This window comes from Streptomyces sp. FIT100, from assembly GCF_024584805.1.
Taxonomy (GTDB): Bacteria; Actinomycetota; Actinomycetes; order Streptomycetales; family Streptomycetaceae; genus Streptomyces.
In genome coordinates, this window is sequence record NZ_CP075715.1 from 3782305 (window position 1) to 3893164 (window position 110860).

113 protein-coding genes, 5 tRNA genes and 3 pseudogenes (1 of these 121 cut by a window edge) are annotated in these 110860 nt (G+C 70.6%); 70 read left to right on the forward strand and 51 right to left on the reverse strand.

What is annotated here, in order from left to right; all coding sequences use genetic code 11:
- The first annotated feature begins 76 nt into the window (after window positions 1–76).
- Entirely contained in the window at window positions 77–820 is a 744-nt protein-coding gene (gene cseB / locus KK483_RS16890) for a two-component system response regulator CseB (protein ID WP_262006054.1), read from the forward strand.
- A 170-nt stretch (window positions 821–990) separates the two neighbouring features.
- The gene (locus tag KK483_RS16895) at window positions 991–2178 is read left to right on the forward strand and encodes a sensor histidine kinase (RefSeq protein WP_399016085.1); all 1188 of its coding nucleotides are present in this window, start codon (window positions 991–993) and stop codon (window positions 2176–2178) included.
- A 68-nt stretch (window positions 2179–2246) separates the two neighbouring features.
- Here KK483_RS16895 and KK483_RS16900 read toward each other — a convergent pair whose 3' ends face one another.
- Window positions 2247–3374 carry a hypothetical protein gene (locus tag KK483_RS16900; RefSeq protein ID WP_262006056.1) on the reverse strand — a complete coding sequence of 376 codons (1128 nt, stop codon included), beginning with the start codon at window positions 3372–3374 and terminating at the stop codon, window positions 2247–2249.
- A gap of 845 nt (window positions 3375–4219) precedes the next feature.
- Here KK483_RS16900 and KK483_RS16905 point away from each other — a divergent pair.
- From KK483_RS16905 to KK483_RS16960, 12 genes are all read left to right on the forward strand, one after another.
- Window positions 4220–4972, forward strand: a complete 753-nt coding sequence (locus KK483_RS16905; RefSeq protein WP_262006057.1) for a CAP domain-containing protein — start codon at window positions 4220–4222, stop codon at window positions 4970–4972.
- Between the two features lie 301 nt (window positions 4973–5273).
- Window positions 5274–6173, forward strand: coding sequence for a nitroreductase/quinone reductase family protein (locus KK483_RS16910; RefSeq protein ID WP_262006058.1), 900 nt, complete (start codon window positions 5274–5276; stop codon window positions 6171–6173).
- Window positions 6174–6487: 314 nt separating this feature from the next.
- Window positions 6488–7396, forward strand: coding sequence for a 2-dehydropantoate 2-reductase (locus KK483_RS16915; RefSeq protein WP_262006059.1), 909 nt, complete (start codon window positions 6488–6490; stop codon window positions 7394–7396).
- Window positions 7397–7526: 130 nt separating this feature from the next.
- Window positions 7527–7946 (forward strand): YciI family protein, encoded by a 420-nt coding sequence (locus tag KK483_RS16920; protein WP_262006060.1) that lies wholly within the window; start codon window positions 7527–7529, stop codon window positions 7944–7946.
- On the forward strand, window positions 7943–9172 hold the full coding sequence (locus tag KK483_RS16925; protein ID WP_262006061.1) for an RNA polymerase sigma factor: 1230 nt from the start codon (window positions 7943–7945) through the stop codon (window positions 9170–9172). The genes KK483_RS16920 and KK483_RS16925 overlap by 4 nt, the downstream gene beginning before the upstream one ends.
- 144 nt (window positions 9173–9316) lie before the next feature.
- Window positions 9317–10582: a YncE family protein gene (locus KK483_RS16930; protein WP_262006062.1), complete on the forward strand. Its 1266-nt coding sequence runs from the start codon at window positions 9317–9319 to the stop codon at window positions 10580–10582.
- 127 nt (window positions 10583–10709) lie between these two features.
- Window positions 10710–11471 carry a class I SAM-dependent methyltransferase gene (locus KK483_RS16935; protein ID WP_262006063.1) on the forward strand — a complete coding sequence of 254 codons (762 nt, stop codon included), beginning with the start codon at window positions 10710–10712 and terminating at the stop codon, window positions 11469–11471.
- A 46-nt stretch (window positions 11472–11517) separates the two neighbouring features.
- Window positions 11518–12099: an HhH-GPD-type base excision DNA repair protein gene (locus KK483_RS16940; protein ID WP_262006064.1), complete on the forward strand. Its 582-nt coding sequence runs from the start codon at window positions 11518–11520 to the stop codon at window positions 12097–12099.
- Window positions 12100–12259: 160 nt separating this feature from the next.
- On the forward strand, window positions 12260–13801 hold the full coding sequence (locus tag KK483_RS16945; protein WP_262009551.1) for a M28 family metallopeptidase: 1542 nt from the start codon (window positions 12260–12262) through the stop codon (window positions 13799–13801).
- A gap of 269 nt (window positions 13802–14070) precedes the next feature.
- A complete protein-coding gene (locus KK483_RS16950) occupies window positions 14071–14307 on the forward strand; it encodes a hypothetical protein (protein ID WP_399014216.1) in 237 nt (78 codons plus the stop codon).
- 153 nt (window positions 14308–14460) lie between these two features.
- Window positions 14461–14757, forward strand: a complete 297-nt coding sequence (locus KK483_RS16955; RefSeq protein ID WP_003999914.1) for a type II toxin-antitoxin system VapB family antitoxin — start codon at window positions 14461–14463, stop codon at window positions 14755–14757.
- A gap of 103 nt (window positions 14758–14860) precedes the next feature.
- Window positions 14861–15487, forward strand: coding sequence for a LytR C-terminal domain-containing protein (locus tag KK483_RS16960; protein WP_262006065.1), 627 nt, complete (start codon window positions 14861–14863; stop codon window positions 15485–15487).
- Window positions 15488–15566: 79 nt separating this feature from the next.
- On the opposite strand, the gene upp is transcribed toward KK483_RS16960, so the two are convergent.
- Window positions 15567–16202, reverse strand: coding sequence for a uracil phosphoribosyltransferase (gene upp, locus KK483_RS16965; protein ID WP_262006066.1), 636 nt, complete (start codon window positions 16200–16202; stop codon window positions 15567–15569).
- Between the two features lie 98 nt (window positions 16203–16300).
- Here upp and KK483_RS16970 point away from each other — a divergent pair, with 98 nt between their 5' ends.
- From KK483_RS16970 to KK483_RS16985, 4 genes are all read left to right on the forward strand, one after another.
- Window positions 16301–16636, forward strand: a complete 336-nt coding sequence (locus KK483_RS16970) for a hypothetical protein (protein ID WP_262006067.1) — start codon at window positions 16301–16303, stop codon at window positions 16634–16636.
- A 190-nt stretch (window positions 16637–16826) separates the two neighbouring features.
- On the forward strand, window positions 16827–17366 hold the full coding sequence (locus KK483_RS16975; protein ID WP_262006068.1) for a hypothetical protein: 540 nt from the start codon (window positions 16827–16829) through the stop codon (window positions 17364–17366).
- A gap of 62 nt (window positions 17367–17428) precedes the next feature.
- Entirely contained in the window at window positions 17429–17878 is a 450-nt protein-coding gene (gene tadA, locus KK483_RS16980) for a tRNA adenosine(34) deaminase TadA (RefSeq protein WP_262006069.1), read from the forward strand.
- A 48-nt stretch (window positions 17879–17926) separates the two neighbouring features.
- Window positions 17927–18011, forward strand: a tRNA-Ser gene (locus KK483_RS16985).
- 134 nt (window positions 18012–18145) lie between these two features.
- Here KK483_RS16985 and KK483_RS16990 read toward each other — a convergent pair.
- Complete coding sequence (locus tag KK483_RS16990) at window positions 18146–18619, reverse strand: SRPBCC family protein (protein WP_262006070.1); 474 nt, start codon at window positions 18617–18619, stop codon at window positions 18146–18148.
- Window positions 18620–19147: 528 nt separating this feature from the next.
- Here KK483_RS16990 and KK483_RS16995 point away from each other — a divergent pair.
- The 5 genes from KK483_RS16995 to KK483_RS17015 all read left to right on the forward strand — a co-directional run bounded on the left by KK483_RS16995 (window position 19148) and on the right by KK483_RS17015 (window position 22772).
- Complete coding sequence (locus tag KK483_RS16995) at window positions 19148–19312, forward strand: hypothetical protein (protein ID WP_262006071.1); 165 nt, start codon at window positions 19148–19150, stop codon at window positions 19310–19312.
- A gap of 115 nt (window positions 19313–19427) precedes the next feature.
- Window positions 19428–19721 carry a Dabb family protein gene (locus tag KK483_RS17000; RefSeq protein ID WP_262006072.1) on the forward strand — a complete coding sequence of 98 codons (294 nt, stop codon included), beginning with the start codon at window positions 19428–19430 and terminating at the stop codon, window positions 19719–19721.
- A gap of 200 nt (window positions 19722–19921) precedes the next feature.
- A complete protein-coding gene (locus tag KK483_RS17005) occupies window positions 19922–20785 on the forward strand; it encodes an RNA polymerase sigma factor SigF (protein ID WP_399014219.1) in 864 nt (287 codons plus the stop codon).
- 235 nt (window positions 20786–21020) lie between these two features.
- The gene (locus tag KK483_RS17010) at window positions 21021–21932 is read left to right on the forward strand and encodes an RNA polymerase sigma factor SigF (protein ID WP_262006073.1); all 912 of its coding nucleotides are present in this window, start codon (window positions 21021–21023) and stop codon (window positions 21930–21932) included.
- A gap of 96 nt (window positions 21933–22028) precedes the next feature.
- The gene (locus tag KK483_RS17015; protein WP_262006074.1) at window positions 22029–22772 is read left to right on the forward strand and encodes a hypothetical protein; all 744 of its coding nucleotides are present in this window, start codon (window positions 22029–22031) and stop codon (window positions 22770–22772) included.
- 76 nt (window positions 22773–22848) lie between these two features.
- Here the strand turns inward: KK483_RS17015 and KK483_RS17020 are convergent, their stop codons facing one another.
- Entirely contained in the window at window positions 22849–23076 is a 228-nt protein-coding gene (locus KK483_RS17020) for a hypothetical protein (RefSeq protein WP_262006075.1), read from the reverse strand.
- A 217-nt stretch (window positions 23077–23293) separates the two neighbouring features.
- Between KK483_RS17020 and KK483_RS17025 the strand changes: the two genes are divergently transcribed.
- The 4 genes from KK483_RS17025 (at window position 23294) to KK483_RS17040 (ending at window position 28067) form a co-directional block, all read left to right on the forward strand.
- On the forward strand, window positions 23294–23812 hold the full coding sequence (locus KK483_RS17025) for a MarR family winged helix-turn-helix transcriptional regulator (RefSeq protein ID WP_262006076.1): 519 nt from the start codon (window positions 23294–23296) through the stop codon (window positions 23810–23812).
- Window positions 23760–26201 carry an MFS transporter gene (locus tag KK483_RS17030; protein ID WP_262006077.1) on the forward strand — a complete coding sequence of 814 codons (2442 nt, stop codon included), beginning with the start codon at window positions 23760–23762 and terminating at the stop codon, window positions 26199–26201. The genes KK483_RS17025 and KK483_RS17030 overlap by 53 nt, the downstream gene beginning before the upstream one ends.
- A gap of 334 nt (window positions 26202–26535) precedes the next feature.
- On the forward strand, window positions 26536–27348 hold the full coding sequence (locus KK483_RS17035) for a YceI family protein (RefSeq protein WP_262006078.1): 813 nt from the start codon (window positions 26536–26538) through the stop codon (window positions 27346–27348).
- A 227-nt stretch (window positions 27349–27575) separates the two neighbouring features.
- Window positions 27576–28067: a PPOX class F420-dependent oxidoreductase gene (locus tag KK483_RS17040; protein WP_262006079.1), complete on the forward strand. Its 492-nt coding sequence runs from the start codon at window positions 27576–27578 to the stop codon at window positions 28065–28067.
- A 100-nt stretch (window positions 28068–28167) separates the two neighbouring features.
- Here the strand turns inward: KK483_RS17040 and KK483_RS17045 are convergent, their stop codons facing one another.
- The 9 genes from KK483_RS17045 to KK483_RS17085 form a co-directional block, all read right to left on the reverse strand.
- Window positions 28168–28935 carry a TetR/AcrR family transcriptional regulator gene (locus KK483_RS17045; RefSeq protein WP_262009555.1) on the reverse strand — a complete coding sequence of 256 codons (768 nt, stop codon included), beginning with the start codon at window positions 28933–28935 and terminating at the stop codon, window positions 28168–28170.
- Between the two features lie 47 nt (window positions 28936–28982).
- Window positions 28983–30515, reverse strand: coding sequence for an MFS transporter (locus KK483_RS17050; RefSeq protein WP_262006080.1), 1533 nt, complete (start codon window positions 30513–30515; stop codon window positions 28983–28985).
- 72 nt (window positions 30516–30587) lie between these two features.
- Complete coding sequence (locus tag KK483_RS17055) at window positions 30588–32810, reverse strand: glycosyltransferase family 39 protein (RefSeq protein WP_399014223.1); 2223 nt, start codon at window positions 32808–32810, stop codon at window positions 30588–30590.
- Window positions 32807–34144 carry a bifunctional glycosyltransferase family 2/GtrA family protein gene (locus KK483_RS17060; RefSeq protein WP_262006081.1) on the reverse strand — a complete coding sequence of 446 codons (1338 nt, stop codon included), beginning with the start codon at window positions 34142–34144 and terminating at the stop codon, window positions 32807–32809. The genes KK483_RS17055 and KK483_RS17060 overlap by 4 nt, the downstream gene beginning before the upstream one ends.
- Window positions 34145–34169: 25 nt before the next feature.
- Window positions 34170–35789: an ATP-binding protein gene (locus KK483_RS17065; RefSeq protein ID WP_313879255.1), complete on the reverse strand. Its 1620-nt coding sequence runs from the start codon at window positions 35787–35789 to the stop codon at window positions 34170–34172.
- The gene (locus KK483_RS17070; RefSeq protein WP_313879257.1) at window positions 35786–36535 is read right to left on the reverse strand and encodes a response regulator transcription factor; all 750 of its coding nucleotides are present in this window, start codon (window positions 36533–36535) and stop codon (window positions 35786–35788) included. Before KK483_RS17070 ends, KK483_RS17065 begins: the two co-directional genes overlap by 4 nt.
- A 78-nt stretch (window positions 36536–36613) precedes the next feature.
- On the reverse strand, window positions 36614–37579 hold the full coding sequence (locus tag KK483_RS17075) for an amidohydrolase family protein (RefSeq protein WP_262006082.1): 966 nt from the start codon (window positions 37577–37579) through the stop codon (window positions 36614–36616).
- Window positions 37488–37823 carry an antibiotic biosynthesis monooxygenase gene (locus KK483_RS17080; protein WP_262006083.1) on the reverse strand — a complete coding sequence of 112 codons (336 nt, stop codon included), beginning with the start codon at window positions 37821–37823 and terminating at the stop codon, window positions 37488–37490. The genes KK483_RS17075 and KK483_RS17080 overlap by 92 nt, the downstream gene beginning before the upstream one ends.
- 171 nt (window positions 37824–37994) lie before the next feature.
- A complete protein-coding gene (locus KK483_RS17085; RefSeq protein ID WP_262006084.1) occupies window positions 37995–38870 on the reverse strand; it encodes a DUF2797 domain-containing protein in 876 nt (291 codons plus the stop codon).
- 97 nt (window positions 38871–38967) lie between these two features.
- On the opposite strand from KK483_RS17085, the gene KK483_RS17090 reads away from it, so the two are divergent.
- A complete protein-coding gene (locus tag KK483_RS17090; RefSeq protein WP_262006085.1) occupies window positions 38968–39402 on the forward strand; it encodes a VOC family protein in 435 nt (144 codons plus the stop codon).
- A 22-nt stretch (window positions 39403–39424) separates the two neighbouring features.
- Here the strand turns inward: KK483_RS17090 and KK483_RS17095 are convergent, their stop codons facing one another.
- Genes KK483_RS17095 through KK483_RS17105 form a run of 3 tightly spaced genes read right to left on the reverse strand, consistent with a single transcriptional unit; the run spans window position 39425 to window position 40978 of the window.
- Window positions 39425–39646, reverse strand: coding sequence for a hypothetical protein (locus tag KK483_RS17095; RefSeq protein ID WP_262006086.1), 222 nt, complete (start codon window positions 39644–39646; stop codon window positions 39425–39427).
- A gap of 58 nt (window positions 39647–39704) precedes the next feature.
- The gene (locus KK483_RS17100) at window positions 39705–40142 is read right to left on the reverse strand and encodes a carboxymuconolactone decarboxylase family protein (RefSeq protein ID WP_262006087.1); all 438 of its coding nucleotides are present in this window, start codon (window positions 40140–40142) and stop codon (window positions 39705–39707) included.
- A gap of 5 nt (window positions 40143–40147) precedes the next feature.
- On the reverse strand, window positions 40148–40978 hold the full coding sequence (locus tag KK483_RS17105; protein WP_262006088.1) for an AraC family transcriptional regulator: 831 nt from the start codon (window positions 40976–40978) through the stop codon (window positions 40148–40150).
- Between the two features lie 49 nt (window positions 40979–41027).
- On the opposite strand from KK483_RS17105, the gene KK483_RS17110 reads away from it, so the two are divergent.
- The gene (locus KK483_RS17110; protein ID WP_262006089.1) at window positions 41028–41459 is read left to right on the forward strand and encodes a DUF2000 domain-containing protein; all 432 of its coding nucleotides are present in this window, start codon (window positions 41028–41030) and stop codon (window positions 41457–41459) included.
- A gap of 364 nt (window positions 41460–41823) precedes the next feature.
- Window positions 41824–42225, forward strand: a complete 402-nt coding sequence (locus KK483_RS17115; protein WP_262006090.1) for a hypothetical protein — start codon at window positions 41824–41826, stop codon at window positions 42223–42225.
- Between the two features lie 11 nt (window positions 42226–42236).
- Here the strand turns inward: KK483_RS17115 and KK483_RS17120 are convergent, their stop codons facing one another.
- From KK483_RS17120 to KK483_RS17130, 3 genes are all read right to left on the reverse strand, one after another.
- Entirely contained in the window at window positions 42237–44153 is a 1917-nt protein-coding gene (locus tag KK483_RS17120; RefSeq protein WP_262006091.1) for a multicopper oxidase family protein, read from the reverse strand.
- A 316-nt stretch (window positions 44154–44469) separates the two neighbouring features.
- On the reverse strand, window positions 44470–45849 hold the full coding sequence (locus tag KK483_RS17125; RefSeq protein WP_262006092.1) for an SMI1/KNR4 family protein: 1380 nt from the start codon (window positions 45847–45849) through the stop codon (window positions 44470–44472).
- Between the two features lie 627 nt (window positions 45850–46476).
- Window positions 46477–47232, reverse strand: a complete 756-nt coding sequence (locus KK483_RS17130; RefSeq protein WP_262006093.1) for a GntR family transcriptional regulator — start codon at window positions 47230–47232, stop codon at window positions 46477–46479.
- 78 nt (window positions 47233–47310) lie between these two features.
- Between KK483_RS17130 and KK483_RS17135 the strand changes: the two are divergent.
- The 4 genes and pseudogenes from KK483_RS17135 (at window position 47311) to KK483_RS17150 (ending at window position 49291) form a co-directional block, all read left to right on the forward strand.
- Window positions 47311–47588: pseudogene (locus KK483_RS17135) on the forward strand (hypothetical protein).
- 376 nt (window positions 47589–47964) lie between these two features.
- Entirely contained in the window at window positions 47965–48246 is a 282-nt protein-coding gene (locus tag KK483_RS17140; protein ID WP_313879265.1) for a hypothetical protein, read from the forward strand.
- Window positions 48247–48254: 8 nt separating this feature from the next.
- Entirely contained in the window at window positions 48255–48950 is a 696-nt protein-coding gene (locus tag KK483_RS17145) for a GntR family transcriptional regulator (protein WP_262006094.1), read from the forward strand.
- Window positions 48947–49291 (forward strand): hypothetical protein, encoded by a 345-nt coding sequence (locus tag KK483_RS17150; protein ID WP_262006095.1) that lies wholly within the window; start codon window positions 48947–48949, stop codon window positions 49289–49291. Before KK483_RS17145 ends, KK483_RS17150 begins: the two co-directional genes overlap by 4 nt.
- 218 nt (window positions 49292–49509) lie before the next feature.
- Here the strand turns inward: KK483_RS17150 and KK483_RS17155 are convergent, their stop codons facing one another.
- The 8 genes from KK483_RS17155 to KK483_RS17190 form a co-directional block, all read right to left on the reverse strand.
- Window positions 49510–50004 carry a hypothetical protein gene (locus KK483_RS17155; RefSeq protein WP_262006096.1) on the reverse strand — a complete coding sequence of 165 codons (495 nt, stop codon included), beginning with the start codon at window positions 50002–50004 and terminating at the stop codon, window positions 49510–49512.
- Entirely contained in the window at window positions 50001–51251 is a 1251-nt protein-coding gene (locus tag KK483_RS17160) for a DUF3696 domain-containing protein (protein ID WP_262006097.1), read from the reverse strand. The genes KK483_RS17155 and KK483_RS17160 overlap by 4 nt, the downstream gene beginning before the upstream one ends.
- Before the next feature lie 392 nt (window positions 51252–51643).
- A complete protein-coding gene (locus KK483_RS17165) occupies window positions 51644–52057 on the reverse strand; it encodes an IS3 family transposase (protein ID WP_399016088.1) in 414 nt (137 codons plus the stop codon).
- Entirely contained in the window at window positions 51940–52515 is a 576-nt protein-coding gene (locus KK483_RS17170; protein ID WP_262006099.1) for an IS3 family transposase, read from the reverse strand. The genes KK483_RS17165 and KK483_RS17170 overlap by 118 nt, the downstream gene beginning before the upstream one ends.
- Entirely contained in the window at window positions 52512–52820 is a 309-nt protein-coding gene (locus KK483_RS17175; RefSeq protein ID WP_399014231.1) for a transposase, read from the reverse strand. The genes KK483_RS17170 and KK483_RS17175 overlap by 4 nt, the downstream gene beginning before the upstream one ends.
- A gap of 223 nt (window positions 52821–53043) precedes the next feature.
- On the reverse strand, window positions 53044–53739 hold the full coding sequence (locus tag KK483_RS17180) for a DUF4145 domain-containing protein (protein ID WP_262006100.1): 696 nt from the start codon (window positions 53737–53739) through the stop codon (window positions 53044–53046).
- Window positions 53740–54033: 294 nt separating this feature from the next.
- The gene (locus tag KK483_RS17185) at window positions 54034–54510 is read right to left on the reverse strand and encodes a hypothetical protein (RefSeq protein ID WP_262006101.1); all 477 of its coding nucleotides are present in this window, start codon (window positions 54508–54510) and stop codon (window positions 54034–54036) included.
- Complete coding sequence (locus KK483_RS17190; RefSeq protein ID WP_262006102.1) at window positions 54507–54977, reverse strand: NUDIX hydrolase; 471 nt, start codon at window positions 54975–54977, stop codon at window positions 54507–54509. Before KK483_RS17190 ends, KK483_RS17185 begins: the two co-directional genes overlap by 4 nt.
- An 18-nt stretch (window positions 54978–54995) precedes the next feature.
- On the opposite strand from KK483_RS17190, the gene KK483_RS17195 reads away from it, so the two are divergent.
- The 12 genes from KK483_RS17195 (at window position 54996) to xerC (ending at window position 62355) form a co-directional block, all read left to right on the forward strand.
- Window positions 54996–55775: a GntR family transcriptional regulator gene (locus KK483_RS17195; RefSeq protein WP_262006103.1), complete on the forward strand. Its 780-nt coding sequence runs from the start codon at window positions 54996–54998 to the stop codon at window positions 55773–55775.
- 138 nt (window positions 55776–55913) lie between these two features.
- Complete coding sequence (locus tag KK483_RS17200; protein WP_262006104.1) at window positions 55914–56270, forward strand: hypothetical protein; 357 nt, start codon at window positions 55914–55916, stop codon at window positions 56268–56270.
- A gap of 2 nt (window positions 56271–56272) precedes the next feature.
- Window positions 56273–57631: an FtsK/SpoIIIE domain-containing protein gene (locus KK483_RS17205; RefSeq protein WP_262006105.1), complete on the forward strand. Its 1359-nt coding sequence runs from the start codon at window positions 56273–56275 to the stop codon at window positions 57629–57631.
- Between the two features lie 79 nt (window positions 57632–57710).
- Complete coding sequence (locus KK483_RS17210; protein ID WP_262006106.1) at window positions 57711–57878, forward strand: hypothetical protein; 168 nt, start codon at window positions 57711–57713, stop codon at window positions 57876–57878.
- A 22-nt stretch (window positions 57879–57900) separates the two neighbouring features.
- A complete protein-coding gene (locus KK483_RS17215) occupies window positions 57901–58554 on the forward strand; it encodes a DUF2637 domain-containing protein (protein ID WP_262006107.1) in 654 nt (217 codons plus the stop codon).
- Window positions 58555–58573: 19 nt separating this feature from the next.
- Entirely contained in the window at window positions 58574–58768 is a 195-nt protein-coding gene (locus tag KK483_RS17220; protein ID WP_262006108.1) for a mobile element transfer protein, read from the forward strand.
- Window positions 58769–58784: 16 nt separating this feature from the next.
- The gene (locus KK483_RS17225; RefSeq protein ID WP_262006109.1) at window positions 58785–58940 is read left to right on the forward strand and encodes a hypothetical protein; all 156 of its coding nucleotides are present in this window, start codon (window positions 58785–58787) and stop codon (window positions 58938–58940) included.
- A gap of 23 nt (window positions 58941–58963) precedes the next feature.
- The gene (locus tag KK483_RS17230; protein ID WP_262006110.1) at window positions 58964–59275 is read left to right on the forward strand and encodes a SpdD-like protein; all 312 of its coding nucleotides are present in this window, start codon (window positions 58964–58966) and stop codon (window positions 59273–59275) included.
- A gap of 92 nt (window positions 59276–59367) precedes the next feature.
- Window positions 59368–59553, forward strand: a complete 186-nt coding sequence (locus KK483_RS17235; RefSeq protein WP_262006111.1) for a hypothetical protein — start codon at window positions 59368–59370, stop codon at window positions 59551–59553.
- Window positions 59550–60929, forward strand: coding sequence for a replication initiator protein RepSA (gene repSA, locus KK483_RS17240; protein WP_262006112.1), 1380 nt, complete (start codon window positions 59550–59552; stop codon window positions 60927–60929). The genes KK483_RS17235 and repSA overlap by 4 nt, the downstream gene beginning before the upstream one ends.
- Window positions 60926–61132 carry an excisionase family DNA-binding protein gene (locus KK483_RS17245; RefSeq protein WP_262006113.1) on the forward strand — a complete coding sequence of 69 codons (207 nt, stop codon included), beginning with the start codon at window positions 60926–60928 and terminating at the stop codon, window positions 61130–61132. Before repSA ends, KK483_RS17245 begins: the two co-directional genes overlap by 4 nt.
- Window positions 61120–62355: a tyrosine recombinase XerC gene (xerC, locus tag KK483_RS17250; RefSeq protein WP_262006114.1), complete on the forward strand. Its 1236-nt coding sequence runs from the start codon at window positions 61120–61122 to the stop codon at window positions 62353–62355. The genes KK483_RS17245 and xerC overlap by 13 nt, the downstream gene beginning before the upstream one ends.
- 87 nt (window positions 62356–62442) lie before the next feature.
- Here xerC and KK483_RS17255 read toward each other — a convergent pair.
- Window positions 62443–62515 (reverse strand) — tRNA-Arg (locus KK483_RS17255).
- Between the two features lie 248 nt (window positions 62516–62763).
- Window positions 62764–62854, reverse strand: a tRNA-Ser gene (locus KK483_RS17260).
- Between the two features lie 327 nt (window positions 62855–63181).
- Here KK483_RS17260 and KK483_RS17265 point away from each other — a divergent pair.
- Together KK483_RS17265 and KK483_RS17270 are read left to right on the forward strand one after the other, a co-directional pair.
- The gene (locus KK483_RS17265; protein WP_262006115.1) at window positions 63182–63655 is read left to right on the forward strand and encodes a subtilase-type protease inhibitor; all 474 of its coding nucleotides are present in this window, start codon (window positions 63182–63184) and stop codon (window positions 63653–63655) included.
- A 234-nt stretch (window positions 63656–63889) separates the two neighbouring features.
- Window positions 63890–68107, forward strand: a complete 4218-nt coding sequence (locus KK483_RS17270; protein WP_262006116.1) for a PAS domain-containing protein — start codon at window positions 63890–63892, stop codon at window positions 68105–68107.
- Between the two features lie 584 nt (window positions 68108–68691).
- On the opposite strand, the gene KK483_RS17275 is transcribed toward KK483_RS17270, so the two are convergent.
- The 8 genes from KK483_RS17275 to KK483_RS17310 all read right to left on the reverse strand — a co-directional run bounded on the left by KK483_RS17275 (window position 68692) and on the right by KK483_RS17310 (window position 76918).
- Window positions 68692–70353, reverse strand: coding sequence for a long-chain fatty acid--CoA ligase (locus tag KK483_RS17275; protein WP_262006117.1), 1662 nt, complete (start codon window positions 70351–70353; stop codon window positions 68692–68694).
- Between the two features lie 277 nt (window positions 70354–70630).
- Window positions 70631–71257: a SigE family RNA polymerase sigma factor gene (locus KK483_RS17280; protein ID WP_262006118.1), complete on the reverse strand. Its 627-nt coding sequence runs from the start codon at window positions 71255–71257 to the stop codon at window positions 70631–70633.
- Window positions 71258–71458: 201 nt separating this feature from the next.
- Window positions 71459–72625, reverse strand: a complete 1167-nt coding sequence (locus KK483_RS17285; protein ID WP_262006119.1) for a lipid-transfer protein — start codon at window positions 72623–72625, stop codon at window positions 71459–71461.
- A complete protein-coding gene (locus tag KK483_RS17290) occupies window positions 72622–73074 on the reverse strand; it encodes a MaoC family dehydratase (protein ID WP_262006120.1) in 453 nt (150 codons plus the stop codon). The genes KK483_RS17285 and KK483_RS17290 overlap by 4 nt, the downstream gene beginning before the upstream one ends.
- On the reverse strand, window positions 73071–74099 hold the full coding sequence (locus KK483_RS17295) for an acyl-CoA dehydrogenase family protein (RefSeq protein ID WP_262006121.1): 1029 nt from the start codon (window positions 74097–74099) through the stop codon (window positions 73071–73073). Before KK483_RS17295 ends, KK483_RS17290 begins: the two co-directional genes overlap by 4 nt.
- A 3-nt stretch (window positions 74100–74102) precedes the next feature.
- Window positions 74103–75107 (reverse strand): bifunctional MaoC family dehydratase N-terminal/OB-fold nucleic acid binding domain-containing protein, encoded by a 1005-nt coding sequence (locus KK483_RS17300; RefSeq protein ID WP_262009561.1) that lies wholly within the window; start codon window positions 75105–75107, stop codon window positions 74103–74105.
- Window positions 75108–75202: 95 nt separating this feature from the next.
- The gene (locus KK483_RS17305) at window positions 75203–76366 is read right to left on the reverse strand and encodes an acyl-CoA dehydrogenase family protein (protein ID WP_262006122.1); all 1164 of its coding nucleotides are present in this window, start codon (window positions 76364–76366) and stop codon (window positions 75203–75205) included.
- A 240-nt stretch (window positions 76367–76606) separates the two neighbouring features.
- Window positions 76607–76918, reverse strand: a complete 312-nt coding sequence (locus tag KK483_RS17310; protein ID WP_262006123.1) for a hypothetical protein — start codon at window positions 76916–76918, stop codon at window positions 76607–76609.
- Between the two features lie 336 nt (window positions 76919–77254).
- On the opposite strand from KK483_RS17310, the gene KK483_RS17315 reads away from it, so the two are divergent.
- Together KK483_RS17315 and KK483_RS17320 are read left to right on the forward strand one after the other, a co-directional pair.
- Complete coding sequence (locus tag KK483_RS17315; RefSeq protein ID WP_262006124.1) at window positions 77255–78223, forward strand: bifunctional DNA primase/polymerase; 969 nt, start codon at window positions 77255–77257, stop codon at window positions 78221–78223.
- Between the two features lie 101 nt (window positions 78224–78324).
- Window positions 78325–79125, forward strand: coding sequence for a YqjF family protein (locus tag KK483_RS17320; RefSeq protein ID WP_262006125.1), 801 nt, complete (start codon window positions 78325–78327; stop codon window positions 79123–79125).
- Here KK483_RS17320 and KK483_RS17325 read toward each other — a convergent pair.
- Complete coding sequence (locus KK483_RS17325) at window positions 79109–79555, reverse strand: Lrp/AsnC family transcriptional regulator (RefSeq protein WP_262006126.1); 447 nt, start codon at window positions 79553–79555, stop codon at window positions 79109–79111. The genes KK483_RS17320 and KK483_RS17325 overlap by 17 nt on opposite strands.
- A 75-nt stretch (window positions 79556–79630) precedes the next feature.
- On the opposite strand from KK483_RS17325, the gene KK483_RS17330 reads away from it, so the two are divergent.
- Both KK483_RS17330 and KK483_RS17335 read left to right on the forward strand, forming a co-directional pair.
- Window positions 79631–80470 carry an AzlC family ABC transporter permease gene (locus KK483_RS17330; RefSeq protein ID WP_262006127.1) on the forward strand — a complete coding sequence of 280 codons (840 nt, stop codon included), beginning with the start codon at window positions 79631–79633 and terminating at the stop codon, window positions 80468–80470.
- Entirely contained in the window at window positions 80463–80795 is a 333-nt protein-coding gene (locus KK483_RS17335) for a branched-chain amino acid transporter permease (protein WP_262006128.1), read from the forward strand. Before KK483_RS17330 ends, KK483_RS17335 begins: the two co-directional genes overlap by 8 nt.
- A gap of 1269 nt (window positions 80796–82064) precedes the next feature.
- Here the strand turns inward: KK483_RS17335 and KK483_RS17345 are convergent.
- The gene (locus tag KK483_RS17345) at window positions 82065–82811 is read right to left on the reverse strand and encodes a hypothetical protein (protein WP_262006129.1); all 747 of its coding nucleotides are present in this window, start codon (window positions 82809–82811) and stop codon (window positions 82065–82067) included.
- Window positions 82812–83489: 678 nt separating this feature from the next.
- Between KK483_RS17345 and cutA the strand changes: the two are divergent.
- Both cutA and KK483_RS17355 read left to right on the forward strand, forming a co-directional pair.
- A pseudogene (gene cutA / locus KK483_RS17350) lies at window positions 83490–83777 on the forward strand (divalent cation tolerance protein CutA); the annotation flags it as partial.
- 96 nt (window positions 83778–83873) lie between these two features.
- Window positions 83874–84008: pseudogene (locus KK483_RS17355) on the forward strand (IS5/IS1182 family transposase); the annotation flags it as partial.
- A 223-nt stretch (window positions 84009–84231) separates the two neighbouring features.
- Here KK483_RS17355 and KK483_RS17360 read toward each other — a convergent pair.
- The 3 genes from KK483_RS17360 to KK483_RS17370 form a co-directional block, all read right to left on the reverse strand.
- Window positions 84232–84369: a hypothetical protein gene (locus KK483_RS17360; protein WP_262006130.1), complete on the reverse strand. Its 138-nt coding sequence runs from the start codon at window positions 84367–84369 to the stop codon at window positions 84232–84234.
- Window positions 84370–84502: 133 nt separating this feature from the next.
- A tRNA-Ser gene (locus KK483_RS17365) sits at window positions 84503–84589 on the reverse strand.
- Between the two features lie 55 nt (window positions 84590–84644).
- On the reverse strand, window positions 84645–86099 hold the full coding sequence (locus tag KK483_RS17370) for a S1C family serine protease (RefSeq protein ID WP_262006131.1): 1455 nt from the start codon (window positions 86097–86099) through the stop codon (window positions 84645–84647).
- 177 nt (window positions 86100–86276) lie between these two features.
- On the opposite strand from KK483_RS17370, the gene KK483_RS17375 reads away from it, so the two are divergent.
- The 3 genes from KK483_RS17375 (at window position 86277) to KK483_RS17385 (ending at window position 89062) form a co-directional block, all read left to right on the forward strand.
- Window positions 86277–87068 carry a glycerophosphodiester phosphodiesterase gene (locus KK483_RS17375; protein ID WP_262006132.1) on the forward strand — a complete coding sequence of 264 codons (792 nt, stop codon included), beginning with the start codon at window positions 86277–86279 and terminating at the stop codon, window positions 87066–87068.
- A gap of 80 nt (window positions 87069–87148) precedes the next feature.
- Window positions 87149–87781: an ATP-binding protein gene (locus KK483_RS17380; RefSeq protein WP_262006133.1), complete on the forward strand. Its 633-nt coding sequence runs from the start codon at window positions 87149–87151 to the stop codon at window positions 87779–87781.
- A 312-nt stretch (window positions 87782–88093) separates the two neighbouring features.
- Window positions 88094–89062 (forward strand): SEC-C domain-containing protein, encoded by a 969-nt coding sequence (locus KK483_RS17385; RefSeq protein WP_262006134.1) that lies wholly within the window; start codon window positions 88094–88096, stop codon window positions 89060–89062.
- Between the two features lie 219 nt (window positions 89063–89281).
- Here KK483_RS17385 and KK483_RS17390 read toward each other — a convergent pair whose 3' ends face one another.
- The gene (locus tag KK483_RS17390; RefSeq protein WP_313879283.1) at window positions 89282–89737 is read right to left on the reverse strand and encodes a hypothetical protein; all 456 of its coding nucleotides are present in this window, start codon (window positions 89735–89737) and stop codon (window positions 89282–89284) included.
- Between KK483_RS17390 and KK483_RS35330 the strand changes: the two genes are divergently transcribed.
- Window positions 89736–89933: a hypothetical protein gene (locus tag KK483_RS35330; protein ID WP_313879285.1), complete on the forward strand. Its 198-nt coding sequence runs from the start codon at window positions 89736–89738 to the stop codon at window positions 89931–89933. The genes KK483_RS17390 and KK483_RS35330 overlap by 2 nt on opposite strands.
- Window positions 89934–90096: 163 nt before the next feature.
- Here KK483_RS35330 and KK483_RS17395 read toward each other — a convergent pair whose 3' ends face one another.
- Window positions 90097–90819: a bifunctional DNA primase/polymerase gene (locus KK483_RS17395; RefSeq protein WP_262006136.1), complete on the reverse strand. Its 723-nt coding sequence runs from the start codon at window positions 90817–90819 to the stop codon at window positions 90097–90099.
- 602 nt (window positions 90820–91421) lie between these two features.
- On the opposite strand from KK483_RS17395, the gene KK483_RS17400 reads away from it, so the two are divergent.
- Both KK483_RS17400 and KK483_RS17405 read left to right on the forward strand, forming a co-directional pair.
- Window positions 91422–93047 carry a PP2C family protein-serine/threonine phosphatase gene (locus tag KK483_RS17400; protein WP_262009562.1) on the forward strand — a complete coding sequence of 542 codons (1626 nt, stop codon included), beginning with the start codon at window positions 91422–91424 and terminating at the stop codon, window positions 93045–93047.
- 107 nt (window positions 93048–93154) lie between these two features.
- Window positions 93155–94645, forward strand: coding sequence for an aminopeptidase P family protein (locus KK483_RS17405; protein ID WP_262006137.1), 1491 nt, complete (start codon window positions 93155–93157; stop codon window positions 94643–94645).
- 55 nt (window positions 94646–94700) lie between these two features.
- Here the strand turns inward: KK483_RS17405 and KK483_RS17410 are convergent, their stop codons facing one another.
- Window positions 94701–95141, reverse strand: coding sequence for an ATP-binding protein (locus KK483_RS17410; protein ID WP_262006138.1), 441 nt, complete (start codon window positions 95139–95141; stop codon window positions 94701–94703).
- Window positions 95142–95511: 370 nt separating this feature from the next.
- Between KK483_RS17410 and KK483_RS17415 the strand changes: the two genes are divergently transcribed.
- From KK483_RS17415 to KK483_RS17460, 10 genes are all read left to right on the forward strand, one after another.
- Window positions 95512–96348, forward strand: a complete 837-nt coding sequence (locus tag KK483_RS17415) for a hypothetical protein (RefSeq protein WP_262006139.1) — start codon at window positions 95512–95514, stop codon at window positions 96346–96348.
- A 128-nt stretch (window positions 96349–96476) separates the two neighbouring features.
- A complete protein-coding gene (locus KK483_RS17420; protein ID WP_262006140.1) occupies window positions 96477–97262 on the forward strand; it encodes a YcnI family protein in 786 nt (261 codons plus the stop codon).
- A gap of 90 nt (window positions 97263–97352) precedes the next feature.
- The gene (locus KK483_RS17425) at window positions 97353–98063 is read left to right on the forward strand and encodes an SCO family protein (protein WP_262006141.1); all 711 of its coding nucleotides are present in this window, start codon (window positions 97353–97355) and stop codon (window positions 98061–98063) included.
- 53 nt (window positions 98064–98116) lie between these two features.
- A complete protein-coding gene (locus tag KK483_RS17430; protein ID WP_262009563.1) occupies window positions 98117–98536 on the forward strand; it encodes a copper chaperone PCu(A)C in 420 nt (139 codons plus the stop codon).
- 22 nt (window positions 98537–98558) lie between these two features.
- Window positions 98559–100583 (forward strand): copper resistance protein CopC, encoded by a 2025-nt coding sequence (locus KK483_RS17435; RefSeq protein ID WP_262006142.1) that lies wholly within the window; start codon window positions 98559–98561, stop codon window positions 100581–100583.
- Between the two features lie 8 nt (window positions 100584–100591).
- Entirely contained in the window at window positions 100592–101848 is a 1257-nt protein-coding gene (gene efeB, locus KK483_RS17440) for an iron uptake transporter deferrochelatase/peroxidase subunit (RefSeq protein WP_262006143.1), read from the forward strand.
- Window positions 101849–101958: 110 nt separating this feature from the next.
- Window positions 101959–102933: a prephenate dehydratase gene (gene pheA / locus KK483_RS17445; RefSeq protein WP_262006144.1), complete on the forward strand. Its 975-nt coding sequence runs from the start codon at window positions 101959–101961 to the stop codon at window positions 102931–102933.
- Between the two features lie 730 nt (window positions 102934–103663).
- Window positions 103664–104941: a serine--tRNA ligase gene (gene serS, locus KK483_RS17450; protein WP_262006145.1), complete on the forward strand. Its 1278-nt coding sequence runs from the start codon at window positions 103664–103666 to the stop codon at window positions 104939–104941.
- The gene (locus KK483_RS17455; RefSeq protein ID WP_262006146.1) at window positions 104938–105738 is read left to right on the forward strand and encodes an HAD family hydrolase; all 801 of its coding nucleotides are present in this window, start codon (window positions 104938–104940) and stop codon (window positions 105736–105738) included. Before serS ends, KK483_RS17455 begins: the two co-directional genes overlap by 4 nt.
- 124 nt (window positions 105739–105862) lie before the next feature.
- Window positions 105863–106855 carry an IS481 family transposase gene (locus tag KK483_RS17460; protein ID WP_262006147.1) on the forward strand — a complete coding sequence of 331 codons (993 nt, stop codon included), beginning with the start codon at window positions 105863–105865 and terminating at the stop codon, window positions 106853–106855.
- Between the two features lie 110 nt (window positions 106856–106965).
- Here KK483_RS17460 and KK483_RS17465 read toward each other — a convergent pair.
- From KK483_RS17465 to KK483_RS17490, 6 genes are all read right to left on the reverse strand, one after another.
- A tRNA-OTHER gene (locus tag KK483_RS17465) sits at window positions 106966–107068 on the reverse strand.
- Window positions 107069–107354: 286 nt separating this feature from the next.
- The gene (locus tag KK483_RS17470) at window positions 107355–107642 is read right to left on the reverse strand and encodes a hypothetical protein (protein WP_262006148.1); all 288 of its coding nucleotides are present in this window, start codon (window positions 107640–107642) and stop codon (window positions 107355–107357) included.
- 122 nt (window positions 107643–107764) lie between these two features.
- Window positions 107765–108484, reverse strand: coding sequence for an ABC transporter permease (locus tag KK483_RS17475; protein WP_242338616.1), 720 nt, complete (start codon window positions 108482–108484; stop codon window positions 107765–107767).
- A 14-nt stretch (window positions 108485–108498) separates the two neighbouring features.
- Window positions 108499–109410, reverse strand: coding sequence for an ABC transporter ATP-binding protein (locus KK483_RS17480; protein ID WP_262006149.1), 912 nt, complete (start codon window positions 109408–109410; stop codon window positions 108499–108501).
- Entirely contained in the window at window positions 109407–110318 is a 912-nt protein-coding gene (locus KK483_RS17485) for an ABC transporter permease subunit (protein WP_262006150.1), read from the reverse strand. The genes KK483_RS17480 and KK483_RS17485 overlap by 4 nt, the downstream gene beginning before the upstream one ends.
- Window positions 110315–110860, reverse strand: partial view of an ABC transporter ATP-binding protein gene (locus tag KK483_RS17490; protein ID WP_262009565.1) — the 3' portion only. It continues 456 nt past the right edge of the window; only the last 546 of its 1002 coding nucleotides appear in the window; the start codon falls outside the window, past its right edge; its stop codon occupies window positions 110315–110317. The genes KK483_RS17485 and KK483_RS17490 overlap by 4 nt, the downstream gene beginning before the upstream one ends.

The following is a 110860-nucleotide window of genomic DNA, read 5'->3' on the forward strand; positions in this document are numbered from 1 at the left end:
GTAGCCTTCCTTCCGCAAAGCGGTATCTTCTGCTCCTTCTGTACTTTCTCGGGTGACCCGACCTCCAGGTGACGTGATGCAACAGCACAACAGCGATCCGACGCGGCAGCAGGCCGGCGGTGCCACCGCCTCCGTCCGCATCCTGCTGGTCGAGGACGACGACGCGATCCGCAGATCCGTGGGGATGGCGCTGGACCGCTACGGCTACGAGGTGTCGGCGGCACCCGACGGCCTGACCGGCCTTGAGATGTTCCGCGACGGGCAGCACGACCTGCTGCTGCTCGACGTCATGCTTCCGCACCTCGACGGCATCGGACTGTGCCGCAGGATCCGCGAGACGAGCCAGGCCCCCGTCCTCATGATGTCCGCCCGCGGCGACTCACTGGACGTGGTGGCGGGCCTGGAGGCGGGTGCCGACGACTACGTCGTCAAACCCGTGGACACCACCGTCCTGGTGGCGCGGATCCGCACCCTGCTGCGCCGGGCCACCTTCGCCGGTCCCCCTCGGGCCGACGGCAGGCCCTCCGACGACGGCGCCGTGCTCACCTTCCGGAACCTCACTGTCGACACCCGCGGCCTCGAAGTGCGGGTCGACGGGGAGCCACTCGCGCTCACCCCGACCGAACTGCGGCTGCTGCTGGAGTTCGTGGCCGCGCCGGGCATCGTCCTGGAGCGGCAGACGCTGCTGCGCCAGGTGTGGGACTACGGCTGGGACGGTGACAGCCGGGTCGTCGACCTGGCCGTCCAGCGGCTGCGCCGGAAGATCGGCGCCGAGAACATCGAGACCGTGCGCGGCTTCGGCTACAAGTTCCGGCGCTGAGAGCCGAGATGGACAAGACCCCCGCCGAGGCCGCCGACGCCACCGTCTCCACCGTCTCCGCCGACCGCACGACACACGCGCCCTCGCCCGGCCGCTCGCTGTGGCGCTTCGTCGACCCGCGATCCCTGCGCTGGAAGATCACCGCGGGCGTCACCGCCGCGGCGTGCGCGATGGCGCTCGGCATCGGGATCCTGGTGCACCGGAGCACCGAGGGCAGCATGATGAGCAACGGCCGCGGCAACGCCCTGTGGGAGCTGGAGAAGATCACGGCCGAGCTCCGGGGCGGGCACTCCTTGGACCGTCCCTCGTCCGTCGCTCCGGGCTACGTCGTCGGCGACGAGGTACCGGAGCAGCTGCTGGACCGGCTCGGCCCCGGAGCCGGACCGGTGACCTGGTACGACACCAGGAAGCCCCTCCAGGGGCCCTGGATGTGGGCGGCCCGCCGTGTCGACGGCACGGTGCCGGCCGTCAAGGTGTACATGGGCACCGAGCAGCGCAGTCTCCAGGCGCTCGACCGGCACATGCGGTACGCGGCCCTCGCCACGCTCGCCGTCGTCGTCCCGCTCACGGTCCTCGCCGCCGAGCTGGGGCTCCGCCGGCTGCGCCGCGTCGCCGGCACCGCCCGCCGGATCAAACGGGGCGAGCTCGACGCCAGGACGCACAGCCGCGGTCATGACGAGATCAGCGAGATCTCCTCGGCGGTCGACCGCATGGCGGACGCCTTGCAGGAACGGTTGCGCAGCGAGCAGCGGTTCACCGCCGACGTCGCACACGAGCTGCGCACTCCCCTGGCGGGCCTGGTCACCTCCGTCTCCCTGCTGCCGGAGAGCGAGCCCACGGACCTGGTGCGCGACCGTGTGCGGGTGCTGCGCGGCCTCGTGGACGACCTGCTGGAGATCTCCCGTCTGGACGCCGGCGCCGAACGGTCCGAAGCGCAACCGGTGCCGCTCGGCGAGCTGGTGGAGGAGTCCGCCCGGCGGACCGGCCTGGAGACACGGGTCACGGTGATCGGCCGCCCGGTCGCCGAGACCGATCCGCGCCGACTGGACCGCATCATCACCAACCTGGTCCTCAACGCCCACCGCCACGGCCGGACGCCGGTCGAGGTCACGATCGACGGCACGACCGTCGTCGTACGCGACCACGGCCCCGGATTCCCGCCGGAGCTCCTCGACCACGGACCGCAGCGCTTCCGTACCGGAGCCGCCGAGCGGGGCCACGGGCACGGCCTCGGGCTCACGATCGCCGTCGGCCAGAGCCACGTCATCGGCGCCCGGCTGACGCTGGCGAACGCCGAACCCCACGGGGCCGTCGCCACCCTCGAACTGCCCCGCAGTCCCCAGGCACCACCCGGCTGAGGGCGGCGGCGCGCCGTACGGACCCCACGCCCGCGGCGGGGCGGGCGCGGGTCCGTACGGGATGCGGGTCAGACCAGCACGCCGGTCAGCGGGTCGTAGCGCAGCACCTTCGCGTAGCTCTCCGAGCGGTCCTGGAGGCCCAGGACCCGCACGGTCGTGACGCCGATCCGGTAGTGGTCGTCGGTCGCGACGCGCAGCCAGGGCTCGCCGTCGCGCAGGACCGTGACCTCCTCGATCAGGGAACCGTCGCGACCGGCCGCGACGGCGTACACCGGGCCCTCGGGCGGAGCGATGTCGAGGCCGCCGTCCTGGCGGATGGTCATGGTGGCGACGAGGCCGCCGCGGCCGTCGTTGGCGTCGCCGGTGAAGTCGTAGATCCGGGCCGGGTCGCCCACGTAGTGCTTGAGACGGCCGAGGCCGGTGACGTCCATGCCGTTGTAGAAGTTCCTGGCCTCGCTGTCGAGCCAGAAGTGGGTGTTGTGGGTGGGCGAGTTGAAGTCCTTGCCGGAGTTGTAGGAGATGTGCCAGTGCGGCGGGTTGTCCGCGTGCAGGGTGTTGTTGGTCTCGAAGCCCGCGACGAACCAGCGGTGCCCCTTCGCGGCGGCCGCGGCCTTGAGGCCGGAGGCGACCAGGATCGTGTGGGTGGCGACGAGCTGATGGGTCTGGGACCTGGCCTCGTTCGCCGGCCAGGGCACGTCCCGCCAGGGTCCGGCGACGCGGTCCGGGTCGTTGTGGTCGATCTTGTAGTACATCCCCGCCGAGATGTCGGGGTGGCTCCAGATCTGGAGCGTCGGCTGATTGGCGTCGTTCGACGCCCGGTCGACGGGGAGCGTGAAGGTGAACCGGTACGGGTCGGACGGATCGCGCCTGATGCCGAGCCGGGTCTCCATGTGCACGACGGCCTTCACGAGGACGCCCGGCCAGCGGACGGAGACCTCGATGCCGCCGGTGTTCTTCGGGCCCTTGACGAAGGTGTAGTACTCGGCCCTGCTGGCCACGTTGTACTTCTCGCCCGCCACGAACGCGTACCCCTCGGGCAGCGTGATCTCGGGCTGCCCCGGCTCGCCGGGCCGTGCACGGACGATGCGGAAGGCCGCGTACGCCACCTCCTCGGCACGCGCCGCGCGGGGAAGCGCCAGGGCCAGCCCGGCGGCGGACGCACCGGCGACCAGTGCGCGGCGGCTCAGCGTAGACATAGGGGACCTCTCTCGGTCTGATGGGCAACGGTCGGACAACAGCCGTGATCCTGCTGCGGCATCGGGCCGGGAGGCTGTCCTGAATGTGAAGAGGAGCCGAAGAGCGCGCAGCCGTGTCCGCGTACCGGAGTCGGGCGCCGGTCGTTGTGCAGGGCATGACTCAGGCAGCGAAGCCGTACCGACGCCCTCTCGGCCATGGCGCGCCTCACCTGCAGGAGAGCCGCGAGCGCCGCGGGGACGACCGGGAGGCGCGGGGGGCTCGGGAAGCGCGGGAAGCTCGGGAAGCGCGGGGGGCTCGGGAGAGGCGGGCGCCGGGGGTGCCTCTGCGGGAGCGGGCGGCGCGGCTGGCGTGGGGCTGGTGAGGATCCAGGGGCGGCGCGGGGTTACGGGGGCCGTACCGCGGATGTCGAAAGGGCGGCGCGGTTCCGTGGATCCGCGGCCGATTTCGTGACATCCGTCACGCCGTAATCGTTCACTAGGGCTGCCTGTAGTAGACGCCGCGGCGGCGACATATGAGGCTTTGTCCGTCTTGGCGCAGACATATGCGATGCGGATCGCGATCACATTCGGCACACTCGGGCCTTTCGCCCGTTTATGCGGCGCATAGCGACTTCTGACGGAACGACAGCTGCGTCCGGAATGCCATATTCCGGTCCAGCACGCCCGCGCGGCCTTTTCAAGGGGCGTCCGGCCCTACTAGCCGAGGTAGTAACAACGCTCGTTGCTCTGCAAACGCCGACCTCCTAAGAATGCGGCTCGGAAGGCGTCTCCGCAGCTCAGACGTGATCTCTGCATGAGCTGATCGCTCCGGGGGCGCTCCGCGATTCACCGAGTGAGGTCATGCAATGAGGAAGCACCGCAGGAAGACGCACTACCGGAAGATAGCGATCGCCGCCATCGCGCTGGGCGCGGTGGGTGTTCCCTCCGCCGCCATGGCCTGTATGGACCCGCAGGAGAGCCAGGACGCCAGGTCCGAGGGCAAGCCCTGGGGCCAGTGGAAGAACGCCTCCGCCGATCAGCGGTGGGGCGGCGGCGAGTGGGACGGCAAGTGGAAGCAGGAGCGGGGCGGCTCGAAGCCGAGCGCGCCTGCCTCCGAGGCGCCCAGCGCCGCCCCGAGCACCCCGAGCACGTCGGAGCCGACCGCTCCGAAGCCCGCCGCGTCGAAGCCCGCGGCGCCGAGCACCACCGCGCCCAAGCCGACGGCCCCCGCCGCCCCCGCGTCCGGCGCCGTCGCCCGCATCGTGGAGCTCGTCAACAGCGAGCGCAGCAAGGCCGGTTGCTCCCCCGTCACCCTGAACGCCACGCTGTCGAAGGCCGCCCAGGCCCACAGTGAGGACATGGCCTCCCACAAGAACATGTCCCACACCGGTTCCGACGGCTCGGCCCCCGGCGACCGCATCACGCGCGCCGGCTACAGCTGGAGCACGTACGGCGAGAACGTCGCCTACGGGTACGACACCCCCGAGAGCGTGATGGCGGGCTGGATGGACAGCCCCGGGCACCGGGAGAACATCCTGAACTGCGAGTTCAAGGAGATCGGTGTCGGCCTCGCGCAGCCGAACAACTACTGGACGCAGGACTTCGGCACCGCCCGATAGTCCTTGCCCGCCGCCAGGCGAAAGGCCCGACCGGTCAGCGGTCCGGGCCTTTCGCCGTTGCGGTGGGCACCTCGCCGCTGCCGGGCCCGTCCTCCGTGCGCGATACGGCGTTGCCCCACTGCCGTTGGCGGCCTACGGTTGACGCCGTGACTGCCGGGTCGGCCGCTTCGGGCCACGAGCGAGTGGGGTACCCGGCCCTGGCGTGAGCCCGGGGCGGGCGCGAGGCCCGCCTGCTTTCTTCTCTTCTCCGTTTCCGTACGTCCCGAGAAGACCTCGAGAAGAGCTCAGAAGAAAGCAGCGAATGCCCAACGAATTCAACCAGCAGATCATCGACGAGTTCCGCGCCAACGGCGGAAGCGTCGGCGGCCCCTTCGAAGGCGGCCGTCTCCTCCTGCTCACCACCACCGGCGCGCGCTCCGGCGCCCGCCACACCACGCCCCTCGCCTATCTGCCCGACGGCGCCGGACGCGTCCTGGTCATCGCATCGGCCGGCGGTGCGCCGAAGAACCCGGACTGGTTCCGCAACCTGGTGGCCCGTCCCCGCGCCACCGTCGAGGCCGGAGTCTTCACGTACGAGGCCGAGGCCGTCGTCCTGGAGGGCGCCGAACGCGACGCCGCCTTCGCCCGTGCCGTCGAGGGCGACCCCGGGTGGGCCGACTACCAGGCCGGGACGGAGCGGGTGATCCCCGTCGTCGCCCTGGACGAGATCCCGGGGCCGCCGGACATCCGCGCGGATTCCTTCGGGGCGGCGATCAAGGCGGTCCACGACGGGTTCCGGCGGGAGCTCGCGGTCATCCGCAAGGAGCTCGGCGAGCAAGCGGCGGCCGGCCGCCCCGGCACCGGCACCGGCACCGAAGGCGGCACCGAAACCGGCCCCGGCATCGGCATCGGCGCCCAGCTCCGCGTGAACTGCCTGACCGTCTGCCAGGGGCTGCACATTCACCACACCGGCGAGGACGCCGGGATGTTCCCGCTCCTCGCCGACCGCCGACCGGAGCTCGCCCCCGTCCTCGGCCGGCTGCGCGAGGAGCACGAGCGGATCGCTGCCCTGATCGGCGAGCTCCAGGAGGTCGTCACGGCGGAGGGCGTGGACGCCGTACGGGTCCGTGCCGAGGTCGAGCGGCTCACGCACGAGCTGGAGAGCCATCTGCGCTACGAGGAGGAGCAGTTGGTCCCGGTCCTCGACGCGATGCAGACCTGATGCCCGTGTCGTGACATCAGCCGCCTGCGCCGTCGTGCGCGCCCGCATCCGCACCGCGGCGCAGGCGGTTCACCCGCTTGGGACCCTCGCCGCGCCGCTCGACGAGGCCGGGACCTCGTCGGGGTGCGCGTGCACCGGCGCGGCGCGATGCCGCTCCGCCATCGTCCACCCCTGCACCCCTGTTTCCCCTTGCCGAGTGTCCGATGGGGATCACACACTCTGGGTGTTCGACTGTCATTGAACACTCGGAGCCCGGGAAGGGTGTGTGCTGCGGTGCGTGCGGTCGAGCTCCATGAGTACGGCGAGGAGGGCCGATGAGGATCGCGGTGATCGGTACAGGCGGGGTGGGCGGCTACTTCGGGGGCCGGCTCGCCGCCGCCGGCCACGACGTCACGTTCGTCGCCCGGGGCGCGCACCTCGACGCCCTGCGCCACGACGGGCTCACGGTCGAGAGTGCCGCGGGCGACTTCGCCGTGGCGCCGGTGCGGGCGACGGACGACATCGCGGGGATCGGCGAGGTCGACCACGTACTCCTCTGTGTGAAGACGTGGCAGCTGGCGCCCGCGATCGCCGCGCTGCCCCCGCTGCTGGGCGACGGCACGGCCGTCGTCACGCTCCAGAACGGCGTCGAGGCGCCGCACGAGGTCGCCGGCGCCGTCGGCCGGGAAGCGGTCCTGCCGGGCACCGCCAAGATCATCGCCCAGCTCGACGGGCCCGGCCGGGTACGCCATACCGGCGGCCCCGGGCTGCTGTCCTTCGCGGAGTGGGACAACCGGCCGACGGACCGGGTCGAGCGGCTCCGGACCGCCCTCGACGGGGCGGGCGTGGCGGCCGTGGTGTCCGAGGACATCTGGGCCGAACTGTGGACCAAGTTCCTCTTCGTCGTGCCGCCCGGCGGGCTCGGGGCGGTGACGGACGCCCCGTTCGGGGCGCTGCGTTCCCGGCCCGGCACACGGCGGCTGCTCGTCGAGGCGATGACCGAGATCCGGCAGGTGGCGCAGGCGCTGGACATCAAGCTGCCGGACGACGTCGTACCGGCGTCGATGGCCTTCCTCGACCAGCAGCCGGCCGCCGGCACCACGTCCCTCCACCGCGACCTCGCGGCCGGCAACCCGTCCGAGCTGGAGGCGTGGACCGGCGCCGTCGTCCGGCTCGGCGAGCGGACCGGCACGCCGGTCCCCGTCAACCGCGTCCTCCACGAGGTGCTGAGCCTGCGGACATGACGGGCGGAGTCCGCGGACGCAGCCGGGCGAAAAAAAAATGTCCCGGCACATGTCGAGAAAGCCCGACCCGCTCCGACGTCCCCTGTGAGAGTTGCCCACAGGGGGCGCCTCGTACAGAAGGAGCGAAACCATGAAGTACCTGGTGATGGTCCAGGGCTCGCAGGCCGACTACGAGGCGATGCGCGGCAACGGCTCCGAGCACAGCCCGGTCTGGAGCGAGAAGGACCTTCAGACGATGTTCTCGTTCATGGAGGCCGTCAACAACGACCTCGCCGAGTCCGGTGAGCTCGTCGACGCCCAGGGCCTGGTCGAGCCCGCGCGGACCCGCTTCGTGTCCGCGGGGAAGGACGGCCGGCCGGTGATCTCGGACGGCCCCTACGGCGAGACGAAGGAGCTGCTCTGCGGCTACTGGGTGCTGGACTGCGAGAGCCTGGAGCGGGTCACCGAGATCGCCGCCCGGGTCGCCCAGTGCCCGCAGCCCGCGGGCGCGCCCGAATACCCGGTGGTCATCCGTCCGATCGACGGCGGCGGAGACGACCTGCGCCCGTGAGTCGTACGACGGGGATCGAGGACCTGCTGCGCCTGCACGCGCCGCAGGTCCTCGGCGCGCTCGTACGCCGGTACGGACACTTCGGCCCGGCCGAGGACGCCGTGCAGGAGGCGCTCCTCGCCGCCGCGCAGCAGTGGCCCGAGGCGGGTGTGCCGGACAATCCGCGCGGCTGGCTGATCAAGGTGGCCTCGCGCCGGCTCACCGACCAGCTGCGCAGCGACGAGGCACGGCGGCGGCGCGAGGAGACGGCCTCGCAGCTCATGCCCCGGGACGCCTTCACCGCGCCGCCGCCCGGCGAGGGGCGGGCACCGGCCGACGACGACACGCTCACGCTGCTGTTCCTCTGCTGCCATCCCGCGCTGACGCCCGCCGCGCAGATCGCCCTCACGCTGCGGGCCGTCGGCGGTCTGACGACGGCCGAGACCGGCCGTGCGCTGCTCCTGCCCGAGGCGACTGCGGCCCAGAGGATCAGCAGGGCGAAGGCGAAGATCAAGGGCGAGCCGTTCCGGCAGCCCGGCCCCGAGGACCGCGACCAGCGGCTCGCCGCCGTGCTCCAGGTGCTCTACCTGATCTTCAACGAGGGCTACACGGCCACCTCCGGCGCGGCCCTGCACCGCCCCGATCTCGCCCATGAGGCGATCCGGCTCACCCGCGCCGTCCGCGGGCTGCTGCCCCGCGACGGCCGGGTCACCGGGCTGCTGGCGCTGATGCTGCTCACCGAGGCGCGCAGCGCCGCCCGCACCGGACCGTACGGCGAGCTGATCCCCCTCGACGAGCAGGACCGGACGCTGTGGAACCGCGACGCGATCGCCGAGGGCACCGCGCTCGTGGAGGAGGCTCTGTCCGAAGGACCCGCGGGCGCCTACCAGTTGCAGGCGGCGATCGCTGCGCTGCACGACGAGGCGGAACGCGCCGAGGACACCGACTGGCCGCAGATCCTCGCCCTGTACGACGTGCTCGTACGCCTGGCGCCCGAGCCCATGGCCGAGCTCGGCCGGGCGGTCGCCGTGGCGATGGCCGTGGGGCCGGAGGCGGGGCTCGCCGAGGTGGACCGGCTCGCGGACCGGCTGCCCGGGCACCACCGGGTCGACGCCGTGCGCGCCCATCTGCTGGAGAAGGCGGGGGACCGGGAGGGGGCGCGGGCGGCGTACCGGCGGGCCGCCGAGGGCACCCTCAGCGTCCCCGAGACCCGCTATCTCCAGATGCGGGCGGCCCGGCTCGCGTAACTCCCGTACGGGCCCTGGCCATTCGGCCGACTCACCAGTACCTTACCGCGCAGTAAGTTCCTGGAGCTCCCCTGCCTCGTCTCCCCCTGACCCGTTTTCCTCCTGCCCTGTCTCCCTCCTGCCCCACACCCTCAGGAGCGCGCCGTGAAGACAGCACTGTCCCCCGCCGTCGCCGCCATCGCCGCGGCCCTCGCCCTCACCGTGACCTCGGCCGCGCCCGCGCCCGCGGCGGCGAGCGGTTCCGCCGACCCGACCGCCCTCCGCGAGGTGCTGTTCGTCGGCAACAACTGGGAGGGCACCGCCGACGTCCTCGAATCCTCCGGCGCGCTGACGAAGGTCGGCCGCATCAACGTCATCCCCGACAAGGACGAGCGGCTCCTTGAGATCCAACTCAACCCCGTGAAGCTCGCCTACTTCCTCGGCATCAGGACGACGGTCGGCGAGGGCCACGACCAGTTCGTGGACGATATGTACTCCACCCCCGACGGCTCGGCGGTCGTCGTCTCGCGCCCCAGCTTCGCCGACGTCGTCTCGATCGACGTCACGACCGGCCGGGTCAACTGGCGCTTCCCGGTGTCCGGCTTCCGCTCCGACCACATGGCCGTGTCCCCGGACGGCAGGCGCGTCGCCGTCTCCGCCTCGACCTCCAACACCGTCCATGTCCTGGACATCGAGACCGGCCACGAGACCGGCTCGTTCACGACCGGCGACAAGCCCCACGAGAACGTCTTCACCGCGGACGGCCGGCACATCTGGAACATGGCCATCGGCGAGGTCAACACCGCGCTCGACGACCCGTTCTTCGACTGGACCAAGGGCGACCGCAGGATCACGGTCGTGGACGCGCACACGTACGAGACGGTGAAGGTCGTCGACATGCGCGAGCGGCTGGACGCTTTCGGCCGCTCCGACCTGTCGGACGCGGTACGGCCGGTGGCATTCACGCCCGACGAGTCGAAGCTCTACTTCCAGGTGTCGTTCTTCAACGGCTTCCTGGAGTACGACATCGCGGCGGACCGCATCACCCGGCTGAAGACCCTCCCCAAGAACCCGGCCACCAGCGAGGACCGCACCACCTGGGTCAACGACTCGCGCCACCACGGCCTTTCGATGAGCCCGCAGGGCGACAAGCTCTGCGTCGCCGGGACGATGGACGACTACGCGGCCGTCGTCGACCGGACCACGCTCCGGGAGGGCCCGCTCGTCACCGCGTCGAAGCCGTACTGGGCGACCGTGAGCGGGGACGGCAAGAGCTGCGTCGTCTCCGAGAGCGGCGCCGACGCGGTCACGGCGATCGACTTCGCCACCGGCCGGAAGGTGGCATCGGTCCCGGTGGGCGACCATCCGCAGCGGGTACGCCTCGGCCATGTGGCGGCGGACTGGACGGGGCCGACGGCCGCACGGCCCTAGGTCGTGTCCTCCTGACCCGGGCGGGTGCGATGCACGAAGCGAGGGCGCGCGGGGCGGGCGGCACCGCGCCCGCCCCGCCGGCGTAAGTCGGTTGCCGCGGGCTCCGGCCCGCCGGGACGATCGGACCATGACCCGTACGTTCGATCACCTTGTGGCCGAGGCCGAGTCCGTGTCCGTGGCCGGCTGGGACTTCTCGTGGCTCGACGGCAGGGCCACCGAGCAGCGCCCTTCCTGGGGCTACCAGCGCCTGATGAGCGACCGGCTGGCCCGTGCCTCCGCAGCGCTCGACATCCAGACCGGCGGCGGGGAGGTTCTCGCCGGAGCCCCGGAGCTGCCGCCGCTGATGGTCGCCACCGAGGGCTGGCCGCCCAACATCGAGCGGGCCACCCGGCTGCTCCACCCGCTCGGCGTGGTCGTCGTCGCCGACGCCGACGAGCCGCCGCTCCCCTTCGGCGACGAGGCGTTCGACCTCGTCGTGAGCCGGCACCCGGTGGCTGTCCGGTGGGACGAGGTCGCGCGGGTGCTGCGGCCCGGCGGCACGTACTTCTCCCAGCAGGTCGGACCCGCCAGCGTCTTCGAGCTCGTCGAGTACTTCCTCGGACCGCAGCCGGAGGCGGTCCGCCGCGGCCGCCATCCGGACGACGCCCGCGCGGCGGCCGAGGCGGCGGGCCTGGAGATCACGGATCTGCGGTCGGAGTCCCTGCGCACCGAGTTCTTCGACATCGGGGCGGTGGTCTACTTCCTGCGGAAGGTGGTCTGGATGGTCCCCGGATTCACCGTCGCCCGGTACCGCGACCGCCTCCGCGAGCTCCACGACCGGATCGGGGCCGAGGGCCCGTTCGTCGCGCACACGACCCGCTTCCTGATCGAGGCGCGCAAGCCGGGCTGAGGGCGCGGGGCGTGCGGGGCGCGGGCCCGCGGGGGATCATCGGGGCATGAGCCCCACGATTCACCTCGCCATGCAGCCCGAGGCCGACGAACTCCTCGGGCGCAGCCCGCTCGCCGCCCTGGTGGGCATGCTGCTGGACCAGCAGGTCCCGATGGAATGGGCCTTCTCCGGCCCGTACACGATCGCCCAGCGCCTGGGCGCCGACGACCTGGACGCGCACGCGATCGCCGCGCACGATCCGGAGGCGTTCGCCGCGCTGCTCTCCGAGAAGCCCGCCGTGCACCGCTATCCGGGCTCCATGGCCAAGCGGATCCAGCAGCTGTGCCAGTACCTCGTGGACGAGTACGACGGCGATGCGACGGCCCTGTGGCGGGACGTCGCGACGGGCAAGGAGCTGCTGGCCCGGCTGAACGCGCTGCCCGGGTTCGGCAAGCAGAAGTCGCAGATCTTCGTCGCTCTTCTGGGCAAGCAGTTCGACGTCACGCCCAAGGGCTGGCGCGAGGCGGCCGGGGCGTACGGCGAGCAGGGTTCGTACCGTTCGGCGGCGGACATCACCGGACCCGAGTCGCTCGCGAAGGTGCGTGCGCACAAGCAGGAGGTGAAGCGCGCGGCGAAGGCGGCCAAATGACGCATAGGTACGCCCGAAGACGTACAAGCTGATGGCAATCCTGCTAAATATCGCGTGAGTTGTGGCACACGTGTTCACAGAACCCTCAGAGATCGCTAACTTCCCCTCAACCTCGTTCGCACCGGGAAGGACCTCTGTGAACGCAACCCATCGCAGAGCCGTGGCCGCCGTGGCCGCAGCCGCACTCGCGACCCCGCTCCTGCTGGCATCCGCCTCCCCTGCCACCGCTCACCGGCACGACCCTGCCGACCACGCGGCGAAGGAAGCGGCCAAGCTGTCGAAGAAGCTGGTCCGCGAGTCGTCCGCCAAGGACGCCTTCAAGCACCTCCAGAAGTTCCAGCAGATAGCCGACAGCGCGGGAGGCAACCGCGCCGCCGGCACCCTGGGCCACGACGCGTCCGCCGCGTACGTGTACCAGCTGCTGAAGAAGGCCGGGTACGACGTCTCGTACCAGGACTTCGAGTTCATCTACACCGAGACCCAGGCCGAGAAGCTCTCCGTGGTCTCACCCGCGCCGCGCGACATCGCGATAGCGGCGATGACGTACACCAAGTCGACGCCGGTCGGCGGTGTGAAGGCGGATCTGGCCGCCGTACCCGTCGACGCCGACGGCACCACCGGCTGCGAGCCCGCGGACTTCGCCTCCGGGGCCTTCACGGGCAAGATCGCGCTGATCAAGCGCGGCGGCTGCACCTTCGCGATCAAGCAGGAGAACGCGGCGGCCGCGGGCGCGATCGGCGCGATCGTCTACAACAACACCGAGGGCGTGCTCTCCGGCACCCTGGGCGAGCCCGCGGCGGGGAAGATCCCGACCGGCGGCATCACGCTCGCCGAGGGCGAGAAGCTCACCGCGGACCTCGCGAAGGGGCCGGTGAACATCTCCTTCGAGATCCGCCAGCTCCAGCAGAAGCGTTCAACCAGGAACGTCATCGCGGAGACCCGCCACGGCAACGCCGCCAACACGGTGATGCTCGGCGCCCACCTCGACTCCGTCACGGCCGGCCCCGGCATCAACGACAACGGCTCGGGCTCCGCCGGTCTGCTCGAAGTCGCCCTGGAGCTCGCGGAGAGCCACAAGCGGCCCGCGAACAAGGTGCGCTTCGCCTGGTGGGGCGCGGAGGAGAACGGACTGCTCGGCTCCGACCACTACGTCGCGAACCTCAGCGACCTGGGCAAGAAGGAGATCAAGCTCTACCTCAACTTCGACATGATCGCGTCGCCGAACTACGGGCTGTTCGTCTACGACGGCGACGACTCCGACGGCGTCGGTTCGCCGGCCGGCCCGGCGGGCTCCGCCCAGCTGGAGCGCGACATCAACGAGTTCCTCGACAAGCAGGGCCGGCCGCACGAGGGCACGGACTTCACCGGCCGTTCCGACTACGGCCCGTTCATCGAGGTCGGCATCCCGTCCGGCGGCACCTTCACCGGCGCCGAGGGCATCAAGACCGCCGGCCAGGCGCAGAAGTTCGGCGGCACGGCGGGGGTCGCGTACGACGCGTGCTACCACGCCAAGTGCGACGACATCAAAAACATCGACATGACGGCGTTCGACGTCAACGTCGACATCATCGCCAACGCGGTCGGTACGTACGCCAACGACCTGAGCTCGCTGCGCAAGCCGGTGGTCACCGTCCCGACGGACGGCGACGCGGGCAGCGGCGGCGGCCTCCACGACGGCCACGACCACGACGTGACGGAGTAACGGGGCTCCGGGGTCTGGGGGCTGTGCCCCCGGACCCCCACCGGGGCTCCGCCCCGGACCCCGTACGGCCTACGGCCGTGTCCTCAAGCGCCGGACGGGCTGGATTCCCTTCCCTTGAGGCGGAGTGCCTGGCCCGCTGGGTGGGCACACAGCTGGGGCGAGAGAGCTCGCGCTCCTTGTTCGACACGGCGAGGCGGCGGCGCCGGTGACTCCCCCACCCCGCCCCGGGCGCGCCGACCTCGGTGGACGCGGCGGCACTGGACCGGGCGGTGACGTCCTCGCCGCTCTACGCCCGCTATGCACAGGCTGTGGACCGCGACTCGGTGTACGAGAGGCTGACCGCCGAGCAGCAGGCGGCGGAGGCGGGGCGGCGCGCGCCCCGTCTCGCCGAGGACGGTAACGACCGCCTCGCCGGTGCCGAGCCCTGGCGCAACCGGCGGCGATCTCCGCCGCCCCGGCCGACGGCGCGCCGGCGTCGCATCCGGCGGGGCGCTCCCGAAGGCTGACGTCGCAGGCGGCGGGGAGGGCGCAGGGGCGGGCGGGGACTGCTCGGGCCCACCCACGACAGGGCCCCTATTCCGGTTCTGTGCGGTTTTGACCAACATCGCACTGGCGCTGCCTGGCTGCGCCGACGGCCGCTTGCCCGGTAGGCTTTCCGTGTGATCTTCAAGCGCATCGGCAACGGACGGCCGTATCCCGACCACGGCCGGGAAAGCACCCGGCAGTGGGCGGATGTCGCGCCGCGCCCGGTCCGCCTCGATCAGCTCGTGACCACCAAGGGCCAGCTGGATCTCGAGACCCTGCTCGCCGAGGACTCCACGTTCTACGGCGACCTCTTCGCCCATGTCGTGAAGTGGCAGGGCGATCTGTACCTCGAGGACGGCCTGCACCGCGCCGTGCGCGCGGCGCTCCAGCAGCGGCAGGTGCTGCACGCCCGGGTCCTCGAGCTGGACTGACGACCGCTCCCCGCCCCCGTACGGACGCAGTTTCCGACCCGTACGGCCGCAGTCGGATGATCGTTTAGTAGCCGCTTCCCCGGTACGGCACTACGCTGCGCCCATGAGCATGCTCACTCCTCCTGGCATGGGCGGAAAGTACCGCATTACGGGCACCGCGTACCCGCGGATGCGTCGCCCCCGTCGACGCCGCAGGCTCGTGCTCGCAGCCGTCGCCGCCGTCGCCGTGCTCGGCCTCGGCGGCTGGGGGACGCTGCAGCTCATCGACGTGTTCACGGGCGGCGGCAAGAAGACCGAGGCGGCCGAGCGGAACACGGCGGCGGCCTGCGAGCCGAAGACGCAGGTGTCCGCCGCACCCCTGCCGCCGAGGCCCGGCCAGATCACGGTGAACGTCTACAACGCCACGCCGCGTTCCGGACTCGCCAAGGCCACCGCCGACGAGCTGCGCAAACGCGGCTTCGCCATCGGCAAGGTGGGCAATGCGCCGGTCGCGTACGACAAGAAGGTCCCCGGCGCCGGGCTGCTGCTGGCCGGTCCCACCGCGCACGAGGGACGGTTCCGCGTACTGGCCACGCAGCTGAACGGCACCCAGCTCAAGACCGACACCCGCACGACCGCGGACATCGATCTGATCCTGGGGACGGCCTTCAAGACGCTCACCGCCAAGCCGGCCTCGGACAAGGCGCTGGCGGCCCTGGCCGCCCCGCCGAAGCCGGCCGCGCGGTGCTGAGCAGGTACCGAACCGCGGGGCCGGCCCGCTGAGCGCGGCCGGCCCCGATCGCCCGGCATCGCTCCGTACCGCGTCGCCGCTACTCCGCCGCGCCGTACATCCGGTCGCCCGCGTCGCCCAGGCCCGGGACGATGTAGCCGTGCTCGTTGAGCCGCTCGTCGACCGAGGCCGTCACGACCGTGACCGGCGCGCCCGCCAGCTCGCGCTCCATGACCTCGACCCCGTCCGGCGCCGCCAGCAGCACGACCGCCGTCACATCGTCGGCGCCACGCTTGATCAGCTCCTGGATCGCCGCGACCAGCGTGCCGCCGGTCGCCAGCATCGGGTCGAGGACGTACACCTGGCGGCCGGAGAGGTCCTCCGGCATCCGCGTGGCGTACGTGGACGCCTCCAGCGTCTCCTCGTTGCGGATCATCCCGAGGAAGCCCACCTCGGCGGTCGGCAGCAGCCGCACCATGCCGTCGAGCATGCCGAGCCCGGCGCGCAGGATCGGCACGACCAGGGGGCGGGGGCGGGAGAGCTTGACGCCAGTGGTCCGCGACACCGGGGTGTCGATGTCGATCTGCTCGGTGCGCACGTCACGGGTGGCCTCGTACGCGAGCAGGGTCACCAGCTCGTCGGCGAGCCGCCGGAAGGTCGGGGAGTCGGTGCGCCGGTCGCGCAGGGTGGTGAGCTTGTGCGCCACCAGAGGGTGGTCGACAACGTGGATCCGCATGGGCCCCACAGTAGCCGGGACCAGCTCACCCCTGGCATCAACGGCCGCTTCGGAGGGAAGGTGGGACATACCCTTCCAGCGCCGAGGTGGTGTGGCCGATGCCGGACCGGGAACAGCAGGACCCGCAGGTTCCGCGTGATCGGCGCGCCGCGGGGGCGACGCGGCCGGAAGGGACGGTTCAGACCGAACAGACCGAACAGACTGAACATACGGAGCAGACGGAGCAGACGGAGCAGACGGAGCAGACGGAGCAGACGGAGCAGCGAGGTCCGGCGGATCAGGAGCGGGAGAGCGACACGGAGCGCCGCAGGCGGCGCGCCCAGTTCCTCCGCGAACTGAACGAGGCCAAGGCGCTGCGCGAGCGCGTCCAGCCGCGCCGGGCACGCGCGGCCAGGATGCGCCAGATCATGCGGATGCGCAGCTTCCGCTGGTGAGCCCCGAGCGGTCCCGGACGTGCCCCCGAACCGGTCCCGAGTGCGCCTTCGGCGGACTCTTGACTGAACGCGTGCACGACGCAACGTCGGAAGACCTCTCGCGAAGCCGCTGTTTCTGTCACGATTCCGAAGGGCGGGGCCACCAAGCGCACCGCCGGTCGTCACAACTCTGATCAGTGGGAGAGTCACGGTGTACTTCGCCGCACTGCTCGCGCGCACCGAAGACGGGTGGGAAGCGAGCGACACAGAGCTCGACGATGTGGAGACCCTGTCGGACCTGACCGACTTGGCCCGCGAGGCCTCGGTGGACGAGGACACTGTGCTCGTCTTCATCGAGCAGGAGGACGCGTGGTTCGGCGTCGTCCGCGTGGAGGGCGAGGAGGACCCTCGTATCTACGTCTCGGACGCGGCCGCGGCCGCCCGCTCCTCGTACGGGGAGATCCTCACCAAGGAACTGCTGGGCAGCGACCTCGACGACGGCGCCGACGACCTGGACGCGCTCGACCTCGACGGCACGGAGGACGGCGAGCCCGACGTGGCGGACGAGGACGAGGAGGCGGACGAGACGCCGGTGGCGGCCGAGTCCGTCCCGAGCGGGCCGGCCGGCGACCGCGAGATCCTCGCAGATCTGGGCATGTCCGAGAAGGAGTTGCTGGCCCTGGACACGGACGCGCTCGGCGAGATCGCTGACTCGCTGGGGGCGGCCGAGGTGCTGGAGACCGTCCGCTAGTGGCCGGGGCCGTACCCGACCCGGCGCCGCCCGACCCGGTGCGCGCTCCGTGGGAGGCGCCGATGCGCCTCGCACTGAAGGAGGCTGCGCGGGCGGCCGAGGCCGGTGACGTGCCGGTCGGCGCCGTCGTCCTGGGACCGGACGGGACGGTCGTCGCCACCGGCCACAACGAGCGCGAACTGACCGGTGACCCGACCGCGCACGCCGAGGTGCTCGCGCTGCGCCGGGCGGCGTCCAGCCGCGGGGAGTGGCGGCTGACCGGCTGCACGCTCGTCGTGACGCTGGAGCCGTGCACGATGTGCGCCGGCGCGCTCGTGCTGTCGCGCGTCGACAGGGTGGTCTACGGCGCACGGGACGAGAAGGCCGGCGCGGCGGGCTCGCTCTGGGACCTCGTACGGGACCGTCGGCTGAACCACCGGCCGGAGGTGATCATCGGCGTGCTGGAGGCCGAGTGCTCGGCGCAGCTGTCGACGTTCTTCCGGGAAGGCCCCGGGGCCTCCGGGGACCGCTGATCGATATCGATTTCAGAGCACGGCCCACCTTGGGCTAAGCTCTCTCCCGGTAGCGTGTCCGAGCGGCCGAAGGAGCTCGCCTCGAAAGCGAGTGTGGCGCAAGTCACCGAGGGTTCAAATCCCTCCGCTACCGCTCTTGTACGAAGGGCCCGGTCCGATGGACCGGGCCCTTCGTCGTCGAGGAGTGCCGGACCAGGACCACCGGCCGGGGACCGATCGAAGGCTGCCTGGCCAGGTGGGCGTCGGGCCGCCGCCTTCGGGCACCCTCTAGCCCGGGCGTTCCGCCGGGGCGCCTCGATCGCTTCCGCCGTGTTCCCGTACCGCGATCTGCGCCAGTTTCGTCAGCATCATGCCGTTGCGGACCGCGACGATGTAGTCCACCGGGAGTCCGTGCATCCGGGTACCGGGGCCCCGGAGAGGATGCCAGTCGAGGGTGAAGAGGGTGTTCTCGCCCCAGGGAAGCAAATTCATGGCGATGCGGGCCGCGCCGAAGGGCTCCGCCTTCGCCTCCAGTTCCAGGCGGCGGCGTGGTTCGCAGATGCGGACGACGCAGCTGTCCTCCAGGGCCAGGGGGCCGATACCGACGCGGACTCGCAGGCGGGCGCCCACCTCCGGCCAGTGCGGGTCCGCGGCGAGGACCTGCTGGGTCCCGGTCACCCACTCCCCGTAGCGAAGGCCGTCGGACAGCAGGCTCCAGACCTCGGACGGCGAGCTGAGGATCAGGCGGCGGTTCCGGGCCACTCCGACCACGCTCCTTCTGGAGGACGAGGGGCATGGAAGGCACCGCCGATCATGGACGGCGCCTTGCCCTCAAGGGTGGCGCCGTCGGGGCCGGGGCGCACCTCGGCCTCCGCGCGTCCACGAAGGGCCCCGGTGTTCGACACCGGGGCCCTTCTGCACTGCTGTGGGTTGCCGTGGCGCTGGTCCCGGCAGTTTCCGTTCGTCCGAGGAGGGGCGCAGTCTCCATTCGTCCGAGGAGGGGAGGAGGCCGGGGAGAGCGGCATCGGGGGGACAGCCGCTCCCCCCGCTGAGAACCGGTCCGCCCGGTACCGTGCCGCCTCGGGGGAGGATGGGCCGCACGGGACCCCGCAGTGGGGGCCGGTTCCTCACCCTTCGGATTCCTGCCGGATCCTCCGGGTTCACCTCCCATGCTGCGCCTGCGGGCACCCTTACCGGGCCTGTCCAAGGGCCCGGATCTCCGGGCCCTTGGTCCATAAAGGCTCGGTTAGACTCACGCGACTCGCAGGGGCCGCAGGGGAGGCAGGTTCGATGGTGGAAACGAAGAAGATCGCCCTCTACATAGTCGTGGTCTTCGTGCTGTACACGATCATCAACTCCCCCGACCGCGCCGCCGAGCTGGTCGAGGTAGGGTTCGAAGGGATTTCGAGCGCCGCTCAAGGCGTCGGAGAGTTCATGACCGAGCTCGTCAACTGAGGCACGCCCGAGCCATGCCGTGTCCGAGGCACGCACCGCCCGGGACAGGCATCTCGCTCGGCGCCCATCGCCCGGGGCCCGCGACCGCTCGGTCAGTCGACACGAGGAGCCTCCCTTGATCCGCCATCTGGTCCTGCTCAAGCTCAACGAGGGCGTCGGCCGTGACGAGCCCCGGGTCGTCGCCGGCGCCGAGGCGTTCCAGGAGCTCGGCGGCACCATCCCCGAACTGGAGTTCTGGGAGTGCGCCTGGAACATCACCGACCGGCCGATCGCCTATGACTTCGCGATCAACTCGGCCGTCGCGGACCAGGACGCCCTGAAGCGCTATCTCGAACACCCCGCCCACCAGGCTGCCGCCGGACGGTGGCGTGAATTCGCCACGTGGGTGATCGCCGACTACGAGTTCTGAACCACCCGCCGCCCCTGGCGCTCGGGCCCCCCGCCGCAAACGGCAGGGGGCCCTTATTGCTTACCCCCCAACTTGCCCTCAACACGGCGTTATACGGTGCTTGCACACAGTGGACATGTCTTGTGATGCTATGACCGCTTTTGACGGATGAGTTGACCGAGATCGATCCGCTGTTCGAACCGCGAAGGGGTGGCGTGACCGTGCCGGCCAGTACAGCGCCTCAAGTGCCGCCCCAGAACGACGTGCCGCTCCAGGACGAGACCGATGCCCCTGCCGCGGCCGCTGCCGGCCGGCCGGGGAGCCGGGGCGCGGACACCAGGGCGCTCACTCAGGTGCTGTTCGCCCAGCTCAAGGAGTTGGAGCCGGGCACCCCCGAGCACACACGGGTGCGCGCCGCGCTGATCGAGGCGAACCTGCCGCTGGTGCGGTACGCGGCCGCCCGCTTCCGCAGCCGCAACGAGCCCATGGAGGACGTGGTCCAGGTCGGCACGATCGGCCTGATCAACGCGATCGACCGGTTCGACCCGGACCGCGGGGTGCAGTTCCCTACGTTCGCGATGCCGACCGTCGTCGGCGAGATCAAACGATACTTCCGGGACAACGTACGGACCGTGCACGTCCCGCGCCGGCTGCACGAGCTGTGGGTACAGGTCAACGGCGCGACCGAGGACCTGACCACGGCGCACGGCCGCTCCCCGACGACCGCGGAGATCGCCGAGCGGCTGAAGATCTCCGAGGACGAGGTCCTCGCCTGCATCGAGGCCGGACGGTCGTACCACGCGACCTCACTGGAGGCCGCGCAGGAGGGCGACGGACTGCCGGGGCTGCTGGACCGGCTCGGCTACGAGGACCCGGCGCTCGCCGGGGTCGAGCACCGGGATCTCGTACGCCATCTGCTCGTACAGCTGCCCGAACGGGAGCAGCGGATCCTGCTGCTCCGGTACTACAGCAATCTGACGCAGTCCCAGATCAGCGCGGAGCTGGGAGTGTCCCAGATGCATGTGTCAAGGCTCCTCGCCCGGAGCTTCGCGCGACTGCGATCCGCAAACAGGATCGAGGCGTAACCGAAACGGGTAGACCCCTTTCGGCCCACTTCGGCTTGCGCAAAAGCCGCAGACCCCCTTTTTCCTGCGGCGATCTGACGCTCCGTTGTCGACAAGTCACTACAGCGTGTTGCCGACATGTGACATTCTGCGGGAACGGCGTTTGCCGCGGCCCCGCCGCCGGTATTCAGGTGGAGGCTGCGTTCCTCCGATGGTCGCGGCCCACGTGACCGTCCGCGACCTCACAGGGGGTGGCATGTCCGCAGAACAGGGCAGCTCGAAGGTGCTCACGCTCACAAAGAGCGCTCCCTCCACCCAGGGCGCTCCCGCATCCGACGCCCTCCCGGAGCCCGCTGCCGTGGACCTGCCCACGGCTGCGGCCCTGGACGCGCCCGGCACCCCGGGGGCCATCGACACCCGCACGCTCTCGCGCTCGCTCTTCCTGCGGCTGGCCACGCTCGACCAGGACAGCCCGGAGCGTACGTACGTACGCGACACCCTCATCGAGCTCAACCTGCCGCTGGTGCGGTACGCGGCCGCCCGCTTCCGCAGCCGCAACGAGCCCATGGAGGACATCGTCCAGGTCGGCACGATCGGCCTGATCAAGGCGATCGACCGGTTCGACTGCGAACGGGGCGTGGAGTTCCCGACGTTCGCGATGCCGACCGTCGTCGGCGAGATCAAGCGCTTCTTCCGGGACACCAGTTGGTCGGTCCGTGTGCCGCGCCGGCTCCAGGAGCTGCGCCTCGCCCTGACCAAGGCCAGCGACGAACTCGCCCAGAAGCTCGACCGCTCGCCCACGGTCCCCGAACTCGCCGCCGTGCTCGACGTCTCGGAGGAGGACGTGGTCGACGGCCTCGCCGTCGGCAACGCCTACACCGCGTCCTCGCTCGACTCCCCCTCCCCCGAGGACGACGGCGGCGAGGGCTCCCTCGCGGACCGCCTCGGCTACGAGGACAGCGCCCTGGAGGGCGTCGAGTACCGCGAGTCCCTCAAGCCCCTGCTGGCCAAACTGCCGCCGCGCGAGCGCCAGATCATCATGCTCCGCTTCTTCGCCAACATGACGCAGTCGCAGATCGGCGAGGAGGTCGGCATCTCCCAGATGCACGTCTCGCGCCTGCTGACGCGGACGCTGGCGCAGCTGCGCGAGGGCCTGATCGCGGACTGACGTCGGGTGTGGGGGCCTGCGCGCCCCCACACCGGCTCCTGTGTCTCTTTTCGCGCGGGGCTTTCTCATTGACGAAGCGTCAGCCAGACTGGCGCGATGCGACGGCGACACGTGGGGTACGGGCTCGCGGGGGCCGCACTCTGCCTCGGCGGGATGCTCGCAGCCTGCGGGGGCGGGGATCCCGGCGAGGGGTACGTGGCCGTCGGGGCCGGAGAAGGGACGGCGGCGCCCGTGGCGCCCTCCGGAGACATCGTGTTCGTACCGCTGGACGGAGCGACGCCGCCCGGTGCCGCCGCGAGCGGCGGTGGCAGTGCGGGCGGCAGTCCGGCAGGGGGCCTGTCCGGCGCTCCTGGAACGCCCGGACTGCCCGGAACGCCCGGGGCGCCCCCGGCGGATGGATCCGGCACGGGCGGCACCAGTGGCACGGGCGGCGCACCCGCGCCGGAATCACCCGGCGGCGCCACGCCGTCGGCGCCCGGCACCACCACGCCCACGCCCGCGCCCCCGCCTCAGCCACCGCCTTCGTCCTCGCCTGCACCCGCCCTGCTGAGCGTCGGGGAGCTGCTGCGGGACATCACGGAGAAGCGGTGGTGCGAGAAGGTCACCGTGGAGTTCCGCAACACCGGTGGCTCACCGGTGCGTTCGGGCACCGTGACCTTCGAGACGCACATCATCGGCGCACTCGGCATCGACTGGGCGACCGTCGAGACGGGCCAGCCGCTGCCCGCGCCGATCGCTGCGGGCGCGACCAGGAGGGCGGCGTACACGGTGTGCGTGGACGCCTGGCGCGTACCCCTGGGCATGCACATCGAGACCCAGGACGCACGCGCCGACTACTGACACCGGCCGCTGATGCCGGCCGCTGATGCCGACCACTGGCACCGGCTACTGCTGCCGGCGCCGGTACCTGGGCGCGTCAGGAGAGCGCGAGCCAGGCCACCGCGCCGAGGATCGCGACGATCGCCACGACACCGACGATCAGCCCGACGCGCGGACCGGCCGGCGCGGACGGCGCCGCCGAGCGGCCGCCGGCCTGCGGTGCCGTGCCCTCGTCGACGAAGGCGCGGAACATCTGGGTGTTGCCCGCGGGGTCGTAGTTGCCCTCGGGACCGGGACCGTGGGGGGCTTGGGGGTTGTGTGCCATGGTGCAGGACCCTAGCGAACCCGGGTGGCCCGCCCCAACCCCCGGCCCACCGCCCTCGCGACATACGCGCAAGTCATCCGCAAAGTCATCCGCACATGACCTCGCATATGCAAACCCTTTTGCGTTCCTTTACCCCTGAAGCCCTCATTTCATTTGCCTGAAGCAACCAACCACTCTATGGTTGCCCTAAGCAACAAGATGGGGAGGTGCCTGCGGGATGGCCGAGCGCAGTCAGTACGAGGAGCTCGCCAGGCAGCTCAGCGCCATCGGGGCGGTCAAGCGCGCTCTCGCGCGCACCCTGCCCGCCGAGTGCCCCGGCGGATCCGCCGCCGTGCTCGCCCTCATCGACCGGTACGGAGAGATGCGGCTGAGCCGTCTCGCCGAGCTGCTCTCCGTCGACATGTCGGTGACCAGCCGGCATGTGGCCCATGTCGCCGACCGCGGCTGGGTCGAGCGCGCCCCCGACCCCGACGACCGGCGCTCCCGCATCCTGCGGCTGACCCCGGCGGGAAGTGAGCTGCTCGACGGCCTCGGCCGCCGGACCACGGACATGTTCGCCCACTACCTCAGCGACTGGTCCGACGACGAGGTCGGACAGCTGACCTCGATGCTGGCCCGACTCCGCGACTCCGTCGGGGACTGCCGGGCCGCCCACATGACAGACGTGAGAGACAAGGAAGTACATGGCTACGACCACACCGGCAGGTGTGCGGGGCGGCCACGCCAGGACCCGTGACGACGCTGGCGCGCCGATGACACACCGGCAGATCATGGAGGCGTTGTCCGGGCTGCTGCTCGGCATGTTCGTCGCCATCCTCTCCTCGACGATCGTCTCCAACGCCCTGCCGGAGATCATCACCGATCTCGGCGGCGGCCAGTCCGCCTACACCTGGGTCGTCACGGCCGCGCTGCTGTCGATGACCGCGACCACCCCCCTGTGGGGCAAGCTCGCCGACCTCTTCTCCAAGAAGCTGCTGGTCCAGATAGCCCTGGTCATCTACATGGCGGGCTCGGTCGTCGCTGGTCTCGCCCAGGACACCGGCACGCTCATCGCCTGCCGCGTCGTCCAGGGCATCGGCGTGGGCGGTCTCACCGCCCTCGCGCAGGTCATCATGGCCGCGATGATCGCGCCGCGGGAGCGCGGCCGCTACAGCGGATACCTCGGCGCGACCTTCGCCGTCGCAACCGTCGGCGGCCCGCTGCTCGGCGGCGTCATCACCGACACCGAGTGGCTCGGCTGGCGCTGGTGCTTCTACGTCGGTGTGCCGTTCGCCCTGATCGCGCTGGTCGTGCTGCAGAAGACGCTGAAGCTGCCCGTCGTGAAGCGGAAGGTGAAGGTCGACTGGGCGGGCGCGTTCTTCATCAGCGCCGCCGTCTCGCTGCTGCTGCTCTGGGTGACCTTCGCGGGCGACAAGTACGCCTGGCTGTCGTGGCAGACGTACGCCATGACCGGCGGCGCGGCCTTCCTGGGCCTGGTCTTCCTGCTCGTCGAGTCGCGGGCGAGCGAGCCGATCATCCCGCTGCGGCTCTTCCGCAACCGCACCATCACGCTGGCCTCGCTGGCCTCGCTCTTCGTCGGTGTCGCGATGTTCGCCGGCACGGTCTTCTTCAGCCAGTACTTCCAGCTGGCGCGCGACCAGTCCCCGACGATGTCCGGCGTCATGACCATCCCGATGATCGCGGGCCTCTTCGTCTCGTCGACCGTCTCCGGGCAGATCATCACCAAGACCGGCCGGTGGAAGGCGTGGCTGGTCAGCGGCGGTGTGCTGGTGACCGGCGGCCTCGGGCTGCTGGGCACGATCCGCTACGACACCGAGTACTGGCACATCGCGGTCTTCATGGCCGTCATGGGTCTGGGCCTCGGCATGATGATGCAGAACCTGGTGCTGTGCACCCAGAACCAGGTAGCCCCGCAGGACCTCGGCTCGGCCTCGTCCGTCGTCACCTTCTTCCGCTCGCTGGGCGGTGCGATCGGCGTCTCGGCGCTGGGCGCCGTCCTCGGCAAGCGGGTCACCCACTACGTCGAGGACGGCCTCGCCGAACTCGGCCCGCGCGCCGCGGCCATGGGCCACGGCGGTACGGGCGGCGGGGGCATCCCGGACCTGGACACCCTGCCGGGGCCGGTCCGTACGGTCGTGGAGAGCGCCTACGGGCACGGGGTCGCGGACGTCTTCCTGTGGTCGGCGCCGTTCGCGCTGCTCGCGTTCCTGGTGACCCTGTTCATCAAGGAGGTGGCGCTGAAGAGCGCCACGACCACGACGGAGGAGGCCGTCCAGGAGCCGGCGCACGAGTCGGCAACCGAGCCGGCGCACGAGTCGGCGCCCGGGTCCGCCGAGCCGGTTGCGGCGTCCGCCGCGGGCACGGCGGTGCGCGGCACCGTCCGCGGCACGGAGGGCGCACCCGTCGCACGGGCCGCGGTCACCCTGATCTCGCTGGGCGGGCGGCAGTTGGGCCGCACGGTGGCCCACGAGGACGGCGCGTACGCACTGGACGCCCCCGGCACCGGTTCGTACGTCCTGATCGCCTCCGCCGACGGCTTCCAGCCACAGGCGTCCACGGTGATCGTCGGCGACGAGCCCGTCGCGTACGACATCCTCCTCGCCGGTACGAGCGGTCTCTCGGGCTTCGTGGTCACCGCCGACGGCGGGGCGCCGATGGAGGGCGCAGTGGTGATCGTCACCGATGTGCGCGGCGACGTGCTGGCCGCCGGGAAGTCCGCGGCCGACGGCGGCTTCGCCTTCGCCGAGCTGGTCCCGGGCCCCGTGACCCTCGCGGTGAACGCGACGGGCTTCCGGCCACTGGCCCTCCCCGTGGAGATCAGTGGCCGGGGCGTGACCCGCGTCGAGGCGGCCCTGCGGTCGGGCGCGCTGGTCCAGGGCACCGTACGGGCCGGCGCCGCACGGCGGCCGCTGCCCGACGCGCGCGTGACCCTGGTGGACGCGGCCGGAAACGTGGTCGCCACCGCGACGACCGGCGAGGACGGCGCGTACGCCTTCGCCGATCTGGACGCCGGCGACTACACGGTCATCGCGACCGGCTACCCGCCGGTGGCGGGCACGCTCACCGTGGCCGGCCGCGGCGTCGACGGCCACGACATCGAACTCGCCCACGCGGACACCCTCTAGCTAGGGCCTGTCTTTCGGGTCAGGCCGGATCGGCGAGCGGCCCGCCGCGGAGCGGCTGATGTCACAGCGATGCGTGCGGCTGCAAGCGGAGGAGGAAGTCGACGCGGTGGGGCACCTCCCGTGCCCGGAGGGCTACGGGGGAGTCGGTGACCGACGACAACGCAGCAGATGTGCGTGCCAGGGCACGCGAGCCCGGCAGGATCCGGAAGACAGGCCCTGGTGACCGACCCCCGGGCACCGCTCCGAGCGGAGGCGCGTGCCCGGGGCCGGGGCGGCGGGCAGGGGACGGCCCGCCGCCCCGGCAACTCTCTGTGAAGCTCTGTGAGGAAACAGGATGGGACTTCAGGCACAGGTACGGACCCGCGACGGCTGGGCGGTCCGGCACGCGGTGCTGACCGTCACGGACATGACGGGCACCCAGGTGCTGCGGGCCGAGGCGGACGCCGACGGCGGCGTCCGGACGGACGCGCCGCTGGCGCCGGGGCCGTACACGGTCATCGTCACGGCGCTCGGCTACGCCCCGTCCGCCTCGACCGCGCTGGTCACGGCGAGCGGCCGGGCGCAGGTCGGCACGGTGGTGCTGGCCCGCCAGGGCGGGGCCGAACTGCCGCCGCCGGGCGCCTGGTCGGTCGATCCCGCGCACTCCACGGTGGGCGTGGTCGCCCAGCACCTGGGGATGTCCAGCGTGCACGGCCGGTTCACGGACTTCGGCGGCCGGATCGAGATCGCGACGGACGTGGCCCGTTCCCACGTGGACGCGGTGATCGGCGCCGCCTCGATCGACACCGGCAACGGCCTGCGCGACAAGCACCTCAGGTCCGCGGACTTCCTCGACGTGGAGCGCTTCCCGCAGATCACCTATCGCAGCCACGGCCTCGCCCCCGCCGGGCCGGACCGCTGGACGGTCCACGGACTGCTCTCGCTCCACGGGATCGAGCGGGAGACCGACCTCTCGCTGTCGTACCTGGGCACGGGCCCCGACCCGTGGGGCGGGGTGCGGGCGGCCTTCCGCGCGACGACGGAGCTGCGCCGCGACGACTTCGCGATGACGTACAACCAGGTCGTGCAGGCGGGGATCGCGGCCATCGGCACGACGCTCAGGGTGGAGCTGGACATCCAGGCCGTCCAGGGCGGGGTGATCCCCTAGAGGACCGGGCACCCCCTAGTGCTGTGGCCGGAAAGGTTTGCCGGGATGCTCGCGGCGTCCGGTGCGGTGCATCGCAAGGCGGAGGACCGCCCTCGTACTGGGCGTACTCGGGCGATCCGACAACGCCGCGTGGGGGCACCTCCCGTGCCCGAAGGGCTACGGGGGAGTGCCGTGCCGGGCGTCGCGAGCCGGTGAACCTTTTCGGCCACAGCACTAGGGTGCCGGGTATGGCACCCAACATCGCGAGCAACACCCCGGTGGATCTGGAGCAGTTGCTGGAGTTCGTACGCCCCCGCCATCACGCGATCCTGCTGACGCGCCGCTCCGACGGCGCCCCGCAGGGCTCCCCGCTGACCTGCGGCGTAGACGACTCGGGCCGGATCGTCGTGTCGACGTACCCGGAGCGGGCGAAGACGCGGAACGCCAAGCGGGACGAGCGGGTGAGCGTCATCGTGCTGAGCGACGACTGGGACGGGCCGTGGGTCCAGATCGACGGCACGGCGGAGGTCATCGACGCGCCGGACTCGGTCGAGCCGCTCGTCGAGTACTACCGCAACATCGCGGGGGAGCACCCGGACTGGGCGGAGTACCGCGAGGCGATGGTCAAGCAGGGCAAGTCCATCATCCGGATCACGCCGGTGCGGTGGGGACCGGTGGCGAAGGGCGGCTTCCCGAAGCCTGCGAAGCAGCGCGAGGGAAGTGAAGAGAGAGGGAAGTGAAGTGAGGGGTCCCGAGCGGCCGGCTCCGTAGGACGCGGCCACGTAGGACGCGGCCGGTCCCGCAGGGACTCGACTGGTCCCGCAAGGGTCCGGCCGGGCGCTACGCCCGGGCCACCATCGTCTCGATGCCCGCGATCATCAGCTCCAGCGCGTGGCCGAAGTCGCGGTCGAGCCTCTCCGCGACCGTGTCGCCGCCGCGCGCCTCCATGATCTTCTCGGCCTCTTCGAGCAGCTTCTCGCCCCCCGGAATCGCCCGCGTCGCCCCCATGGCCTCCTCGTAGAAGTCGTCGAGCGTCATCCCGGCATCGGCGCAGCGCCTTCTGAACTGCCCTTCGACCGTGCCGTGGCCGTAGACGAACTGGAAGACGGCGGACGTCCCGGCCGTCTGCCAGTTCAGCGGGAGCCCGGTGTTGCCGATGATCCGGTGCACGGTCCCCGCGAAGGCCAGCGCGTGCGGGCCGATGTTCAGATACGTGCCGACGAGCGACGAGATCCAGGGGTGGGCGATCAGCAGGGCCCGGTACGCGGCGGCGACTCCCCGGAGCTGGTCGCGCCAGTCCGCGTCCTCCTCCGCCGGGTCGGGCAGCGGCATCTCGCCGTAGATCGAGTCGAGGGCGAGTTCGAGGAGGTCGTCCTTGGTGTCGACGTACCAGTAGACGGACATGGCGGTGACGCCCATCTCGGCGGCGAGCCTGCGCATCGAGAACTTCGCCAGCCCTTCGGCGTCGAGCAGCCGGACCGTCGCCGCGGTGATCCTCTCCCGGTCGAGTCCGGAGGGCTGCTCGGCCCTGCGGCCCCGGGGGGCCCTGCTCTCCAGCCACACGCTCGTCACCGCAGGGCGCTTCGCGCGGTCGGCTGCCGCCACCATGGCGTCCTCCTCGTCGCTCACCGGGCAGAGTCCGCCCGGTCCAGATGCTATGCCGCCGCTCCCGCCCGCTCGGCCGGCTCAGCCCGCTCGGCCCTGCGCAGCAGCACCGCGGCCAGCGCCCCGCCGGCGAGCACCGCCGCCGCGCCGACCAGCTGGCTGGTCTGGAGGCTGGAGGCGAAGGCATCGGCGATACGCGCCTGCTCGGCCGGGTCGTGGGCGGCGGCGGCGAGCGCCGCGGGGAGCGAGGCGGCCGGGACGGCGACGAGCGCGGCGAACCGGGAGTTGAGCACGGCGCCGAGCACGGCGACACCGAGGCCGTTGCCGAACTCGGCCAGTGTGCCGTTGACGCCCGCACCGACACCCGCCTTCTCCACGGGGATGGCGCTCATGATGGCGTTGGCCAGCGCGGGCTGCGAGACCGCGACGCCCGCGCCCATCAGGAACAGGCCGAGCAGCATCCCGCCGTAGTCTCCGTCCGTGCCGCCGCCGAGGACGGCGATGGCGGCCAGTCCGCCCGACACCAGCGCCATACCGGCCAGCATCGTGAGCGGCGTCCCGAGCTTCAGCACGGCCCTGGGGCCGAGTCCTGAGACGTTGAGCACCACGATGGTGAGGGCGAACGGCGCCATGCGCAGCCCGGCCTCCAGCGGCTCGTAGCCGAGCACGAACTGGAGGTGCTGGGTGAGCAGGAAGATCGAGCCGCCCATGCCGAAGACGACGAGCAGCGCGCCGGCGACCGCGCCGACGAACCGCTGGTTGCGGAAGAAGCGCATGTCGAGCATGGGGTAGGGGATGCGCAGCTCCCAGAAGGCGAACGCGCCGAGGACGGCGGCACCGACGGCGGCCGGGACCAGCACGTCGGCGGAGAGCCAGCCGTGCTCGGGCCCGGAGATGATCGCGTACACGACGGCCGACATGCCGATCGTGGAGAGCAGCGCGCCGAGCAGGTCGGGCCGGTCGCCCTGGGGGTTCTTCGACTCGGGGACGAGCTTCAGGACGGCGGCCAGGCCGATGACCGCGACCGGGAGGTTGATCAGGAAGATCATGCCCCACCAGAAGTGTTCGAGGATGACGCCGCCGATGAGCGGTCCCGCGGCGAAGCCCAGCGAACTGACAGTCGCCCAGAGCGCGATCGCCCTGACCCGCTCCTTCTCGTCGAAGATCTGCATGACCACGGCGAGGGTGGTCGTCATCAGGAGCGCGCCGCCGACACCCATGCCCGCGCGGGCGGCGATGAGCTGCCCGGAGTCCTGGGCGAGCCCCGCGGCGAGCGAACCGAGCCCGAAGAGGGCGAGCCCGATGGCGAGCATCTTCTTGCGGCCGTAGCGGTCGGCGGCGTTGCCCGCGGTGAGCAGCAGGCCCGACTGGACGAGCGAGTACGCGTTGATCATCCACTGGATGTCGGCGGTGGTGGCGTCGAGCTCCCGGGTGAGGGAGGGGATCGCGACGCTGAGGACGGTGTTGTCGAGCAGCACCGTGAGCTGGGCCAGGCAGATCACGCCGAGGATCAGCCAGCGCTGCGGGTGGCTGCCGGCGGGGGTGTGCTCCGCCGGCTGGTTGTCCGTGGTCGTGGCCGTCACGACGGCTCCTTGTACGGTGTACGGGATGCGGTCTCGTACACCGTACAAGGATTTCTTGTACGGTGTAGAGGATTACTGCCCGGCAGCCGTCAAGTCGTAGAGGGTGGTGCCGCCCACGGTGATCCGGGTGAAGTTCTCCTCGACCCAGGCGGAGATCTCGCTGCTGGTGCCCCCGCCGGGGCCGCCGCCCTGGCCGGCGCCCTCGCCACCGCCCTGGCCGCCGCCCTGGCCGCCGCTCGCGATGAAGTAGTGGATCTTCCCTGTGGCGACGTACTGCTTGAACTGGGCGAGGGTCGGGGACGGGTCACTGCCGTTGAAGCCTCCGATCGCCATCACCGGCAGCCCGGTGGCGAGCTGGTGACTCGCGGCGTTCTGGGAGCCGACGGCGGCTGCGGCCCAGGTGAAGTCGGAGGCGTTCCGCTTGAGCTCGGCCGCGACCGCGGTGCTGACGTCGGGCCCGTTGAGGAGTCCGCCCATGCCGCCGGTGCCGGCGGGGCGTTCGACCGCGCCCTGGCCGGGCGCCTGACCTCGACCCTGGCCCTGGCCCATGGGAGGCATCTGGCCCTGGCCCTGGCCCTGGCCCTGGCCCTGGGAGGGTGCCTGCCCCTGGCCCATGCCGGGCGGCATCATGCGCGCCCCGCCGCCACCCCCGGGGCGTCCGCCGCCGCCCGGACCGCCCCGTGTCGACGCCGGACCCGCCGTCACGATCGAGCCCTGGTGTCCGGTGTCCACCGTGGAGAGGGTGTACGCGACCGGCCCGGCGACCGCCGCGGCCAGACCGAGGCCCGCCGCACCGAGGGCGAGCCGCCCCGCGAACGGCAGCCCGATCGCCGCCATGAGCCCGCAGACCAGCACCGCCGTGCCCAGCCAGGGCACGAAGTCCTGCGCGCGCCCCAGCAGTACGTACGCCCAGACCGCCGTCGCCGCCGCCGCGGCCGCCAGCGCCGCGCGGGCCGCGATGTGCGCGCGCTCCTCCCACAGCACGGTGGCGCCCATGCCGACGAGGGCGGCGATGTACGGGGCGAGGGCGACCGTGTAGTACTCGTGGAAGATTCCGGCCATGAAGCTGAAGACCGCGAGGGTCGTCAGCAGCGAACCGCCCCACACGAGGAAGGCGGCGCGTGCCGTGTCCGTCCTCCTGGCCCTCCGGGTGACGACCAGCCCGGCGACCAGCAGGAGCAGCGCGGCGGGCAGCAGCCAGGAGATCTGGCCGCCGACGCTGTCGCCGAACATCCGCCCGATACCGGTCTCGCCCCAGCCGCCGCCCTGCCGGCCACCGCCGCCACCGCCACCGCCACCGCCACCACCACCGACGCTGCCGGTCTCGTTGCCGTTGATCCTCCCGAGGCCGTTGTAGCCGAAGGTGAGCTCCAGGAAGCTGTTGTTCTGCGACCCGCCGATGTACGGGCGTGAGGAGGCGGGCCACAGCTCGACGATCGCCACCCACCAGCCGCCGGACACGATCAGCGCGACGCCCGCGAGGGCGAGTTGGCCGAGCCGTCGGCGTACCGTCGTGGGCGCGCACACCGCGTGGACGAGCGCGAGCGGCGGCAGGATCAGGAACGCCTGGAGCGTCTTGGTCAGGAACGCGAACCCGACGGCGACGCCCGCCCACACCAGCCACTTCGTCCGCGCGCCTTCGAGCGCGCGCAGCACGCAGTAGACGGTGACGGTCATCAGCAGCGTGAGCAGCGCGTCAGGGTTGTTGAACCGGAACATCAGCGCGGCGACCGGCGTGCACGCAAGCACCGCCCCCGCGATCAGCCCGGCGGCGGCGCTGAACCGCCTGCGCACCGCCGCGTACACGACGGCGACCGTCGCCACGCCCATCAGCGCCTCGGGCACGAGGATCTGCCACGAGCCGAGTCCGAAGAGGCGCACCGACAGGGCCATCGGCCACAGCGCGGCGGGCGGCTTGTCGACGGTGATGGAGTTCGCCGCGTCCGACGAGCCGAAGAAGAACGCCTTCCAGCTCTCACTGCCGGCCTGAACGGCGGCTGAGTAGAAGGAGTTGGCGTATCCGGAGGCGCTGAGGTCGTAGAGGTACAGCATCCCGGTGAGCACGAGCAGCCCGAGGAACGCGGGCCGCACCCACGCGGCGTCCTCGGTCCGCCCCCGCCACCACCGTGTGCCCCATCCAGCGCGATGTCGCGCACCGGGCGCACCGGGCGCGCCGGCCGCCGTCTCGGCAGGCCCGCCGGCAAGCGTGTCAGCGGGCGTCTCAGTAGGCGAGTCAGCAGGCGGCTCGGCCACGGGTGGCAGGCCGGTGGGCCGAGCGTGTGGAGTCGTCGTCATCGTCCGGTCCTCGTCGTGGTGGTCATGGCCGCGGTCGGCTCGCCGTCGAAGGGGACGGCGCCCGGCGCCGGGCCGGCGGCAGGGGTGTCGCCGCGCTGGTCCGGGAAGACCCAGGCGCGGAAGAGCAGGAAGCGCAGCACCGTCGCCGCGAGGTTGGCGACGATCAGGACCGCCAGCTCCGCGCCGTGGGACGGTTCGCCGTACGCGGCGGCGTCGAGGGCGGCGAGGGAGCCGCTCGTCAGGGCGAGTCCGATCGCGAAGACCACCAGCCCCTGGGCCTGGTGGCGGACCGCGCGCTCACGGCCGCGGACGCCGAAGGTGAGCCGGCGGTTGGCCGCGGTGTTGGCGACCGCCGAGACCAGCAGCGCCGCCGCGTTCGCCGCCTGCGGCCCGACGCCCGCCCGGAAGGCGGAGTACAGCAGCAGGTAGAAGAGCGTGGACAGCGCGCCGACCACGCAGAAGCCGACGAGTTGCCGGGCGAGCCCGCCCGGCACTCCGCTCAGCCGCCGGTCCCTCGGATCGTCGCCGAACGGCCGGGCGAGCCGGTCCAGCGGCAGCGCGCCGACGGCCAGCGCCCGCCCCACCCGCCATACTCCTTTGAGGTCCTCGACCGCCGTACGCACGAGGTGCACCGACGAGTCGGGGTCGTCGACCCAGTCCACCGGCACCTCGTGGATCCGCAGGCCCGCCCGCTCCGCGAGGACCAGCAGCTCCGTGTCGAAGAACCACCCGGTGTCCTCGACCATCGGAAGCAGCCGCTCCGCCACATCACGCCGTATCGCCTTGAACCCGCACTGAGCGTCCGAGAAGCGCGCCGCCAGGGACCCGCGCAGGATGAGGTTGTAGGCGCGCGAGACGAACTCCCGCTTCGGGCCCCGCACCACGCGCGACGCGCGGGCCAGCCGGGACCCGATCGCCAGGTCCGAGTGCCCGGAGATCAGCGGTGCGACCAGCGGCAGCAGGGCGTTGAGATCGGTGGACAGGTCCACGTCCATGTACGCGAGCACGGGCGCGTCGGACGCGCCCCACGCGGTCCGCAACGCCCGCCCGCGCCCCTTCTCCTCCAGCCGGTAGGCCCGTACCGCCGGGAAAGCCGCGGCGAGCGCCGCCGCCACCTCCGGCGTGCGGTCCGTACTCGCGTTGTCCGCGACGGTGATCCGGAAGGTGTACGGGAACGTGCGCGCCAGATGGCCGTGGAGCCGCCGCACGCACGGCTCCAGGTCCTTCTCCTCGTTGTGGACGGGAATGACGACGTCGAGTACGGGCCTGCCCGCCATGCTCGCGGGCAGATGCTCCCGCGTCGGCAAGGTGCCCGCTGCAGTGTCGGTTCGCATGCCCCGACTCTCACCGGGCCGGCTGTCACGCCTGTGTGGTGAGCCTGTGCCCCGCCTGTGAGTCGTGCGAGCCGTGTGGTTCGCGCGGATCGCGTGAGCCGTACGAGTCGAGCGAGCCGTGTGAGTCGAACGAGCCGGGCGAGCCGTGTGAGTCGGGTGAGCCCGCCGGCAGTCGTACGGAGAAGACCGTGCGGCCCGGCACGCTCTCCACGCCCACCGCCCCGCCGTGCGCGGCGACGACGGCCTGCACGATCGCGAGCCCCAGCCCGGTGCTCCCCGCGTGGCGCGAGCGCGACGCGTCCCCGCGCGCGAAGCGTTCGAAGACATGCGGAAGCAGCGCCGGCGGGATGCCCGGGCCGTCGTCCCTGATCTCGACCACGACCGATGGCCCCTGCCGCCGGATCCCCGCGGTCACGGTCGTCCCCGGCGGGGTATGCGTACGGGCGTTCCCCAGCAGATTGACCAGCACCTGGTGGAGCCGGGCCCCGTCGCCCCGTACGGTCACCGGCTCGTCCGGCAGCTCCAGCCGCCACACCCGGTCCCGCCCGGCGACGCGGGCATCGCCGACCGCGTCCACGACGAGCAGGGACAGGTCCGTGCTCTCGTACGACAGCGGGCGTCCTGCGTCGAGCCGTGCGAGCAGCAGCAGGTCCTCCACAAGACCGGTCATCCGGTCCGCTTCCGCCTCGATCCGCCCGAGCGCGTGCCGGGTGTCGGGCGCTGCCGCTTCCCGGCCGCGGCGGGTGAGTTCGGCGTACCCGCGGATCGACGCCAGCGGTGTGCGCAGCTCATGGCTGGCGTCCGCGACGAACTGCCGCACCCGCGTCTCGCTCTCCTGCCGCGCGTGCAGCGCGGAGTGGACGTGGTCGAGCATCCGGTTCAGCGCGGCCCCGACCTGCCCGACCTCCGTGCGCGGATCGGCCTCCGCGTCCGGCACGCGCTCGTGCAGGGCCACCTCCCCGCTGTGCAGGCGGAGTTCGGAGACCCGGGTCGCGGTCGCGGCGACGCGCCGCAGCGGCCGCAGCGCCATCCCGACGAGCACACCGCCCGCGAGGCCGGCGGCGACGAGACCGGCCCCGGTCACGCACAGCTCGACGACGACGAGCGTGCCGATGGTGCTGTGCACCTCGGCGAGCGGAACACCGACCAGGAACGCGCCGTCGTCGCCCGCCGTGTACTCGGCCCGGTAGTCGCCGAGCCCCGGCAACTCCACGGTGTGCGGGCGCCCGTCGCGCGGGACGGCTGCCAGCGCCGCCGCCTCCGCCCCCGCCAGCGCGCGGTCCGTGACCTCGGGACGCCCGTCCGTGTCCTGCCGGGTGGAGACGCGGCCGCGGTCGAGCGTGCCGTCGGCGGCCACTTCCGCACCGACCGTGCCCAGCGGCGCACCGCCGCCGGTCACGAAGCGCAGCGGATCGCCCGGCGGCGGACCCACATCGCGCACGCCCGGAGGCGGCCCCGCCGCCCGCAGCGCCAGCTCGTGCAGCTGCTCGTCCTTCTGCCCGTACAGATAGCTGCGCAGCGCGACCGTCGTGACGGTGCCGATCACCGCCGCGACGACGGCGATCAGCGCCACCGCGGACACGACGAGCCGTGTCCGCAGCGACCACTTCCTGCCCGGGCGCTCAGGGGGTGCCCGGTGGATCACCCCTGCTCACCGGGTTTGATCAGATACCCCGCTCCCCGCCTGGTGTGGATCATCGGCGACCGGCCGGCGTCGATCTTCCGCCGCAGGTACGAGATGTAGAGCTCGACGACATTGGCCTGGCCGCCGAAGTCGTACGACCACACGCGGTCCAGGATCTGCGCCTTGCTGAGCACGCGGCGCGGATTGCGCATCAGATAGCGCAGCAGCTCGAACTCGGTCGCGGTGAGATGGATCGACACACCACCCCTGGTCACCTCGTGGCTGTCCTCGTCGAGCGTCAGGTCCCCGACGACGAGCAGCGACTCGCTGCGTACGGCGGCGGCCGCACCCGAGCGACGGATCAGCCCGCGCAGCCGGGCGACGACCTCCTCCAGGCTGAACGGCTTGGTGACGTAGTCGTCGCCGCCCGCCGTCAGCCCGGCGATCCGGTCCTCGACGGCGTCCTTCGCGGTCAGGAACAGCACGGGCACGTCCGGGAGTTCGCGCCGCAGCCGGCTGAGGACGGCGAGCCCGTCCATGTCGGGCAGCATCATGTCCAGGATGACGGCGTCGGGCCGGAAGTCGCGCGCCGAGCGCACGGCGCCCGCGCCGTCCCCCGCGCTGCGCACCTGCCACCCCTCGTAGCGCAGCGCCATCGAGAGCAACTCGGTGAGGGACGCCTCGTCGTCCACGACGAGCACGCGGACGGGGCCGCCGTCCGGCCTGCGCAGATCCGTACGTCCTTGGGGAGAGGTCGTCGTCGTCATGGTGTCCCACCCTTGGGTGCCGCAGTGAGAGCGACCTTTGCCCTGTCTGTGAATTCCCTGAGAACCGCCCCAGGGGGCTCAGGGCGCTGTGAGCGAGAACAGCCGGGCGGCGTTGCGGTAGCAGACCGCTCGCAGCCAATCGTCCCCGAGCTCCAGCCGCTCCAGCGCCTCCAGTTGGTGCAGATACGGGTACGGCATGTTCGGGAAGTCCGTCCCGAGGAGCACCCGCTCCCCGAGGTCGGCCAGCCGCCCCCGCTCACCCGCCGGGAACGGTGTGAAGCGCTCGCTGAAATCCGTGAACGCCATCGTGGTGTCCAGCCGCACCTCCCCGTACCGCTCGGCGAGCTCCAGGAACTCCCCGTACTCGGGCATCCCCATGTGCGCCACGACCAGCGGCAGCCGCGGATGGCGCGCGAGCAGCCGGGCGACCGGGCCCGGCCCGGTGAACGCACCCGGCGCCGGGCCCGAGCCGCAGTGCATGACCACCGGGACGCCGGCCTCGGCGAGCAGCCCCCACGCCGGTTCGAGCAGCGGGTCGCTGGGGTCGTACGCGCCTACCTGGATGTGCGACTTGAAGACCTGCGCGCCGCGCTCGACGGCCCGGCGGACGTAGCGCTCGACGCCCTCCTCGGGGAAGAGCGTCGCCGTGTGCAGACACTCGGGCGTCCGGGCGGCGAAGCCGGCGGACCAGTCGTTGAGCCACTCGGCCATACCCGCCTTGTGCGGGTACAGCATCGAGGTGAAGTGCCCGACCCCGAACTCCCGCAGCAGACCGACCCGCCGGTCCTCCTCCTCGCGGTACGTGATGGGCCACTCCATGCCGGTCAGCGGCCCGACGGCGTCGAAGTACGCCCACACCTTGTCGAGGACGCGCTCGGGCATGAAGTGCGTGTGCACGTCGACGAGCCCGGGCAGCCCCAGCCGCTCCCAGAAGGCCCGCACGGCCCGTGCCTCACTCCCGTACAAAGCTGTAGCTCCGCTCGACCCTGCCGACACGGACGCTGTACTCCTCGTACCACTCGGCGCGACCGCGCCGCTGGGCATCCTGGTGCTCCAGGTTCCGCCGCCAGGCCGCGACGGCCTCCTCGTCCCTGAAGTAGCCGACGGTGATGCCGAGTCCGCCGGGGGTACGGGCCGACTCGTACCCGAGGAACCCGGGCACCTGCCGGACCAGCTCCTCCATGCGGGCGGCGGTCTCGGCATAGCCGCCCGGCTCCCCCCGCAGCCGGGACGTGAACACGACGGTGCAATAGGGCGGTTCGATCCCCGCCACGAGGTGATCGCTCATGCCGAACACCCTCCGACGTGCACGGATGCGGTGTCCAGGGCTCCGGCCCAAAGGGATCCAAGCCTTTACCCCGGCCCGGTGGCCCGACCGCCCGACCGCCCGACGGCCCGGGCGGCCGACGGCCCGGCAGCCCAACGCCCGACGGTCCGGGCGGTCCGGGCGGCCCGACGCTCAGAAGAGCCCGTCCTGCACACCGTGCGGCAACTCGTCCACGGGCACGGTCACGGGACTCCGCGGCTCGGCGCCGACGAGCCCCCAGCCGGACATGAGCCGCGTGTCGACGACGACCACCCGCCCGTCGTGGGCGCGCAGATGCAGATCGGGCCCGGCCGCCGCGATCAGCCGCCCCGCGACGGTCCCGCCGTCGACGAGCTCACGCACCACGCCCCAGGCCGCCGGGAGCCCCCCGAGCCCGAACGCCCCCATATGGTCGACCGCCTCGAACCCGAGCCGCTCCAGCGCCTCCGGCCACCCGGCGAGGCCCGTGGCCTGCGCGTACAGCGCGGTGATCTCCGCGGCCCGCTCGCCCTCGGCGGCCGGCAGCTCCGCGCGGACCGCCCGCTTCCGCGCGTACGGAATCCGGTCCGGCACGCCGAGCGCCGCGCGCAGCAGCTCCTCGGTACGCCGCGCCGCCATCAGCGGCCCGCGCCCCAGCCAGCTGAACACCACCGCACCCTGCTCCAGGAGCCGCGCCGCCCCTCGCTCCTCGGCGGTGATCCCCACCTTCACCATGCCCGGCCCGAACCAGGCCAGATACACCCGGTAGGGGCGGGGGTCATCGGCAACGGTGTCGGCAGCGACCGAATGCGCCCGGTCCAGCCGCGCGCACTCCGGACAGCGCCCTCCGGTGCTCCGCCCCGCCACGACGGCCCCGACGGCGCACACGTTCCCGCGCGCACCGGTGCAGCTCCGCTGCCCGACGGCCCGGAACGCGATCTCCTGCCCGTACGCGACAGGACTGTCCCGCCTGACCCGCCCCGACACCCACCGCAGCACAGGCGGCGTACGGGTCCAGCCCAGTCCTGCGCACTGCCATGCCAGGCCCATGCGGTGGAGGATAGACGCGTTCCTCGGTATCCGGTGCCCGGGTCTTCGATCACTCGCCCGCGGCTCGGCTGTCAGAGGTTCGCAGTACGGTCCTGCCATGGCAGCCACCATCACCCTGACCCTCGACTGCGCGGACGCGCAGCTCCTCGCCGCGTTCTGGAAGACAGCCCTCGGCTATATCGACGAGCCACCGCCGGCACCGTTCACGACCCGTGAGGAATGGCTCGCTCAGTTCGACCTGCCGGAGGACGACTCCGAGGACGACGGTGCCTGGCTCTGCGACCCGGACGGCGTCGGCCCCCGCCTCTCCATCCTCAAGGTCCCCGAGCCCAAGACGGCGAAGAACCGCCTCCACATGGACGTCCGCGTGCCGGGCCACGGTGGCCCCGAGGAGCGGTGGGCTCGGATCAAGGCGGAATCCGAGCGCCTGGTGAAGGCGGGCGGGATCGTGCTGGAGGCGTTCGACGGCCACCACGTGGTGATGGCCGACCCGGAGGGCAACGAGTTCTGCGTCGCGGCGACCTCCGCGTGACATCCCGGCCGGCGGGCCGGTCCTACGCCTGAGGGGCGGCGGGCCTCCTGTACCAGCGGACGATGCGCCGACCGACCGTCCAGAGCCCGCCGAGGACCCCGAGCCCTCCCATGATGGGCCAGGCCAGCGGCCCTCCGTCGCGGTAACTGCCGATACCCACCACCAGGAGGTAGATGCAGAACGCGAGCCCCCACCAGTCCATGGCCGCGTCCAGCCGTCCCCACACCTTCGAACGCTCGATCACGGCCCGAATCCTGGCAGGCGCCGCCGCCCACCACCAGAGGCGATCGACAGGGCGCGCCCTACGTCTTCCTCGCCTTGTCCGCCTCTTCGAAGACCTGCAAGGCGACCTGGTAGCCGTCGAAGGCGCGGGCGGCGCCGGCATAAGCCTCGATGTGGATGAACGTCTCGACGATCTCTTCCGGGGTGACACCGTTGTTGAGCGCGATGCGGAGCTGCCCGCGCAGCGGTTCGAGGGTGCCCAGGGTCGCGGCGATCGTCACGGACACGAGGGCACGGGTGCGTGTGTCGAGGACGTCGGTCCGCGGCCATGCGTCACCGAAGGTGTGCACCGTGGCGAGGCGCTTGAAGTCCGCCCCGTTGGCGGGCTCGCCCCTGCCGGGCTCGAGGAACCGCTCCAGCCGCATGCCGAGCAACCGCGCTGCCGTGTCGAGTGCGGCGACATAGCTCCGCTCTTCTTCTTCGTCGTTGCCGTTGTCGCTGTCGTTGTCGTTGGCCATCCCGCTCACTCCCCATCGAGCCGGTGCTCGTGGGACCTTGCCTTTCCGGCGCGCGCGTACTGCCCGGGGGCGCTGCCCACGAGCCGTTTGAAGTGCCGGGTGAAGTGCGACTGGTCGTAGAAGCCGGCCGCGGCCGCCACCTCGGAGGCCGGCTGCCCGTCGAGCAGCAGTCTCCGGGCGCGGTCGACCCGGCGGGCCATGAGGTACTGGTGAGGGGCGATGCCGAAGGCCGCGCTGAACGCCCGTACCAGGTGCGTGGGATGGGCGTGCACCAGCCTCGCCGCCTCGTCCAGAGTCAGCCCTTGCACGAGCCGTTCGTCGAGGAGCTCCCGCAGGCTGTGGGCGACGCCGCCGTCGGCCCTCGGCGGACGGGCCACGAGCCGGGGTCGCAGATGGCCCCGGAGCCGCTCGCGGATCAGGGCGAGACGGCTCTCCGCCTCCAGCTCGTCACCCCGGTGCGTCAGGGACGTGTGCAGCTGTCCGACACGGCGCCGCAGGCCGGGGTCGACCAGGTCGGGTCCGTCCACGGCCGGCCCGATGAAGGTCTCGTCCAGCTGGGTCAGGTCCAGGTAGAGCACGCGCTTGCGGAAGCCCTGCGCTGTGGCGGGTGAACCGTTGTGCGGCACCTGCGGCGGGAGCAGGGAAACCGTGTCGTGCGGGGTGCCGCGCTCATGACGGTTCAGGTCGTAGCGGACGGCGCCGTCGTCGACGACCAGCAGGGTCCATGAGTCATGGACATGCATCGGGTACGCATGCTCGGTGAAGCGGGCGTGGAAGACCTCCACGACACCCGGGACCTTCGGGCGCCACGCGGAAACCTGCTGCCCGGCCACCATGCCAAGAACGTACAAGACGGTCCGGCAGAGCGCGCGGCAGTCTCGAACCATGACATCCGAGAACACACCCGTACGCTTCGACACCAAGATCGCCGTCCTGCTGCGCCAGGACCTGGAGTCCTGGCAGCGGCTGAACGTGACGGCCTTCCTCGTCAGCGGCCTCGGATCGGAGCTCCCCGAGGTCATCGGCGAGCCGTACGCCGACGCCGACGGCACCCCCTATCTGCCGATGTTCCGCCAGCCCGTCCTGGTGTTCGAGGGAACGAAGGAAACGCTGACCGCCGCGCACGAGCGGGCGCTCTCCCGCTCGCTTCCCCTGTCGGTCTTCACATCCGACCTCTTCGCCACGGGCAACGACCGGGACAACCGCGCGGCCGTGCGCGCCGTGCCGAAGGACCAGCTGGATCTGGTGGGCCTCGCCGTGTACGGGCCGCGCAACGCGGTCGACAAGGTCCTCAAGGGCGCCCGAATGCACCCCTAGGCCGTGTCTGACAAATCCCGCCTGGCGCGCGACGCCCGGCACGCTCCCCCAGAGCTCGCGCCTGGGAGGTGCCCCCACCCCCGTAGCCCTTCGGGCACGGGAGGTGCCCCCACGCTGCGTTGTCGGAGTCATCCAAGTACGTCCAGTACGAGGATGATCCTCCGCCTTGCGATTGCACGCACCGGACGCCGCGCACCCCGCCCTGCGGGCGGACGGCGCCATTTGTCAGACACGACCTAGCCCCGCCACCAGCTCTGCAGCTCCCCGCACACGTCCGATCACGAGGGCCCGTGGCTGATGTACTCGGGTCGAGCTGAGTACGTGAGCCCTGGCCGGCCACGGGGTGAGCCGGAACGCTCGGGTCATGCGCCAAGAACTGCTGAAAATCGTTCGCCCGCTGTTGCCGGACCTCGTGCCGGCGCTGGTGGCACCCGCTCTGTGGGCTGTCTGGCTGGGCTGGGACCAGCATCGTGACGTGCACCCCGACGGTTCGACGACCGGCCCGTACGAGGCGTGGCAGGTGATCGGGCTGCTGCTGACCCTGCTGGCACCGGTGTACTGGGCGGCGTCCCGCAACCACATCCCAGGCGCTGTGTTCGGCACCACGGCCGGCCTCACCGTTGCCGCCTACGACTGGTCGGACGACGGCAGTGGCCTCTACATGATCGGCGTGGGGACAGTCATGGTGGGAAGCCTCGTCGCGACCGCCGCCGTGTCCACCGTGATCGCCCATGTGAGACGAGGCGGACGACGGAACGGAGCCTGACGGTCGATCCGTCAGTGGCCGTGGTCATCGCGGTCGCCACGGTCGCCGCGACCGTGGTCGCCGTCGTCGCGGTCGCGATCGTCGCCGCGGCCGACGATCGTCCACGGCCGCATCAGATCGTCGTCCTCGTGTTCGAGAATGTGGCAGTGGTGGACGTACGTCGCCGGGAGTTCGGCGCCGCTGCCAGGAATCGACGCGATCCTGTCCATGGGCGGGGTGAATTCCTGGATGATGATTCTGGTCACCGTCTCCGGATAGGACCTGACCGTGTCCTTGTAGGACCGTTCTTCGTCCGGGTCCGGAGGAATCGGCGGGCCGGTGAGATAGTTCGCCAACACCGGCCGGTCCTCCGGTTTACGGCCACCGTAGATCCACTTTTCGTAGTCCTCCTGGTAGCCGGCTGCGTCGATCGGCTGCCTGTTCAACACCTGGAAGTTGACGAGGTGGACATGCATCGGATGGGCGTCGTGGTTGGGATTGATGTACTCCCAGATCTCGGTCGAGCCCACCTTGATGAAGTCCTGGGACGGCTCCATGAATGGCACCGCGTTGATCGTCATGGTGCCGAAGAGCTTCTGCTGGTAGATGACCCACTCCCGTCGACGGGTGTGCGACTTCACCTCGATGGGCGCGACCTTCGGCAGCTTCAGCTTGCTGGTCGGTGTCGTCCTGTCCCGCCCGGACAAAGACTTCGTGACCTGGAATTCCATGATGTCCGAGATTTCCGGTCCGTCGCCTCCGGGATAGTGGACCGGTGCGTTGTAGTTCGTCAATGCGACGATCGTACCCAGGGGCACCTGACTGAAGTCGACGATCAGGTCGTACCGTTCGGCTGGCGAGATCAGGAAGTTCAGCATGCGCAACGGTTCACGGAAACCGCCGTCGGTGCCGATCAGCCAGAACGGCAGTGTGGGCTGGGACAGTACGTCCCTGGGAACGTTGAACGTCAGCCGCCAGAAACGCTCGTTCGAACCGTTGAGAATACGCAGCCGGTACCGTCGCGGCTCGACGGCCAGGAACGGATACGCCTTCCCGTTGACGACCGGGGTGTCCTCGCCCTGTCTCTCGGTCATGGTGTAGGCGAGCGATCCGTCCGGATGGAAGGTCCGGTCCTGCAGGATGAGGGGGACCTCGAATTCGCCCTCCGGCAGCCCGAGCCGCTCGTCGGCGGGGTCACGAACGAGGTAGAGACCGGCAAGCCCCGCATAGACGTTGACGCTGGTCATACCCATGCCGTGATCGTGATACCAGAGCATCGACGAGTTCTCGTGGTTGGTGTAGCCGTAGATCGCTTCGTTGGGTTTGACCCGGCTCGGGTCCAGGGTGGTGTAGGACTCCGCGTGGAATCCCTCCGGGCTGAACGACTGCAGCGGCTCGCCGTCGGACTGCGGTGCCGTGAAACCGCCGTGCTGGTGCACGACGTTCCACACGTTGATGTGCGCGGGAAAAGGCTGCTTGCTCTTGTAGGGAGGCGGAGCGGTCGGGGTGAGCTCGGGGTCCCCATTGCGGATTTTGTCGATCACGAACTGGAACATGTGGGTGGTCGGCAGTTCGTTGCGGTATTTGACGACCGTCGGATGGTCCTTGATGACGCTGATGGTCGGCCCCAGATACCCCATGCCGAGCGCCTCGTGGGGATTGTGCGGGTCCGCGGCCCAATAGCCCCACACGGTCGCCGGCTCAAGATCCCGGTGGAAGCGCCACGAGCCCTGCCGCATCGTGATGTCGTAGTAGTCGGCGCCCGGATAGACGGAAGGATCCGGAACGGCAGTCACCGGCGTCGGCAGCGGGTCGACGAACCTCGCCAGCTTGGGGGTATGCGGCACCGCGGTGTTCCCGGCCCCTGTCCCGTGAGCCGGCGCCGCGTACGCCCGCGCTCCCAGAGCCCCCTGGGGAAGCACGGCCGCACTCCCCACGGCACCTGCCATGAGGAATTTCCTTCGCCCGAACATCGTGCCCAGCCTTCCCTCGCCTCACGCGCCTCACGTAGCGCCCAAGGGATACAGGGCTGGTTCGGAACATTGCCGCAGCACGCCGGTCCGGTCCGCGAAAGACACTCATTGGGCCGACCTCAGCAGCGATTCGGAAGACAACCTGACGCATGAGCCCGGCAGTTGACGTGGAACCGTCTCCGCCAGAAGCATCGTGTGCTTACTCACCCATCCGGTTCGTCGACGTGCTCAGCCGTGCTCTCCGCCTCCGCACCGGGCCGTCCGCGAGAGCGCCGCCATGCTCGCGGCACGCCTACGCCACGGGGCCGAGGTGGCCTTCGAGGAAGGTCCGGCTGATCGGCGGGCGGTCCCGGAGAGCGAGGAGTTCGTTGGCGAGGGCCACGACCGGGAGCGGGTGGCGATTGCCGCGCACACCGATGGCGGCGGCCGACAAGGTGCGCGGGACGGCACTGGCGTCGAGGAGGAGACGCCACTCCTCCGGCCCGAGCTCCAGGAACTCCAGCCCGGTCAGCCTGGCGATCTCCAGTGGGTCGGCGAGCGTACCGGGATAGGCGGTGAGGGTCCGCAGGCGGGGCAGCCCAGTGACGGGGGCGAGGCTGAGCGGCTCCCCTTCCCACACGCCGATGGACAGGACCTCCAACCCGGGGTGGACGGCGGCCTCGACACTGCTCAGGCTTCGGATGTTGACCCGGGCCACGGCCGGCGGCTGATCTTCGCGACGGCTGCTGCGCCTTTTGCTGCGCCGCTTCATCACCAGGTCGGTGAGGGAATCGGCGACCAGGTGAGCGCCGATGATCTCCTCGTGGCTGAGCATGATGATCTGCCCCGCGTGTCCGCGCGGGCCCGGTGTCAGGTCGACCGCGATCCGGTCGCCGCCGCCGTTGTCGCCGAAGGTGATCCAGCCGGGCGAGCCGACCAGGCCCTGCACTGCGGCGTCGGGCGGGGTGACGACCGCTTCCATCGCCGCGGACTCCCACCGGGACGGGCGGGACGCCGCGTCGGCGATGTACAGCCTGTCCAGTGGGAAGAGCTCGCAGCCCACGGCCTTGAAGACGCGTTCGGCGGTCTCGTGGCCGTCGCCCCAGTCCTGCCACCGCGCCCGCGTCACCCGGTAGAGCACCTTGAGCTCGTCGGGCAACGCGACGCCGAGACGCGCTTCCGCGGCGGCGATCTCCGCCTCGGTGGCGCCGATGGCATCGGGGATCCGCTTGCGGAGCTTCCGCTCCAGCAGCGCCGGATCCGCCGACGGGGCCGGCCCCGCCCCGGACACCGGTTCGGGCAGCCGACGCCGGGGCTCCGGGACGGCATCCTCGACCAGGAGAAGCGCGCCCGGATACGGACCGATGCCGGGCTGCACGGCGGGGCTGGAACCGAGCAGGCAGAGCGTGGTCTGCCCGCTCGGCGAGAACTCCGCGACGAACGAGATGCCGTCGGCGCCGGCATCCGCGAGCGAGCTCCGCACCCGCTCGACCGCGTCGAACTCCTCCTGCGCGTCCTCGACCTGGGCACCTCGCCCGGGCGGCAGGTGCCGACGCGGCATGGGAAGGCTGTAACCGTGCCGGTCGATCCGTCCTGCTACATGGCAGCCCGGGGCGGCAAGGCTCTCCGGGTCGCCGGCCCGCAGGAGTCGCAGCACGGGCTCCCAGGTCGCGAAGTCATGTATCGAGGGCAACGATGAGCTCCGGTCGTTCCGGTGGTCATTGGGAGCGGCAAGGACTGGCGCGTCGTGAGGCTGATTATCACGGAAGGCCACCACCCGGCCGTATCCCACCGTCGTCGGCCCCATCCCTCCGGGGAACCCGACAGGCTCTCACGGGACCCGCACAAGCCCGGAGTTGCGATCATGGAAGCCCTCGGCCACCGCCCGATCCGCGTGGCCGTGGCCATCGCGCCGGTGTTCTCGTAGCCGTCAAGGAAAAAGCCAGAGGCCCTGTGGATCACTCCACAGGGCCTCTGGTCTGCTGTGCACTCGGCAGGATTCGAACCTGCAACCTTCTGATCCGTAGCTCTAGCGGGATCGGTCAGCGACGGCCATATAGGTCGTCGTTGAGCTCCTGAGAGAGTCTGGCGATCAGGGTTGGTTGCTGTGGTTGCTGTACTTCGCTGCTGTACCGCTGACCGCGAGCAACACTGCGAGGAAGGCAGCAGCATCCGGGTACACATCCACGATCCTTGCCCAGGCCGGCGACGCGAGCACGATTACGACTACGACCGTGACGCCCCACATTCGCCATCGTGGGTTTGACACGCACAGCCCGGCTACAGGGACGGTTGGCCGCACCTGCAAGGCCGAGGCTAGCTATCGCTTGATGGGGATCTCGTAGACGATCTCGCACAGGGCGGCGGGTACGACGATGTCCGCCGTCTCTACGGGGCGCCCCTCGTCGCTGTAGTACGTCCGCCGGATGTGCGTGACGAGCGCGCCTTTCTGGATCCCGAGGAGTGACGCCTCCTCGGTGGTCGCCTGCCGCGGCTCCGGCTGCTCGACGGCATGGCTCACCGTGACGCCGATCTCTGCCATCCGGTTCACGACGCCGGCCCCGGCGTGAGGCCCGCCCTCAGGAAGTACGACGAGGGTCCCGCCAGTGAGGTCGTACGGCTCCCAGCTCGTCGACAGCTGCACGGGCCGGCCGTCGGCGAGGAACTCATACACGGTACGGACGCACAACTCGCCCTCGCCGATCCCGAGCCGCGCAGTGATCTCAGCTGGTGCGGGCATCTTCGCGTCGGTCCGGCTCTCCCAGCCGCCATTCCGCCCCACGGCCTTCATGTCCGCGCGGAACGGCGAACCATCTGGCTGCTCGCGCGCGGCGGACCGGACCATCCGCACCCGTTGCCGGGGTTCTGCCACGTACGTCCCTGACCCGGCTCGTCCCTCCAACACGCCCTGGGAGATCAGGAGCTCCTGAGCCCGCCGGACGACGTTCTCGCCCACGCCGCACTCCTGGCCGATCTGGGCACGCGAGGGCAGCCGGTCTCCGGGCGTCCACTCGTGCTCCGCGATCCGCCGCCGGAGTTCGTCGGCGATGCGGAGGTAGGGAGGCTGCTCAGGCATATGGAAAATCTAGTCCACTAGGTCTAATCTAGTTAACTAGCTTCACTCAAAGTGATCGCCGGTGACGGAGGCTGCCCTGTGCCTGCTTCGGAAGTAAGCGCGGAGGCAATCGCCGCCCGGCTATCAGCTGTCGGGCTCACCACGCGCGTGGAAGAACACGCCCGGCACACGTCGATCGAAGCGGAGTTACCGGAATCCCTCCCTGCCGAGACATGGCGGGAAGTCCTGCAAGCCGTGGTGAAGGCAGACCGGTTCGGGCTCCTCGCCACCAGCCTGGGCGGCCGCACCTTGTGGGCCGTCGTACGCAAGCGGTCCCCGCGACGGGCGATGTCCGGGGACCTGGCCATCAGCGATAGGAGCTGATCAGCGTGTTCAACCGTATCCGCCGCGCCATCGCGCGCACCAGGGAGCGGTACTCCCCAACGCCCCGCCACCGCACCCCATTAGTACCCGCCTGCCCTACCTACCCCGACGGGCCGACGTTGCCCCGGAGACAGTTTCGAGACCGCACGGACTTCCTGACGGGAGAGGAGACGGTCCTCGTCCGCCCCTATGTCCCGGCCGTCGAGGAACTCCTGTCCTGCACCTGCCTCACTCCGGCGGAGGCCCACTGATGCCGCCGACGCAGGCCGCCCCCTACCGATCGACCTCGTGCCGGATCGGTACGCACCACGAGTGCGCGCATTCATCCCCGGTGACGGCGCCGGTCGGCGTTCCCGTGGTCTACGAGACGTGCGCCTGCCCCTGCCACGCGCCGGCCGCCTCGACCACACCGACGGGGGCGACCTCATGAAGACCTGGACTCCCAGCGGTGCCATGGCCTTCACCGTCGAAATCACCTCGACCAACGTGCGGCGCGGCGACGTCATCCAGATCGGCGGCCAGCCCTGCCGAGTAGCCGACCTCTTCCAACTGCCCTACGGAGCCAAGCGCCTCCTCTTCGAGTCGGGCGAACTCCTGACCATGCACCCCCGAACCCGACTCGTTGCCCTACGGGTCCTCAGAAGGTGGTGATCCAACCCGTGCTCTCCCTACGCCAGACCATCGCCGACGACCTCCGGACCCAGATCTCCACCGGCCGCCTCAAGCCAGGCGAACGCCTCCCCTCGGAGGTACAACTCGCCGCGCGCTACACGGTCAGCACGCCGACCTTGCGGAACGCTCTCGCAGTGCTCCAGGCCGAGGGATTGATCGAGAAAATCCATGGCAAGGGCAACTTCGTCCGCCGCCGCCTTCGCCGGCTCATGTACACCGGAGGCGCTCTCACATTCCTCGACCCGGCCGTGCACGAAACGGTGCGCACCTCTCAGCTTCAGGCCCAAGGAGCGTTGAGCGCCTTGCTGAAGGTGCCCCAGCGCACGCCGCTGACGGAGTTCCTCTGGATCAGCCACGAGGGAGAGTCGCCCCACAGCCTGGCCCGCATCTACATCCCTCGCGACCTGGCGCCGGCCGAACCGCCTTGGTGCCGACACGGGAAGGCGGAACTCCGTACCCCACTAGCAGAGATCCAAGAGAAGGTCAGCGCCCGCCTCCCGACCTCAGAGGAAGCCTCGACTCTCCGCATCAGCACGGCCCTCGCCGTCCTGGCAATCACCCGCGTCTCGACAGACGCCACCGGCCGCGTGGTCGAGGCAGCCCTCCTGGTCCTCCCAGGTGACCGCGCCGACGCAATCTTCACCTTCCAACACGCCACTAACGAAGAGAGAACAGAGGTATGAGGCCCCTCAACGAGCTGCGCCTGCTCCCGTGGACGGGCCCCGACGGCAAGCCGTGCTACCTGAGCACTGACGACGACGGCAGCCACCTGTCCCGCCTGGCCGACAACACCGAAGCGATCCAACTGGGCCTAGCGGCCGACCTAGTGACGCACGCGCTGGATGCCCTCGGGGACGGCGAGATCGAGCCGGAGGAACTTCGACGCCTGTCGGCGGACCTGGCCGAAGCCCTCCAAGACGTACTCCGCGTTGCGACAAGCCGCGGCCACCGGCTGAGGGCACAGAACCTCTCCGACTGCGGAGGCGGCAACACCCTCCAACTGCCGGCAGCCGCCTTCGGCTAGCCGCAAGGAATATCCACGCAGAAGGGCCTCAGAGATCGAATCCGGGGCCCTTCTGCGTTTTGGAACTTCGCCGCACACATCTCCGGAGGGCCCGTGGTTCTGAGGCGTCTACGCAGGTCAGACGCCTAAAGTTGCCGGCCAAGCCTGGCTGGTCCATAAATAGGTCACATCCAGTGAGGGCGCCGTAGGGCCTCATCAGGCGGCTTCTTTCCGCCGTCCTAGATGTCCACCTCATCAGATGAAAGGATGGTGACCTGGAGGTTGGTGGCTGCACGTTCTCTTACGTGTGGTGGGAAGTCGTCTTCATCATTACTGAGGAGGACTTTGCCTTCCGACCCCGCAGCTGCACCCAAAACAACCTGATCCTTCTTGTTTCTGGGTATAAGGTTTCGAATCTTTTCGCGTAGCTGTTGATCTGGGCGTGCAGCGAACCCGACCATCCCGAATCGCATATAGCGAGCTAGGAGCATCAATGGAAAGCTTTGCGGAGGGAGGGTTGCATGGTATTCGGCATAGAGCGTGCTGGTCTCCACCGCAGGGGCCTTTTTGCCGTTGTCGTCCAGTATCCAATTTGCCGACTTCTGTTGGGCTATCCACTCGAGAAGAGAGAAGGCTGAAGCGTACAAGGCGTGATCGTCGCGACAGGAGTGCGCCAGCACACAAGTATCTATGACGAAGTCTTTAGCGCAAACCTCTTGGATGTTCGCAGTCACGCGCGCTTCCTTCTTGACTGGGCAACAGCAAGTGCAAAAGAGTCCTCAAGCTGCTCTTCGAAGAATCCCGCTGGCCAGGCGGAGGGGTCGACCTCCGCGTTTTCGCCGACTTGAATGCGCTCGATAACCGTCCGATCGTTCTCCTTGTCGAGGAAGTAGATGGCGACATCGTTGCTATCGATCTGACCTTCTGCGATACGTCGCCGGATCCTCAGCAGGACGTGTTCGCTATGGGTTTCGACGATCACACGCTTCCCCTGCATGGCGGTTTCGAGCAAGAAGTCGGCGACTTTGCATTGCTGGGCTGGGTTCAGGTGAATTTCTGGTTGTTGAGAGATCAGAGTTCCACCTGCGGGCGTGATCGCGCCTTGCACTAGCATGGGCAAGAGCTGAGAAAGCCCTACCCCACAATGGGCCAAGTTGACATCTAGGCCTGATTTGCCTTCCTGCCGAAGATGCACTTGAAAGAAGTCGTCGGCGGGAGCCGTGAAGCGCAATTCACCGTACCCCAGCGTCCTCAACCATTTATTGACTGCACTATGAACTTGGTCATTGCCACGCCGGAATAGGAGTTCGGGAGCGAACTCGCCATCACGGCCAACGTCCGTAGGAATCTCTGCCGAGATTCGATATGTGCGCTTAGGTAGCGATCTCAGAGGCCCAAGGTACGAGATCGACTTGAGACGTTGCTCGACTTGATGATTTACCTCCATATGGAGATCGACGAGTTCGTTGGCTGCAATGTACCAGCGCCTGGCCTTTCTCCAGCGTTCTTCATTTTCACGCCAAGCGTGTGGCATCCCGAGTGCACCGTATCCGCTGAAAAGAAATCCCTGCGGCCGCTCTTCTCGCAATGCCTTCCGAAGCTCTGACACCTCACGCAACGGGCGTCCGATGGACTCAGAATTGGGAAGTATTGGCGACGAGATCTTATATGAGCCCTTATCTGAAATGGTGCGAGTGACCAGCGGCGTTCCATTGGCGTCAAGTACGCGATGTTTAACCAGGGAAATATCCCCTCCGCTTTCCTCGGCGAAAGAGACCTCAAGCCTTCCTGGAGATTCCACCACCTTTCTGCTTCTTCGTGCCGTCAGCCAATGACTCTTTGCCAAGCCTAGCGACAGGGTTAGACGCTTTTCTGGCACATGGTCCGTGATTAGGTCACGAAAGGTGCCAGCGTCGAAGATTTCACCGCGTGTCAGTAGTGCGGTTCGGGGGTTTCTTGCTTCGAGGGTCTGGCGCAGCAAGAGGAGTGGAGCGTACGCTGATGTCTTCCCGACGTTATTCCTGCCAATGAGAAGCGTCAAGCGTGGAAAAGTTAGCGGTGTCGGCTTAGAGAACCCTCGAAAGTTCTCCCATTGCAAGAACCAAGAGTCCATTACTTCCCTTCCTGGCAAATTCCGACCCGCATGGGTAGTCGCCGTAGGCTACCGTGCTGGTGCTCTCAGTGGTGGGCGAACGGACCCAAACCGCCTGTGTGTGGCCTGCTGTTGCAGCGCGAGGTGGATGGGAAGTGCAACCAAACGGCTCCACATAGGTCGGTGGAGTCTCAATGGCCGAGGCAAGCCAGAGGCCCTCTTCGGTCAGGCTGAGGCCCTATGAGCTTGTTCCGCTTTGACGGACACCGTTGGTGTGGTGGTCAGGCTGCGAGTGCGGTCTCGTATTCGGCGGGACTGCGGTAGCCGAGGCTGCTGTGCAGTCGGTGCAAGTTGTACCAGCCCTCGATGAAGTCGAAGATCGCGGTGCGGGCGGCGGCCCGGCTGGGCCAGGAGCTCGTGCCGAGCAACTCTCGTTTGATCGTGGCAAAGAACGACTCGGCGAGCGCGTTGTCCCAGCACTGCCCGGTGCGGCCGACGGACAGGCGAACGCCGAACTCCGTTGCCAGAGCTGCGAATTGCTGGCTGGTGTACTGACAGCCACGATCCGAGTGAAAGATCACCGGTCGGGTGGGACGACGCCGGCGGCAGGCGGAGGTGAGAGCGTCCGCGACCAGGTCGGTCCGCAGGTGGTCGGCGGTGGACCAGCCGACCACGCGGCGGGAGGCGATGTCGATGACAGTGGCCAGAAGAGCCAGCCCTCTTCGGTGGGGACGTACGTGATGTCGCCGCACCAGCGCGTGTCGAGGCCGTCCGGGTCGGGAGCAAAGTTGCGGACGACGAGGTCGGGTCGGGAGGTGGCCAGCGGGTCGGGGATGGTCGTCAGCTGCCGTCGCCTGCGGTGCCGGCCCTGCAGTCCGGCGTTGCGCATCAGCCTGGCGATGCGGCGCCGTCCGCAGTCCTCGCCCTGTCGTTGCAGTACGGCGTGGATGCGCGGGGCACCGTAGGTTCCTCGGGAGGTCTCGTGTACTTCGGCGATCTTCTTGGTCAGCTCGGCATTGCGGACCGCCCGCGGACCGGACCTGCCACTGCGGCGGGCATAGAAGGCGGCTCGGGAGACCTGCAGCAGTTCACACGCCCGCTTGACGTTGTGACCGTCTCGCTTCTCCGCCTCGATGAACGGGTGCACCGTCACCGGGTCTCCTTCGCGAAGAAAGCCGTGGCCCGCTTGAGGACCTCCACGTCCTCCCGCAGCCGGCGGTTCTCCCGCCGCAGCGCGGCCAGTTCCTCACGTTCGCTACTGGTCAGCCCGTCGCGCTCGCCCGCGTCGACCTCGGCCTGGCTGACCCACAGCCGCACCGCCGTCTCGGTCAGGTCGAAGTCCTTGGCGACCTGACCGACCGAGCGGTCACCGCGCCGGCACAGCTCGACGATCTCGGCCTTGAACTCCGGACTGAACGAACGGCGCGGCCGAGGCTTCTTCTTCCCCATGCTCTCCATGATGGACATCCTTCTGGGGCAGAACCCCTGATCTCAGATGTCCGTCAAAGCGGATCAAGCCCACTAGCCGGCCGCGCAGGATTTGAACCTGTGACCTCATCCCTCTCAGGTCGGTCACTGGGGGCCGCTACCGGAGGTCACACCCAAGTCACGTCGAGCTGTGCGGTCCACTTGTCCGGGCGAGATCGCCAACGTTCGCAACCGTTGGTGTCAGCCGCTGATGTCAGCTGCCGTTCGCTTCAGCGGCCAGCTCTCGTAGCTCGCCGGGAACCTCAAAGAGGTTGCGAAGGAGCTGAGTGGTGAATCGTAGCGCCCGCTCAGCCATGGCTTGGTCTACACGCTCATCGCTGGCATGTGCTCCCACATTGCCGACTACTCGGATGTGGTGCAGGAGGGGAGCGAAGGACTGCGTCACGTGCCCATCGTTGATCAGTTTCTCGATGCTCTTCATGAGCACCTTCTCTTTGATGTCGTAGTGCGCGGCTGCCGCTTCCAGCGTGCGCCGCAGCTGCACCGCTGCAGCATCCGGAACTCCCACACGCAGCACACGCAAGGCATCCGAGTAGTAGCGCTCGACATCTTCTGGCAGATGCTTGATGTCTGGCTCGCCCAGCTTGCTAGTAGGCACGATCAAGGACACGCCCCGAGCTGAACTCTGGGGGCCTTCATGCTTCATCAGAACGGCGTTGCCACAGGCTGGGCAGGCCAGCATCGCCCAGAACCGTGGGGTGCCGAACTTATCCTTTGCCTCTTGATTGATCACAAGAGTGACTAGGCGCGTGTTGGTCAGCCCGCACCACGGGCAGTCCCGGAAGGCATTCTTGTCGTCCCAAGGCATGCACAGAAGGTAGTGGCCTTCTCCTGCCTCGTCAGGCGAACGGTCAAGGTCGGTGAAGCGGCTTTGGGCGGGAGCTGCCATGGGGCGAGAGATCGGGGGCCCGTAAGCTTCCCGCGACTCGGGCAGTCTCTGGACCTGCCCGCAATAGCCCGATGTGGGCCCCCGATCTTCGAGGCTCGCCCCATGGTGGCTGCCTAAAGCCGCGGAGCCGACCGCCCCAGCCCCGTGCCGGCCGTTCTCTCTGTGTTGGCTCGCGCCGCGCGCGTCCGGCGGCCGGGCGGAGCGGGGCGGAGACAGGAGCGTCGCCCGGCACCAAGCCGGGCGCGCGGCGAGCGGAGCGAGCCGCCTTGATGAAGTAGAGAAACTCTTACCGCGCTACTGCCTGGAGGCCGTGAAGGTCTCGGCGTTCCTGGCGATGCATTGGGACAGGTCGTCCAATGCGCACTCGATCTGGGCGTTCGCCTCGGGTTCAAAGTCCGTGATCTCAGGAGCTGTCGCGAGGTAGTCGGAAGGCGCGAAGGACCAGCCGTTCACCGGGCTCCATCCCGCCTGCACTGCGGCGTTGCGTCCGTCTGCGGACGATACGCGGAGCCAGCCCGTGCACTCGTCGGAGAATTCGTAGGGCAGGTAGGCAGTGCCTCCTGCCCCCCACAGCCCATCGACCTGGTTCCTCCACTGCTCCAGGAGGCGTGCGAGGTTCCCCCTGAGATCCGATGATGCTGTCGTTGTGTCGTCGACGTCCAAGTAGAACGAATCGCAGGTGTGGCGGTATGAACCGAGACGCAGGCGGAGGTTGTCGTGGGACTTGTTCTCCGCCAGTACCTCGAAGTTGAGGGCTACGGAGGCCGTCATGCCGACCTGCCCAGGAGGTGCCGGCCGTCGTGGCTGCGGACGTGAGGGCCTGCACCGTCCAAGGCGTCGAGGAGACGGATCGCGTAGACCTCCGTCATGCGCTCGGTGATCTCCTCCGGGGTGAGCCACGAGACCGCGGTCGACTCTGCGGAGGTTCGCTCCGTACCCCCGGAGGGCTTGCAGCGGAAGACCAGGGCGACGATACCTCGGGTCGTGTTCTTGTAGACCCCGGTCAGCTCGTCGACCTCGACATGGATGCCCGTCTCTTCCCAGACCTCGCGGGCTACGCCTTCCTCCGGGGCCTCGGCGAGTTCGAGGACTCCACCCGGCAGCTCCCAAGTTCCGTTGTCGGCTCGGCGGATCGCGAGGAGTCGGCCGTCCTCGCGCACGACCGCTCCTGCCACGGACACGGAGTGGAGAGGCGTTGACTTGTGCTGCGGGGAACCCGTACTCATGTACAGGAGCATAGGAGGAAGAGAAGGACTATGGGAACCGCAGTTGGAGGTGACAGGGCCGTACCTCGGTACGTTCAGATCGCCGACGAGATCGTTCAGCAGATCCGGGCTGGTGTCCTGAAGCCCGGCGACATGGTGCCGAGTGAGTCCGAGCTGGTCGAGCGCTACGGCGTCGCCAGCGGAACGATTCGCAAGGCGATGGTGGAGGTCCGGGCCAGTGGCCTGGTGGAGACCCGCCACGGTAAGGGCTCGATCGTGAAGGACAGGCCGCCCGTGCGGCTGCGATCGTCGGACCGCTTCCGGGCGTCCCACCGTCGGGGCGGCAAGGCGGCCTATCTGGCCGAGTCCGAGCAGTCCGGCGCTACGGCCAAGGTGAGCGTCCTCTACATCGGCCCGATGGAGGCGCCCAAGGAGATCGCTGAACGGCTCGGCGTGGAAGCCGGCGCCCAGGTGCTCGCGCGGCGGCGGCTCTACTTCCGCAACGGGACGCCCGTGGAGACGGCCAGCTCGTATCTGCCGTGGGACGTGGTGAAGGACATCCCCGAGTTGTTCGGCGAGAACCCGGGCCCCGGTGGCATCTACGCCCGCCTTGAGGATGACGGTCATGTCTTCGCCGAGTTCGTCGAGACCCTCACGGCCCGGCCGGCCTCCAAGGCCGAGGCATCCGAGTTGGCGCTGAGCCCCGGCGCTCCCGTGGTTCACCTCATCCGGAACGCGGTGACCGAAGCGGGCCGCGTCGTCGAGGTCTGCGACACCCTCATGGCCGCTGACCAGTTCGTTTTCCAGTACCGGATCCCTGCCAGCGACTGACGCTCGCTCAACTCTCCTCAGCCCGCCCGGACTTCTTCGTCCAGGCGGGTTGACTCATGTACAGGAGTCAGGCACTCTTCTTCATGTCACTCATGTACATGAGTGGCGGAGTCCAGCACTTCTAGAGGAGTGATCTCTGTGCGTCAGATCCCCGTCGACACCTCCGCCGCCTCCGTGATGGTGGCCCAGCCCCCGCAGCCCAAGGTGAAGGACCGCCGTACCGGCGAGCGAGCGATGGACGCCGAGACCGGCGCCGCGCTGTCGACCGTGGACGTGATGTTCGCGGCCAACGGCGAGGTGGAGATCCTTTCGGTGACCGTGCCCGAGACCGGCATCTCCGGTGATCTGGCCATGGGCACCCCGGTCGCCCTCACGGGACTGATCGCCCGGCCGTGGGAGAACGAGTTCAACGGCCAGCGCCGTCACGGCATCGCGTTCCGTGCGGTCGCCGTCACGTCGCTCGCGGCCGGTGCCACCAAGCCCAAGGCGGCCTGATCATGTCCTGGCTGACCGCCCTCCTGACGCTGGTCGTCGTCATCGCGGGTCTCCTGCGGTGGCGGCGCCCCGCCTGGTACTGGCTGACCTTCGGGGTCGTCCTGGCCACGCTGCGGGTCCTGGTCCACTACAGCTCGGTCATGGAAGCCTGCGGGCTGACCGTCCCTCCGCCGCGCTGGCGGCTCGCCATCGCCCGGATGGCCAACCGTCCCGCTCCCGAATCGCGTCCGCCGCGCATCCTGCGGCTTCGCCCGACCCGTACCGGTCTCGTCTTACGGCTGGGGCTCCGGCCCGGTCAGGACGCCTTCGACGTGGCGGCGGCGTGTGACCGGCTGCGGCATTCGTTCGCGATGCACGGCGTCACGTCCCGCGAACTCCGCTCGGGAGTCGTCGAGTTGCGGATGACCGGCTACGACGTACTCGCCCGGGTGCAGATGCCCGCCAAGGTCGACACCGCCCCGATGCGCGTCCCCGTCGCCCTGCGCGAGGACGGTGCCGTCCATTACCGCGACTACCGCAGCACCCCGCACGCCCTGACCCTCGGCGCCACGAAGTCCGGCAAGTCTGTCTACCAGCGCAACCTGGTCGCCGAACTCGCCGCACAGGATGTTGCCTTGGTCGGCATCGACTGCAAGCAAGGTGTGGAGCTGTTCCCGCTGGCCCGCCGTTTCTCCGCGCTCGCCGACAACCCCGACAGCGCCGCCGATCTCCTCGACGCACTCGTCTCCCACATGGAGGGCGTCTACCACCTGATCCGGGCCGAACAGCGCATCACCGCCGACGTCCCGGACGCGGAGATCGCCGCCGACATCTGGGACCTGCCCGACCACCTGCGTCCGACCCCGATCGTCCTCCTGGTCGATGAGGTGGCCGAACTGGCCCTGTTCGCCACCAAGGAGGAGGAGAAGCGCCGGGACCGGATCATCACCGCTCTCGCCCGGCTCGCCCAGCTCGGCCGCGCCGCCGGAATCTATCTGGAGATCTGCGGACAGCGCTTCGGCTCCGAACTCGGCAAGGGCATCACGATGCTCCGCGCCCAGCTCACCGGCCGCACAGCGCACCGCGTCAACGACGAATCCTCCGCCAACATGGCCTTCGGCGACATCGCCCCCGACGCCGTCCTGGCCGCCATCTCCATCCCGACCGAGACCCCCGGCCTCGCCGTCACCAGCGACTCGACCGGCGGCTGGGCCCGCATCCGCACCCCGCACACCTCGATGCGACAGGCCGTGAACGCCTGCAACCGGCACGCCCACCGCACCCCCGAGCTGCCCGGCCTCGCCGCCTTCCGGCCCGAACTGCCGCCCCCGGTCTCCCTCGTCAAGATCCCCGCCCCGACCGAGGCAACCGCCTCCGTCTGACCCACCCGCACCCCGGTCGGCGCGACCGCCCCGCGCCAAGTCCCTACCCCCGCCATGCCTGAAACCGGAAGGAACGCTCATGGCCACTCGTAAGCCCCGGCCGAAGAAGTGCCCGGACTGCAAGGGCGTCGGAGAGATCGCCGAGACCGTCCGTGTCGGCTCCGCCCGCAAGCTCCGCGAGACCGCCGATCGGCAGGCCGCGCTCTGCCTGACCTGCTTCGGCTCCGGTACCGCTCCGACCGCCTGACACCCCAAGAGGAGGTGGAGACATGACCCGCTCACTCCGCGTCGACGCCGTCCTGGTGCAAGCCGTGATTGCCGGGGCGCTGTCCTTCGCCCACCTGCACGACCTCGCCGCCGCTGCCGGACAGACCGGATGGAAGGCATGGGCCTACCCGGTCAGTGTCGACCTGCTCCTGGTCGCCGCCTGGCGCCGACTGCGTAACGACGGACCCTCCCGGCTGGCCTGGTGCTGGTTCCTCATCGCACTGGTCGCCTCGCTCGGCGCGAACGTCGCCACCGCCGGGTTCCTCGACCTCCAGCACCCGCCCGCGTGGCTGCGCTTCGGCATCGCCGGATGGCCCGCGCTCGCCTTCCTCGGTGGCACGCTCCTCGCCCACTCCCCGGCCGTGGCCGACCCCGACCCCGAGCCTGAACCGACGGAGAGTGCGCCGGCCGAACCGGCCCCCGCTGCTGAGCCTGCGCCCGTAGAGCCCTCGGCACCTGCCCCGGCCCTGCCCGCAGCCCCCGAGCCCGCTCCCGAACCGGCTCCCGCCGTCCCGGCCGCGCTGGTCGACCACGCCCGCAAGGTCGCCGACGACCACCACGCCCGTACCGGCAGCCCGATCGACACCGACACCCTGCGTGCCCGCCTCGGCGTCCCCGGCCCGATGGCCGACGCCATCGCCGCCCAACTCGCCTGACCAGAAGGGAGAACTCGTCATGCCCGCTCGCGACCACTTCCACTCCGTGATGCGGATCGGTCCCGTACAGATCGGCACCCACCGCGACCGGCACGGCCGCACCAAGCACGCCGCCGTATGCACCGCCGACCGCTGCGGCTGGTCCGCCGACTACGCCAGCCAGACGGCTGCCCAGCTCGCCGCCCGCACCCACCGCTGCCGCATCACCGACTGACCGGGAGATCACCGCCATGGACGTACCGCTCTGGCTCGCCCTCATCGTCGTCGGCGCCCTCGGCATCAAGCTCATCCGCCCGCCCTGGTGGCTCGTCGCCGTACTCCTCCTCGGCGGCTACCTCCTCGCCGACAGCCTCCTGGCCCCCGTCATCGACACCGCCGTCAAGTAGCCCACGCAGAAGGGAGAACCACCATGCTCCGCCCGAAGATCCCCACCATGCCGACACCGACCGGCATCGTCACCCCGCCCACCGCCAATCCGACCGCGATCGTCCAGCACACCCCGGCCCCGGCATCCGTCGTCCCGGCGGCGCCGCCCCGCCCCACCGTGCAACTCACGCCCGGCGCTCTGGTCGCCCTCGTCGGTGGCGGCACCGCCGTGGTGCTCGTCGTCGGCGCCGTCCTGGTCTCGATGCTCCTCGCGGTTGCCATCACCGCCGCCTCGGTCGCGGTCTGCGCCGTCGTGCTCCGCTCGCTGCTCGCCTCCGAGACCAAGCGCCGCTGAACGGCTCCCGGGGCGGTCTCAACCGCCAAGTATCCGCCGCCCCGGAAGCCGTGCCCCTGCCCGAACCAACCGATCCGGAAGGAACGTCCATCATGGCCCAGCCCACCAGCCCCGCCGCGCGGGTCTGCTCGAACTGCGACGGCTTCCCCAGCGTGAAGGTCACCCTCGGCGGCCGTAACCGCGCCGGACACCTGCGCACCATCACCGTCCACTGCCCGGCCTGCCACGGCACCGGCACCCGCCCCGCCCGCCGCGTCCTCGCCGAGGTGGCCGCGTGACCGACACCGCCACCCTGGCGGGCCTGGACCCGGTCATCCTCAGCGATGTGCTGCGGGTGGCCGGGGCCCCCGGCTTCGACCGCTGGAAAGACCAGGTGCACCGCACCGGCGGGTGCTCCGACCCGATCCACCTCACCGGCTGGACCCTCGCCAAGGACAAGACAACCGGCGAGACACTGCGCCGGTACTCGACCGACACCGAGCCCGACGGACGACTCCGCGTCGCGTGCGGCAACCGCCGTGCCTCCCGCTGCCCTTCCTGCGCCTACACCTACGCGGGGGACACCTACCACCTCATCCGCGCGGGCCTGGCCGGTGACGAGTCCAAAGACATCCCCGCCACCGTCCGGGACCACCCCCGGGTGTTCACCACCCTCACCGCACCGTCGTTCGGCCCGGTTCACAACCGTCCCGACCGTGGCGTCTGCCGCTGCGGTACCCGCCACCTCGAAGACGCCCCGGCCCTCGGCACCGCGTTAGACCCGGCCACGTACGACTACGCCGGAACAGTCCTCTTCAACAACCACGCAGGCCAGCTGTGGCAGCGCTTCACCACCCGGCTCCGCCGCGAGATCGCTGCCCGCGCCGGACTCTCCCAGCGTGACCTCAAAGATGTGCTGCGCCTCTCCTACGGCAAGGTCGCCGAGTTCCAGAAGCGCGGAGCGATCCACTTCCACGCTGTGATCCGCCTCGACGGACCCGACGGCCCCGACACGGCACCGCCCTCCTGGGCCACCGTGCAGCTGCTCACCGATGCGATCCGCGCCGCCGTCGCCCACTCCTACACCTCGATCACCGTCCCGGCCGCCGGGGACCAGCCCCGCCGGCCGTTCCGCTGGGGTCAACAGCTCGACATCCGACCGGTCAAAGCCTTCGGCGACGGCTCCGACATCACCGAACAGGCCGTCGCCTCCTACGTCGCCAAGTACGCCACCAAAGCCGCCGAATCAACCGGCAGCCTCGACCGCCGCATCGGCAACCGGGAAGTCCTCCACCTCCTGGACGTGCCCGACCACCCCCGCCGCCTCATCGAAGCCTGCCTCGAACTCGCCCCGCTCTACCCCGACCGGAAGCTGGACACCTGGGCCCACATGCTCGGCTTCCGCGGCCACTTCTCCACCAAATCCCGCCGCTACTCCACCACCCTCGGCGCCCTCCGCCAGATCCGAGCCGACTACCGCGCCGCCCAGGACCAAGACGCCCTCGGCGACCCCGACACCGTGCTCGTCCTCGCCTCCTGGGAGTACGCCGGACACGGCCACACCCCCGGCGAATCCGTCCTCGCCGCCACGATCGCCAGAGACCTCCAGCTCAACCGCGAAACCGCCCGCGAAGCCCTGCAAGACCAACTCGCCCTGGAAGGAGTCACCGCATGACCAGCACCGTGATCGAGCGGAAGTGGCACACCACCGCCGAGGTCGCCGACATGCTCGGCTTCGGCCTGTCCAAGACCAAGATGCTGGTGCTCACCGGGGAGATCCGCTCCGTCAAGGTCGGCCGTAACCGCCGCATCCTCCCCGCCTGGGTCGACGAGTACGTCCAGCGCGTCACCGCCAACACCGAAGGGTGGGCGGCATGAGCGGCAAGCGTGGCAACGGCGAGGGCTCCATCTACCCGTACAAGGGCGGCTACGCGGCCTACGTCTGGGTCACCAAGCCGGACGGGAAGCGGGCCAGGAAGTACGCCTACGGCAAGACCCGCGAGGAGGTCCACGAGAAGTGGCTCAACCTCCATGCCGAGGCGAAGAAGGGCCCGGTCGCCACCCGGCATCGAACGCTCGCGGCGTTCCTCTCGTACTGGCTCGACTCGATCGTGAAGCCCAACCTCGCCCCGCTGTCGTATGTCTCGTACGAGGGCTACGTGCGGCTCTACATCGCCCCTCATCTCGGCGCGAAGCGGCTCGACAAGCTCACCGTGCGGGACGTGCGCGAGTGGCTGACCAAGCTCGCGACCATCTGCCAGTGCTGCGCCCAGGGCAAGGACGCAAAGCGGGAGGCTTACCGGCGGAAGTGCTGCGCGGTCGGCGACTGCTGCGAGTCATACCCGTCCCGCCGGGTGATCCAGGGTTCCCGCGATGCCCTGCGGGCCGCGTTGACCCACGCCGTGACCGAGGAGGAGATCAGCAAGAACGTCGCCTCCCTCGTGAAGGTGCCCAAGCCTCGTCGCCGCCGGATCAAGCCGTGGTCCGTCGCCGAGGCAGGCCGGTTCCTGGCCGATGCCGCCGCCCGGGATGACCACCTCTTCGCGGCCTGGGTGCTCGTGCTGTGCCTCGGGCTCCGCCGTGGTGAGGTGCTCGGCCTGACGTGGAAGTCCGTCGACTTCGAAACCGGCGAGCTGTACGTGGATCACCAGATCCAGCGCGCTGGGCGTCAGATCCTCCACCGCGAGACCAAGACGGAGGACTCGGACGACTTCCTGCCTCTGCCGACACTCTGCCTCAAGGCCCTGCGCATGCGCCGCGCCCAGCAGCTTGGGGACCGGAAAGCCGCCGGGGAGCTCTGGCAGGACGGCCATGACCTGATCTTCACCACGAAGTACGGCACGCCGATCGAGCCGGGGAACCTGACCCGCATGTTCGCTCTGCGTGCCCGTCGCGCCGGGCTCCGGGTGATCCCACTCCGGAACACCCGGCACACATGCAGCTCGCTCCTGGTCGCCCTCAAGGTCCACCCGAAGGTGGCTCAGCGCATCCTGCGGCACTCCCAGATCGCCATGACGATGGAGGTCTACGCCGAGGCGAGCGAGGAAGAAGTACGCGCCGCGATCGGCAAACTGTCCGACGCGATGGGCGGTACCGGCTGACGACGATCAGTGCGGTTGCTGTACTTCGCTGCTGTACGGCACGACAAAGCCCCCTCCGGGATGATCCCGAGGGGGCTTTGACCTGTGTGCACTCGGCAGGATTCGAACCTGCAACCTTCTGATCCGTAGTCAGATGCTCTATCCGTTAAGCTACGAGTGCTTGGCTTCTTGGGCTTTTCTGCCCGGTCGGCGTTGCGGGAACAACATTACATGACCTGCGCCGTCAGACGAAATCCATTAGCCGCACCCTGTCTGACCTGCGAAAACACTCGTACAGCGGTATGGGCGGGAGCAGTCGGGACCGGGCTCGCCCGACAGCGGACCCGGGGCCGGAGCCGGGGCCACGGCGGGACCGGGGTCGGGAACGACCGAAGCCCCGGCCGTCGGGCCGGGGCTTCGGTGTTGGGGCGGAGGCGGAGGGATTTGAACCCTCGATGGGCTTTAAGACCCAAACCGCATTAGCAGTGCGGCGCCATAGACCGGACTAGGCGACGCCTCCAGCACACCCGCGCGGGCGCGAGTGGTGCGTGCAGATGATGACACAGCCGGGTGGGGTGTCACCAATCGATCCCCACGGTACTAGGCCCGTGGGCCCCGGGGCAAAGAGCTTCCCTGGTCCGGCGGGGCAGACGGACGGGCCGGGGACGGCGGAGCACGGCGCAAGGCGCCGGAGCGAGGCCGGGGCGAGGCCTGAACGGCGGAGCGCCGGAGGGCGGCGGGGCCCCCGCTCGGGTCAGTACCGGTTGCGCAACGCGCGGGCGCGCGGAGCGTTAGAGATGCCGGGGCGCCGCCCCTTTCGTCCTTCTTACGCTCTGCAGGAGTGCCCATGCTGCGCCGCCTCGCTCTCACCACCGCCGCGACCGCCGCGCTCGTCGTCACCGCCCCGGGTACGGCCGTGTCCGCGTCCGCTGCCGCTTTCGAGCCGCTGCCACTGCCGCTGCTGCAGTCGCAGTCGCAGTCGCAGGAGACGGAGGACCGGCTCACGCTGACCACCACGGAGACCGGCAATCCGAAGGCCAACGGCACCTTCGAGCTGACCTGCGGTCCGGTGGGCGGTACGCACCCCGAGGCGGAGGCCGCCTGCGGTCGGCTGGCGGAGCTGAGCGAGGGCGGGGGTGACCCCTTCGAGGGGATTCCAGGGGACTCGATGTGCACCCAGATGTACGGCGGACGGGCCACCGCGCGGATCACCGGGACCTGGCAGGGGCGCGCCGTCGAGGCCGCCTACGACCGCACGAACGGCTGCGAGATCGACCGGTGGGAGAAGCTGGAGCCGGTCCTGCCGACCGCCAGGACGTAACCGCCCGGGGCCTGCCCCCGGCCCGACCTGGCGGCGGCACCGGGGACGCGAGGGGCGAATCGTCACGCACACGACTACTGCGTGTACACAGAACCTTGGTGAGAGCTCCCCCTCATCCGCCGCCGCACCGCCATCCCCTGCCTTTAGACTCCCTCCAGTGACAGGCTGCGGCCCGAGGGGCAAGATGGGGCCGGCCGTCCGCAAGATGCTGTAAGTCAGGGAGGAAGCGTCGTCGTGAGCAGCAGGCCATCCCGAGGCGCTGCTCGCCTCGCAGCCATACTCGACGCTCTCCCGGACGGGCTCGTCCTGGTCAACTGCAACGGCACGGTGGTCAACGCCAACACCATCGCCTTGGAGATGTTCGAGACGCCGGGTACGGCGCTGGTGGGGCGAGGGCTCCTCGATCTGCTCCCGTCCTTCGACTCGAAGCTGATCCCGGGCTCGATGCGGCGCCCCGAGGCCGCCGACGAGCGCGGCCGTACGAAGCCCACCCGGATGGTCGCGCGGCGCACCGACGGCAGCGAGTTCCCCGCCGAGGTCACCAGCGCGAGCCTGGAGGACGGCCGGGAGGCGTACGCCTCGTACGGCAGCGGTGGCAGCGGGGGCGGCGGCACCGGCGCCAGCTACACCGGCGACGAGCTGCTCATGCTGGTCGTGCGCGATCTCTCCGGCGCCATGGACACCGAGGCCGAACTCGCCCGTTCCCAGCGGCAGACCGAGATGATCCTGCGGGCCGCCGCCGAGGGTGTCGTCGGTACGGACACCGAGGGCCGGGTCGTGCTCGTGAACCCTGCCGCCGCGCAGATCCTGGGCTTCCGCGCCAGCGACCTGGGCGGCAAGGAGCTGCACCCGCTGATCCTGCACTCGCGGCCGGACGGCGAGTCGTTCCCGTACGAGGAGTCGCCGCTCGCGGACACGCTCAAATCAGGGCGCAAGCACCGGGTCCGCGGGCAGGTGCTGTACGCGAAGGACGGCTCGCAGGTACCCGTCGACCTGACGACGGCGCCGGTGCGGGACGGGGACCAGCTGGTCGGCGCGGTGATGACGTTCACCGACCGGCGGCCCTACGAGCAGCAGGCGCGCAAGCACGCCGCCGAGATCACCGAGCGCGACGAGCGGCACTCCGCGGAGCTCGCGGAGCTGACCGGGAAGCACGCCGCGGAGCTCGGCGGCCTCACCGAGAAGCACGCGGCCGAGCTCGCGGACAGGACGGCCGAGCTGGCCGACAAGACGGAGCGGTACGCGGCGGAGGCCGAGGAGCGCGACGAGCGCCTCGCCTCGCTCACCGCCCGTCACGACCAGCTGACCGCCGTCCTCGGCGATGCGCTGCGCGGGCCGCTGGAGGAGCTGCGCGGCGAGCTCGGGAAGCTCGCCGCCGACCCGGCAGGGCAGCTGTGGCCCGAGGCCAACCAGATCCTGCACCACCTCGCCGCCGGGTACGCCCGGATGACCACGCTGGTCGACAACGTCCTCGGCTTCCAGCGCCTGCACGCGGGCGCCGAGCCGCTGCTGCGGGCGAACGTGCTGCTCGACGGGGTCGTGGCGGCGGGTGTCGACGGCGCGGTCGAACTGATCGGCCCGGGGCGCGCTCAGTTCGCGGTGCACGCCCCGCCGATCGAGGCCGAGGTGGACGCGGCACGGCTGGCAACGGCCCTGGCCCATCTGATCGCGGACGTCGCCGGGGTCGACTCGACCGGCAGGACCCGGGTCGTGGCGGCCGGGGCGGCCGGCGGCTACGTCGACTCGACGATCGTGGTCGCGGCGGCGCAGCGCGGCGATGTCGTACGGATCGAGGTGCGCGGACCGTACCCGGGGGGCGACCCGGTGCACGAGCCGATCGTCCGCGGGATCGTGACCGCGCACGGCGGTGTGCTGCAGACGCACGAGGTGCCGGGGATGAGCGGCAGCGCGTACGTGCTGGAGGTGCCGCTGGGGGAGGGCGCGGGCACGGTGACGCCGCCGCCGCCCGCCGAGATCGCGCAGGCCGCTCCGGTCGGTACGTCCGGCAACGTGTCCGGGAGCACGTCCGGGAACGTTTCCGGTGGCGGCGGGCGCAGGCGTGCGCGGCGGGCGTCCACGGACGCGTTCCTGGAGAGCCCCATGGATCCGGAGGCGACCGGCGAACCGTCGGGGCGGCGCCGGGCAGCCGGTCATGCGGACGGGGACTCCGACGGCGGTGCGGGTGCTGGTGCGGGTCCCGGTGCGGGTGCTGGTAACGGCGCCGGTGCGGGCGGCGCGGGCGGCGGCACCGGCCGTCGTCGCGGACGTCCGAGCCCGGCCGAGACGGCCGATGGCGCCGTCGTCACCGCGGCGGAAGGGGCCGCCGGGGGCGGGCGCCCCGCGCTGGGCGACACCGTCCCGCCGCAGGGCATGGCCCCGGAGGCGCAGACCGGCCGGCCCACCGGCCGTCGGGCCCGGCGGGCCGAGGCGTCGTCGTTGCCCGCGCTGCCGGCGGCCCCGAACGCCCCGACTACCCCGAACGCCCCGACGGCGCCGGAGGGCGCGACCGCCGGACAGGACAACGCAGGCATCCCCGTGCCCGGGCCCGGCGCGGCGCCTGCCGCCACCGGATGGCCCGTACCCGGCCAGAACAATCCGCCGGCCGAGACCGGCGCCGGCGCGTTGGAGCCGGCGGGGGCCATCGCGCAGCCGGCCGGGCGCCGTGCGCGAAGGGCACTCGGCGGGCCGAGCGCGGGTTCGGGCACGAGCGCGAGCACGGGTGCCGGTGCGCAGGAGCAGGTCAGGAGCAACCAGGCCGCGCAGGTGCGCAGCGCCTTCGCGCTGCCGCCTGCCGACGCCGACCGGGTACCCGCTCCGGTCCCACCGACGGCCCCGGCCGCCCCGGCTACCCCGGTCGCCCCGGTCGCCCCGGTCGCCGAGCGGCGCCACGACGCCGCACCCGTCGCGGCGGGCACCGACCACACCCCTCCGCAGCCGCACCCCGTACCCACCGGGCGGCGCCGGGCGCGCCCGGCGGCAGCGCCGGAGCCGGAGTGGACCGCGAACGGAACGTCAACGTCCGGGCATGGCCCGGCCGTGAACGAGGGCGCCGCGGCACCCGCGCAGGCCGGAGGCGGCGACAGCGGCTCCGTACCGCTGCCTCCCTCGGCTCTCACTCCCGCTCCCGCGCCCACGCCTGCTTCGGCCGCCCCTCTCGCTCCTGCCGCTCCTGCTGCTCCCGGTGAGCCGCGGCGTGCCGCGCAGCCGCTGCCCGCGGAGGCACCGCTGCCCGCAGACGCCTCGCTCGGCAGGTCGTTCAGTGTGCGCACGCTCGGCCAGGGCGTACCGTTCGCCCAGCATGCCGCCGGGCAGAGCGGACAGACCGGGCAGAGTGCCGCTGTCGCGCCGCCACGGCAGGCGCCGCCGTCACCTTCGCCGAACGGCACGCTCGGGCAGAACCCGTCACAGAGCCAGACGCTCGCGGGCCGCCGCCGAAAGCTGGCCACCCCGCCCGAGAGCGACAGCCGCGGGGAGCGCGCGCTTCCCGAGACGACCGCCCGCCCGCACCCGCAGCTCCAGCCGACGCCCACGCCGGGGCAGTCCGGGCAGTCCGGGCATTTGGCGCAGCCCCAGCAGCCCTTGCAGCGGCTCGCCGCCCCGGCCGAGGGCAGGGCTTACGCGATCGGCGCGCCGGACGAGGGCGCCGAAGGGCCCGAGCCGCTCGACGGCCCCGGCGGCGCCGTCGAGGTCGCGAACCAGCCCGCCCCCGTACCCGTGGACGACGAGCTTCCACCGGAGCCGCTGGACAACCCGCGCCGACTGCTCGTCTGGCCCGCGCCGGACGTCGCCACGCAGCAGGCCCTGAGCGACCGCGGCTACCGCCCCGTGATCGTGCACTCGCGCGAGGAGGTGGACGCGCAGATCGCGGCGTTCCCCGCGGCGCTCTTCGTCGACCCGCTGACCGGCCCCATCACCCGTACCGCGCTCCAGTCGCTGCGCCGGGCGGCGGTCGCGGCCGAGGTGCCGGTGCTGCTCGCGGCCGGTCTGGGGCAGGCGACGCGCGAGGCGGCATACGGCGCCGACCCCGCCGTACTGCTGAAGGCGCTGGCGCCGCGCGACAGCGAGCAGCATCCGTCGCGGGTGCTGCTGATCGAGGAGCACAACGACATCGCGACCGCGCTGACGGCGACGCTGGAGCGGCGCGGGATGCAGGTCGGGCGGGCCGGGGGCGACGCGGACGCGGTCGCGCTGGCGCAGCAGATGCGGCCGAACCTGGTGGTGATGGACCTGATGCAGGTACGCCGCCGGAGGGCCGGGATCATCGACTGGCTGCGGGCGAACGGCCAGCTGAACCACACCCCGCTCGTCGTCTACACCTCGGCCGGACTCGACCGTGCCGAGCTGCCCTCGCTGTCGTCGGGCGAGACCGTGCTGTTCCTCGCGGAGCGTTCCACGAGCGCCGAGGTGCAGGAGCGGATCGTGGACCTGCTCGCGAAGATCGGTACGAACTGACCCGGCGCGCCGCGCCGGTCGGCGTCGCTGAACCGGTGCCGCCGCGCCCCGCGCCACTGAGCCGGTGTAGCTGAGCCAGTGCCGCCGTGCCGATGTCGTTGAGCCCTGCGCCGCGGAGGCGTGCCGCCGGCGCTGATCCGCCTATTTCGTCGTGAGCGCCGCGCCGCCGCGTGGACCGATGAGCGCAGCCGTTCGCGGTCCTCGTCCGGGCTGTCGATGACGATTCTGCGCATCTGCGGCTCGGCGGTGGACCAGCCGACGAACGCGAGCAGTCTGCGACGCGTCGGCGAAGGCGGCGATCTTCCGGTCGTCGTGCTTCTGCCGGCGAGCAGTACGGCATGCCGACCGGGGCAGCCGGCCCCTTCGGACATTTCGGGCCGGCGGCGAGTGTCGTCGCACCGCTCGCGAGGGGCAGCCGGACGGACTGCCGTGCGGGCACACGGGGCCGTGGGCGGGGCCGTATGCCGGGGCCGTGCGCGCGGGCCGTATGCCGGGGCCGAGTGCCGGACCGCACGGGGGGGGCCGCGCGGAAGGGGCCGTGCGCCGGGTGGGACGCAGGAGTCGGTCCCACCCGGCGTACCGGCTCAGACGTGCGTGACGTCCAGCTCGCCCTCCGCGTACTGCCTGCGGATCACCTTCTTGTCGAACTTCCCGACGCTCGTCTTCGGCACCGCCGGGATGATCGCCCAGCGCTCCGGCAGCTGCCACTTCGCGATCTTGCCGGCGAGGAACTCCTTCAGCGACGCGTAGTCGGCCGTCGCACCGTCCTTGAGGACGACCGTGGCCAGCGGGCGCTCGCCCCACTTCGCGTCCGGGACGGCGACGACGGCCGCCTCCGCCACCTCGGGGTGCGCCATCAGTGCGTTCTCCAGCTCGACGGAGGAGATCCACTCACCGCCGGACTTGATGACGTCCTTGGCCCGGTCGGTGAGGGTGAGGAAGCCCTCGGGGCTGATGACGCCGACGTCACCGGTCTTCAGCCAGCCGTCCTCGCTGAACTTGTCCTCGGGCCTCAGCGCCCCGTCCGGCTCGCCGGACGCCGCGCCGCCGTAGTACGCGCCCGCGATCCACGGGCCGCGCACCTCCAGCTCGCCGGCGGACTCGCCGTCCCACGGCAGGAACTCATCGGCCGGGCCGCGCAGCCGCGCCTCCACACCGGCCGGGAACCGCCCCTGGGTGAGGCGGTACCCCAACTCCGCGTCGGTGCCGACCGCATGGGCCGGCGGACGGGCGATCGTGCCGAGCGGGGAGGTCTCCGTCATGCCCCAGGCGTGGCAGACGCGCATGCCCAGGCTGTCGAACGCCTCCATGAGGGACGGCGGGCAGGCGGAGCCGCCGATGGTGACCTGGGTGAGGGAGCTGACATCCCGCGGTTTCGCGGTGAGCTCGGCGAGCAGCCCCTGCCAGATGGTGGGGACCGCGGCGGCGTGGGTCGGCTTCTCGGTCTCGATCATCTCGGCGAGCGGGCCCGGCTGGAGGAAGCGGTCGGGCATCAGCATGTTCACGCCGGTCATCAGGACGGCGTGCGGCAGTCCCCAGGCGTTGACATGGAACTGCGGGACGACCACCAGGCTGGTGTCGGAGTCCGTGAGCCCCATCGACTGGGCCATGTTGACCTGCATCGAGTGCAGATAGATGGAGCGGTGGGAGTAGACGACGCCCTTGGGGTCGCCGGTGGTGCCGGAGGTGTAGCACATGGCCGCGGCGGACCTCTCGTCCAGCTCCGGCCAGTCGTACGTCACCGGCTTCCCGGCGATCAGCTCCTCGTACTCGTGGACCTGCGCCCGCGCGCCCTCAAGGACCGAGCGGTCGCCCGGGCCGGACACGACGATGTGCTCGACGGTCGGCAGCTGCGGCAGCAGCGGGGCGAGCAGCGGCAGCAGGGAGCCGTTGACGATCACGACCCGGTCGGCGGCGTGGTTGACGATGAAGACCAACTGCTCGACGGGGAGCCGGAGGTTGAGCGTGTGCAGCACCGCACCCATGCAGGGGATCGCGTAGTACGCCTCCACGTGCTCGGCGTTGTTCCACATCAGCGTGGCGATGCGCTGGTCGCCCTCGACGCCGAGGTCCTCGCGCAGGGCGTGTGCCAACTGCGCGGTGCGCTCGCCGAGTTCGCGATACGTGCGGCGCTGCGGCTCGGCCTCACCGGTCCATGTCGTGACCTGTGAAGTGCCGTGGATCGCCATCCCGTGCTTCAGGATGCGAGTGACGGTCAGCGGTACGTCCTGCATGGTGCTCAGCACGGCGTCCTCCCGGTGGGCGCGCAGCTCTCGGCCGGGGGCGTCCTCCCCCGGACCCCGGCCCGCATGGCAGTAAGGGTGTGGAGATTCTGCGCACATACCACGCGGTATGTCACTACCCCCGGGTACGAAAAGACGGGAGGACTCTTCGGGGACGCTTCGGGGAGTCTTCGGGAAAGCCCGATCGGCCGGGAGATCGGTTTCCGGTGGAGCAGTTGGCCGGGAGGCCGCCCGGGGCGCCCTGGGTACCCGGGGCACACCGGCGCCGGCGGGCCGTGCGTCAGCGCACCGGGGAGAGCTCCGGGTCGTCGCGGAGCTTGCCGAGCGCACGCGAGACCGCGCTCTTCACCGTGCCGACCGAGACGCCGAGCACCTCGGCGGTCTGGACCTCGCTGAGGTCCTCGTAGTACCGCAGGACGACCATGGCGCGCTGCCGGTCCGGGAGCTTCATGACCGCGCGCCACATCGCGTCGTGCAGCACCTGCCGCTCGGCCAGGTCCGGCTCGGGCACTCCGGTCGGCTCGGGCAGCTCCTCGCAGGCGAACTCGTCGACCTTCCGCTTGCGCCACTGCGACGTACGCGTGTTGAGCAGGGCACGGCGGACATAGCCGTCGAGCGCCCGGTGGTCCTCGATGCGGTCCCAGGCGACGTACGTCTTGGTCAGCGCGGTCTGCAGCAGATCCTCGGCGTCGCTGGGGTTGGCCGTGAGGGACCGTGCGGTTCGCAGCAGCACGGGCCCCCGCGCCCGTACGTACGACGAGAACGACGGGTACGACGGATGGGAGGGGTGCGAGGGGGCCGACGGGACCGAGGGGTGCGAGGCAGACGAGGCGCGCGCCGGACGCGGCGGGTAGGAGGGCGGCGGCGATGCGGCCCTGGAGGCGGTCGCACAGACAGGCGTGGTCATGGCTCAACGCTAGGAGCGGCCCCGCATCACGGGATCGGCCCCAGGTCCCGAACCAGGGTCCCCCTCAGGTTGTAGGGCTGGTGCGGGCCCCACCTCCTGTAGGTGGAGGGCCGTGTCCCCGCGCATCGGGGTCACGGCGCCGCTGCGCTCGGGGTGATCCGCCGGGCCTCGCTGCCCGCGCCCGTGCCGAGCAGGGCGGACTCAGCCGTCCGCACCCAGGACGAGCCCGGAGGTCGGGACTCCCGTACCGGCTGTGACCAGGGTCGTCGCCGCGCCGGGTATCTGGTTGACCGAGGTCCCTCGGAGCTGTCGGACCGCTTCCGCGATGCCGTTCATCCCGTGCAGATACGCCTCGCCCAGCTGGCCTCCATGGGTGTTGAGGGGAAGGGTGTCCGCGGCCACGAAGTCGGCCGCCTCGCCGGGCTTGCAGAAGCCGAACTCCTCCAGCTGCATCAGTACATACGGCGTGAAATGGTCATAGAGGATGCCCACCTCGATGTCGCCGGGGCCGAGCCCGGAACTCCGCCAGAGCTGGCGGGCGACCACGCCCATCTCCGGCAGTCCGGTGAGCTCGTCCCGGTAGTAGCTGGTCATCTGCTCCTGTGCCCGGCCGGCCCCCTGCGCCGCGGCGACGACCACGGCCGGCGGGTGCGGCAGGTCCCTGGCCCGCTCGACGGACGTCACCACGAGCGCCTGCCCGCCGTCCGTCTCCTGGCAGCAGTCCAGCAGCCGCAGCGGCTCGACGATCCACCGGGACGCGGCGTGGTCGGCGAGCGTGATGGGCTTCCCGTGGAAGTACGCCGCGGGATTGCGGGCGGCGTGGCGGCGGTCCACCACGGCGACCTGACCGAACGCCTCCGGGGTCAGCCCGTACGTGTGCAGATAGCGCTGGGCGGTCATGGCCACCCAGGAAGCGGGCGTGAGCAGGCCGAAGGGAAGGCTCCAGCCGAGCGCCGCACCCTCCGCCGACGGCTCCCGCTGCTGCACCCCGGAGCCGAACCGCCGGCCCGACCGCTCGTTGAACGCCCGATAGCAGACGACGACTTCGGCGACTCCGGCGGCGACGGCGAGCGCGGCCTGCTGAACGGTGGCGCAGGCCGCGCCGCCGCCGTAGTGGATACGGGAGAAGAACGACAGCTCACCGATGCCGGCCGCCTGCGCGACGGTGATCTCGGGGCTGGTGTCCATGGTGAAGGTGACCATGCCGTCGACGTCGGCGGGGGAGAGCCCTGCGTCGTCGAGGGCGGCTCGGACCGCTTCGACGGCCAGGGTCAGCTCGCTTCGCCCGGAGTCCTTGGAGAACTCGGTCGCCCCGATCCCGACCACCGCCGCCCGCCCGCCGAGCGAGTCGGCACCGCGCACACTCATGACCCCGTCTCCTCGCTGCCGGCGCCCTCGGTCACGGGAACGGGCACGGGCATGGGCATGGGCATGGGCATGGTGACGGTCACGGTGACCGTGCCGGTGACGTGGTGGCCGATGCCGTTCGCCCCGACGACACGGACCTGGGCGGTGTCCCCGTCGACCTCGGTGACCGTGCCGGTCAGCGTCATCGTGTCGCCGGGGTAATTGGGCGCGCCGAGCCGTATCGCGACCCTGCGGAGCACGGCGGAGGGGCCGAAGTGGTCCGTGATGTACCGGCCGACGAGCCCGTTGGTGGTCAGGATGTTCATGAAGATGTCCGGCGAGCCCTTCTCCCGCGCGAGTTCGGCGTCATGGTGCACGTCCTGGTAGTCCCGGGAGGCGATGGCTCCCGCGACGATCAGGGTGCGGGTGATGGGGATGGTGAGCGGGGGCAGTTCGTCACCGGACTTCATGCCGCATCCTCCTTTGCGAGCAACGTGCCGAGTTCGTCGAGAAGTCGGGCGCCGCAGCCCAGATACGCGTCAAGCTGGCGGCCCCACAGGAAGTGCCGGTGGACCGGGTGGTCGAGATCGGCGCCGAGTCCGCCGTGCAGATGCTGGCCGGTGTGGACGACCCGGGTGCCCGCTTCCGCCGCCCACCAGCCGGCGGCCAGCGCGTGCGTGGCGCACGGCAGCCCTTCGTCGTACCGCCAGGCCGCCTCGTACGCCGTGACCCGGATCGCCTCCGTGTCCATGTACGCGTCGGCCGCGCGGAGTTGTACCGCCTGCTTGGTGGCGAGCGGGCGCCCGAACTGCTCCCGCACCGACGTGTACGCAACGGCACGGGCGAGCGAGCCCGCGCAGACGCCCGCCTGGAGCCCGGCGAACGCGACACGCGCGGCGGTGAGCACGTCCTCGTAAGCGGTGCCGTCGCCGAGTCGCTCGCCGGGCACGCCGTCCAGGACGAGACGGGCGGCCGCCCAGGGGGCGGTGGTCTCGACGGAATCCCGCTCCGCGTCCGCCGCCCGTATCAGCCACAGAGCCCGGTCCTCGCCCGGGACCAGGACATGCGTGGCGTCCCGCAGCCAGGGCACCCAGGGGACCGTCCCGGTCAGCCGTCCGTCGCCGCCGGCCCGGATCCCGCCGCGCCACGGGAAGGCGCCGGTCGCCACCGCCGTCCCGTCCCGCAGGGCCGGCAGCAGCCGCGCCCGCTGCTCGTCGGAGCCGTGCCGGCCCACCGCGAGCAGTCCGTACACACAGGTCGCGGCGAAAGGGACCTGCGCGGTCGTACGCCCCTGCTCCTCAAGCAGCAGCACCAGGCCCAGCAGCCCGATGTCCTCGACGGCCGCGGTCAGCCCGGTCGCGCACAGCGCCTTCCACAGCTCGGCGTCAGTGCCCGTCCCGGCGGCGGTGAGCCGCTCGTGGGTGGACAGATCGCCGAAGATCCGCGCGGCCAGCTCGCGCGCCTCGGTCTGCTCCTCCGTGGGGTCGAAGTCCATGGCTCAGCTCACGCCCTCTGCGAGCGCCTCGCGGTTCCTCCGCGCTTCGAATTCTTCGAGTTCTTCGAGTTGTTCAGGTTCTTCGGGCGCTTCCACAGGACGGAACACCGGCAGCTCCAACTCTTCGTCCGCCCGCAGGAACTCCAGCCGTACCGGCATCCCGATGCGGACCTCGTCGTACGGCACCCCGACCACGTTGCTGACCATCCGCACACCCTCGGCCAGCTCGATCAGCCCCACCGCGTAGGGCGGATCGAAGGCGGGGAAGGGCGGGTGGTGCATCACCACGTACGAGTAGACGGTGCCCTCGCCTGCCGCCTCGACCGTGTCCCACTCCGCCGATCCGCAGGCCCCGCACCCGGGCAGCCAGGGGAAGCGCAGCGTCCCGCACCCCCCGCAGCGCTGGATCAGCAGCCTGTGCTCGGCGACTGCGTCCCAGAAGCCGGCGTTGTCCCGGTTGATCACCGGGCGCGGACGCCGGGGCCCAGGCGGCTTCGACTCGGACGGATTCGGCCCGGGCTCCTTCGGCCGGGGCGCGACAGCCGGGGCGTACTTGAGGATGCGGAAGCGGTGAGCCCCCGCGAGCTCGCCGTTCGCGAGGATGTCCATCCTGGTCGTGACGAAATGCCCCGTCCCCAGCTTGGTCGTCTTGCGCGGCGACACCGACTCGATCACCGAGTCGTAGGTGATCCGGTCGCCCGGCCTCAGCGGCCGCAGATACTCCTGCTCGCAGTCGGTCGCCACCACCGAGGTGAACCCCGCGCCGTCGAGCAGCGCGGACAGCTCGTCGTACGCGCCCGAGCGGTCCGCGTGCCCGGACAGCCCACCCATCGTCCATGCCTGGAGCATCGTCGGCGGAGCGATGGCGTCCGGCCCCGCATACGCCGGGTTGGTGTCGCCCATCGCCTCGCACCAGTGCCTGATCATGGGCTCGTTGACGAGGTCCTTGCCGGTGCCCGCGTTGTCCGCGACCCGCCGCCCCTCGTACGTCCTCAGCAGCCCGTCCATCCCGTCCGCGCCTGCTCCACCCGCGCCCGCGCCGCCCGTGCCGCCTGTGTCCGCGCCGCTCGGACCCGCTCCGTCCGCACCCGTTCCGTCCGCGCTCACCGCTTCCCCCTCCGCATACCGAGTCGCATCGTCGCGACGATCTCCCGCTGCACCTCGCTCACCCCGCCCCCGAAGGTGTTGATCTGCGCCGCCCGGTTCATCCGCTCCAGCTCCCCGTCCCCGAACACCCCCGGCGAACCGGCCCTCACCAACCCCGCCTCCCCCGTGATCTCCTGGCACATTCGATACGCCTCGACCGCCGATTCGGTTCCCGCGAACTTCACGCCGCTCGCATCGCCGGGGGCCAGTCGCCCGGCTCCCACATCCCCCACCAAACGCCAGTTGAGCAGGCGCGTTGCCGCGAGCCGGGCATGCACCTCGGCGATCCTGGAACGCACCCACGGCTCGTCAACCGGGCGCACCCCCGTCACCGGATCGGGGGTGCGGGCGTACGCGAGCGCCGACGCCGCGAAATCCTCCGCCTGCATGCCGATCGCGGCGAGCGCGACCCGCTCGTGGTTGAGCTGGTCGGTGATCAGCCCCCAGCCGCCGTTCTCCTCACCGACCAGATTCGCGACGGGGACGCGCATCCCGTCGTAGTACGTCGCCGTCGTCGTGAGCCCGCCGACGGTCTCGATCGGCGTCCACGAGAATCCGGGCGCGTCCGTCGGCACGAGGACGATCGAAATCCCCTGGTGCTTGGGCGCGTCCGGATCCGTACGGCAGGCGAGCCAGATCCAGTCGGCGTTCTGGGCATTGGACGTGAACACCTTCTGCCCGTCGACCAGCCACGAGTCCCCGGAGCGCACCGCCCTCGTCCGCAGCGACGCCAGATCCGTACCGGCCTCGGGCTCGCTGTACCCGATCGCGAAGACGAGGTCTCCGCGCAGGATCCGCGGCAGGAAGAAGGACTTCTGCTCCTGGGTCCCGTACTTCATGAGGGTCGGGCCGACCGTGTTGAGCGTGACCATGGAGACGGGTGCGCCGGCGCGGTACGCCTCGTCGAAGAAGAGGAACTGCTCGTCGGCGCCGCGCCCCCGGCCTCCGTACTCGACGGGCCAGCCGAGCCCCAGCAGCCCGTCTCCGCCGATCCGCCGCAGCAGCCGGCGCTGCTCCGCCGCGTCGTCGGGGGCCGGGGGTCCGTCAGGCATGAGGTCGCGGAAGTACGAGCGGAGTTCGGCGCGCAGCCGCTGCTGGCGCTCTGTCGGGGCGAGGTGCACGGCGGCGGCCTCCCTGGCGGCGCAGGACGGATTTCTGACTGTCCGTCAGATAGCGCTCGCCTGTCAAGGTCACGAGCACGGGCACGGGCACGGGCACGGGCACGGGCATCGGCGTCGGCATCGGTACCTTCACGGGCGCGGGCGCGGGCAGACAACGCGGAGCGGCCTGCGCTCCGGTGCCGTGACACCGTCGCGCAGGCCGCGATCCACCCCTCGGTCGGAACCCCGTCGGGCCCCGGCCTACCAGAGCTCGAAGAAGTTCACCGTGACGGAGTCGTTCGACTGGTCGATCGCCGTGAAGAAGGAGCCGTTCACGCTGGCCGTGTTGTTCCGGTTGGACGCCCCGGCGCCGGTGGCCACCTGCTGGGTGGTCGTCGAGTTGCCGTAGTTGTCGTCACCGACACCGCTGCCGTTGATCTCGGCAACGGACGCGTTCGATCCGTCGCCCGCGAAGGCGCCGTTGTCGGCCTGGGCGACACCCGTGAAGAGTGCGGCGGCGAGGGGCAGCGCGGCGACAGCGGCGAGGGCGCGAGCGGTACGGATGCTTGCCATGTCTTTCCTCCAGGAACCGTAGGTGCACCGTGAGTGCACCGGACGTACGGAAGTTCGGCTGGAACCCAGGCAGTTGGCCGACCGCCTCGGTCGTGGTCACGACGTCGCGATTCGAGAGCTGCCCACCGAAACCCCGGCGAACCGCCCCGGAGGCCCGGATTCCTCCTCACGCGTGAGGACATGTCGATAAACATCCTCCATGCGCTCAACCCCCAGGTCAGACGCCTACAAGGCGGCGGAACCCGCCCACCCCATGAGAAGAAGCGTTCCTGCACATTCTCCGCAATCCACCCGACCCCTCTTCCCTTATTCGAACTCCTGTACGAACATAGAACCATGGCCATCACCGACCGGCACAGCACCACCCTGGCCCTCGCCCACGCGCTCTCCGCCGCCGAGCGCGGGCTCCCCGTGATCCCGCTGTCCCCCACCAAACTCCCCGCCCTGCCCTCACCCCACCGCCGCGACCCGGAGCCGGTCCTCTGCCGAGGTGAATGCGGACTCCCCGGACACGGCGTGTACGACGCGACGACCGACCCCACCGCCGTCCGCGCGCTCTTCGCCGCGGCGCCCTGGGCGACGGGGTACGGCATCGCCTGCGGCCGTCCGCCGCACCACCTCATCGGGATCGACCTCGACACGAAGAGCGCCGGGCCCGGGGGCGGGACCGCAGCCGGGGCCGGCGGGCCGGATTCCGTTGCCGCCCTTCAGCAACTGGCGCTCCAGCATCTGTTCACGGTCCCGGAGACGGTCACCGTGCTCACGCCGAGCGGCGGACGCCATCTGTGGCTGACCGGCCCGCCCGACGTCGTCGTACCGAACTCGGCGAGCCGCCTGGCGCCGGGCATCGACATCCGGGGCAGCGGCGGATACCTCGTCGGCCCGGGTTCGGTCTCCGCGCACGGGGCGTACCGGCTCGCGCCGGGCACCGCGCATCTGCCTCTCGCGCCCTGCCCGCACGCACTGCTACGTCTGATCGCGCCTTCTGCGCCCTCCGCGCACCCGGTGCACCCGGTGCACCCGCCTGCGGAGGATCGGATGGGCCGAGCGGACCGAGTGGACCGGGGGGACGGAGCGGACCGGGCGCCACGGGGCGAAGGGCTCGTCCACTTCGTACGCGCCGCCCATGAGGGCCAGCGCAACACCCGGCTCTTCTGGGCCGCCTGCCGCGCATACGAGAACGGCTTCGGCGACGTGCTCGTGGACGAGCTCGTCGCCGCCGCGCTCAGCACCGGGCTCACCGAGCGGGAGGCCCGCGCCACGATCGCGTCGGCAGCCCGCCTCAACGCGGGGCGCCGCGGGTAGCAGACCCGCGTCCCCGCCGAGCCGTCCGCCCACGGCTGCCCCTTGACGACACCTCAGGGGGCGGCCCGGGCCCGTACAGCCGGCTCTGGGATCCTCGTGCCGTGCCGACCACACCGAGCCCCCTCCCTCCGGAACCCGAACCCATAACGGCCCATCCGCCCGGCGCCACACCGCGCCCTCTGCTCACCCAGTCCTGGCTCGACCTGGCCTTCCTCCACTGGGGCGCCGACCCCGTCGACGTCGCCCCGCTGCTGCCGGCCGGGTGCGTCCCGGACACGCTGGACGGGGTGACGTACGTCGGTCTCGTGGCCTTCCGGATGCACCGCGTCGGATGGTTCCGGCTTCCCGGCGTGCCCTACCTGGGGAGCTTCCCCGAGACCAACGTCCGCCTCTACTCGGTGGACAGCCACGGGCGCCGCGGCGTGGTCTTCCGCTCCCTGGACGCGTCGCGCCTCATACCGGTGACGATCGGACGGGCCGCCTTCCGGCTCCCCTACCTCTGGTCGAAGATGGCCGTCCGGCGCGACGGCACCACGCTCACGTACACCAGCACCCGACGCTGGCCCGGGCCCCGGGGCGCACAGAGCCGGATCACCCTGCGGATCGGTGACCGTATCGCGGCCCCCACCGCCCTCGAACACTTCCTCACCGCCCGCTGGGGCATGCACAGCACCCTGCTCGGACGCCCCGTCCACCTCCCGAACACCCACCCCCGCTGGCCCCTGCACCGCGCCGAACTCCTCACATGCGACGAGGACCTGGTGACCGCGGCGGGCCTGCCCCGGCCGGTCGGCGAGCCGGTGAGCGTCCTGTACTCCCCAGGGGTCCCCGTGCGCTTCGGCCGCCCGGCACGGCGGCACGGCGGCACGGGTAGGGCCCTGCCGGTCAGTCGTCGCCTTTGATCTTCTTCATGGTCAGGTGCGAGTCGACCCGGATGACGGCCGGAAGCCCCATGAGCTTGGTGGTCAGGAAGGTCTCGTACGCCGCGTGGTCCGCGACCGCGACGCGAATGAAGTAGTCAGGCCGGCCGAACAGGCGGCGGCATTCGACGACCTCGTCGTACGAGGCCAGCAGCGACTCCAACTGCTCCACTGTCCGGAGGTCGTTCACACCGATCTCCACCGCCACCACCACCTCGAAGGCGCGGCCTGCGGCCTCGGCGTCCACACGCGCCCGGTAGCCCGTGATGACCCCGGCTTCCTCCAGGCGCTTGACCCGCCGCAGGCAGGGGGCCGGCGTCAGGCCCACGCGTTTGGCCAGCTCGACATTGCTCAGCCGCCCGTCCGCACGCAGGTGACTCAGAATTGCTTGATCCAGGGCATCGAGCTTCATTCTGTTGCGCACACCCCCAGAGTGCGGCCATAACCCGCAACCATATTTCGTCCTTTTCAACCTAGCATTGCCGGTATGCCCAGTTCCACGCACACGATCGCCCGGGGCGGGCACGTCCAGCCCGCGACCGACCCGCCCCCGGCGGCCTCGGTTCCGCCCCCGGCGGCTTCGGTTCCGCCCGCGCCCGCTTCGGTTCCGCCCGCTTCGGTTCCGCCCGCACCGGTTCCGCCCGGCCACTCCGGCCTCAAGCAGGCGGTTCGGGACACCGGCTCGGTCGGCCTTGCGCTCTTCCCGCTCGGCGTGGCCTTCGGCGTGCTGGTCAGCCACCAGGGCCTGGCCTGGTGGTGGGCGAGCGTCATCAGCGCGTTCGTCTACGCAGGCTCTCTGGAGTTCCTGCTCGTGGGACTGATCGTCGCGGTGGCCCCGCTGGCGCAGATCGCCGTGACGGCGTTCCTGGTCAATTTCCGCCACGTCTTCTACGCGCTCTCCTTTCCGCTGCACCGGGTCACCGGCGCCACCGGGAAGGCGTACGCCACCTTCGCCATGACCGACGAGGCGTACGCGCTGTCCACGGCACCGGCCGCCGCCTCCTGGACCAAGGGCCGAATCCTGTGGCTCCAGGTCTTCTGCCAGGGCTACTGGGTGCTCGGCGCCACCGCGGGCGCCCTCGTCGGTGCCCTGCTCCCGGAACGCCTCGTGGGCCTGGACTTCGCCCTGACCGCTCTGTTCACCGTCCTCGCCATCGACGGATACAAGGCCAGGCGCGACCTGCCCGCACCGGTGCTGGCACTGGTGTGTGCGCTCGTCGCCCGGTTCGCCTTCCCCGACCAGATGCTGCTCGCCGCGATGGCCCTGTTCACCACGGGGCTCCTCGCCCGCCGATACGTCCACGACCGGAAGCCGACCCGTGCCTGACACCCCCTACATATGGGCCGCCGTCCTCATCTGCACGGCCATCACCTGGGCCCTGCGCGCCCTGCCCTTCGCCGCGCTGGCCCCGCTGCGCTCGTCGGACACCGTGCACCACCTGGGCGACCACATGCCCGTCGGCAGCATGGTGATCCTCACCGTGTACACCCTGCGTGACCTCCCCCTGGCCACAGCGCCGTACGGACTGCCGGCGATCGCCGCCCTGACCGCCACCGCGGCGCTCCACCTGTGGCAGCGCAAGGCCGTCCTGAGCATCCTCGGCGGAACCGCCGTCCATGTCGCCCTGGCCAGCACGGTCTTCGCCCACTGACCGAGCACCCACGTGCCGAACCCCCATGACCTGCACCTGACCTGCACCGCACCTCCTGCCAATGCCCGCAGCGCTTCCGTACCTCCTACGCCAAGGCGGGGCCGTGAATCCTGGCCGCAGGTCGGCCGCACGCGCTCGAACAGCGGTGGGACACCGCCGGATCAAGGTGGGACGGAGTGCATGCGGAAGGGGTGCCGCTCCGGAGAGTGGCACCCCTTCTGACCTGCAAACTTCTGACCTGCGGAGCGGTGGGTGTGGGATTTGAACCCACGGTGACGTCGCTGCCACGACGGTTTTCAAGAGAGTGCTGTGGGAACAGCCTTCACCGTGATTGACCTGCTCGTTCCCCAGTTGCCTGAGCAAGTGAGCCACCGCACCCCGTGTAACCGAACGCCTGCGGCCGGGGTGGCGTTGCCCTCGATGGGCAGCATGTAGCCGGTGCCGAACCGGCTGGTGATCACCATCACCTGATCCTTCCCACTGGCCTGTTCCTTCGTCGCTGATGCCAGGGTCTCGGGGCGAACAGTCGTACTCCGTCGACCTCGCCAATCAGCGCGGCGTGCACGCGGGCGAGAGCCCGTGCGGTGCCGATGCCATTGGATGACAGGAGTCCCGCAGCCCGCACCCTGGCGAGTCGAAGATCTCGGCCGGATCGGTTACCGCGAACGCCCGATTGCTCAGTGAGTTCGGGTCACGCCAAGCGGCGACCTGTTCACGGAGATCCTCAGGAACCGACTCGGTCGGCACCGCCGTAAGGTTCACGGTCGGCGGCCGGTACGACATGCGGCTGACTATCGCGTGCCCTCGCAGGCAGACGGATGAAGAAGTCCAGGCCCAGCGGGCACGCGATCTCCTCGGCGAAGAGTCGGCCCGTCGACCGGCCGGCGGCTCGGAGAATCGACAAACCGACCATCCAGCCCCGAGTTTGACCGCGGTATCCGGGGTCCATTGGGGCGCTGGGCTGCCACGGCTGCCACCGGCTGCCAGACGACAATCCGGGGAGTCGTCGATTAGCCTTCCCGTTCTGTGAAGTGAGCTTCTGGCGCCAGATCATCCCCGTGTTCGAAGGGCCGCGCTGGGCGTCGACGGCTGCATTGAGGCCGGGACTCAGACGACTTCGCGCGGACAGCCGTGGTGCGCCACTTCGTTGCCTCTGCCGCTCGGAGGTGCTGGATGGGCGCGGTTAACCTGGTCCAACGGCCTGCGGCCGTTCGCCCTCACTGCGATTGAGGGCGAACGGCCGCGGTTCTTGCTCTGGCGTGAGGCCTATCAGGTGGTTGCCTTGCCGATGCAGAACCACACGGTGCCCGCGCCGAGGCCTCCGGCGGCGGTGATGCAGGGTACGCAGGCAGCACCGGCGGTTCCCACGCAGGCGGCGGCACACGCGGTACCGATCAGCGCAAGGGTCCAGGATGAGATGCCCGCGCTGGCCAGACAGTTGTTCAGCTTGCTCCAGCTGAAGCCGAAGGTCGAGGGCTGAGACTGCTTGACGCTCAGGTCCTTGGGCAGGTCCGCTGCGTTGATGATCTTGTCGGCCGTGAGAGCACCGTCGCGCCATACCTGTGCGTGGCCGGTCTTGTCGTCGTGGACGAGCTGCATCTCCAGCGTCTCGATCAGCTTGCCGGACGCGTCGTACACCACGTTCAGGCTCGCGCCGACGACCTGGCCGCTGATGGGAACGGCGACCTGGGTGTTGCCGTTCTTGAACTTGTAGACGGTGGCGCCCTCCGTCACCAGGGACGAGCCGGTCTTGAGGTGCGCAGTGATCTTCTTGCCGTCCACATCTGCGCCGACCCTGTGCACCCATGCCTTGGCCTGCTCCCCGTCGATCACGGAGGACTGGCTCTGAAGTGCCTGGATGTTCTCGGCCAGTGCGGCGGTTTCGGGCGAGACATCGCCTGCGAAGGAACCCGAGGCAAAGGCCGAAGGGGCGAACGCGTGGCTCTGCGCGGCAGTTGTGCCGACGAGGGCCAGGCCGGCCAGGGTGGCGGTGGCTATGCGGTAGGAGAGTTTCAAGGGGACGTTTCCTTCTTGATGGCGGAGATGTTGAAGTTGCTCGCACGGATCGCGGCCATCAGCGCTTGCGAAGAAGCACGAGGAACACGAGTACGGAGCTCGCGGCAGCGGCCGCCCACGGAGTGGGGCCGTCATGCCACGTGACGACGGCTGCCGCAATGGTCAGGGCCGCGTTAAAGCCCGCAATCCCCAGGACTACCCCCGCTGTTCGCCCGTCTTCCATCTGTGTCCCCTGCTGTGGTTGTTCACCGCTGCGGTCGGAATTGACCATATGAGTGAGATAAGACCCCCTCAAGTGATCAACGGGTCATGGCCATGGTTTCCGGACAGGCTGAGGTGGCGTTCCGGTATCCGGGGTACTCGCTCAGACCACCGCCTCTCGGCGTGGAACAGAGCTCGGATCATGATCAGTTGAGCCGATGCGGTCGTTCCGGTGGGCTGCTGGTGCGCGGCGATCAGCAGTTCGAGTGGGCCTCTACGAGATGTCCTGATTACGCGACAGAAGCCTTGCCTCGCGGAGGGCCGCGCACGGCTTCTCTGCTTCTGCGGGAGAGTCGGAGGTGTCTCTACAGTGAGAGCCGAGCCTTGGTCGGGTAAACGATCCGTCGGCTGGCTGAGGCCAGCGACCAGCGGGGCTTTGGGTGCAGGTCAGGTGACCGGCCGTGCGTAATCACGGCTGTGGACAATCAGGACGCTGCGCGCCAGCTGTCGCGCTCGGCTGTGGAGGCGTGCCTAGCAGCTTCCGGGCAGGTGATCGGGCCCATCGAAACGACGTACCGACACCTCGGCGAGGGCACCGAGGGCACCGAGGGCACCGAGGGCACCGAGGGCACCGAGTATCAGGTGACGTTCCGTACGACCGGTGACCGGCGCGAGGCGCTGGAGAAGCACTTGGTGGACAACCACCCCTACGACTTGCCTGAGGTCATCGCGTTCACGATCGACGCCGGCCGTGCCGAGTACCTGGAATGGATCACCCGGGCCACCGTTAGCCCTTCGCGCACTCCAGTAGCGCGCCGACCGGGGCGAGGGACCGGTGGGGCTCCAACCGCTTGGCCATCACGCACCATGTCCTGGCTGACCGGCTACCGCAGACTCAACCACCGGTACGAACGAGAACCAGGCAACTACCTGGCCTTCCTCGGTTTGGCAGCCGCTCGCTGCTGCTACATACGGCTCCTCAAACTGACCATGTAGGACACGGTCTTAGGCAGCCGCCATGGGGCGAGCCTCCAAGATCATGGCCCCGATCGGGCAATTGCGGGCAGGCGAGGAGCCGGCCGATTCGCGGGTCAGTGTAAGGGGCCATGATCTCTCGCCCCATGGCAGCTCCCGCCCAAAGCCGCTCCACCGACCCCAGTTGGTACACCTGGACCCGCGAAGGTCAGCTAGAAGCCGAGCTTGCCGAACGAGGCCAGGATCACGAGTCCGACAACCGTCCGGCGACGAACAAGTAGATGCTCATCTTTCGGACCCAGCGACGCTCGGCCTGCCGCCGATCCACGTCGTATTGATGCATCCCCTGCGCCACAGCCCGCGCGGTCTGATCCTCGTCCATCGCGCCCCCTGCTTCATCCGCGTGCCCTCCCGTGCCCGATCTGACGGGGAACCACAGGGAATCTCGGTCACTAGCAGTCACGCGAAGACGAACGACCCCCGACCATTGGCCCTGGTCAGAGGTCGTTCATCTGCGGTGGGTGTGGGATTTGAACCCACGGTGACATCGCTGCCACGACGGTTTTCAAGACCGTTCCCTTAGGCCGCTCGGGCAACCCACCTCGCACCGCCGACCCGGGTGGTCCCCCGGGTGCGGTGCCTGCACAGCCTAGCCCGTCAGCTGTCGCCCTTGCGCTGGCCCAGGGTGACGTCCACCGTGGACTCCTTGCCGTCGCGCTCGTAGGTCAGCGAGACCTTGTCGCCCGGCTTGTGGTTCCAGATTTCGCTGATGAGGGTCGGGCCGCTGTCGATGGGCTTGCCGTTGAACCTGGTGATGACGTCGCCCGCCTTGAGGCCGGCCTTGGCCGCCGGGCCGTTCGGGGTGATGGCGGGGGTGCCGCCGGTGCCCTCGGTGGGGATGGTGGCGCCTTCGGCTTCCTCGGTCATGGTGACCGTGGCGCCGATCACGGGGTAGACCGGTTCGCCGGTCTTGATCAGTTGTTCGGCGACGTTCTTGGCCTGGTTGATGGGGATGGCGAAGCCGAGGCCGATGGAGCCCGCCTGGGACTGGCCCAGGCCGTTGCCCGCGGACTGGATCGCGGAGTTGATGCCGATCACCGCGCCCCGCGCGTCGAGCAGCGGGCCGCCGGAGTTGCCGGGGTTGATCGAGGCGTCGGTCTGCAGGGCGCTCATGTACGAGTTCTTGCCGCTGGAGCCGTCGCCCGAGGCCACCGGGCGGTTCTTGGCGCTGATGATGCCCGTGGTGACCGTGTTGGAGAGGCCGAACGGGGCGCCGATCGCGATCGTCGCGTCGCCGACCGCCACCCGCTCGGAGTTGCCGAGCGGCAGCGGTGTCAGTCCGGCGGGGGCGTTCTTCAGTTTGAGGACGGCGACGTCGTAGCCCTGTGCGCGGCCGACGACCTCGGCGTCGTACGTCTTGCCGTCGGAGAAGGTCGCGGAGAGTTCGCCGCCGTCGGCCGCGGAAGCCACCACGTGGTTGTTGGTGAGGATGTGGCCCTGCTTGTCGTACACGAAACCGGTGCCCGTGCCGCCCTCGCCCTCGGCGGCGTCGGACTTCGCCTCGATGGTGACGACGCTCGGCAGCGCCTTGTTGGCGACCGCCGCGACCGTGCCGGGCTCACGCTTGAAGTCGGCGGGGGCGTCGCCGGCGGAGACGGTCGTCGAGACGGAGCCGTTGTCGTTGCGCTCGGCCGCCCAGTAGCCGATGCCGCCACCGATGCCGCCGGCGACCAGCGCGGCGGCGAGGACGGCGGCGACCAGGCCGCCGCCGGAGCGCTTGGCAGCCGGGACGGCCGCAGGGCCGGGGCCGAACGGCTGTGCGGGTGCGCCCCAGGGAGACGCCGGGGTCGCCGGGGGCCAGCCGCCCTGGGCGTGGGGGGCGGAGGCGGTGTGGTGCGCCACGGTCGGGGAGTCGGCCGGCAGCGGAGGCACGGGAGGCACCGCGGCACCGGCGGGCGCCGCCGGCGAACCCGGCTGCGCCACCGTCCCCATCCGCTCCGTCGGCGACGCATCGCTGTCGTGAGCGGCCGCCGGCCCGGACGGAGGCACGGGAGGTACGGACGGGGCGGTCTGACCTGCAGTGCCCTCGTTGTCCTCGTTCTCGGTGCTCACAGCTTTCTCTCCTCGATTCCGCGATGCTTGCGTACCGTCGGTCCGCTGCGTTCAGCTTTTACCACCGGCTGTCAGGCCACTGTAAGCAGGACCTGTGCATATCCGCGCCCCCCTTTATCCCGGACATTACGGGCAGGAGGGCGGCGCCCTGCCCCCGGACGATGTCACCATGACGCGGTGACACCACACCCGATCCAGGTCGTCGCTCACCGCGGTGCCTCGGAGGACGCTCCCGAGCACACTCTGGCCGCCTACATGAGGGCCATCGAGGACGGGGCCGACGCCCTCGAATGCGATGTGCGTCTCACCGCGGACGGCCATCTCGTCTGTGTCCACGACCGCCGCATCAACCGCACGTCCAACGGCCGCGGCGCCGTCTCCGCCCTGGAGCTCTCCGAGCTCGCCGCGCACGACTTCGGCTCCTGGAAGGACAGCGAGGAGAGCCCGGACTGGGGGGACCGCGAGTTCACGTCCGTGCTCACCCTGGAACGGCTGCTGGAGCTGGTCGCCGACGCCGGGCGGCCGATCGACCTGGCGATCGAGACCAAGCACCCCACCCGTTGGGCCGGTCAGGTCGAGGAGCGGCTGCTCCTGCTGCTGAAGCGCTTCGGACTCGACGCCCCGGCCGCGGCCGGGGCGTCGCCGGTGCGCATCATGAGCTTCTCGTCGCGCTCGCTGCAGCGGATCGCGGCCGCGGCGCCGACCATTCCCACCGTCTACCTCATGCAGTTCCTCCAACTGCGCGTGCGCGACGCGCGACTGCCCGCCGGCGCCCGTATCGCCGGACCGGGGATCCGGCTCGTACGCAATCACCCCGCGTTCGTCGAGCGACTGCACGCGGCGGGCCACAAGGTGCACGTCTGGACCGTGAACGAGCCCGAGGACGTCGATCTCTGTGTCGGCCTCGACGTCGAGGCGATCATCACCAACCGCCCCCGGCAGGTGCTTGCCCAGCTGGGCCGCCGGTAAGGCGCCGGCGCGTCCGAAGTCCCTCACGCCCCGCTACAGGGAGTGCACCGGCGCGTTCGAACCGTATTCGACCGTGACGAGTGCGTCACCAGACACGGATTGGCCGGTTTCCGGTCCAGTCCAGTGGGGCATCCACACCGTGGCGTGGGGCAAAGGAGGTCTCGGGGGTGGCGTTGGTGGTGGCACAGGAGGTGCCCACGTCGTCGTGCATGGCCGTTCCCCATGGCCCTGCGGGCGTGGGTGAGGCGCGGCACCGGATGCGTGAGCAGCTACGACGCAGCGGGGTGTCCGAATCGGTCGTCGACGATGCTGTTCTGATCCTTTCCGAACTACTGAGCAATGCCTGTCGGCATGGCAGGCCGCTGGGGCAGGCCGAGGTCGGCGACGGCGACATCCGTGCCGCCTGGCGCGTCGACACGACAGGCGGACTGACCGTCGAAGTGACGGACGGGGGCGGTCCGACCCGACCAATTCCGGCCACGCCTTCGGTCACGGCGCACGGCGGGCGCGGGCTCAACATCATCAGTGCGCTCGCCCAGGACTGGGGCGTACGGGACAGCGCGGCCGGTGAGGTCACGGTGTGGGTGCTCGTCACGGAGGGGCATCGCCGCGACGATTTCGCTACGCGCGTCACCGGCCCGAGTTCCGGTACCGCGCCCGGCGCGGGGTTCGACTTCGTGGACGTGTACGACGACACGTACGGTGACGCGTAAGCCCGCACCCAAGCCCGCACCCTTGCCCGCGCCCTCGCCCGCCCGCCTCGCATGCGCGCTTCGCGCACATGCCTCCGGGGCCCGTACACGCACGCGACCACGCGTACGACAGCAGGCGCCGGCCGCCCACGGCGGAACAGGCCGGCCGCGCAGCGCAAGCGCGGGCCCGGCCGCGCACGGCAGCACCGGGCCGGCCGCCCACGGCGACACCCCCGCGACACGGCGCACCGGCCCTCCGCCCCGTAACGGCTAGGCTCGCGCCCGAGACACAGGCACCACACAGCACCGCTGTCCTCGGGAGAGAGCCACACCATGGCCAAGAAGCGCACCCAGACGAAGGCCGCCAAGCCGCAGCTCACCGATGGCGAGATCCCGGTGGTCGGGGCCCGTGAGCCCTGCCCCTGCGGTTCGGGCCGTCGCTACAAGGCCTGCCACGGCCGGGCCGCCGCCACCGCCGCGACCGAGCCGGTCCAGCGTCCCTTCGAGGGACTGGCCGGCGAGTGCGACTGGATCGCGCTGCGCGAACTGGTCCCCGCGGCGACCGTCGAGCTGACGCTCAAGGACGGCCTCCCCGACGACGTACCGTCCGTGACGCTCGCCACCGTCCTCCCGATGGCCTGGCCCGCGCTGCGCCGCGACAGCGGCTCCATCCTGCTCGCCCTGCAGAACGACACGGTCTCCGGCGACCTGAGCCGCGACATCGCGCACACCCTGCGTCGCGCGCTGACCGCCGCGCCCGGCAGCCCCGTCAAGGTCGAGCGCGCGCCCGCCGACGCGCCGCGGCTGCAGGACCTGCTCGACCCGTCCGCGCCGTTCGAGCCGGTGGTCCACAGCGGCTTCGAGTTCTGGATCCCCAACTCCGCCGAGAACACGAGCCCGGAGATCGCCGCCTCGCTGGAGCGCGCCAACGCCGCCGCGATCCCGACCGTGAAGCTGACCGGCGTGGACGCCGCGTACTGGTGCGAGACCCCGGAGAAGAACCACCTTCGCTGGGTCATGCCGCACCCCGAGGAGAACCTCCTCGACGCGCTCGCGCGCCTGCACGCCGCGGGGACGTCGAACCTCACCGAAGGAACGCGGCTCGTGGGCTCGTTCCGCGCGCACGGGCTCGTGGTCCCGGTCTGGGACCTGCCGACCGGGATGAGCGCCGAGGAGTGCGAGAAGCCGGCCGCCGAGTTCGCCGAGCGACTGGCGGAGGCGCTGGCCCCCGACACCCCGCTCACCGCGGATGAGCGCCGGGCGCGCGGCGGGCTCACCAACCGTCAGGTGACCCTCAGCTGACCTACCGGTCGGCGACAGTGACGATTTCTGTCGCCCGACAGGTGATCCCCGTCACAAGTCCCAAACTGCCCTGCAATTCCCTGTCCGAATACCCGAGATCGAATTTGCGAACAGCAGATCTCTTGTTACCGTTCAGGAAGCCCGGTCGCTGGTGCATCCCCCGTCGCCAGCGACCGGGCGTTGCTATTCGCGGATTTCACCGCGCTCCCGCACCCCGCGTCAACTGCCGGTAGCAGCGGGTGAGTTGCTTCCCGAACGCAAGAGCAGCGGGCCTTCTCCGAGATCTCCGGAACCCGCGAACTCCGCCACCGCCGCATACTCGCCCACTTCACCAAGGGCCTTCTCACGCGGTGTTTCACAGACCGCGGGCTCGTCCCCGGCTTCCACGACGCAATGGGTCTGGACGGTCCTGCCACCGGGGCCCATGAGGCTCAGCACGGAGCTCAGCTGCTCGCCCGTGGCGTTGCGGTAGTACGTGCGCGCCCAGGTGTCGGGTCCCTCGTCCAGGACGCAGGTCTGTGCCTCGACGCCGTCGGGGGAGGTGAGTTCCGGGCCGCAGCGTTCGCTCGTGCGTGCCCGCGCGGGTACGGCCGCATCGACTGCGGCCGCATCGGTTTCGGCCAGAATTTCCCGCCGGCCCGCCGTCTTGCCATGCGCCGGTACGTTCCCCGCCATGTTCCCCGACGGGTGCTCCGGCACCTTCGCCGGACCGTTCCGCGACCCGCTCCATGACCCGTTCCTCGGCCCGCTGTCCGAGACGGGTCCGGCGGAGGCCGCGATCGGCAGCATGGCGGCGCAGACGACGGCGAGTGCGAGCCCGGTCGTGCGGATGTTCATGGGGCGGCCCACCTGCCGGCGCGAAGAGGTGTGACATGTGACGGTGGGCCGAAGATATCGACGGTACGAGGGCGCTCGGGGCCCGCGCGCCCAAGTCCCCCGCAACTGGGCTCAGCTCACACCCGTACGAGTGAGCCGAGCCCCGGATTCACGTACGCAAGCGCGAAGTCAGCGCAAGCAGGGAATCGGCAAGGGCATCAGTAGGTGAGCCGGGTGCCGTCCCCCGACTCCGGCGGACTGAATCCTCCGGCGGGCGCGCTCATGCTCGCCTCGACCAGCGCGTCCACGACCGCCTCGACATCCGGCAGCCAGGGCTCGGCCGTCCCGGGCAGGGGGGCGCGCTCCCAGCGGACCTGTCCCGTGCCGACCTCCGAGGGAGGCAGCATCAGATAGCCGCCGGCGCTGTGGAAGCGGAGCGAACTGGGCACCCGGTCCTTCGCGTACAGCAGCTCACCGAGCCGCTCCATCGAGTACGGGGCGACGAGCAGCGACCAGCGGGTGGGGGTCGCCACGACCGGGCCGAGCCGGATGTCCATCCGGTCGAGCGCGGCAAGCGCACGCGCCCCCGCCATGGCGGGCAGGCTCACGGCGCACGGTGCGCGGCCGCCGGTGGCCAGCACGATCGGAGCCGCCGGACGGTTGGTCCACCACCAGCGGACCATGCGCGCGTCGGTGGTCGCCGCGAGGATTCCGGGGTCGAAGGGGTGCGCGCCGGGGACGACGCACTCGGGGTCGGGGCAGGCGCAGCCGCGTCCGCGGTCACCGGGGCCGGCAGGCCGGAGCCCCACGCCGGGCAGCACGGGCCAGTGCCATTCCGTGGCGCAGGTGAGCGCCGCGTCGAGCTGGGCAGGCGTCCCCTTGAGCGGTGTCCGCCTGTGCCGGAACCGGAGCCTGCGTCGCCTTCCGGGGATCTCGCGCATGAGCGCTCGTTCCTTTCCGTTGAACGCCGAGGGCCACATCACACCATGTGTGCATCACTTCACTGTGCGTACTGCCGGGCGTACTGCTACCGCGTCAGCACCCCTTGCCATGGGCATGGGGCGTCCCCTGATCACTTGCGGCAACGAGCGCCATAGAGGGCCGGACGGACGTGGGCTGTGTCCATTAAACGTGTGGCGAGGGGTGGCGCGTGCATGGCGCTTTACCGTCCCGCTGAGCTGGTCCGCTGAACTTGGTTCCGCTGGTCCTGCCACTCGACATGAGGCTCGGCGGCCTCGGCGGCTAAGACGCCCGGGCCCCCCGCCAGGTTCCGGGGCCGTCCCAACTGCCCCTGACCGTCACCGTTTACGTACCCACCACGTCCGGAATGACGCTCCTCCTGGGCCTTCCCGGACGTCGCGGCCTTCACCGGCCGGACTTCGCGGGACGTCGGACTCTGGATCTTTCTCGGATCCCGGCCCCTGGAGGTGCCCCCTACTCGAACGCCCTCAGTCGACCGCAAATAGCGGCCATGGGGGGCATTTTTTGGCCAAGTTAGCAACCCGCCGAACGCCCCGTGGACACCAGCGATTCCCGCAGGACAATGCTGGACATCCCCTCACGTGTCCGTGTACATGTGGATCCATCGATAGCGGCGCAGAATGACATGGGGGTTTGCGATGCTATTGGCCGAAACGCACCCGCGGGAAAGTCGGCTGCCATGAGCGCCCCTCACCTGCCGAAAGTGGCTGGAATCGATTCAGCGGTTCCCGCTCCGGCGCAAACTGCCGCCTCCCTCGCCGCCGCCTCCGGCCCCGGCGCGGTGCTCCAGGACCGGCTGGCCGGCTGGGTCTCCGACCTCACCACCCTCCACGAACTCACCGAGCGCCTGGCCAGGACCAGCGCTCTCGACGCCGCCCTCGACGAACTCCTGCGCGCGGGCGCCGCTCTGGTCGGCGCCCGCCGCGGCATGGCCGTCCTCGAACCCCCCGAGGGTCGCGGCCCCGCCCTCACCGTCGGCCTGGGACTCGCCCACGCCGACCTCGGCCACATCGAGACCGTCCCGCGCAGCGCCACCACCTACGGCCGGATCCTCGAGGGACTCACGGGACTGGACGGTGTCGACGGACTCGACGGACTCGACGGCCCGGCAAGAGCGGGTACGGGGGTGAGAGGGGCTGCCGGACTCCCCGGCCCGGTCGCCCAGGCCGATCTGTTCGGCGACGAGGGTCTCGACCCGCGCCTGCGCGAGGTCGCCGCCCGCCTCGGCTACGCCGCCAGCTATGCCCTGCCGCTCGCCACCGAGGAGGCCGGACGGCTGGGCGTCGCCGTCTGGTTCTACGACGAGCCGGCCGAGCCCGCCGACCGCCGGCGCCATCTCGTCGGCCTCTACGGCCGGTACGCCACCGAGCATCTGGCCCGGCTCCTGGAGCTGGACCGGGCGCGCCGGCGCATGGCCACGATCGCCGAGGAGCTGCTGCCCAGCCGGCTCCCCCGGGTGCCCGGGGTCCGGCTCGCAGCCCGCCATCTCGGCGGACCGCGCGGCGGCGGCGAGTGGTACGACGCGCTGCCGCTGCCCGAGGGCGCGCTGGGCCTCGCGGTCGGCTCGGTCACCGGCTCGGGGCCGAGCGCACTGGCCGCGATGGGACGGCTCCGCGCCAGCCTGCGGGCGTACGCGGTGATGGAGGGCGAGGACCCCGTCGCCGTACTGTCCGACCTGGAGCTGCTGCTGCGGCTGACGGAGCCGGCCCGCTCGGCGACCGCGCTGTTCGCGTACTGCGAACCCGCGCTCAGGAAAATCGTGCTCGCCGGAGCCGGGCACACCCCTCCGCTGATCACCGGGGAGCGGCGCACCGAGTTCGTGGAGACGTCGCTGTCGGCGCCGCTGGGCATGCTGGCCTGCTGGGAGGCGCCGAGCGTGGAGTTCTCGCCCGCCCCGGGCGAAACGGTGCTGCTCTACACCGACGGTCTGCTGCGGCGCACCGGCGACCCGATGGACCGGGCGTTCGCGCGGCTGCACGCGGCCGCGGCGAGCGTGCCGAGGGCCGCTCGGAACGACCCCGCGGCGACCGCGGACCATGTGCTTCGGACCGTGCTGCCGGGCGGGCTCGGCGCGGCCGGGCACGGAGCGGCCGGGCACGGAGCGGCCGGGCACGGAGCGGGCGGGGACGGAGCGGGCGGCGGACCGGACGGCGAGGACGTGGTGATGCTGGCGGCATGGTTCGAATAGATCACTCCCGATATACCACTGTGTGGGGGGCTTGCGGCCATGGGCCCCTTCCGCACGCCCGTACGATGGGTGAGGGTTCAGTGTCGTACCAACAAGGAGGCGGACCCGTGGCCGATGAGCTCACCCCGGCTGTGTCAGATTCTGCTGCTGACGCAGCGGGCCCGGAAGAGACAGACGAACAGCCGATCAAGCAGCGCAAGAACGGGCTGTACCCGGGAGTGTCCGACGAGCTCGCGGAGAACATGAAGTCCGGCTGGGCCGACACCGAGCTGCAAGGACTCGAGCCGATCGCGCAGGCCGCGCACACCGCGCGCCGCCGCGCCGCGCTCTCCGCCCGCTTCCCGGGCGAGCGCCTCGTCATCCCCGCGGGCAACCTGAGGACCCGCTCCAACGACACCGAGTACGCCTTCCGCGCCTCCACCGAGTACGCGTACCTCACGGGCGACCAGACCCACGACGGTGTGCTCGTCCTGGAGCCCACGAAGGACGGCCACGAGGCGACGGTCCACCTGCTGCCGCGCTCCGACCGCGAGAACGGCGAGTTCTGGCTGGACGGCCAGGGCGAGCTGTGGGTCGGCCGCCGGCACTCGCTCGCCGAGGCCGAGCAGCTGCTGGGCATCCCGGCGAAGGACGTCCGCGAACTGCCGGAGCGGCTGCGCGAGGCGACCGGTCCGGTCCGCAACGTCCGCGGCCACGACGCGGGCATCGAGGCCGCCCTGACCGACAAGGTCACCGCGGAGCGCGACGAGGAGCTGCGTGTCTTCCTCTCCGAGGCGCGCCTCGTGAAGGACGAGTTCGAGATCGCCGAGCTCCAGAAGGCGTGCGACTCGACCACCCGCGGCTTCGAGGACGTCGTACGGGTCCTGGACAAGGCCGAGGCCACCAGCGAGCGCTACATCGAGGGAACGTTCTTCCTGCGCGCCCGCGTCGACGGCAACGACATCGGCTACGGCTCGATCTGCGCCGCGGGCCCGCACGCGACCACCCTGCACTGGGTGCGCAACGACGGCGCCGTGCGCCCCGGCGAGCTGCTGCTGCTCGACGCCGGCGTCGAGACCACCGAGCTCTACACCGCGGACGTCACCCGCACCCTCCCGATCAACGGCCGCTTCGACGAGCTCCAGCGCAAGATCTACGACGCGGTGTACGAGGCCCAGGAGGCCGGCATCGCCGCGGTGAAGCCGGGCGCCCCCTACCGCGACTTCCACGACGCCGCCCAGCGCGTCCTCGCCACCAGGTTGGTGGAGTGGGGGCTGCTCGGCGACCTGGACGTGGAGAAGGTCCTGGAGCTGGGGCTGCAGCGCCGCTGGACCCTGCACGGCACCGGCCACATGCTCGGCATGGACGTGCACGACTGCGCGGCCGCGCGCACCGAGACGTACGTGGACGCGACGCTGGAGCCGGGCATGTGCCTGACCGTCGAGCCTGGTCTGTACTTCCAGGCCGACGATCTGACCGTGCCCGCCGAGTACCGCGGCATCGGCGTCCGGATCGAGGACGACATCCTCGTCACGGAGGACGGCAACCGGAACCTGTCGGCCGCGCTGCCGCGCCAGGCCGACGAGGTCGAGGCGTGGATGGCCCGGCTCAAGGGCTGACGCGCCGCGCAGCGCCACACCGCGCATCGCGCCCGGACGGCGGAGGGCGCCCCGCTCAGCTGGTTCTGAGCAGGGCGTCCTCGCGCCATTTCAGCATCTTGTCGAAGCAGACCACCGCTCCGTGCCCCGGCCGGTTCCCGAAGCTGACGTGGTCGGCGAGCTGCTCGATGAGGCAGAGGCCGCGGCCGTGCTCCATGGCGAGCGCGGCGGTGGGGGGACGCCGGTCGGGGAAGCCCGGTCCGGAGTCCGCGACCTCGATACGGCACTTCTCGCCGTCGAGGTAGGCCGTCACCCGGTACGCCTCCGACGGAGGTCCGGCCCCCGGGTCCCCGCCGTGCTCGACGGCGTTGGCACACGCCTCGGTCAGCGCGACCGAGAGATCGTAGGAGATGTCGGGATCGACACCCGCGGTCTCCATCGTGCCGAGGAAGAGGCGACGGGCGAGCGGAACGCTCGCAGCCTCGCGCCGGAGATGGAGAGACCACCAGATGCTCATGCTCCAGCCTCCTGGCTGCGGCTCGACATACCGATACGTATTGCCGCAAGGCAGGGTTCGTAAGCGCCTGGTTGACGCGAGAGGCGTCAATGACCCTCGTTCGGCGGACGCGCATGTGGCGTACGCCGGTGTATGTCCGGCATACACGTCGTGTACCCCCGGGTACGCGCCCGGGTGTTCGGCGCACGCGGGTGCGCGTGAGGCACGCCGGGGTGCTTCTCCGGCCGCCTGCGCGGGGGCGTGTGGCGACGCGCGCGCCCGCCCGCCCGGAGCGGCGGGCGCCGGAAGCATCCGTACGAAGCGGACGGAAAAGTGATCTTCCGGACCTGCCGCTCGGCGGTGACGGGCGCAGTGCGATGATGGCCCGGCCATGTCTGCCCACCCGTCGGTCGCGTCCGCGACCGCACACGCCGGAGCCGGTCTACGGCTGCTGAGGGCCGCGGTGTTCGCCGCGGTCTGCGTCGTGCTGTCCGCGCTGGGGCACGTCCTGGCCGCGTGTGCGCCCGTCCCCTGGTGGACGCTGCTCGCGGGTTTCGTGATCGTTCTCGCGGTGGCGGCACCGCTCGCCGGGCGCGAGCGTTCGCTGCCGGTCATCGCCACCGCCCTGGCGGGCGGGCAGCTCACCCTGCACGTCCTCTTCGGCCTCGGCCAGCGGCACCTCACGGTGGCACCGCCCGCCGACGACGCGCTGATCAGGACGGCGGCGAAGCTCCTCTGCGGGGCGGGCGCCGCCTCGTTGAGCCCCGCCGACGCCCACCGGATCGTCGCGCGGGCCGGCATCGACCCGGCGGGCATCGCCCACTCCGGGCATCAGCACACGGCGGGCGCCGGCGCCGCCGATGCCACCGCGACCGCGACCGCTTCCGGAGCCGCCGGGGTGCTGCCGGACGTTCCGATGATGCTGGGCCATCTGCTGGTCGCGCTGGCCACCGGCTGGCTGCTGCGCCGCGGCGACGTGGCGCTGTCACGGCTGGTGCGGCTCTCGGCGGAGGGCGCCACCGAGATCGCCGAGGGCGCGCTCGTACGTGCCCTGCGCGCCGCCCTCGTTCTCGTACGCACCCTGATCGCCGGACTGCCCGGCGCGCCCGGCGCCGTCCCGCGCCCCGTCCGTACGGACTTCGACACCCCGCCGCCGCCCGCGACGGGGGCACTCCAGCACTCGGTGATCAGGCGCGGCCCGCCGGCCGCCCTCGCTCTCGCAGCCTGAACGCGACCCACTCGACGGCATACGACGGGAGTGGTGTCGCGGCGTCCGTGCGCATCCCCGCACGGACGGTCACCTCACCCTTTCCGATCAAGCTTCCAGCTTGCCGCTTCCGTGGAGTGTTCCCTGCCATGAACAACTTCTCTCGTCTCGCCGCCGCGGGCGTCGTCGCCGCCTCCTCCGTGCTGCTCCTCTCGGGCACCGCCTTCGCGCACGTCAGCGTGCAGCCGCAGGGCGAGGCCGCCAAGGGCGGCTACGCCACGGTCAACTTCAAGGTCCCCAACGAGCGCGACAACGCCTCGACGGTGAAGCTCGAGGTCACGGTCCCCGCCGAGCACCCGCTCTCCTCCGTGATGCCGCAGCCCGTCCCGGGCTGGAAGGCCGAGGTCACCAAGACCAAGCTGGCCAAGCCGCTCACGGTGCACGGCAAGCAGATCACCGAGGCCGTCTCCAAGATCACCTGGACCGCGGACGGCGGCAAGATCGCTCCGGGCCAGTTCCAGCAGTTCCCCGTCTCGCTCGGGCAGCTGCCCGAGAACGCCGACCAGCTCGTCTTCAAGGCCCTCCAGACGTACGACAACAAGGAGGTCGTGCGCTGGATCGAGGAGCCGAAGGAGGGTGCGGCCGAGCCGGAGCACCCGGCGCCCGTCCTCACCCTCTCCGAGGCGACAGGTGACCACCACGGCGGCGGCGCCAGCGACGCCAAGAGCGAGGACGCGGCGAAGGCCAAGGGCGGCGAGGCCGAGCACGGCGACGACCACACCGCCGAGGCCGCGGCCGAGGCCGGCAGCACCGGGGCCGCGGCCCACGCCGACGCCACCGACACCACCGCCCGCGTCCTGGGCGTCCTGGGCATCGTCGCGGGTGCCGCCGGAGTCGCGTTCGGCGTCCTGGCCGGCCGCCGCCGCTCCGCCTGACGGCCGGCAGCGCCACCAGCACAGGAGCCGGAGCCGGCGTCCGCAGCAGCGCCGGCTCCGGCACGCAACACCCCTGAGAGAGAACCCCACATGACCATCGACAAGACCGACGAACGGCCCCGCCCGTCGCGGCGCGCCCCGCTCATCGCGGTGGCCGCCGCCGGGGCGGCGCTGGCCGTCGTTGCAGGCTTCGCCCTCACCCAGGGCGACGACAGCACCGGATCCGCGACGGGCGGCGCCGTCGCCGACGTCTCCACCCAGCCCAGGACCGGGGCGGCGACCGTCCTGGACCGCCCCTTCGAGAAGCCCGACCTCGTCCTGACGGACACCAAGGGCCGGACGTACGACCTCCGCGAGCAGACCAAGGGCAAGCCGACGCTGATCTACTTCGGCTACACACACTGCCCGGACGTCTGCCCGCTGACGATGAGCAACATCGCCATCGCCAAGAAGCAGCTCCCCAAGGCCGACCAGGACAAGCTCCAGGTCGTCTTCGTCACCACCGACCCCGAGCGGGACACCCCCGCCGAGCTCGGCAAGTGGCTGCCCGCCGCGGGCGATCCGTCCTTCGTCGGCCTCACCGGCGATTTCGCGACCATCCAGGCGGGCGCCCGCCGGATCGGCATCGGCATCGACCCCGCGACGAAGGACGCCAACGGCAAGGTCGTCTCCATGCACGGCGCCCAGGTGGTCGCCTTCTCCCCCACGACCGACCAGGGCTACGTCCTGTACGGGGAGAGCACGACCATGGAGGACTACGCGAAGGACCTGCCGAAGCTCATCAAGGGGGAGAACCCGTGAGCCGCCGCGCCACCCCCCTCAGCACCTCCCTCGCCACCTCCCTCGCCGCGGTGATGGCCCTGACCGCGGGCCTGACGCTGGTGGGCTGCTCGTCCGGGAGCGAAGGGCCCGAACTCACGGTCAGCGGTGCGTTCATGCCGCAGCCCGTGGGCGACATGGCGGGCGGCTTCCTCACCGTCAGCAACAAGGGCGACGCGGCGGACAAGCTCACCTCCGTCACGAGCCCTCTCTCGGACGACGTCCAGATCCACGAGACCAAGGACCAGAAGATGCGGCAGGTGACGTCCTTCGACATACCCGCCCATGGAGAGCTGGCCCTGGAACGCGGTGGCAACCACATCATGTTCATGGAGATCAAGCAGCAGCCGAAGGTCGGCCAGCAGGTCACCGTGGAGCTGCACTTCGAGAAGGCCGACCCCATCACGGTCGAACTGCCGGTGAAGGACCGCACCTACAACCCGCAGCACCACTGAGGGATCGAGGGACTGACACATCATGACGGCCACCGCCCCGCGCCTCGGACCCGCGACCGCGACCCCCGTGCGACTGCTGCTCGTCACGGCGACGCTGCTCACGCTGCTCGGCACCGTGCTCTCCGGCACGGCGAGCGCGCATGCCGCGCTGACCGGGAGCAACCCGAAGGACGGGGCGGTGCTGGCCACCGCCCCCAAGGACGTCACGCTCACCTTCTCCGAGCAGGTCGCCATGGGGAACGACTCGATCCGGGTGCTCGACCCCAGCAGCAAACGGGTCGACACCGGTGAGCTCCAGAACCTGTGCAGCGGAAACATCATCAAGTACGGCGTCGCGCTGCACGCCGGCCTGCCCGACGGCACGTACACCGTCGCCTGGCAGGCCGTCTCCGCCGACAGCCATCCGGTCGCCGGGGCGTTCACGTTCTCCATCGGCGCCCCCTCCTCGACGGCGGTGGAGCTGCCCGAGGAGGAGGCCGGCGGCGGACTCGTCGGCACGCTGTACGGCATCGCGCGCTACGCGGCGTACGCGGGATTCATCGTGCTCGTCGGCGGCGCCGCGTTCCTCCTCGCCTGCTGGCCGCGCGGCGCGGGCGAGCGGCCGATGCAGCGGCTCGTCGTCCACGGCTGGCTGACGCTCACCGCGGCGACCCTGGCGATGCTGCTGCTGCGCAACCCGTACACCGGCTCGGGGGAGTTGGCGGACGCGCTCGATCTGGGCGGGCTGAAGGCCGTACTGGAGACCAAGATCGGGGCGGCCCTGGTGTCCCGGCTGCTGCTGCTCGGAGCGGCCGCGCTGTTCGTGGCGGTGCTGTTCGGGGCGTACGCGAAGCGCGCCGTCGGCGGTGGGGATGCCGGCGGCGTGGACGCCGCGGACGCCGGTGAGGGCGCGAAGGAGACGAGCGACCTCACCTTCGGGCTCGCCGTCGGCGGAACGGTCGTCGCGGCCGGCATCGCGGCCACCTGGGCGCTCTCCGAGCACGCGTCGACCGGCATCCAGCCGACCGTCGCGGCGCCCGTTGACGTCCTGCATCTGCTGGCCGTGGCCGGCTGGCTCGGCGGACTCGTGGCGGTGCTGGTCGCGCTCTACCGGACGCCGTCCGTCGAGCGAACGGCCGTACTCCGCTTCTCCCGCATCGCGTTCGTCTCGGTCGTGGTCCTCGCTCTGACCGGGCTCTACCAGTCCTGGCGCCAGGTCGGTTCCTGGTCCGCGCTGACCGGCACGGCCTACGGCCAACTGCTGCTGGTCAAGGTGGGCTTGGTCGTCGTGCTCGTCGGCGTCGCCTGGATCTCACGGCGGTGGACGGCTCAACTGGCCGAGTCCGCGGCCCCGGAGGCGAACGCGGAGGCCGAGGCGGAGACCAAGGCCGAGGGTCTCGCGTCGGACGACGAGGAGGCGGACGCAGGGGCCGACGCGGGGGCCGACCCGGAGTCCGACCCGGAGTCCGATGTGCCCGCGGGCTCCGAGCGTGCCGCCCAACTCGCCCGCCAGAAGGCGGCGGTGGCGACGGCCCGGCGAAAGCGGGTGAGGGACGCCGACCCCGCCCGTACCGGACTGCGCCGCTCGGTCCTCGCCGAGGCCGGCATCGCCGTCGTCCTCCTCGCCGTGACCACCGTCCTGACGTCGACCGAGCCGGGGCGTACGGAGGAGGAGGCCGCCCGCGCGAACGGCGGGGCCCAGGAGGCGGCGGCCGTGCCCGACCGGCCGGTCGACTTCACGCTGCCCTTCGACACGGGTGGCAGCACGGACGGCAAGGGCACCGTCCGGCTGAGCATCGACCCCGGCCGGTCCGGTGCCAACACCCTGCACGTGTGGGTGAACCGGCCCGATGGGCGCCCCCTGGACATCCCCGAGGTGAAGGTCGCCTTCACCCTCACCGCCGAGCAGATCGGCCCGCTCCCCGTCGTGCCGGACCGCATCGCGACCGGCCACTGGAGCGCCAACTCGATCCAGATCCCGCTGCCGGGCGAATGGCAGATCCAGATCACCGTACGGACGTCCGACATCGACCAGACGACCGTCGACAAGAACGTCAAGATCGGCTGACGACACCCATGAACGACAACACCACCAGCCAGGTCGAGATCTCGCGGCGCCGGCTGCTCGGCACCGTCGGCGCAGCCGGGGCGGCGGGGCTGGCCATCGGTGCGGCGGGCGGAGCAGTGGCGCACGCTTCCACCACGGACGCCCCGGCGACGGCGCTGACGACCGTCGGCTCGACCGAAGTGATGTTTCACGGGAAACATCAGCCCGGGATCACCACGCCCCTCCAGTCCCGCGGCCATCTCGTCGCCTTCGACCTGGCCGCGGCGGCGGGCCCGGCCGCCCGCAAGGACGCCGTCGCGCTGATGCGCCGCTGGTCGGCAACGGCGTCCCGGCTCATGGCGGGCGAACCGGCCGCCGACGGCGACTCGGGCGTCGCCCTGGACGCGGGCCCCTCCTCGCTGACCGTCACCTTCGGCTTCGGCCGCACCTTCTTCGACCGTACGGGCCTGGCCGCGCAGCGCCCCGTCGCACTCGACCCGCTGCCCGCCTTCTCCTCCGACCGGCTGGACCCACGGCGCTCCGAGGGCGATCTCTGGGTGCAGATCGGCGCGAACGACGCGCTGGTCGCCTTCCATGCGCTGCGCGCGATCCAGAAGGACGCCGGCAAGGCGGCCCGGGTGCGCTGGCAGATGAACGGCTTCAACCGCTCGCCGGGCGCGACCGCGCACCCCATGACCGCGCGCAACCTGATGGGCCAGGTCGACGGCACTCGCAATCCCAAGCCGTCCGAGCCCGACTTCGACCAGCGGATCTTCGTAGCGGCCGAGGGCCGGCCCGGCTGGATGGCCGGCGGCTCGTACGCCGTTGTCCGCAGGATCCGGATGCTGCTCGACGACTGGGAGCGGCTGTCCGTTCCGGAGCAGGAGCTGGTGATCGGCCGACGGAAGTCGGACGGCGCCCCGCTCACGGGCGGCAGCGAGACGACCGAGCTCGATCTCGACAAGACCGGCCCCGACGGGAAGCTGATCGTTCCGGACAACGCTCATGCCCGGATCTCGGCCCCCGAGCAGAACGGGGGCGCGGCGATGCTGCGGCGCCCGTACTCCTTCCACGACGGAATCGCCGCCGACGGCACACCGGACGCCGGGCTGCTCTTCATCTGCTGGCAGGCCGACCCGCTCAAGGGCTTCGTGCCGGTGCAGCGCAAACTCGACCGGGGCGACGCGCTGTCCACGTTCATCCGCCACGAGTCCAGCGGCCTCTTCGCCGTGCCGGGTGGTCCGAAGAGCGGCGAGTACGTGGGTCAGCGGCTGCTCGAATCCTGACGGGAGACGTGAGGGGAACGAGCGGCCGTCGTGGTGGTCATGGTGGTGGTCATCGTGGTGGGAAACGCGACGGGATTCGCGACAGGCGGGAGCGCACTAGGGTGACGAGTATGTCCGCCACGCGCTACACCTACCTCGGCCCCGAGGGCACCTTCACCGAGGCCGCCCTGCGCACGCTCCCGGAGGCCGCGACACGCGAGCTCGTGCCGATGGTGTCCGTTCCGGCCGCGCTCGACGCCGTGCGCAACGGGGAGGCCGCGGCCGCGCTCGTACCGATCGAGAACTCGGTGGAGGGCGGTGTCACCGCGACCCTCGACGAGCTGGCGTCCGGCGAGCCGCTGATGATCTACCGCGAGGTGCTGCTGCCGATCGCCTTCGCGCTGCTCGTACGGCCGGGCACCAAGCTGTCGGACGTGAAGACGGTGACCGGTCACCCGGTCGCCCAACCGCAGGTACGGAACTGGCTGCGCGCCCATCTGCCCGACGCCCTGTGGGAGTCGGCGGCGTCGAACGCGGACGGCGCGCGGCTGGTTCAGGAAGGCCGGTTCGACGCGGCCTTCGCGGGGGAGTTCGCGGCGGCCACGTACGGACTCGAACCGCTGGTCACCGAGATCCACGACGCGGAGAACGCGGAGACACGCTTCGTGCTGGTCGGCCGCCCGGCCCGGCCCGCGGCCCCGACCGGGGTGGACAAGACATCGGTGGTCATCTGGCAGCGCGACGACCATCCGGGCGCTCTGCTGGAGCTGCTCCAGGAGTTCGCGGTGCGCGGGGTCAACCTGATGCTGCTCCAGTCACGACCGACGGGTGCGGGAATCGGGAACTACTGCTTCGCGATCGACGCCGAGGGCCATATCGCGGACCGGCGGGTCGGCGAGGCGCTGATGGGGCTCAAGCGGATCTGCCCGAAGGTGCGGTTCCTCGGGTCGTATCCGCAGGCGGGCGTGGACACGGCTGCCGCGGCGGAGCAGGGGCAGGGGCAGGGGCAGGGAAGCGGTGGACGCGCCCTGCGGCCCGGGACCTCGGACGCGGAGTTCGTGGACGCGGCGGAATGGCTGGCCCGCTGCCAGGACGGCCGGGCGTAAGCAGCCGCGCGTAGCAGCCGGAGCTGGGGCGACCGGGCCGGCAGCCGGCTCCTGACAGCCGCTGCGGTGCGGTGTCGCCACTGCGGGCGCATGGGCCACCCCACCCGTCGGCGTGAACGCGGCCCTGCGGGGCGACGGCCGGGCGTAACCCCACGTTTTCTTTTTCCGTGCCCTGGACGGTTCCGTCCGCGCGATCTTCCTACTTTCCGTTACCCACAGAGTTATCCACAGGGCTGCTTCTCGACCTGGGGACAAGTCGACAACACAAGCCGACATGGTAGACAAATCGGTTCACTCACCCCGCAAGTGTCCACAGCACCCCGCGTCGTCCGTGTCAGCTCAATTCCTTTGATCAACTCTTTGGAGCGAGAAGCAATGAGGAATTCCCACTCGAATGAGCACCAAGGTCGGGTTTGGGACGAGAATCCTCAGACCACCGGGCGACATTCGGAATGATCAATTCCGTAGTCCACAGATCATTCGCACACCCTGTGGATAACTCCCCGAAGCGTCCCGCTCCTGTGGACAACGGCCGCCGACTTCCGCACCCCACACGGGAAAGCGGTCAACGAGAGGCGGCACTTGCCCCATTTCGGCGACCGGCACCCATTCCTTGACAGATGTCGATCCGGATTTACCGCGACTTTCCTCAAGTCGGGCATTTAGGGCAAAGTGACACGCAACCAATATCAACTGGGGAGCGGGGAGTCCGCACCGGTAGCCTGGTGGGGTGATTGACCTTCGCCTGCTCCGTGAGGACCCCGACCGTGTTCGCGCCTCCCAGCGCGCCCGTGGAGAGGACGTCGCACTCGTCGACGCCCTGCTCTCCGCCGACGAGCGGCGCAGGTCGTCGGGCGTCCGCTTCGACGAACTCCGCTCCGAGCAGAAGTCGCTCGGCAAGCTCATCCCCAAGGCGTCCCCGGAGGAGCGCGCCGAGCTGCTGAAGCGGGCCGAGCAGCTGAAGACCGACGTCAAGGCCGCCGAGGCCGAGCAGAACGACGCCGACGAGGAGACCCGCCGGCTCCTGCTCCAGCTGGGCAACCTGGTCCACCCGGACGTCCCGGTCGGCGGCGAGGAGGACTTCGTCGTCCTGGAGACGCACGGCACGATCCGCGACTTCGGCGCCGAGGGCTTCGAGCCCAAGGACCACCTGGAGCTCGGCGAGGCGCTGGGCGCGATCGACGTCGAGCGCGGCGCGAAGGTCTCGGGCTCGCGCTTCTACTACCTGACGGGCGTCGGCGCCCTGCTGGAGCTGGCGCTCGTCAACGCCGCGATCGCGCAGGCGACGGATGCCGGCTTCATCCCGATGCTGACCCCGGCGCTGGTCCGCCCGCGCGCCATGGAGGGGACGGGCTTCCTCGGCCAGGCCGCGGAGAACGTGTACCACCTGGAGAAGGACGACTTCTATCTCGTCGGCACGTCCGAGGTCCCGCTCGCGGCGTACCACATGGACGAGATCCTCGACGCCGACAAGCTCCCGCTGCGGTACGCGGGCTTCTCGCCGTGCTACCGCCGCGAGGCCGGTACGTACGGCAAGGACACGCGTGGCATCTTCCGCGTCCACCAGTTCGACAAGGTCGAGATGTTCTCGTACATCGACCCGGACGACGCCGAGAACGAGCACAAGCGGCTCCTGGAGTGGGAGAAGCAGTGGCTGACCGGCCTGGAGCTGCCGTTCCAGGTGATCGACGTGGCGTCCGGCGACCTCGGTGCCTCCGCCTCGCGCAAGTACGACTGCGAGGCGTGGATCCCGACCCAGGGCAAGTACCGCGAGCTGACGTCGGCGTCGAACTGCGACGGCTTCCAGGCGCGCCGGCTGTCGGTACGGATGCGGGAGGGCAAGCAGGTCAAGCCGCTCGCGACGCTGAACGGCACGCTGTGCGCCGTGCCGCGCACGATCGTGGCGATCCTGGAGAACCACCAGCTGGCGGACGGTTCGGTGCGCGTACCCGAAATGCTGCGGCCCTACCTGGGCGGCCGTGAGGTTCTGGAGCCGATCGCCAAGTGAGTTTTCCGTACCGCCTGGTCGCGACGGACCTCGACGGAACGCTGCTGCGCTCCGACGACACCGTCTCGGAGCGCACACGCGACGCGCTCACCGCCGCCGCGGCGGCGGGCGCCGCGCACATCGTCGTGACCGGGCGTGCCGTCCCGTGGACCCGGCACATCCTGGACGACCTGGGCTACCAGGGGCTGGCCGTCTGCGGGCAGGGTGCGCAGGTCTACCACGCGGGTGAGCACAAACTGCTGACGTCGGTGACCCTGGACCGGCAGCTGGCCGGGCTCGCGCTGGCGAAGCTGGAGGCGGAGGTCGGCCCGCTGGCGCTCGCGGCGAGCCGGGACGGACTCGACGGCGAGGTCATCGCGGGCCCGGGCTACCAGGTCCAGGAAGGTCCGCTTCCGATCCGGTCGTTCACCGACCCGGGCGAGCTGTGGGCGGCCCCGCTCAACAAGGTCTACATCCAGCACCCCGAGCTCGACGACGACACCCTCGCGCGCATCGCGCGCCAGACGTCCGGCGGCCTCGTGGACGTGGTCATGGCAGGGGCCGGCATCGTCGAGATCCTCCCCCTGGGACTGAGCAAGGCGACCGGCCTCTCCCTGGCGGCCCGCCGGCTCGGGATGAAGTCCTCGCAGACGATCGCGTTCGGCGACATGCCCAACGACATCCCGATGTTCGCCTGGTCCGCCCACGGCGTGGCCATGGCCAACGCCCACGACGACCTCAAGGCAGTGGCCCACGAGATCACGGCCTCGAACGAGCACGACGGCATCGCGGTGGTGCTGGAGCAGCTGCTGCCCTAGGTGTACTGCCCAGCCAGGTTGGTCGAGTTTGTGTGACGACACGGTCTGAATCTGTGAGATGGGGAAGGCCTCCGGTTGTGGAGTGGAGCTGTCGAGGAACCGCTCCGCCAACCAGGAGGCCTTCGTGTCTCACGCTAACGCTGCTTTGACTCCCCGTGCCCGTCTTCGGCTGGCGCGTCTGATTGTCGATGACGGCTGGCCGGTCGCCCGTGCGGCCGAACGCTACGACGTGTCCTGGCCGACCGCCAAGCGGTGGGCCGACCGTTACGCCGAGTCCGGGCCGGTGGCGATGGCTGACCGGTCCTCCCGGCCGCACCGCAGTCCTGCCCGAACACCGCAGCCGCTGGTCCGCAAGATCGTGCACCTGCGCTGGAAGCAACGTCTGGGCCCGGTCCAGATCGCCGGACGGCTGGGCATGCCCGCCTCCACCGTCCACGCAGTCCTGACCCGCTGCCGGATCAACCGCCTGTCCCACATCGACCGCGCCACCGGCGAGCCGGTCCGCCGCTACGAGCACGATCATCCCGGCGCAATGCTCCACATCGACGTCAAGAAGCTCGGGAACGTGCCCGACGGCGGCGGCTGGCGCTACGTCGGACGCGTCCAGGGCCGCAAGAACCGTGCCGCAACACCCGACAAGCCCCGCAACAAGTACCGAGGACCGCTACTGGGAACCGCGTTCGTCCACACCGTCATCGACGACCATTCCCGCGTCGCCTACGCCGAGATCCGCGACGACGAGATGGCCGCCACCGCGGTCGACGTCCTGCGGCGCGCGGTAGCCTGGTTCGCCGCCCGAGGGGTGACCATCGAGCGGGTCCTCACCGACAACGGCTCGGCCTACCGCTCCCGGCACTGGACACAAGCCTGCACCGAGCTCGGCATCACACCGAAGAAGACCCGCCCCTACCGGCCACAGACCAACGGCAAGGTCGAACGCTTCCACCGCACCCTCGCCGACGGCTGGGCCCTCGGCCGCTTCTACCCCAGCGAATCAGCCCGCCGTAAAGCCCTGCCAGCCTGGCTCCATCACTACAATCACCACCGCCCCCACACCGCGACCGGCGGCAAACCACCCATCACCAGGTTGACCAACGTCCCCAGGCAATACACCTAGGGCATGTTCGTGCCGTGCGGGCGGGCGGGTCGTGCCGTGCCGTGCGGGCGTACGGGTCGTGCCGGTACGGCGTACTGGTACTGGTCGTGCCGCCCGTTTCACGGGCGTCGCGGAGGATGCGCGGATCGAACGCGCGCGGGGCTGACCCCGACGACGACCTGCTGCTGATCAAGCACAGCGCAAGCCGCTGCCTTACCACTCGGCCAATCCTCCGGGAGGGCGGCCCGCGCGAATGCGCGCTCGAAGCGGCCGCCCGGGCAGCTGCCGTGCGGTGGCTCGACGGAGTCCGATGATTACTCCGAAGCCTGTCGCGCGCTGCCCTGCTGGGAGCTCGACGGACTCGTACTCACGTGATCGCCGCGCCCCTCCCCGGTCTCGGACGACGTCGTCTCGAACATCGCCGTATCGAACGTCGTCGGTGAACCTCGTCGCACGTTTGCGCGACTACCTCAACTACTCTGCCCGGCCGAGCGGTTCGGGGCCACTGAATTTCGGTCGTTCAGTCCTGACCGCCCTTACGGCGCCGGCGCCACCACCGCCTGGGCGCCCGGCTCCAGAACCAGCCGGCCGGCGGCTCGTCCGAGCGCCACGGCTGCGGCTCGGGCGCGGAGATGCGCCACCGAGCGGCGAGCATACGGGCCCGTGCGGACGGCTCGGCGGTCTCCGCGGCCCGTATGAAGTCCTGGTCGAGGACGGCCTCGTCCCAGGACTCCGCCCCCGGTGTCGCCCCCTGCTCAGGACCCGATTCAGGACCCGGCTCGGGCCCAGGCCCGGGCTCCTCGGCCATGGCGGCGCCTCCTCTCGTCCCTCTGTCCAGTGTCCACACCCGCCGTCAAAGGCGCGTGAGGACGGGAACGCCCCGGGAGGGGGACCTCCCGGGGCACGATCGGGGCCGGTTGCGAGGACCCGCTACTCCTCGCCCGCCAGCGTCAGCGTCCTCAGCTTCTGACCCGCGTACCCCGTGGCCAGCAGCGTCACGCCCGCCAGCAGCGCCACCGCCAGCGGCAGCCCCACGTCCGAGGCGATCATCCCTTCGCCGCCGATCTTCTCGGCGAGCGCCAGTGACCACTGCTGCACGCTGAGCGTCCGCGCGCCGGGCACCAGGCTGCCGAATAGCGTCTCCCACACCAGCGCGTAGACCAGCCCGATCACGACCGCGTGCCGGCTGACCGTGCCGAGCAGCAGGAACAGCGCGCTGTACGCGATCGACGCGACCAGCGCCGCCACCGTGTACGCCACGGCGATCTGCTGACCGTTGCCGTTCAGGATCAGCCCCGCCAGCAGTGTGGGGATCGCGGAGAAGGCCATCGTGACGGCGATCGCCACGATCAGTTTGGTGATGATGATCGTCGGCCGCTTCACGGGCTTGGCGAGCAGATAGACGATCGATCCGTCGTCGATCTCGGGGCCGATGGCGCCCGTACCGGCGATCACACCGATCAGGGGCACCATCGTCGCGATGGCGAAACCGCCCAGCACATCGGCGGCGACCTGGTCGTCCACCCCGTTGAAGGCCCGCACCACGGCCGCGATGAGCAGCAGCAGCCCCGGGAGGACGAAGAGGATCGCCGCCCGGCGACGGCCGAGGAGGGCCCGGTAGGTGAGCCGGGCGACTGTCGGGTTGTACATGTCGAAGGCTCCTTTCAGGCCGCAACGAGGTAGGAGAAGACGGATTCGAGGGACTCGTCCGACGGCGAGACCGTCAGGAGCCGGATCGAGTGCTCACGGGCGACCTTCGGCAGCAGCTCCGTGAAGCGCCCGAAGTCGACCGCCTGGATGCGCAACGCGCCCTCCTGCAGATCGACTTCGATACCGGCGGTCGACGGGTCAGCGATCAGCGCGGCGGCGAGCGCCCGGTCGTCGCTGGAGCGCACCAGGTACCGGTGCGGCCGGTCCGTCATCAGCCGGCGGATCCTGCGGAAGTCGCCGCTCGCGGCGTGCCGACCCGCGACGATCACCTCGATGTGTGAGGCGAGTTGCTCGACCTCCTCCAGGATGTGGGACGAGAACAGCACCGTACGGCCCTCGTCGCCCATCCGCCGGAGCAGCTCCATCAGCTGCATGCGCTGGCGCGGGTCCATGCCGTTGAAGGGCTCGTCGAGGAGCAGGACGCTCGGCTCGTGCACGAGTGCGGACGCCATCTTGACGCGCTGGCGCATTCCCTTGCTGTACGTCGCGATCTTGCGATCCTGCGCGTACTCCATCTCCACCGTGGCCAGCGCGCGCTGGGCTTCCCTCGCGCCCAGTCCGTGCAGTTCGGCGTTGGCGACGACGAACTCCCGCCCTGTCAGGAAGTCGTACATCGCCTCGCGCTCGGGCACGACGCCGATCTGCCGGTACACCCCTTCGTTGCGCCAGATCGCCTGCCCGTCGAGGGTGACGGTGCCCGTGGAGGGGGCGAGAAAACCACCCATCATGTTGATGAGCGTGGACTTGCCGGCTCCGTTGGGGCCGAGGAGTCCGGTGACACCCGGGCCGATCGTCATGGTCACGTCGTTGACGGCGACCACGTTGCCGAACCAGCGCGAGGTGTGGTCGATGTTGATCGTGGTCACAGCCCGACCTTTCGGTAGCGGCGCATCAGGACGCCGTACGAGCCGGCGATGAGCGCGAGGACGGCCAGCAGATAGACCACGCCGGTGCCCGTGCCGGGGCCGTGCCCGCCGGGGAAGGACGAGGTGGCGCCGAGGAAGGCGGTCTGCACTCCGTCGATGAGCGTGATGGGCGAGAAGAGCCCGAGCCACTGCACCGCGTCGCCGGAGCCGGTCGAGTCCGCGATGGCCTGGATCGTGGACACCGCCCCGTAGCTGATGGTGAGGGCGGCGATGACGGCGGCGACTCCGAAGCCGCGCCGCGGGGTGAGCGCCGCCATGACGAGTCCGATGCCCCCGAAGAGCAGCGAGAGGAGCGCCACGGAGACCAGCCCCTGTGCGAAGCCCTTGCTCTGGTCGGTGAAGTCCATCTTCGCCAGCAGCGAGCCGACGTAGAGGATCAGCAGGGGTGCCGCGGTGAGGACGAACAGCGCCGAGGCCATCGCGCCGAACTTGGCGAGCACGTAGTCGATGCGCTCGATGGGCCGCGAGAAGTACAGCGGCACGGTCTTGAAGCGCAGGTCCCGGGAGACGGACTGCGGTGCCTGGGCTGCAAGGAAGAGGCCGATGACCGCCTGAGTGACGATCGCGTAGCGCGTGTAGTCGAGCGGCAGTTCCTTCAGCTTGGTGGCGACCGCGACGGCGACGATGATCGCCGCGGGCAGGCACATCACCGCGAAGAGGATCATCGGCAGCACCTTGGACTTGGTACTGCGGCCGAGTCCGTACGCACCGCGCAGGGACTGCGAGTAGAGCGAGCGGCGGGCGTAGGCCCGGCCGAGCCGTGCGCCGTCGTAGTTGCGGTAGCCGATGTTGTGGATCCGCGTGGTCTCGGCACGGGCCGCGCCGGCACGGGTTGTCTCGGTGGTCATCGGACCGGCACCTCCGTGGGCTGGGCCTGTGCCTGGGCCTGGGTCTGTGCCTGGGCCTGGGCCGCGGTCTCCGGGCGGAAGACCTCCGCGATGTGGTGGCGGCGCTGTTCCATGCGTACGAGTCCGAGGCCGAGCGCGGCGACGGTGTCGCGGACGGTGTCGTACGTCTCCTCGCCTGTCGCCTCCAGCAGCAGGATGTGGCCTGCCCCGGGCAGGCCCTCCTCGACGCCGTCGTGCAGCGTGATACCGGCCGCCGCGAGGGCCTCGCGGAGCGCCACCGTCCCGTCCGGGTGGGCGTCGCTGTCGGTGACCTCGACCGCCAGGGTCGTCGTGATCTTGGTGAAGTCGCTGGTGGAGCTGGAGCGCAGCAGCGTGCCGCCGTCCACGACCACGACGTGGTCGCAGGTGCGCTCCAGCTCGCCGAGCAGATGGGAGGTGACCAGGACCGAGATGCCGAAGTCGGTGTGGACGCGGCGGATCAGGCCGAGCATCTCGTCGCGGCCGACCGGGTCGAGGCCGTTGGTCGGCTCGTCGAGGAGGAC

What these genes read in the sequence shown, in the direction of transcription:
- KK483_RS16940 (WP_262006064.1), top strand. Translation starts at nt 11,518, where the DNA reads ATGAGCCCCACGATTCACCTCGCCATGCAGCCCGAGGCCGACGAACTC.
- KK483_RS17415 (WP_262006139.1), top strand. Translation starts at nt 95,512, where the DNA reads ATGTCTGCCCACCCGTCGGTCGCGTCCGCGACCGCACACGCCGGAGCC.
- KK483_RS17010 (WP_262006073.1), top strand. Translation starts at nt 21,021, where the DNA reads ATGTCCGCAGAACAGGGCAGCTCGAAGGTGCTCACGCTCACAAAGAGC.
- KK483_RS16895 (WP_399016085.1), top strand. Translation starts at nt 991, where the DNA reads ATGGCGCTCGGCATCGGGATCCTGGTGCACCGGAGCACCGAGGGCAGC.
- KK483_RS17075 (WP_262006082.1), bottom strand. Translation starts at nt 37,579, where the DNA reads ATGCCCAGCGGCGCGGTCGCGCCGAGTGGTACGAGGAGTACAGCGTCC.
- KK483_RS17485 (WP_262006150.1), bottom strand. Translation starts at nt 110,318, where the DNA reads ATGACCACCGAGACAACCCGTGCCGGCGCGGCCCGTGCCGAGACCACG.
- KK483_RS16920 (WP_262006060.1), top strand. Translation starts at nt 7,527, where the DNA reads ATGAAGTACCTGGTGATGGTCCAGGGCTCGCAGGCCGACTACGAGGCG.
- KK483_RS17230 (WP_262006110.1), top strand. Translation starts at nt 58,964, where the DNA reads ATGCTCCGCCCGAAGATCCCCACCATGCCGACACCGACCGGCATCGTC.
- KK483_RS17435 (WP_262006142.1), top strand. Translation starts at nt 98,559, where the DNA reads ATGACGGCCACCGCCCCGCGCCTCGGACCCGCGACCGCGACCCCCGTG.
- KK483_RS16935 (WP_262006063.1), top strand. Translation starts at nt 10,710, where the DNA reads ATGACCCGTACGTTCGATCACCTTGTGGCCGAGGCCGAGTCCGTGTCC.
- KK483_RS17430 (WP_262009563.1), top strand. Translation starts at nt 98,117, where the DNA reads ATGGCCCTGACCGCGGGCCTGACGCTGGTGGGCTGCTCGTCCGGGAGC.
- KK483_RS17040 (WP_262006079.1), top strand. Translation starts at nt 27,576, where the DNA reads ATGGCACCCAACATCGCGAGCAACACCCCGGTGGATCTGGAGCAGTTG.
- KK483_RS17220 (WP_262006108.1), top strand. Translation starts at nt 58,574, where the DNA reads ATGCCCGCTCGCGACCACTTCCACTCCGTGATGCGGATCGGTCCCGTA.
- KK483_RS17410 (WP_262006138.1), bottom strand. Translation starts at nt 95,141, where the DNA reads ATGAGCATCTGGTGGTCTCTCCATCTCCGGCGCGAGGCTGCGAGCGTT.
- KK483_RS17295 (WP_262006121.1), bottom strand. Translation starts at nt 74,099, where the DNA reads ATGGACTTCGACCCCACGGAGGAGCAGACCGAGGCGCGCGAGCTGGCC.
- KK483_RS17225 (WP_262006109.1), top strand. Translation starts at nt 58,785, where the DNA reads ATGGACGTACCGCTCTGGCTCGCCCTCATCGTCGTCGGCGCCCTCGGC.
- KK483_RS17120 (WP_262006091.1), bottom strand. Translation starts at nt 44,153, where the DNA reads ATGGCAGGTGCCGTGGGGAGTGCGGCCGTGCTTCCCCAGGGGGCTCTG.
- KK483_RS17130 (WP_262006093.1), bottom strand. Translation starts at nt 47,232, where the DNA reads ATGCCTGAGCAGCCTCCCTACCTCCGCATCGCCGACGAACTCCGGCGG.
- tadA (WP_262006069.1), top strand. Translation starts at nt 17,429, where the DNA reads ATGCGCCTCGCACTGAAGGAGGCTGCGCGGGCGGCCGAGGCCGGTGAC.
- KK483_RS16900 (WP_262006056.1), bottom strand. Translation starts at nt 3,374, where the DNA reads ATGTCTACGCTGAGCCGCCGCGCACTGGTCGCCGGTGCGTCCGCCGCC.
- KK483_RS17235 (WP_262006111.1), top strand. Translation starts at nt 59,368, where the DNA reads ATGGCCCAGCCCACCAGCCCCGCCGCGCGGGTCTGCTCGAACTGCGAC.
- KK483_RS17400 (WP_262009562.1), top strand. Translation starts at nt 91,422, where the DNA reads ATGCTGGACATCCCCTCACGTGTCCGTGTACATGTGGATCCATCGATA.
- cseB (WP_262006054.1), top strand. Translation starts at nt 77, where the DNA reads ATGCAACAGCACAACAGCGATCCGACGCGGCAGCAGGCCGGCGGTGCC.
- KK483_RS17070 (WP_313879257.1), bottom strand. Translation starts at nt 36,535, where the DNA reads ATGACGACGACGACCTCTCCCCAAGGACGTACGGATCTGCGCAGGCCG.
- KK483_RS17360 (WP_262006130.1), bottom strand. Translation starts at nt 84,369, where the DNA reads ATGGACGAGGATCAGACCGCGCGGGCTGTGGCGCAGGGGATGCATCAA.
- KK483_RS17180 (WP_262006100.1), bottom strand. Translation starts at nt 53,739, where the DNA reads ATGGCAGCTCCCGCCCAAAGCCGCTTCACCGACCTTGACCGTTCGCCT.
- KK483_RS17290 (WP_262006120.1), bottom strand. Translation starts at nt 73,074, where the DNA reads ATGAAGTCCGGTGACGAACTGCCCCCGCTCACCATCCCCATCACCCGC.
- KK483_RS16915 (WP_262006059.1), top strand. Translation starts at nt 6,488, where the DNA reads ATGAGGATCGCGGTGATCGGTACAGGCGGGGTGGGCGGCTACTTCGGG.
- KK483_RS17215 (WP_262006107.1), top strand. Translation starts at nt 57,901, where the DNA reads ATGACCCGCTCACTCCGCGTCGACGCCGTCCTGGTGCAAGCCGTGATT.
- KK483_RS17395 (WP_262006136.1), bottom strand. Translation starts at nt 90,819, where the DNA reads ATGCGCGAGATCCCCGGAAGGCGACGCAGGCTCCGGTTCCGGCACAGG.
- KK483_RS16970 (WP_262006067.1), top strand. Translation starts at nt 16,301, where the DNA reads ATGCCGGACCGGGAACAGCAGGACCCGCAGGTTCCGCGTGATCGGCGC.
- upp (WP_262006066.1), bottom strand. Translation starts at nt 16,202, where the DNA reads ATGCGGATCCACGTTGTCGACCACCCTCTGGTGGCGCACAAGCTCACC.
- KK483_RS17035 (WP_262006078.1), top strand. Translation starts at nt 26,536, where the DNA reads ATGGGACTTCAGGCACAGGTACGGACCCGCGACGGCTGGGCGGTCCGG.
- KK483_RS17280 (WP_262006118.1), bottom strand. Translation starts at nt 71,257, where the DNA reads ATGACCACGCCTGTCTGTGCGACCGCCTCCAGGGCCGCATCGCCGCCG.
- KK483_RS17110 (WP_262006089.1), top strand. Translation starts at nt 41,028, where the DNA reads ATGACATCCGAGAACACACCCGTACGCTTCGACACCAAGATCGCCGTC.
- KK483_RS17425 (WP_262006141.1), top strand. Translation starts at nt 97,353, where the DNA reads ATGACCATCGACAAGACCGACGAACGGCCCCGCCCGTCGCGGCGCGCC.
- KK483_RS17385 (WP_262006134.1), top strand. Translation starts at nt 88,094, where the DNA reads ATGGCCAAGAAGCGCACCCAGACGAAGGCCGCCAAGCCGCAGCTCACC.
- KK483_RS17100 (WP_262006087.1), bottom strand. Translation starts at nt 40,142, where the DNA reads ATGGCCAACGACAACGACAGCGACAACGGCAACGACGAAGAAGAAGAG.
- KK483_RS17085 (WP_262006084.1), bottom strand. Translation starts at nt 38,870, where the DNA reads ATGGGCCTGGCATGGCAGTGCGCAGGACTGGGCTGGACCCGTACGCCG.
- KK483_RS17330 (WP_262006127.1), top strand. Translation starts at nt 79,631, where the DNA reads ATGCCCAGTTCCACGCACACGATCGCCCGGGGCGGGCACGTCCAGCCC.
- KK483_RS17245 (WP_262006113.1), top strand. Translation starts at nt 60,926, where the DNA reads ATGACCAGCACCGTGATCGAGCGGAAGTGGCACACCACCGCCGAGGTC.
- KK483_RS16995 (WP_262006071.1), top strand. Translation starts at nt 19,148, where the DNA reads ATGGTGGAAACGAAGAAGATCGCCCTCTACATAGTCGTGGTCTTCGTG.
- pheA (WP_262006144.1), top strand. Translation starts at nt 101,959, where the DNA reads ATGTCCGCCACGCGCTACACCTACCTCGGCCCCGAGGGCACCTTCACC.
- KK483_RS17210 (WP_262006106.1), top strand. Translation starts at nt 57,711, where the DNA reads ATGGCCACTCGTAAGCCCCGGCCGAAGAAGTGCCCGGACTGCAAGGGC.
- KK483_RS17045 (WP_262009555.1), bottom strand. Translation starts at nt 28,935, where the DNA reads ATGGTGGCGGCAGCCGACCGCGCGAAGCGCCCTGCGGTGACGAGCGTG.
- KK483_RS17105 (WP_262006088.1), bottom strand. Translation starts at nt 40,978, where the DNA reads ATGGTGGCCGGGCAGCAGGTTTCCGCGTGGCGCCCGAAGGTCCCGGGT.
- KK483_RS17285 (WP_262006119.1), bottom strand. Translation starts at nt 72,625, where the DNA reads ATGAGTGTGCGCGGTGCCGACTCGCTCGGCGGGCGGGCGGCGGTGGTC.
- KK483_RS17315 (WP_262006124.1), top strand. Translation starts at nt 77,255, where the DNA reads ATGGCCATCACCGACCGGCACAGCACCACCCTGGCCCTCGCCCACGCG.
- KK483_RS17055 (WP_399014223.1), bottom strand. Translation starts at nt 32,810, where the DNA reads ATGACGACGACTCCACACGCTCGGCCCACCGGCCTGCCACCCGTGGCC.
- KK483_RS16960 (WP_262006065.1), top strand. Translation starts at nt 14,861, where the DNA reads ATGAGCATGCTCACTCCTCCTGGCATGGGCGGAAAGTACCGCATTACG.
- KK483_RS17310 (WP_262006123.1), bottom strand. Translation starts at nt 76,918, where the DNA reads ATGGCAAGCATCCGTACCGCTCGCGCCCTCGCCGCTGTCGCCGCGCTG.
- KK483_RS17175 (WP_399014231.1), bottom strand. Translation starts at nt 52,820, where the DNA reads ATGGAGAGCATGGGGAAGAAGAAGCCTCGGCCGCGCCGTTCGTTCAGT.
- efeB (WP_262006143.1), top strand. Translation starts at nt 100,592, where the DNA reads ATGAACGACAACACCACCAGCCAGGTCGAGATCTCGCGGCGCCGGCTG.
- KK483_RS17325 (WP_262006126.1), bottom strand. Translation starts at nt 79,555, where the DNA reads ATGAAGCTCGATGCCCTGGATCAAGCAATTCTGAGTCACCTGCGTGCG.
- KK483_RS17185 (WP_262006101.1), bottom strand. Translation starts at nt 54,510, where the DNA reads ATGACGGCCTCCGTAGCCCTCAACTTCGAGGTACTGGCGGAGAACAAG.
- KK483_RS17475 (WP_242338616.1), bottom strand. Translation starts at nt 108,484, where the DNA reads ATGTACAACCCGACAGTCGCCCGGCTCACCTACCGGGCCCTCCTCGGC.
- KK483_RS17030 (WP_262006077.1), top strand. Translation starts at nt 23,760, where the DNA reads ATGGCTACGACCACACCGGCAGGTGTGCGGGGCGGCCACGCCAGGACC.
- KK483_RS17420 (WP_262006140.1), top strand. Translation starts at nt 96,477, where the DNA reads ATGAACAACTTCTCTCGTCTCGCCGCCGCGGGCGTCGTCGCCGCCTCC.
- KK483_RS17115 (WP_262006090.1), top strand. Translation starts at nt 41,824, where the DNA reads ATGCGCCAAGAACTGCTGAAAATCGTTCGCCCGCTGTTGCCGGACCTC.
- KK483_RS35330 (WP_313879285.1), top strand. Translation starts at nt 89,736, where the DNA reads ATGTTCCCCGACGGGTGCTCCGGCACCTTCGCCGGACCGTTCCGCGAC.
- KK483_RS17150 (WP_262006095.1), top strand. Translation starts at nt 48,947, where the DNA reads ATGAGGCCCCTCAACGAGCTGCGCCTGCTCCCGTGGACGGGCCCCGAC.
- KK483_RS16910 (WP_262006058.1), top strand. Translation starts at nt 5,274, where the DNA reads ATGCCCAACGAATTCAACCAGCAGATCATCGACGAGTTCCGCGCCAAC.
- KK483_RS17300 (WP_262009561.1), bottom strand. Translation starts at nt 75,107, where the DNA reads ATGGACGGGCTGCTGAGGACGTACGAGGGGCGGCGGGTCGCGGACAAC.
- KK483_RS17390 (WP_313879283.1), bottom strand. Translation starts at nt 89,737, where the DNA reads ATGGCGGGGAACGTACCGGCGCATGGCAAGACGGCGGGCCGGCGGGAA.
- KK483_RS17265 (WP_262006115.1), top strand. Translation starts at nt 63,182, where the DNA reads ATGCTGCGCCGCCTCGCTCTCACCACCGCCGCGACCGCCGCGCTCGTC.
- KK483_RS16905 (WP_262006057.1), top strand. Translation starts at nt 4,220, where the DNA reads ATGAGGAAGCACCGCAGGAAGACGCACTACCGGAAGATAGCGATCGCC.
- KK483_RS17025 (WP_262006076.1), top strand. Translation starts at nt 23,294, where the DNA reads ATGGCCGAGCGCAGTCAGTACGAGGAGCTCGCCAGGCAGCTCAGCGCC.
- KK483_RS17470 (WP_262006148.1), bottom strand. Translation starts at nt 107,642, where the DNA reads ATGGCCGAGGAGCCCGGGCCTGGGCCCGAGCCGGGTCCTGAATCGGGT.
- KK483_RS17195 (WP_262006103.1), top strand. Translation starts at nt 54,996, where the DNA reads ATGGGAACCGCAGTTGGAGGTGACAGGGCCGTACCTCGGTACGTTCAG.
- KK483_RS17015 (WP_262006074.1), top strand. Translation starts at nt 22,029, where the DNA reads ATGCGACGGCGACACGTGGGGTACGGGCTCGCGGGGGCCGCACTCTGC.
- KK483_RS17090 (WP_262006085.1), top strand. Translation starts at nt 38,968, where the DNA reads ATGGCAGCCACCATCACCCTGACCCTCGACTGCGCGGACGCGCAGCTC.
- KK483_RS17080 (WP_262006083.1), bottom strand. Translation starts at nt 37,823, where the DNA reads ATGAGCGATCACCTCGTGGCGGGGATCGAACCGCCCTATTGCACCGTC.
- KK483_RS17060 (WP_262006081.1), bottom strand. Translation starts at nt 34,144, where the DNA reads ATGCGAACCGACACTGCAGCGGGCACCTTGCCGACGCGGGAGCATCTG.
- KK483_RS17190 (WP_262006102.1), bottom strand. Translation starts at nt 54,977, where the DNA reads ATGCTCCTGTACATGAGTACGGGTTCCCCGCAGCACAAGTCAACGCCT.
- KK483_RS17205 (WP_262006105.1), top strand. Translation starts at nt 56,273, where the DNA reads ATGTCCTGGCTGACCGCCCTCCTGACGCTGGTCGTCGTCATCGCGGGT.
- KK483_RS17020 (WP_262006075.1), bottom strand. Translation starts at nt 23,076, where the DNA reads ATGGCACACAACCCCCAAGCCCCCCACGGTCCCGGTCCCGAGGGCAAC.